The sequence below is a fragment of the Veillonella sp. LMAG:90 genome, assembly GCF_008679445.1.
Lineage (GTDB): Bacteria > Bacillota > Negativicutes > Veillonellales > Veillonellaceae > Veillonella_A.
Window position 1 is genome coordinate 1,448,186 of sequence record NZ_NAND01000001.1, and the last position, 115,343, is coordinate 1,563,528.

General features: G+C 42.2%; 93 protein-coding genes, 1 tRNA gene and 3 pseudogenes (1 of these 97 cut by a window edge). 87 read left to right on the plus strand and 10 right to left on the minus strand.

All coding sequences use genetic code 11. The features are described from left to right. Positions 1-1,341: the 3' portion of a subtype B tannase gene (locus tag CCC71_RS06350; RefSeq protein ID WP_296333295.1), read on the plus strand. The gene continues 261 nt to the left of window position 1, outside the view; the window shows 1,341 of its 1,602 coding nt (coding positions 262-1,602); its start codon lies off the left edge, out of view; its stop codon occupies positions 1,339-1,341. Here the strand turns inward: CCC71_RS06350 and CCC71_RS06355 are convergent. Then, positions 1,333-2,058 carry a substrate-binding domain-containing protein gene (locus tag CCC71_RS06355; RefSeq protein ID WP_363172055.1) on the minus strand — a complete coding sequence of 242 codons (726 nt, stop codon included), beginning with the start codon at positions 2,056-2,058 and terminating at the stop codon, positions 1,333-1,335. The two genes, CCC71_RS06350 and CCC71_RS06355, sit on opposite strands and share 9 nt — an antisense overlap. Beyond that, a pseudogene (locus CCC71_RS06360) lies at positions 2,047-2,166 on the minus strand (LysR family transcriptional regulator); the annotation flags it as partial. The pseudogene CCC71_RS06360 and the gene CCC71_RS06355, both read right to left, overlap by 12 nt. A 248-nt stretch (positions 2,167-2,414) precedes the next feature. Between CCC71_RS06360 and CCC71_RS06365 the strand changes: the two are divergent. Further along, entirely contained in the window at positions 2,415-2,915 is a 501-nt protein-coding gene (locus CCC71_RS06365) for a GNAT family N-acetyltransferase (protein WP_021842121.1), read from the plus strand. Between the two features lie 132 nt (positions 2,916-3,047). Here CCC71_RS06365 and nadE read toward each other — a convergent pair whose 3' ends face one another. Then, positions 3,048-5,060: an NAD(+) synthase gene (nadE, locus tag CCC71_RS06370; protein WP_021841077.1), complete on the minus strand. Its 2,013-nt coding sequence runs from the start codon at positions 5,058-5,060 to the stop codon at positions 3,048-3,050. A 126-nt stretch (positions 5,061-5,186) separates the two neighbouring features. After that, the gene (locus CCC71_RS06375; RefSeq protein ID WP_021841076.1) at positions 5,187-6,410 is read right to left on the minus strand and encodes an MFS transporter; all 1,224 of its coding nucleotides are present in this window, start codon (positions 6,408-6,410) and stop codon (positions 5,187-5,189) included. Positions 6,411-6,899: 489 nt separating this feature from the next. Here CCC71_RS06375 and CCC71_RS06380 point away from each other — a divergent pair, with 489 nt between their 5' ends. The 21 genes and pseudogenes from CCC71_RS06380 to hslU all read left to right on the plus strand — a co-directional run bounded on the left by CCC71_RS06380 (position 6,900) and on the right by hslU (position 31,693). Beyond that, on the plus strand, positions 6,900-7,484 hold the full coding sequence (locus tag CCC71_RS06380) for a histidine phosphatase family protein (protein ID WP_226974040.1): 585 nt from the start codon (positions 6,900-6,902) through the stop codon (positions 7,482-7,484). A gap of 152 nt (positions 7,485-7,636) precedes the next feature. Beyond that, positions 7,637-9,502 (plus strand): B12-binding domain-containing radical SAM protein, encoded by a 1,866-nt coding sequence (locus CCC71_RS06385; RefSeq protein ID WP_021841074.1) that lies wholly within the window; start codon positions 7,637-7,639, stop codon positions 9,500-9,502. Next, positions 9,495-10,457, plus strand: a complete 963-nt coding sequence (mnmL, locus tag CCC71_RS06390) for a tRNA modification radical SAM protein MnmL/YtqA (protein ID WP_296333298.1) — start codon at positions 9,495-9,497, stop codon at positions 10,455-10,457. The genes CCC71_RS06385 and mnmL overlap by 8 nt, the downstream gene beginning before the upstream one ends. A 95-nt stretch (positions 10,458-10,552) precedes the next feature. Then, on the plus strand, positions 10,553-11,671 hold the full coding sequence (locus CCC71_RS06395; RefSeq protein WP_021841072.1) for a PhoH family protein: 1,119 nt from the start codon (positions 10,553-10,555) through the stop codon (positions 11,669-11,671). A gap of 5 nt (positions 11,672-11,676) precedes the next feature. After that, positions 11,677-12,171 (plus strand): rRNA maturation RNase YbeY, encoded by a 495-nt coding sequence (gene ybeY, locus CCC71_RS06400; protein ID WP_226974054.1) that lies wholly within the window; start codon positions 11,677-11,679, stop codon positions 12,169-12,171. Then, positions 12,164-13,060 (plus strand): GTPase Era, encoded by an 897-nt coding sequence (era, locus tag CCC71_RS06405; RefSeq protein WP_127058490.1) that lies wholly within the window; start codon positions 12,164-12,166, stop codon positions 13,058-13,060. The genes ybeY and era overlap by 8 nt, the downstream gene beginning before the upstream one ends. Before the next feature lie 6 nt (positions 13,061-13,066). After that, positions 13,067-14,431: a hemolysin family protein gene (locus CCC71_RS06410; RefSeq protein ID WP_021841069.1), complete on the plus strand. Its 1,365-nt coding sequence runs from the start codon at positions 13,067-13,069 to the stop codon at positions 14,429-14,431. Positions 14,432-14,437: 6 nt separating this feature from the next. After that, entirely contained in the window at positions 14,438-15,154 is a 717-nt protein-coding gene (gene recO, locus CCC71_RS06415; protein ID WP_021841068.1) for a DNA repair protein RecO, read from the plus strand. Between the two features lie 159 nt (positions 15,155-15,313). After that, positions 15,314-16,189 carry a glycine--tRNA ligase subunit alpha gene (gene glyQ / locus CCC71_RS06420; RefSeq protein ID WP_021841067.1) on the plus strand — a complete coding sequence of 292 codons (876 nt, stop codon included), beginning with the start codon at positions 15,314-15,316 and terminating at the stop codon, positions 16,187-16,189. 1 nt (position 16,190) lies between these two features. Beyond that, the gene (gene glyS, locus CCC71_RS06425; RefSeq protein WP_296333302.1) at positions 16,191-18,242 is read left to right on the plus strand and encodes a glycine--tRNA ligase subunit beta; all 2,052 of its coding nucleotides are present in this window, start codon (positions 16,191-16,193) and stop codon (positions 18,240-18,242) included. Between the two features lie 111 nt (positions 18,243-18,353). After that, positions 18,354-19,758 (plus strand): annotated as a pseudogene (locus CCC71_RS06430) (DASS family sodium-coupled anion symporter). Between the two features lie 187 nt (positions 19,759-19,945). Then, on the plus strand, positions 19,946-20,287 hold the full coding sequence (gene rplS, locus CCC71_RS06435) for a 50S ribosomal protein L19 (RefSeq protein WP_295785535.1): 342 nt from the start codon (positions 19,946-19,948) through the stop codon (positions 20,285-20,287). Between the two features lie 330 nt (positions 20,288-20,617). Beyond that, the gene (gene ylqF, locus CCC71_RS06440; RefSeq protein WP_021841062.1) at positions 20,618-21,538 is read left to right on the plus strand and encodes a ribosome biogenesis GTPase YlqF; all 921 of its coding nucleotides are present in this window, start codon (positions 20,618-20,620) and stop codon (positions 21,536-21,538) included. After that, positions 21,525-22,334, plus strand: a complete 810-nt coding sequence (locus tag CCC71_RS06445) for a ribonuclease HII (protein WP_295785538.1) — start codon at positions 21,525-21,527, stop codon at positions 22,332-22,334. Before ylqF ends, CCC71_RS06445 begins: the two co-directional genes overlap by 14 nt. 321 nt (positions 22,335-22,655) lie before the next feature. Then, positions 22,656-23,012, plus strand: coding sequence for a YraN family protein (locus tag CCC71_RS06450; protein WP_021841060.1), 357 nt, complete (start codon positions 22,656-22,658; stop codon positions 23,010-23,012). A 134-nt stretch (positions 23,013-23,146) separates the two neighbouring features. Beyond that, the gene (locus tag CCC71_RS06455) at positions 23,147-24,688 is read left to right on the plus strand and encodes a YifB family Mg chelatase-like AAA ATPase (RefSeq protein WP_296333306.1); all 1,542 of its coding nucleotides are present in this window, start codon (positions 23,147-23,149) and stop codon (positions 24,686-24,688) included. Positions 24,689-24,822: 134 nt separating this feature from the next. After that, positions 24,823-25,989, plus strand: a complete 1,167-nt coding sequence (gene dprA, locus CCC71_RS06460) for a DNA-processing protein DprA (RefSeq protein WP_021841058.1) — start codon at positions 24,823-24,825, stop codon at positions 25,987-25,989. Beyond that, positions 25,979-28,285 (plus strand): type I DNA topoisomerase, encoded by a 2,307-nt coding sequence (gene topA, locus CCC71_RS06465; protein WP_156705714.1) that lies wholly within the window; start codon positions 25,979-25,981, stop codon positions 28,283-28,285. Before dprA ends, topA begins: the two co-directional genes overlap by 11 nt. 43 nt (positions 28,286-28,328) lie before the next feature. Beyond that, the gene (gene trmFO, locus CCC71_RS06470; protein WP_296333309.1) at positions 28,329-29,639 is read left to right on the plus strand and encodes a methylenetetrahydrofolate--tRNA-(uracil(54)-C(5))-methyltransferase (FADH(2)-oxidizing) TrmFO; all 1,311 of its coding nucleotides are present in this window, start codon (positions 28,329-28,331) and stop codon (positions 29,637-29,639) included. Continuing rightward, positions 29,639-30,184, plus strand: a complete 546-nt coding sequence (hslV, locus tag CCC71_RS06475) for an ATP-dependent protease subunit HslV (RefSeq protein WP_021841055.1) — start codon at positions 29,639-29,641, stop codon at positions 30,182-30,184. The genes trmFO and hslV overlap by 1 nt, the downstream gene beginning before the upstream one ends. A gap of 105 nt (positions 30,185-30,289) precedes the next feature. Further along, positions 30,290-31,693 carry an ATP-dependent protease ATPase subunit HslU gene (hslU, locus tag CCC71_RS06480; RefSeq protein WP_021841054.1) on the plus strand — a complete coding sequence of 468 codons (1,404 nt, stop codon included), beginning with the start codon at positions 30,290-30,292 and terminating at the stop codon, positions 31,691-31,693. A gap of 229 nt (positions 31,694-31,922) precedes the next feature. Here the strand turns inward: hslU and CCC71_RS06485 are convergent, their stop codons facing one another. Continuing rightward, positions 31,923-32,750: a LysR family transcriptional regulator gene (locus tag CCC71_RS06485; RefSeq protein WP_226974043.1), complete on the minus strand. Its 828-nt coding sequence runs from the start codon at positions 32,748-32,750 to the stop codon at positions 31,923-31,925. A 348-nt stretch (positions 32,751-33,098) separates the two neighbouring features. Here CCC71_RS06485 and CCC71_RS06490 point away from each other — a divergent pair, with 348 nt between their 5' ends. The 5 genes and pseudogenes from CCC71_RS06490 to CCC71_RS06510 all read left to right on the plus strand — a co-directional run bounded on the left by CCC71_RS06490 (position 33,099) and on the right by CCC71_RS06510 (position 36,944). Further along, a complete protein-coding gene (locus CCC71_RS06490; RefSeq protein ID WP_021841052.1) occupies positions 33,099-33,668 on the plus strand; it encodes a flavodoxin in 570 nt (189 codons plus the stop codon). An 85-nt stretch (positions 33,669-33,753) separates the two neighbouring features. Beyond that, positions 33,754-34,302: a hypothetical protein gene (locus CCC71_RS06495; RefSeq protein WP_296333312.1), complete on the plus strand. Its 549-nt coding sequence runs from the start codon at positions 33,754-33,756 to the stop codon at positions 34,300-34,302. Positions 34,303-34,408: 106 nt separating this feature from the next. After that, positions 34,409-34,873, plus strand: a complete 465-nt coding sequence (gene tnpA, locus CCC71_RS06500) for an IS200/IS605 family transposase (protein ID WP_156703932.1) — start codon at positions 34,409-34,411, stop codon at positions 34,871-34,873. A gap of 478 nt (positions 34,874-35,351) precedes the next feature. Next, a pseudogene (locus tag CCC71_RS06505) lies at positions 35,352-35,582 on the plus strand (flavodoxin); the annotation flags it as partial. Between the two features lie 18 nt (positions 35,583-35,600). After that, positions 35,601-36,944: an MFS transporter gene (locus tag CCC71_RS06510; RefSeq protein WP_295223237.1), complete on the plus strand. Its 1,344-nt coding sequence runs from the start codon at positions 35,601-35,603 to the stop codon at positions 36,942-36,944. Positions 36,945-37,092: 148 nt separating this feature from the next. On the opposite strand, the gene lgt is transcribed toward CCC71_RS06510, so the two are convergent. Next, on the minus strand, positions 37,093-37,956 hold the full coding sequence (gene lgt / locus CCC71_RS06515) for a prolipoprotein diacylglyceryl transferase (RefSeq protein WP_296333315.1): 864 nt from the start codon (positions 37,954-37,956) through the stop codon (positions 37,093-37,095). 111 nt (positions 37,957-38,067) lie between these two features. Here lgt and pheA point away from each other — a divergent pair, with 111 nt between their 5' ends. The 4 genes from pheA to CCC71_RS06535 all read left to right on the plus strand — a co-directional run bounded on the left by pheA (position 38,068) and on the right by CCC71_RS06535 (position 44,066). After that, the gene (gene pheA, locus CCC71_RS06520) at positions 38,068-38,922 is read left to right on the plus strand and encodes a prephenate dehydratase (RefSeq protein WP_021841048.1); all 855 of its coding nucleotides are present in this window, start codon (positions 38,068-38,070) and stop codon (positions 38,920-38,922) included. 116 nt (positions 38,923-39,038) lie between these two features. Further along, positions 39,039-40,877, plus strand: coding sequence for a glycosyl hydrolase family 18 protein (locus tag CCC71_RS06525; protein WP_021841047.1), 1,839 nt, complete (start codon positions 39,039-39,041; stop codon positions 40,875-40,877). Positions 40,878-40,988: 111 nt separating this feature from the next. After that, positions 40,989-43,457 (plus strand): leucine--tRNA ligase, encoded by a 2,469-nt coding sequence (gene leuS / locus CCC71_RS06530; RefSeq protein WP_296333318.1) that lies wholly within the window; start codon positions 40,989-40,991, stop codon positions 43,455-43,457. Between the two features lie 129 nt (positions 43,458-43,586). Then, on the plus strand, positions 43,587-44,066 hold the full coding sequence (locus CCC71_RS06535) for a deoxycytidylate deaminase (RefSeq protein WP_021841045.1): 480 nt from the start codon (positions 43,587-43,589) through the stop codon (positions 44,064-44,066). 800 nt (positions 44,067-44,866) lie between these two features. Here CCC71_RS06535 and CCC71_RS06540 read toward each other — a convergent pair. Next, positions 44,867-46,096, minus strand: a complete 1,230-nt coding sequence (locus CCC71_RS06540; protein WP_296333321.1) for an aminopeptidase — start codon at positions 46,094-46,096, stop codon at positions 44,867-44,869. A 171-nt stretch (positions 46,097-46,267) separates the two neighbouring features. Here CCC71_RS06540 and CCC71_RS06545 point away from each other — a divergent pair, with 171 nt between their 5' ends. From CCC71_RS06545 to CCC71_RS06815, 55 genes are all read left to right on the plus strand, one after another. Next, a complete protein-coding gene (locus tag CCC71_RS06545; RefSeq protein WP_021841043.1) occupies positions 46,268-46,945 on the plus strand; it encodes a ComEA family DNA-binding protein in 678 nt (225 codons plus the stop codon). A 211-nt stretch (positions 46,946-47,156) separates the two neighbouring features. After that, positions 47,157-49,526: a ComEC/Rec2 family competence protein gene (locus CCC71_RS06550; protein WP_021841042.1), complete on the plus strand. Its 2,370-nt coding sequence runs from the start codon at positions 47,157-47,159 to the stop codon at positions 49,524-49,526. Positions 49,527-49,534: 8 nt separating this feature from the next. Further along, positions 49,535-50,503 carry a DNA polymerase III subunit delta gene (gene holA, locus CCC71_RS06555; RefSeq protein WP_156705700.1) on the plus strand — a complete coding sequence of 323 codons (969 nt, stop codon included), beginning with the start codon at positions 49,535-49,537 and terminating at the stop codon, positions 50,501-50,503. A gap of 65 nt (positions 50,504-50,568) precedes the next feature. Further along, entirely contained in the window at positions 50,569-51,972 is a 1,404-nt protein-coding gene (locus CCC71_RS06560; protein WP_226974048.1) for a VanW family protein, read from the plus strand. 36 nt (positions 51,973-52,008) lie between these two features. Continuing rightward, positions 52,009-55,689, plus strand: coding sequence for a PolC-type DNA polymerase III (locus CCC71_RS06565; protein ID WP_296333324.1), 3,681 nt, complete (start codon positions 52,009-52,011; stop codon positions 55,687-55,689). Between the two features lie 43 nt (positions 55,690-55,732). Next, positions 55,733-57,289 (plus strand): gluconokinase, encoded by a 1,557-nt coding sequence (locus CCC71_RS06570; RefSeq protein ID WP_021841038.1) that lies wholly within the window; start codon positions 55,733-55,735, stop codon positions 57,287-57,289. A 55-nt stretch (positions 57,290-57,344) separates the two neighbouring features. After that, entirely contained in the window at positions 57,345-58,664 is a 1,320-nt protein-coding gene (locus tag CCC71_RS06575; RefSeq protein ID WP_296333326.1) for a gluconate:H+ symporter, read from the plus strand. A 394-nt stretch (positions 58,665-59,058) separates the two neighbouring features. Then, complete coding sequence (locus CCC71_RS06580; RefSeq protein ID WP_296333627.1) at positions 59,059-60,921, plus strand: YadA-like family protein; 1,863 nt, start codon at positions 59,059-59,061, stop codon at positions 60,919-60,921. 778 nt (positions 60,922-61,699) lie between these two features. Beyond that, positions 61,700-62,482 (plus strand): 30S ribosomal protein S2, encoded by a 783-nt coding sequence (gene rpsB, locus CCC71_RS06585; RefSeq protein WP_021841033.1) that lies wholly within the window; start codon positions 61,700-61,702, stop codon positions 62,480-62,482. Between the two features lie 271 nt (positions 62,483-62,753). Continuing rightward, the gene (tsf, locus tag CCC71_RS06590; protein ID WP_021841032.1) at positions 62,754-63,434 is read left to right on the plus strand and encodes a translation elongation factor Ts; all 681 of its coding nucleotides are present in this window, start codon (positions 62,754-62,756) and stop codon (positions 63,432-63,434) included. Positions 63,435-63,503: 69 nt separating this feature from the next. Then, a complete protein-coding gene (gene pyrH, locus CCC71_RS06595) occupies positions 63,504-64,232 on the plus strand; it encodes a UMP kinase (RefSeq protein ID WP_021841031.1) in 729 nt (242 codons plus the stop codon). After that, positions 64,232-64,792 carry a ribosome recycling factor gene (gene frr, locus CCC71_RS06600; RefSeq protein ID WP_021841030.1) on the plus strand — a complete coding sequence of 187 codons (561 nt, stop codon included), beginning with the start codon at positions 64,232-64,234 and terminating at the stop codon, positions 64,790-64,792. Before pyrH ends, frr begins: the two co-directional genes overlap by 1 nt. Further along, positions 64,792-65,052 carry a hypothetical protein gene (locus tag CCC71_RS06605; RefSeq protein WP_021841029.1) on the plus strand — a complete coding sequence of 87 codons (261 nt, stop codon included), beginning with the start codon at positions 64,792-64,794 and terminating at the stop codon, positions 65,050-65,052. Before frr ends, CCC71_RS06605 begins: the two co-directional genes overlap by 1 nt. Further along, positions 65,030-65,806 (plus strand): isoprenyl transferase, encoded by a 777-nt coding sequence (locus CCC71_RS06610; protein ID WP_021841028.1) that lies wholly within the window; start codon positions 65,030-65,032, stop codon positions 65,804-65,806. The genes CCC71_RS06605 and CCC71_RS06610 overlap by 23 nt, the downstream gene beginning before the upstream one ends. Before the next feature lies 1 nt (position 65,807). Continuing rightward, positions 65,808-66,620, plus strand: a complete 813-nt coding sequence (locus CCC71_RS06615; RefSeq protein ID WP_021841027.1) for a phosphatidate cytidylyltransferase — start codon at positions 65,808-65,810, stop codon at positions 66,618-66,620. Between the two features lie 143 nt (positions 66,621-66,763). Beyond that, positions 66,764-67,909 carry a 1-deoxy-D-xylulose-5-phosphate reductoisomerase gene (locus CCC71_RS06620; RefSeq protein WP_021841026.1) on the plus strand — a complete coding sequence of 382 codons (1,146 nt, stop codon included), beginning with the start codon at positions 66,764-66,766 and terminating at the stop codon, positions 67,907-67,909. Between the two features lie 8 nt (positions 67,910-67,917). Next, positions 67,918-68,937 (plus strand): RIP metalloprotease RseP, encoded by a 1,020-nt coding sequence (rseP, locus tag CCC71_RS06625; RefSeq protein ID WP_127058669.1) that lies wholly within the window; start codon positions 67,918-67,920, stop codon positions 68,935-68,937. Positions 68,938-68,951: 14 nt separating this feature from the next. Further along, positions 68,952-70,031 carry a flavodoxin-dependent (E)-4-hydroxy-3-methylbut-2-enyl-diphosphate synthase gene (gene ispG, locus CCC71_RS06630; RefSeq protein WP_296333330.1) on the plus strand — a complete coding sequence of 360 codons (1,080 nt, stop codon included), beginning with the start codon at positions 68,952-68,954 and terminating at the stop codon, positions 70,029-70,031. Between the two features lie 4 nt (positions 70,032-70,035). Beyond that, positions 70,036-71,754 (plus strand): proline--tRNA ligase, encoded by a 1,719-nt coding sequence (locus tag CCC71_RS06635; RefSeq protein WP_296333333.1) that lies wholly within the window; start codon positions 70,036-70,038, stop codon positions 71,752-71,754. 81 nt (positions 71,755-71,835) lie between these two features. Then, entirely contained in the window at positions 71,836-72,657 is an 822-nt protein-coding gene (locus CCC71_RS06640) for a PHP domain-containing protein (RefSeq protein ID WP_247239714.1), read from the plus strand. A 111-nt stretch (positions 72,658-72,768) separates the two neighbouring features. Beyond that, complete coding sequence (locus CCC71_RS06645; RefSeq protein WP_021841019.1) at positions 72,769-73,617, plus strand: Asp23/Gls24 family envelope stress response protein; 849 nt, start codon at positions 72,769-72,771, stop codon at positions 73,615-73,617. Positions 73,618-73,755: 138 nt separating this feature from the next. Beyond that, positions 73,756-75,066, plus strand: coding sequence for a tRNA (N6-isopentenyl adenosine(37)-C2)-methylthiotransferase MiaB (gene miaB / locus CCC71_RS06650; protein WP_156705684.1), 1,311 nt, complete (start codon positions 73,756-73,758; stop codon positions 75,064-75,066). A gap of 140 nt (positions 75,067-75,206) precedes the next feature. Continuing rightward, positions 75,207-77,939: a DNA mismatch repair protein MutS gene (gene mutS / locus CCC71_RS06655; protein ID WP_021841017.1), complete on the plus strand. Its 2,733-nt coding sequence runs from the start codon at positions 75,207-75,209 to the stop codon at positions 77,937-77,939. After that, the gene (gene mutL / locus CCC71_RS06660; RefSeq protein ID WP_156705680.1) at positions 77,939-80,146 is read left to right on the plus strand and encodes a DNA mismatch repair endonuclease MutL; all 2,208 of its coding nucleotides are present in this window, start codon (positions 77,939-77,941) and stop codon (positions 80,144-80,146) included. Before mutS ends, mutL begins: the two co-directional genes overlap by 1 nt. Continuing rightward, on the plus strand, positions 80,146-80,958 hold the full coding sequence (locus CCC71_RS06665; RefSeq protein WP_156705678.1) for a class I SAM-dependent methyltransferase: 813 nt from the start codon (positions 80,146-80,148) through the stop codon (positions 80,956-80,958). Before mutL ends, CCC71_RS06665 begins: the two co-directional genes overlap by 1 nt. Positions 80,959-81,039: 81 nt before the next feature. Further along, entirely contained in the window at positions 81,040-81,972 is a 933-nt protein-coding gene (miaA, locus tag CCC71_RS06670) for a tRNA (adenosine(37)-N6)-dimethylallyltransferase MiaA (protein WP_226974052.1), read from the plus strand. Positions 81,973-82,009: 37 nt separating this feature from the next. Continuing rightward, a complete protein-coding gene (locus tag CCC71_RS06675) occupies positions 82,010-83,257 on the plus strand; it encodes a methionine gamma-lyase family protein (RefSeq protein WP_021841013.1) in 1,248 nt (415 codons plus the stop codon). A gap of 339 nt (positions 83,258-83,596) precedes the next feature. After that, positions 83,597-84,658: a tRNA 2-thiouridine(34) synthase MnmA gene (gene mnmA / locus CCC71_RS06680; protein WP_127058659.1), complete on the plus strand. Its 1,062-nt coding sequence runs from the start codon at positions 83,597-83,599 to the stop codon at positions 84,656-84,658. Positions 84,659-84,939: 281 nt separating this feature from the next. Continuing rightward, positions 84,940-86,742 (plus strand): translation elongation factor 4, encoded by a 1,803-nt coding sequence (gene lepA / locus CCC71_RS06685; protein WP_021841011.1) that lies wholly within the window; start codon positions 84,940-84,942, stop codon positions 86,740-86,742. A gap of 103 nt (positions 86,743-86,845) precedes the next feature. Then, positions 86,846-88,024, plus strand: a complete 1,179-nt coding sequence (hemW, locus tag CCC71_RS06690; RefSeq protein WP_156705674.1) for a radical SAM family heme chaperone HemW — start codon at positions 86,846-86,848, stop codon at positions 88,022-88,024. A 152-nt stretch (positions 88,025-88,176) separates the two neighbouring features. Then, positions 88,177-88,252: transfer RNA gene (locus CCC71_RS06695), tRNA-Ala, on the plus strand. A 176-nt stretch (positions 88,253-88,428) separates the two neighbouring features. Continuing rightward, a complete protein-coding gene (tnpA, locus tag CCC71_RS06700) occupies positions 88,429-88,893 on the plus strand; it encodes an IS200/IS605 family transposase (protein ID WP_156703932.1) in 465 nt (154 codons plus the stop codon). A 257-nt stretch (positions 88,894-89,150) separates the two neighbouring features. After that, positions 89,151-89,735 carry a hypothetical protein gene (locus CCC71_RS06705; protein WP_021841009.1) on the plus strand — a complete coding sequence of 195 codons (585 nt, stop codon included), beginning with the start codon at positions 89,151-89,153 and terminating at the stop codon, positions 89,733-89,735. 227 nt (positions 89,736-89,962) lie between these two features. Beyond that, entirely contained in the window at positions 89,963-90,688 is a 726-nt protein-coding gene (locus CCC71_RS06710; protein WP_021841008.1) for a hypothetical protein, read from the plus strand. Positions 90,689-90,941: 253 nt separating this feature from the next. After that, positions 90,942-91,565, plus strand: a complete 624-nt coding sequence (locus CCC71_RS06715) for an NAD(P)/FAD-dependent oxidoreductase (protein WP_226974402.1) — start codon at positions 90,942-90,944, stop codon at positions 91,563-91,565. A 248-nt stretch (positions 91,566-91,813) separates the two neighbouring features. Next, positions 91,814-93,187, plus strand: a complete 1,374-nt coding sequence (locus CCC71_RS06720; RefSeq protein WP_021842073.1) for a TrkH family potassium uptake protein — start codon at positions 91,814-91,816, stop codon at positions 93,185-93,187. Between the two features lie 64 nt (positions 93,188-93,251). Then, positions 93,252-93,902 carry a potassium channel family protein gene (locus CCC71_RS06725; protein WP_296333338.1) on the plus strand — a complete coding sequence of 217 codons (651 nt, stop codon included), beginning with the start codon at positions 93,252-93,254 and terminating at the stop codon, positions 93,900-93,902. Positions 93,903-94,299: 397 nt separating this feature from the next. Then, positions 94,300-96,231: an OPT family oligopeptide transporter gene (locus CCC71_RS06730; protein WP_296333340.1), complete on the plus strand. Its 1,932-nt coding sequence runs from the start codon at positions 94,300-94,302 to the stop codon at positions 96,229-96,231. A gap of 306 nt (positions 96,232-96,537) precedes the next feature. Then, positions 96,538-97,560: a heat-inducible transcriptional repressor HrcA gene (gene hrcA, locus CCC71_RS06735; RefSeq protein WP_021842076.1), complete on the plus strand. Its 1,023-nt coding sequence runs from the start codon at positions 96,538-96,540 to the stop codon at positions 97,558-97,560. A 31-nt stretch (positions 97,561-97,591) separates the two neighbouring features. Continuing rightward, the gene (grpE, locus tag CCC71_RS06740) at positions 97,592-98,176 is read left to right on the plus strand and encodes a nucleotide exchange factor GrpE (RefSeq protein WP_021842077.1); all 585 of its coding nucleotides are present in this window, start codon (positions 97,592-97,594) and stop codon (positions 98,174-98,176) included. 117 nt (positions 98,177-98,293) lie between these two features. Continuing rightward, positions 98,294-100,147, plus strand: coding sequence for a molecular chaperone DnaK (gene dnaK / locus CCC71_RS06745; protein WP_021842078.1), 1,854 nt, complete (start codon positions 98,294-98,296; stop codon positions 100,145-100,147). Positions 100,148-100,165: 18 nt separating this feature from the next. After that, complete coding sequence (gene dnaJ, locus CCC71_RS06750; RefSeq protein ID WP_021842079.1) at positions 100,166-101,344, plus strand: molecular chaperone DnaJ; 1,179 nt, start codon at positions 100,166-100,168, stop codon at positions 101,342-101,344. Between the two features lie 41 nt (positions 101,345-101,385). Further along, positions 101,386-102,234: a 50S ribosomal protein L11 methyltransferase gene (locus tag CCC71_RS06755; protein ID WP_021842080.1), complete on the plus strand. Its 849-nt coding sequence runs from the start codon at positions 101,386-101,388 to the stop codon at positions 102,232-102,234. Positions 102,235-102,576: 342 nt separating this feature from the next. Next, positions 102,577-103,284 (plus strand): RsmE family RNA methyltransferase, encoded by a 708-nt coding sequence (locus tag CCC71_RS06760; RefSeq protein WP_295247717.1) that lies wholly within the window; start codon positions 102,577-102,579, stop codon positions 103,282-103,284. A gap of 143 nt (positions 103,285-103,427) precedes the next feature. Beyond that, the gene (gene mtaB / locus CCC71_RS06765) at positions 103,428-104,726 is read left to right on the plus strand and encodes a tRNA (N(6)-L-threonylcarbamoyladenosine(37)-C(2))-methylthiotransferase MtaB (protein WP_021842082.1); all 1,299 of its coding nucleotides are present in this window, start codon (positions 103,428-103,430) and stop codon (positions 104,724-104,726) included. A gap of 118 nt (positions 104,727-104,844) precedes the next feature. Next, a complete protein-coding gene (locus CCC71_RS06770) occupies positions 104,845-105,192 on the plus strand; it encodes a histidine triad nucleotide-binding protein (protein WP_296333342.1) in 348 nt (115 codons plus the stop codon). Between the two features lie 208 nt (positions 105,193-105,400). Beyond that, complete coding sequence (gene rpsU, locus CCC71_RS06775) at positions 105,401-105,580, plus strand: 30S ribosomal protein S21 (protein WP_004695751.1); 180 nt, start codon at positions 105,401-105,403, stop codon at positions 105,578-105,580. Positions 105,581-105,601: 21 nt separating this feature from the next. Further along, positions 105,602-106,057, plus strand: a complete 456-nt coding sequence (locus tag CCC71_RS06780; protein ID WP_021842084.1) for a GatB/YqeY domain-containing protein — start codon at positions 105,602-105,604, stop codon at positions 106,055-106,057. A 133-nt stretch (positions 106,058-106,190) separates the two neighbouring features. Then, positions 106,191-108,083: a type I glutamate--ammonia ligase gene (locus tag CCC71_RS06785; RefSeq protein ID WP_295241357.1), complete on the plus strand. Its 1,893-nt coding sequence runs from the start codon at positions 106,191-106,193 to the stop codon at positions 108,081-108,083. Between the two features lie 752 nt (positions 108,084-108,835). Then, positions 108,836-109,630, plus strand: coding sequence for a bifunctional hydroxymethylpyrimidine kinase/phosphomethylpyrimidine kinase (gene thiD, locus CCC71_RS06790; RefSeq protein ID WP_021842086.1), 795 nt, complete (start codon positions 108,836-108,838; stop codon positions 109,628-109,630). 46 nt (positions 109,631-109,676) lie between these two features. Next, a complete protein-coding gene (locus CCC71_RS06795) occupies positions 109,677-110,522 on the plus strand; it encodes a hydroxyethylthiazole kinase (protein ID WP_021842087.1) in 846 nt (281 codons plus the stop codon). 4 nt (positions 110,523-110,526) lie between these two features. Continuing rightward, positions 110,527-111,177, plus strand: a complete 651-nt coding sequence (thiE, locus tag CCC71_RS06800) for a thiamine phosphate synthase (RefSeq protein ID WP_021842088.1) — start codon at positions 110,527-110,529, stop codon at positions 111,175-111,177. A 127-nt stretch (positions 111,178-111,304) separates the two neighbouring features. Continuing rightward, positions 111,305-111,640: a hypothetical protein gene (locus CCC71_RS06805; protein WP_021842089.1), complete on the plus strand. Its 336-nt coding sequence runs from the start codon at positions 111,305-111,307 to the stop codon at positions 111,638-111,640. Between the two features lie 324 nt (positions 111,641-111,964). Then, positions 111,965-112,219, plus strand: a complete 255-nt coding sequence (locus CCC71_RS06810) for a helix-turn-helix domain-containing protein (RefSeq protein WP_021842090.1) — start codon at positions 111,965-111,967, stop codon at positions 112,217-112,219. Between the two features lie 469 nt (positions 112,220-112,688). Continuing rightward, positions 112,689-113,477 (plus strand): hypothetical protein, encoded by a 789-nt coding sequence (locus CCC71_RS06815; protein WP_021842092.1) that lies wholly within the window; start codon positions 112,689-112,691, stop codon positions 113,475-113,477. 217 nt (positions 113,478-113,694) lie between these two features. Here CCC71_RS06815 and CCC71_RS10880 read toward each other — a convergent pair whose 3' ends face one another. From CCC71_RS10880 to CCC71_RS06825, 3 genes are all read right to left on the minus strand, one after another. Next, a complete protein-coding gene (locus tag CCC71_RS10880; RefSeq protein ID WP_226974403.1) occupies positions 113,695-113,763 on the minus strand; it encodes a putative holin-like toxin in 69 nt (22 codons plus the stop codon). Between the two features lie 223 nt (positions 113,764-113,986). Next, entirely contained in the window at positions 113,987-114,574 is a 588-nt protein-coding gene (locus tag CCC71_RS06820) for a GH25 family lysozyme (RefSeq protein WP_021842093.1), read from the minus strand. 95 nt (positions 114,575-114,669) lie between these two features. Next, complete coding sequence (locus CCC71_RS06825) at positions 114,670-115,281, minus strand: RNA polymerase sigma factor (RefSeq protein WP_021842094.1); 612 nt, start codon at positions 115,279-115,281, stop codon at positions 114,670-114,672. Between the last annotated feature and the right edge of the window lie 62 nt (positions 115,282-115,343).

Sequence of the window (115,343 nt, forward strand, 5' to 3'; positions counted from 1 at the left end):
TTTCAAAATGAAAAAGATGGAAAATATACAGCTGAATCGGCACCTATCTTTTTACCAAATTCGGTAGGCGGCTATCGTCCGGGGAAAGCGGCCACACCGACTCTTTCTAAAGATGGCGAACCGAATGCTGTTTTATATGCTTTATCACGTGGCCTTGTTGTGGCGGCACCGGCTGCACGCGGTCGCAGTAACGAAACGGCAGAAGGTGTCTATTACGGTAAAGCGCCGGCCGCTATTGTGGATTTAAAGGCAGCCGTGGCCTATTTACATAAGAATGATAACATTATGCCCGGTGATGCGAATAAAATTATTTCCAACGGCACCAGTGCGGGCGGGGCCTTATCCTTGTTGCTAGGTGCTACCGGTAATGAATCGGATTATGCTCCGTATTTACAAGAGATTGGCGCAGCCGATGCGCGAACCGATATTTATGTCGTATCGGCGTATTGTCCGATTACCGATCTTGACCATGCCGATATGGCCTACGAATGGTCATATAACGGTGTCAATGAATACACAGGTATGCCGTCCTTTGGCGGTCAAATGGAGCCACCTGATCCTACCTTAGGGAGCAGCTCGGCCAAAGCCACCCCGGATATGTCAGCTATGCCGGACATGTCCGGTGAAGCACCCGGTAAGCAACAAACTCAAAAGGCAGTTCAATTGACGGCTGACGCGATTGCTTACAGCGATCTTTTGAAAAATAACTTCCCTGAGTATTTGAATAGTTTACAGCTAAAAGATCAAGACGGTAAATTATTGTCACTCGACTTTAACGGCAACGGCTCCTTCATGGACTATGCTAAATCGTATATCATTAAGAGTGCTGAAAAAGCTAAAGCAGCAGGAACGGATATTTCCAGTGCCGATTTTTTAGTGTATGATGCGAAAAATCCGGATAAAATCGTCGATGTTGATTGGCTGAAATACAATACTTCGGTTGGTCGCATGAAGGCTCCGGGTGCTTTTGATTCTCGCGACAATTCTACTGGTGAAAATAACTTGTTTGGCACGGCTACGGTAGACAATCAACATTTCATACAATTTGCATCTATTAACGGTGACGGCACTGCTGTGGCAGATGAACATATCGTCAAAATGATGAATCCGCTTAACTATATTGCACCAAATGACGCTTCAAAGACGAAGGAACAGACCCAGCATTGGCGCATTCGCTATGGTGAAAAGGATAACAACACGTCCATGGCCGTGCCGCTAATTGTGGCTACTCGCTTGGCTAATTATGGTTACGACGTTGATTTTGATTTGCCATGGGGCATTCCGCATGCCGGCGATTATGATTTACAAGAACTTTTTGATTGGATTGATCAATTAGTTTAACGTCTCTCTAATCAGGCGAGCAAACAATTCCATGGCAGGGCTAAGCCACTTATTACTGTTATAACCGCAAACACCCGATATATGAGTATCTGTTAATTCGGTTTCGAGGGCTACCAGTTCACCGTTATTCAATTCATTTTTTACGGCAAAGGTTGGCAGATACGAAATACCGACATTGCTTTTTACCAGGTTTTTAATAGTAGGTATGCTCCATAATTCGATGGTATGGTCCAGTCGTATGGACTTTCTTTGCAAATATTGTTCGAATATTTGACGGAAGATGCAGTTAGGTTCATTGATAATAAAAGGTATAGGAATATTCTGATTTGGTGTTATGAAATCAGAATATTCCTTTTTTATTTCCGGCGAAGCAACTAAGGTCATAGGGTAATTGCCAAAAGAAGCTACTGTTAAATTATTTCCAAAACCTCCGACGTTTTCATAAAATATACCGAGGTCTAAGATACAGTCCAATAACTCGTTGCGGATGTCATAACAATTCATGGACCGTAAAAAGAGTCTTGTATTGGGAGCTAAATCGTGGAATTTTTGCAAAACCGGTGAGAGTTTATAACAAAGCAGGGTTTCGCCTACGCCGATACGTAAAATGCCTTTATATTCCGTCAAATCATTTTCAAAACAATTCAAGCGTTCAACTGATGTAAGAACATCGTTTACATAGGGATATAACTGTTCACCGGCTTTGGTGAGCATCATTCGTCGGCCGATTTTTTCAAATAATTTTACCGAAAGTTCCTGCTCTAATTGTCCGACTTGGAAGGTAATGGTGGATTGCGTATAGTTGAGTTTTTCTGCCGCTTTGGTAAAGCCGCCTTCTTAAATAGTAGTTTTAAAGGTCTGTAAATATTTTAGTTCCATGAGCATCTCCAATACTTCAATAATAATGAAGTTTATATTTAATAACATCAATTATATTTAATTATCTATTGATGGTATACTAGCAGGGAAAAATACGATTGTCAACGAGATGCTTACATGGAGTTTTTAAACAATATATCAAGCTTTAAAATTCGTAATGAAGATGAAAGACTAGAATATGAGGAGGCAATATAATGTATTCACTTGAATTAGCAAACAGTAAAGAGTTAGAAGTATGCTATGAAATTATTGAAGAAGGGCGTGCTTTTCAAAAAGAACAGGGATTTGTGCAATGGACGGAAGCATATCCCAATCGCGATACAATTGAAGCTGATATGGAGAAGAAAAAGGGGTATGTTATCAAAGCCCAACAAGAAATTTTAGGTTATATGTGCGTTGATTTTGACGGTGAACCGGCCTATGACGATATTAATGGGGCGTGGCGAAGTGAGGCGCCTTATGCCGTGGTTCATCGCATGGCTTTTAGTAAAAAAGCACGAGGCCAGGGCATTGCCGACATAGCTTTTGGTTTAATAGACAAACTTTGTGTAGCTAAAGGCGTGAAATATATTAGAGTGGATACGGATTTTCCGAATAAACGAATGCAACATATTTTGAAGAAGAACGGTTATGTTTATTGTGGTACCATTGTTTTTCAAAACGGCGATAAATTAGCGTATGATAAATTATTATAATATGCATTAGGCCTACCGGCTTTAATTACTCTTTTATAAAATTTTCTCTAAAAAGAAATGCCCCGAAAGGTAATAATTCAACCTTCCGAGGCATTTCTTTTTTAGTGTTATATTATTTTGAACCGATAATAGTTATTGCAGCTGTAATAATTCTTCTTTTAATTCAAAATACTTTTCCGTATAATACGGTGCCATTTGGGATTCCAGCAAATCACCGCCATAGGCTCGACGGCTGACTACGATGATAGGCGGGCTCTGGATTCGTTTGGCCACGGCCAGGCCGGCGAAGGAATTCCACCAACGTTCTAAATCAGCGATAAAGTCGGACGCACTGTCAAAGTAATGAGAAATCGGCTTAGGTAAGTTTAGAATCGCTTCTAAACGATTTTCTTTATACGCGAGCAGTAAATCTTCCGGCGTCATACGATTCCAAGGTTCGATGAAGCTCTTAAATAAACGGTCGTGGTATTCGTACTGCAATGGATCGCCTTGACCTTTGGTGATATCCTGGTTTTCAGATAATTCCGCACTCGGAATGATATCAATAGTGCCTTGGGGGATGACTTCGCGCTTGAAGATTTCACGGTTTAAATAATTGGCTAAATCATAGACCTGATATTTCCAAAGGTCACCGGAGGCGGCTAGGAAACCGGCTAAATCACCATATAGGGTGGCATAACCGATGGTGAATTCCGTCTTATTGCCGTTGCAGGTGAAAGCACCGCCTACAGAAGCAGCGAGACCGGCCAAGATACGAGCAGAGCGGTCGCGGGCTTGGATATTTTCTTTCACAAAGGAGCTAACTTTGACTTGTTCGGAGCCGTTCGGGCCTTCAAAGGTTAATGACTCAAATTGGTTGACGGTGAGCGTTAAACTGTCCTCTACCGGGCAAACGGCATATTGGCAACCTAGATTCTTGGCCAGTTGAGCTGCTAAATCTTTCGTAGCCGTTGAATTGAAGCGGGTCGGCATATTCACCAAATAAATTTGTGATGGATCTAATACGGTCGCATAGAGGGCTGCGTTTAAGGCTGAGTCTATACCGCCGGACACGCCGATGACGATTTTTTTTATGCCTGTTTGCTTTAAGAAGGATTTTAAGCCGTAATGAAGGGCCCGGTAAATTTGAGCAACTTCCAAAGGTGCTTCTGATTTAACAGGCGTTTTAATCACTGTTTGGTTATCGTATAAATCTACTACTTCGTAGCGTGCTTCAGTCGTTACATTTCGGCTATTTTCAGTAATCGGGCTGTCAGCATTTTCAACCGTGGTTGCTTCGCTTGTTTTTGCCATTAAAACAGGCTGTACGGTAGCTTCGTAGGCCGGTAATTGAGCAACTACTTGGCCAGCTTGGTTGTACACCGTGGATTGACCGTCAAAGGTACAAATGGATTTACCATTATTTTGTAAGCCCACAGAATTAATGTAGAAGACAGGCGTTTCTAATTCCTTAGCGCGTTCACTGAATAGGCGATGGCGTCGTTCGTTTTTGCCAAGGGTAAATGGGGACGCTGAAATATTGATAAATGCATCAATCGGCACATCTTGAATGGTGCTCTTATCCGCAAGCGTCGTCGTTGGAGAGAAGGAGTAGTTTTCATCCCAGCTATCTTCACATAAGAGTGGGGCTACATTGAACATTTCGCCGTTTTTAAAAGTAAATGGTAAAAGGCCTAACAACTCCTCAACCGGGCGATGTAACTCTTGAGCTACAGTCGGTAGCGGCGTGAAATAGCGAGCTTCATTGAAGAAGCGATAGTTCGGATTGAGCGTTTTTATAATAAACGGATAGGGCGATTCCTGAGGGGTAATGAGCTCGCCGTTTTGAGCGGCGAAAATAGCGTTAAATTTGCGTGGTCGTCCATCAAAATTGGTTTTGTCAGGATCGAGGCCGACATTGCCGAAGATGACAGCTATATTATCGGTTGACTTGATAATTGTTTCGCCCATGGCTACGCATTCATTGACAAAAGCCGGTTGATCCCATACATCGCCGATGAGATAACCGCTAAGAGCGAGTTCGGGAAGAATTAATAGGTCCAAGCGCAAGGCTTTAGCGTATTCGATCGCTTGTAAAATAATATCTCTGTTTTTACGGGGGTTGCCGGGCGTAATTTCAATTTGGCCCATACCGATGCGTATCATAGGAGCTCCTTATTTTGAAAAAGAGAACAGTTCATAATGTAAAGGTTTATAATGTAAAGATTCATAATGTAAAAATACTGTCTAAGATATATTAGTGCAATATGTCTTAGACAGTTTTATTATACCTTATTTTTCAACGGTAGTGATTTTATTTTTTAAATGAGGCAAATCGGTAATGAAATAGGTGGACAGTAAGGCAATCCAGACAATCGGATTTAAAGTGAGCCAAGCATTTTGAAGACCGTACATATCTGCCAATTTACCGATAAGAGGCGCGACAATGCCACCAAGGGTAATGCCGAGTCCTAAGGTAATACCGGAGGCAAAGCCGATGTTTTTAGCTAAATACACTTGTCCTAAAATAATCATAGGGCTGTATTGGGTAAAAATACCGAAACTTAACGGTAAAATTAGAATCATGGAGAGCCAGTAGGAATCACTTAGAGTAAAGGCCAACATGATAGGCACAAGGGAAATATAGCAATAACGAATGGCTTTAACATAGCCGATGCGATCGGCTAAGGTACCGCCAAGAACGGTAACGATAATACCGCAAACAAAATAAATAGAAAGGGCTAAGTTACCGGATGCCGTTGTTTGACCTAAATGGGTAATCCAATAGATGGGGATAAAGGTGTTAAGTACGGCAAAGCAAATGGAGCGAGCCGCAATGGTAACGAAGAGAATATTGAAACTGCGCCAGTCATTTTGAGCCGTAACGTTGGCAGAGGTTTCTTTTACTTTACGTTCCGCTTTGGCGGCTAATTTATATGGTTTTAATACTAAATAGAGGGTCACTGCCACAATGGCGATAACGGCAAAGATTAAGAGGCTTTTGACGCCCCAAATATAAGCGCTGCTGCCGATGATAGGACCGATGGTAAAACCGGCTTGGCCACCAACAGAAAAATAACTCATGGCCTTGCCTTTTTCTTTACCCGCAATCGCGTTAACCCAACGCGCTGCCTCCGGATGGAACAGGGCTGAGCCGAAACCGGAAATGAGGGCGCACATAATAATGCCCACATAACTGTCTACAAAGGCAATGGAAGCAATACTAAAGCCGCAAATCAGAATTCCCAATGGAACACTTTGCCAAAAGGTTTTTTTATCCGCCAAATAGCCAAAGAATGGTTGGGCAACCGTAGCTAAGGCTGTGTTGAAAAAGATAATAATGGCTACTTGTTCATAGGTGAGCCCGTAATTGGTAATAAATAATGGCAATAGAGCCGGTAATGAACCTTGAGCCGTATCATTAATCATATGGCATATGGCCGGTAAATATTCGTGAGTTTTTTGTATAAATCTATTTTCAGACGGAGTCTGGTTAATACTTATTTCGGTAGACATAAAAGACCTCTTTTTTAAGTTTAATTATTACATCGGATTAGTAATCAACTTTGTAAGTACTAATTATCCGTAACACTCATATTTTATACCTCTTGGCACACTTTTACAAGAAATTTACATACTTGTTTAGGTAAATGATGATTGTTTAGTGATTTATAACGAGAAGCTTTAAAATTTGAATAAACTCTTTTTATTATGTAGTTAATAAGGATAAATGCGAGTATTTTGTGAAAAATACCAATTTTTTTTAAAAAAGTATTATCAATAAAAATATTGTTGTGTTTTTTTGATAAATGAGTATATAATGAGTATTATTTAAAAGTTTTATACGGGGAATAAAATTTTATTATATCTTGTATGGGGTGTTTACTGGAAATAAAAATTAGTTGAGCGTAGAGTATTGAGTAGAATATCGGGCCTAATCCCGACTTATCAGATTATGGAGTAATGAGTGATTGTGTAATTATGCAATTGAGTAAAAGGAGACTTATGGCAACAATTTATCTTATCCGTCATGGTGAAAGTGCAGCAAATGCAGGTCTAAAAACGTTTGGAACGGCAACTATACCTTTAACGCCATTGGGGCAATCTCAAGCGCAAGAAGTGCCGGAACATTTGCCTAATCACTTAGAGTATATTATTCACTCTACGTATTTACGTACTAAAGAAACTGCGAAACCGACGATTAATGCCTATCCGACGGCTACGGTTGAAGAATGGCCGGAAGTTCGTGAATTTACTTATTTAGATCCGGTGAAATGTATGGGGTCGACCATGGCGGAGCGTAAGCCGATGGTGGAAAAATTTTGGGAAACATTGAATCCGGATTTACAAATGCATCCTACGGTAGAATCGTTCGGGCAATTTATTAAGCGTGTTAAGGCCGCCCACTTATTGTTAAATGAACGTTTTGGCGGTAGTCATAAAAATGTTGCCGTATTTACGCATGCATTGTTTATGAAAGCTTTTTTTCAGGTGGCGGAGAAGCCTGATGCTTCGGCTAAACAGCTTATGTCGGAATTTTTTGATTGTCCGGTAATTTATAACTGTGATATTTTTACGTACGAACTTTAAGTACCATTAAGAGTTTATTGAATGTAATATTATAGTAAAACTCGACAATCAATACCCTCCATTCACACAAAATTCTCAAAATATGATATAATATAGCCGATGACTAAGTTAGTGGCAGTGTAGTTAACTGCGATCATATGATGAGGATATTAATGAACATACTCTTAAGTACTTTAAATTCAAAATTTATACATTCGTCGTTGGCGCTCAGGTATTTGCGCGCCTTCGGACGCACTCAAGGACAGGCATATGATATAGTGGAATACACTATTAATATGCCTGTTTTGGATATTATAAGCGATTTAACGGAACATGACGCCGATGTAGTGGGATTTGCCTGCTATATATGGAATATTGATATGACACTCCATGTAGCGTCTTTGTTAAAATCGGTACGACCGGCGGTAAAAATTGTACTGGGCGGTCCGGAAGTATCTTATACGGCTCGCCGTATTTTAGAACAGCATCCGTATATTGATTACATTGTACAAGGTGAAGGGGAAGAAGCTTTTGCCAAATTAACGGCTAAATTGCAAGCCGGAGAATCACCGTTGGAACCGGCTATAACGGGTATATTGGGACGTGAAACCGGAACTGATGTAACCGGCACCAATACTATGGATGTTACAGCGTTGATTGCTAATGTTGGGAACGTTAATTCTTTAAATGAGATATATCCTATTAAAGGTTCTGAAGAAGTGGCGGAAGTAGCCGATTTAGGTACGATTCCATTCCCCTATGATGAATCGGATATGGTAGATTTGGAACATAAGATTATTTACTATGAATCGTCTCGCGGCTGTCCGTTTCACTGTCAGTACTGTTTATCGGGCAATGCCAATACGGTACGATTTTTCCCGCAGGAACGAACCTTTAAAGAATTACAGTGGTTTATTGACCATAAGGTAAAGCAAGTTAAATTTGTAGACAGAACCTTTAACTGCGCCAAGCATCATCATTTACCGCTGATGCAGTGGATCCATGATGCGGATACGGCGACGAATTTCCACTTGGAAATGGAACCGGTTTTGATGGGGCAGGAAGAAGTTGATTTACTCGTCACTGCCCCCAAAGGGCGTATGCAGATTGAAGTAGGTGTTCAGAGCACAAATCCGGAAACACTTAAGGCCATTCAGCGCTATAACAATTGGGCCCATATTTGTGAGGTTATCCGTCCCGTTATCGAAGGTGGGCGAACCCATGTACATATGGACCTCATCGTTGGTTTACCGCATGAGCCTTATGAGCGTTTTGGTGAGTCTTTTAACGATGTGTTTAGTTTGACGCCACATGCTTTGCAAATCGGGTTTCTTAAATTATTACAAGGGTCCGGTTTGGAACGAAGTAAGGATTATGATTATGTATATGATCCGAAGGCACCGTATGAAGTACTGGCTACGCATGTCATGCCTTACGATGAAATACGCTTTTTAAAGCATTTTGAAGATGTGTTTGAGCGTTTTTACAACAGTGAACGGTTGCGCACTGTGTTTGGCTATTTAGGACGACGTTTAATTGCCAATGGCGAAAGTGCCTTCCATTATTTTGAAAATTTGACGAAAGCCTGGCTCGCCCAGAATTTACATCAGCGTAAATTGAATGATCGCGACCAAATGGCTTTTTTACATGATTATTTTGAAAAACAAAATGATGTAATCAGTAAAGAGCTCTTGGAATATGATTGCCTGGTAAGCTTCGGCGGTAAAGTGCGGGGCGATGAATTGGGCCTCCCTAAACAGACTAAGGAATTGTTACAGGCCGGCGAGACGTTCTGGCGTGACGAAGAATTAGTGAAACAGTTTATTCCTAATTATCGCTTTGTAGAATGGCGACGGATTCGTCAAGATTATTGTGAACATACAGTCACATTGGCTACAGCCGTTATATTAGGTGCCATTTCCGAAGCGGAACAGAAGACCTATAAGACAAAGGGGATAGACCGGGTGACGCTAATTATAGATGTAAAACAACGGCAAACGCCGTTTGTAAGACCGGAGGCGGTATTAGTTAATGAGTGATACGACAAAACCGAAACGGTATCGAGCCATATCGGCTTTTTTGAAAGAAAAATATGGAGAAAAAGTATATAAATTGCCTGTAGCCTTACCGTTAACTTGCCCTAATCGTGACGGTTCGGCCGGTGTAGGGGGCTGTGTATTCTGCGGCGAAATCGGGGCGGGCTATGATAATCTACCGGCCTCTATGACGGTGCAGGAGCAATTGGTGAAGAATATTGCCCATATTGCCCCTAAATATAAAGCGTATAAATACATTCCGTATTACCAAAATTTCAGCAATACGTATTTGGAACCGGAACGTTTCAAAGAATATATGGAGGCAGGTTGCATTGATAGTACGGTTGGCCTTGCCATAGCGACCAGACCTGACTGTATTAACGACACGTACCTAGAGATTCTAAAAGGTATTAAGGAAACATACGGTGTGGATATTTATTTGGAATACGGCTTGCAGTCGGTGAATTACCACACCCTTGAAAAAATCAATCGTGGTCACGGCATGGCGGAGTTCATTGATGCGGTGCTTAGGACTAAACGTTACGGCTTCAGCGTTTGTGCTCATATGATCGTCAATCTGCCGTGGGATACCATGACGGATACGATTGAAGGGGCCAGGATTTTAACGGCACTCGGTGTTGATCAAGTTAAACTGCATGCTCTTTATATTGTAAAGAATACATTAATGGCCAAGTGGTATGAAGAGAAACAATTTGAATTAATCAGTGCCGATGAATATATTGAGCGTGTTATTGCTTTTTTACGACTTTTAGATAAAAATATAGTCTTACAGCGCTTGGTTGGCCGGGCGCCGGAAGAAAACACCTTGTTTACGAATTGGTCTATGGGCTGGTGGCGTATTCAAGAAGAAATAGAACGACGTATGGATGAACGTGATGTGCGACAGGGGGACTTATGTAACTACTTAAACGGCTCGGCAGTACGTAAATTTTTGTAAAAATGAATAACGAATATTGGCAGATACAATTAATGGCATTTTTATAAAATCCTACAGTTTTATTTATTACAGTTAAAAGGAATAAGGAGAAGAGTATGACGGAACGAACTTTTACGTTTCCCCGCTATGAAATGGCAGCCCCTATTTTGGGGATGCAAGAACGAAATTTAAAGATTATTGTGGAAGAATTACCTTGCCAGGTGGTGAGTCGCGGCGATACGTTGCAACTCAAAGGGGACGATGAAATTGTCAACCAATTTTGGCGTGTCCTGGAAGAACTGGTTTTCCTTTATAAAGAAAGCAGTGCCATTACGGAACAGCAGATTCGTATGGCCGTGCGCATGGTTAAATCCGGTAAGGCCGATTTATTGCATACCATGTTTGAAGATACCATTAATGTGACTATGAAGGGTCGCATGATTACGCCAAAAACGGAAGGTCAGAAGGTGTATGTAGACAGTATTCGTCGCAATACGATTACTTTTGGCATCGGACCGGCCGGTACGGGTAAAACGTTCCTAGCCGTAGCACTGGCTGCTTTTTACTTAAAAAATCGCGATGTAGAGCGTATTATTTTAACGCGTCCGGCCGTTGAAGCCGGTGAAAAGCTTGGTTATTTGCCTGGCGATTTAAAGGAAAAGGTGGATCCCTATTTGAGACCACTCTATGACGCATTAAATGATATGTTCGGCTTGGAACAGGTTGACCGTTTCATGCTACGCGGTATCATCGAAGTGGCTCCACTCGCTTACATGCGCGGCCGTACTTTGGAAAACGCCTTTATCATTTTGGACGAAGCACAGAACACGACACCGGAACAAATGAAGATGTTCTTAACCCGTTTGGGTAACAACTCTAAGATGGTTATTAACGGTGACCGCACCCAGATCGACTTACCGGGACGCATGGTGTCAGGCCTTATTGAGGCGGAAAATGTACTTACGGGCCTAGCCGGCATTTCCATGGTTCACTTTACCGATGCGGACGTAGTTCGTCATGACCTGGTAAGTAAGATTATTCGCGCGTATGAACGGTATGAAGTGAAACGAACCGGGCGTGATTTAAATAAACCGCTTAGTAAACAAAAGAACGATAAAACGGATAAGCAAGCTAAGGCGGATAAAACGGTAAAAAATGATTCAACCGATGTAATCGCAAAAGAGTTTGATACACCGGTTCAAAAGACGGATACTACACAAGAGGAAGGTCGGTGAAACCTATGATAGTTACAATCAGTTATGCAGAAGGCATGGAACCTGTTGAAGGTGATAAAACGGCAGCCCTTAATGAAGAAATTATTCAAAAAGTTTGCGGCGAAGTGAGCGAAGTATATGGTCTCAGCGATGAAGAAGAGCTCAGTGTATTACTTTGTAACAATGAAGTAATCCATCAGCTCAATAAAGAGTATCGCGGCATCGACCGTCCAACCGATGTCTTGTCTTTTGCCCTCAATGAAGGGGACGAAATTGATATGGAAGTGGAAACTCATTTGATTGGCGATTTGATTATTTCCTTGGAACGAACAGCCGAACAGGCTGAAGAATACGGCCATCCGTTTGAACGGGAATTGGCATATTTAACAGTTCATGGTTGTTTACATATTTTGGGTTATGATCATATGACGGATGAAGATAAAGCGGAAATGCGCCGCGAAGAAGAGTTCGTATTGGGCAATTTAGGTTATGTGCGGGAGGATGCACCATATAATGAATAAAGATAAACATTTTAAATCCGGTTTTGTAGCAGTGGTAGGGCGTCCGAATGTGGGCAAATCCACATTAATCAATGCGCTCATTGGCGATAAAATTGTGATTGTTTCCGATAAAGCGCAGACGACGCGTAATCGCATCGTTTGTGTGTACATGGATGAGAAAAAACAGATTGTGTTTATGGATACGCCGGGGATTCATAAGCCGAAACACAAATTGGGTGAATTCATGGTAAAAGCGGCCGTAGACTCGCTAAAAGAAGTAGAAGCCGTTTTATTCTTGGTGGCAGGCAATGAAAAACGCGGGCCCGGGGACAATTTCATCATCGAACAGCTTAAGAATGTGGATGTACCGGTATTCTTGGTAATCAATAAGATTGACACTTTGTCCAAAGAACAAATTTTGGAAACTATCGTAGAATATCAGAATTTATATCCCTTTGAAGGGATTATTCCTATTTCTGCCCTTGAAAAGGATAATATCCATGAAGTATTGGACGTATTGGAAAAAGTATTACCGGAAGGTCCGCAGTACTTCCCGGAAGATATGATTACGGATCAGCCGGAACGTCTTATTATTGCCGATATTGTGCGTGAAAAAATTTTGCTTAAAACGCGTGAAGAAATTCCGCATGCTATCGCTGTTGATGTAGATGAGATGAAACAACGTCCCGACGGCACCACTTACATTCGTGCAACTATCTATTGCGAACGGGACTCGCAAAAGGGTATAATAATCGGTAAAAAAGGAAATATGTTGCGTGAATTAGGGGCTGAAGCGAGAACGGATGTAGAACGCTTATTGGCCACCAAAGTTTACCTCGATTTATGGGTAAAAGTTAAAAAGGATTGGCGCAACAAATCAGGCATGTTGTCTGAATTTGGTTATGAATAGAAAGGAATGATTGGTATAGATACCCCCCTAGGGGCCGCCATATTATTGATAGGGTTGGCCGTAGTTTGTATTGTAATGATTAATATTTTAGTTTTGGCAAAATTTTCATTCGCAAGGCTCAGTGAAGAGCATTTGGATGATATTGAAGATTTAAGTGAAGTGGCCAAAGCGTATTTGCGAAATTTGTATAAACGACCGGCTCGGTTTATTAATACGGCGCAATTTTTGATTCTGTTTTTTATCGTACTCCTTGCCGGCGTTGGCAGTGCTTTGATAGCACCGTTTATTGCAGATTGGGAGCGATTGTTTGAGGTCGAAACTGATTGGCTGGCCGGTATTATCGATTTTATAGTGATAGCCTTGATTGCGTTATCCATCCTGACTTTCGGTGAAATTATTCCTAAAGCATTGGGTTTATCTTTCCCGATTCGCTATATCCGTTGGACTGCCAAGATAGTTATGGGCGTAGGCTTTATAGCTACACCGTTAGTATGGGTGGCGGAAAAAGTGAGCGCTATCTTCTTAAAGAGCTTCGGCACGTTGTACAAAAACGAACTGGACTTAGTGCATACGGAAGAAGAAATTCGTATGATGGTTAACCGATCTCATTCGGAAGGTAAGCTTGACCATGTGGAGGGCGAGCTTATCGATAATGTATTTGACTTTGTGGAGCGCATGGCTCGTGAAGTTATGATTCCTCGTCAAGATGTAGATTGCATCTACGTGGAAGATGACTTTGAAGAAACCTTAAAAATTATTTCTGAAACAAGTCATACCCGTTATCCCCTTTGTATGGAAGATAAGGATCATGTAATCGGCCTTGTTCATATTAAGGATTTAATGGAGCAAAAAGAAAAGGCTCGGAAAGATTTACGCTTAGTTCGTCGCGATATTTTGACCGTACCGGAAGTCATGAAGCTTTCCGTACTCTTACAATATATGCGTACCCGTCGAATTTATCAGGCTGTTGTAGTTGATGAATACGGCGGTATGGTGGGTCTTGTTTGCCTCGAAGATATTATCGAAGAGCTCGTTGGCGACATTAAAGATGAGCATGAAACAGATTTACCGGCTGTAGTCATCAATGATGACGGCACCTTCGATTTTGACGGCAAAGTCCTTGTGGACGAAGTGGAATATGCTATGCATGTTGACTTCGATGAGCCGGAAGAAGATACTATCGGCGGTTATATCTTCGGTATGCTGGAACGTACGCCGGTTGTAGGCGATACGGTTGAGCTTTCCGGTTATGTTTTCACCGTTACAGAAATGCAAGGGTATCGCATTGCCCGTCTCAAAGCGGCACCGGTACCACCGGTTGAAGAAGAGACTGAAGCTGAGCCTAAGGAGCAGGATAAGGAAAAGGAGTAATACCCTATGAAAGGTCAAAATACGATAAATTGTGATGCGGTGGTCTTATATCGCCGTAAACGCAAGACCTATTCAGTAGTAACGTTTTTGACAAAACAACGTGGTATTCTTCATTGCTCCATCCCGCAACGGCGTTGGCAGACGCTTAAAAATGCCGGTTATTTACAGCCTTTCAGTCAGGTGTATATTACCTTATTGCCGAATGGTGAGTATTACGATTTACAGCAACTGGACGGTCGTTATTTAGTTCGCTCCATCGAAACCGATTTAGACAGCATTTGCTATGCTGCCTTTGCGGGGGAGTTTATCAGCACCGCCTTTGCTGCGGAAGAACGAGATATAAATCTTTATACTTTGGTTGTGCGATTTTCGGAGTTAATTCGTACGAAGCCGGTGCCGTTAGCCGTTATCTTACTGGGTTGGCAACTACTTAGTCTGGCCGGCTTTGTGCCATCCGCTAAAGCCTATCAACAGGCGGACGGGGTAGCTCGGTTTGTCAAAGAATTCACAGACACAACTGGCTTTACTTTGTCGCGAACGGCGCAAGATGCGATAGGGCAGATTTTGCTCTATGATTGGCAGGATACCACATCGGTTCAATTGCCCCGTACATTGTGGCGCGAGTTGGAGCGTGCGCTTTTTGCCTATACAACGATACAGTTGGGGCAAGAACTCAGTTCTTTGCGATTCTTACATGAAATGAAGGCGAAAGCTTTTGATTAGCAATGGCTTTAATAATAGTTAGTAAGTTACGCATATAATTATTACTATATAAGCAATTTTTGACCGAGGACATATGTTTTTGGTTGACAATATAAACGGGAATTGGTATGGTAACAGAAGTTAGTGTCCTAAAGGGCCACCATGTTAGGAGGAACGAACATGACATTTCAAGAAATAATTTTAAATCTGCAAAAATTCTGGGCAGAGCAAGGTTGTATTTTACAACAGCCTTATGATATGGAAAAAGGGGCCGGTACAATGAACCCGGCGACTTTTTTACACGCTATCGGACCTGAACCTTGGGCCGTTTGCTATGTGGAACCATCCCGTCGTCCGGCGGATGGCCGTTATGGTGACAATCCAAACCGTTTGTTCCAACATCATCAATTCCAGGTTATCGTTAAACCATCGCCTGAAAATATTCAGGAGTTGTATTTAAAAAGCTTGGAAACTTTGGGGATTCATGCGAAAGACCATGATATCCGCTTCGTAGAAGACAACTGGGAATCGCCAACTTTAGGCGCTTGGGGTCTCGGCTGGGAAGTTTGGCTCGACGGCATGGAAGTAACGCAGTTTACTTACTTCCAACAAGTGGGCAGTATCGATGTAAAACCGGTATCTGTAGAAATTACGTATGGTTTGGAACGTTTGGCTATGTATATTCAGGGCGTAGAAAACGTGTATGATTTGAAATGGAATGAAAATGTAACGTATGGCGATATTTGGCATCTTAATGAAGTGGAACAGTCTGCTTACAGCTTCGATTTAGCCGATACGGATATGTTATTCACTTTGTTTGAAATGTATGAAAAAGAAGCTAAACGCATTTGTGAAGAAGGCTATATTTTGCCGGCTTACGACTATGTGTTAAAATGCTCGCACACGTTTAACTTATTAGATTCTCGCGGCGCCATCAGTATCAGCGAACGTACCGCTTTCATCGGTCGTGTACGCAGTCTTGCTCGTATTTGCGCTCAGGCATACTTGGATAAACGTGAAGAATTAGGGTTCCCACTCTTGAAAGGAGATAAGTAATATGGCTGAAGATGTATTATTTGAAATTGGTGCTGAGGAAATACCGGCCGGCGCCATGCCCGGCATTTTAGCACAGCTTAAATCCTTAACGGAAACTAAATTGCAGGAACATCATTTAAAATATGAAGTGATTCGCACTATGGGCACACCACGCCGTATTACCTTAATGGTTGATGGTGCAGCGGATATGTCCGAAGAATTGAGCGAACGCCATAAAGGACCTTCCGCAGCTATCGCTTATGATGCAGATGGCAATCCGACAAAAGCCGCTATCGGCTTTGCCCGCGGTAAAGGCCTTGATGTAGCCGACTTAGTAGTAGAAGACGGTTATATTTACGCTGAAACCAAAACAGCCGGTGTTAAAGCTATGGATATTTTCACACAAATCTTGCCTGAATTAATTCATGGTTTAAGTTTCCCTAAATCTATGCATTGGGGCGATTTGGATGATAAATTCATTCGTCCGGTTCGTTGGATTTTGGCTTTATTGGGCACCGCCGTAATTCCGGTGGAATTTGCCGGTGTTCGTTCCTCCAACTTCAGCCGTGGCCATCGTTTCTTAGGTGAACGCGGTGTGCTTGTACAGCATCCGGCTGATTATATCAAAAACTTGGAAGATAACTTTGTTATCGTGGATCAAGATAAACGCCGTGACATGATTAGTAAACAACTTCATGATTTGGCTGATTCTAAAAATGCTACCATCGTATGGGACGACGATTTATTGGAAGAAGTTTTATACTTGGTAGAATATCCGACAGCTCTTTGCGGTACTTTCGATGAAAGTTACTTGGCATTGCCGGATGCTGCGGTTATTACGCCGATGAAAGACCATCAGCGTTATTTCCCATTGGTATCCAAAGACGGTAAATTATTGCCAATGTTCCTTACCGTTCGCAATGGCGACAGCCATAGTCTTGATGTGGTAACAGCCGGTAACGAACGCGTATTGCGTGCTCGTTTGGACGATGCTAAATTCTTCTTTAATGAAGATCGTAAAAAAGCCTTGGCCGATCGTTCTGAAGGCCTTAAGAAAATCGTATTCCAAGAAGGTCTCGGTAATTTAGCTGATAAAACTGAACGTTTATTAGCCTTAGGTGCTGAATTCGGTGAAGCTTGCGGCCTTGGTGAAGACGCCATGGTTGAACTTGAACGAGCTACCGTATTGGCAAAAACGGACTTAACAACCGGCATGGTAACTGAATTCACTGAATTACAGGGCATTATCGCTAAAGAATATGCTTTGCTCGACGGTGAATCCGGTGAAGTGGCGGAAGCTATTTTTGAACAATATTTGCCACGTTTTGCCGGCGATATTTTGCCTGAAACTCCGGCCGGTAAAGTGCTCAGCATTATCGACAAAGTTGACAATATTGTGGCTACTTTCAGCCGCGGCTTAATTCCAACCGGCTCCCAGGACCCTTATGCACTTCGTCGTCAGACTATCGGCGTATTGAATATTTTAAGCAATAGTGCTTGGAATGTTTCTTTAGAACCGTTATGGCGCCAGGATTTAACATTGTTAGGCGTTCCGGAAGCTAAACACGATGAAATCGTAGGACAGTTGAATAACTTCTTTGCCCTTCGTTTGAAAAATATTTACCTCGATCATGAAGTGCCGCACAATGTTATTGAATTGGTATTATCCAATCCGACTGTTACCGTAACTCAGGCTGACGGCCTTGTTAAAGCTATTATGGCTCATCGTATCGATGAAAATGTAGAACTCGTTCAGGCTTATACGCGTATGTATAACTTGGTTAAAAACGAAAGCTATAAGGCTGTGGATGATTTGTTATTCAGTGACGAAGCTGAAAAAGCATTATTCAAAGAAGCGGTTCTTGCTTATGAAAATTCACAAACAGCCCTTGAAAACAAGGATTATGATAAAGTAGTAGCTATTCCTGAAACCTTGGTACCGGCTATTAACAAATTCTTTGAAGATGTTATGGTTATGGTAGACGATGAAGCAGTTAAAGCCAATCGTTTACAATTAGTGCGTTTGGCCTATGAATCCATGGCTGTTATCGGGGATGTAAGTACTTTAAAATAAAACTAAATTACAATATCAAATTGAACACGTTCAAAACAAGATATAAGTACTTAAAAAATTTAGAATAAATCTGAAAGAGAGAGCAGATTTATATGATTTGGGGATGTTAATATGAATACTTTTATGCGAGCGGCCTTAACCGTTTTGGTAGGGCTTGTTATATGGTTTTTACCTCACACCGAGGCCATTAAGCCGGAAGGTTGGCAATTGTTGGCTATTTTTATAGCCACTATTGCAGGCTTTATTCTGCGCCCCTGGCCTACGGGGATTATGGCGATTTTTGGCGTTGTTGCTGCCGTAGCGACTAAATCTATCACTATGGTACAAGCTTTGGGCGGTTACGCGGAAGCTAATGTATGGCTCATCGTGGCAGCTGTATTTTTCTCCCGCGGCATCATTAATTCCGGCCTCGGCAAGCGGATTGCGTATACCTTAATTCATTTATTCGGTACCAGTTCGTTGAAGCTATCCTATGCGTTAGCCTGTGCAGATTTGATTATATCGCCGGCAACGCCGTCAAATACGGCCCGTGGGGGGCGGGATTATTTTCCCGATTGTGCAAAATGTTTCACTGTCCTTCGGATCCAATCCACACGACAGCTCGTCCCGCAAAATCGGTGCCTTTTTGATGACTACGGCTCACACCATTAATACGATTACCGTTACTATTTTCTTAACGGCTTGTAGCGGTAACTTATTGATTACCTCCTTAGGGGCCAAGCTATTCGGTTATGATATTTCCTGGTGGGAATGGTTTCAGGCGGGCGTGATTCCCGGTGTGATTTGTATGATTTTAATGCCGTGGTTCATTTATAAAATCTATCCGCCTGAAATTAAAGCGACGCCGGAAGCACCGGCGATGGCACAAAAAGAGCTGGATAAGTTAGGACCTATCACCAAGAGTGAAATTTATGTGGCTTTGATTTTTGTGGCTTGTATCATTTTATGGGCTACGGCTATCTGGACTAAATTGCATCCAACGGCTGTCGCTTTAATCGGCGTTCTTTCCTGTGTTGTGACGGGCTCATTAACGTGGGATGATATATTGGGCGAAAAAACGGCTTGGGATATACTCATCTGGATGGGTACCCTCGTCGGTATGGCCGGGCTCCTTGGTAAGTTAGGCGTTGTTGCAGTATTTGCGGATTTCGTAAGTAACTTCCTGAAAGGGTATGACTGGTTCTGGGCCTCTTTCTTTGTATCAGCGGCTTTCGTGTATTCTCAATATTTCTTTGCTAGCGGCACCGCTCGCATTACCGCTTTGTTCTCCGCTTTTGCGGCTATTTTGGTGGCGATGGGGGCTCCTATACCGTTTACCATCTTGTTATTTGGTTTGATGAACAGCCCGGGCTGTACGTTGACACATTACAGCTCCGGCGTAACGCCGATTTTCTTCGGTGCCGGCTATGTACCGCAGGGTACGTGGTGGCGCGTTGGCCTGGCTATTTCGGTTGTGAGTTTCTTAATTCACTTCTGGGGCGGCGTATTGGGTATGAAACTATTCGGCATACTCTAATTGGGCTGAAGTCATTCGTAAGTAGCGAAAATATAGGGCTGATGGAAATAGTTGGCCGCAGTAAAAATTTTACAAAAATAGACTTGCTATATATAGTTAGTATGTGATATTATAGTACTGTTATTTTGAGATAGTCCGCTGCCTATGAGGTATGGGTAAGAATGTCTACAATAAGGAGGAAAAAAAAGTGAACATTATTAACGTAATTGAGCAAGAACAGCTTCGTGCAGACATTCCTGCATTCCGCGCTGGCGACACCGTTCGTGTACACGTAAAAGTTGTCGAAGGCACACGTGAACGTATCCAGGCTTTTGAAGGCTTGGTTATTAACCGTCAAGGCGGTAGCGTTCGTGAAACTTTCACTGTTCGTCGTATTGCTTCCGGTGTGGGTGTAGAACGTACATTCCCACTTCACAGCCCACGTTTGGCTAAAATCGAAGTTATGCGTCGTGGTGTGGTTCGTCGTGCTAAGTTGTATTACTTACGTAATCTCACTGGTAAAGCTGCGCGTATTCGCGAAAAACGCTAATTTCACAAATAAAGGGTTGCCGTTGGCAGCCCTTTATTTTTTGCATGTTATAATATAGTTAGTGAAAAACTAGCGAGTGATGAGTAAATAATTAGCGAGTGATGAGTGACCAATTAGTTAGCAATTAGTTAGCACTGCATTAAATTACACGAATTGCATAAATTAAAAATATTCTGATTATTATACATGTGTGCTACGTTATATGTCAGTATATATAAACTGAGGCGATATATAACGTACGAATATTTTTATTATTTTTTACTGTGGCATAAAGATACGTGTATAAAAATCAGTTAAAGATGAACGATTAAGCTTAAAGGAGGCGATACCATGGCAGATACAAAACAGGATATATTTCCGGTCGTACATTGGTTCCCGGGGCATATGGCGAAAGCCACCCGCATGATAAAGGAATATGTCAAAAAAGTAGACGTTGTCATCGAGTTGTTGGATGCTCGGATTCCACGGAGTAGTGCCAATCCCGTAATCAGTGAAGTAGTGGGCCAAAAACCACATATCGTCGTGTTAAATAAGTCCGATTTGGCTAATCCGCAAGCAACTAAAGAATGGGTTGCTTATTTCGAAAGCCAAGGTGCTACCGTATTGGCAATTGATTCCAAAACCGGTAAGGGGAATAAGCAGTTAGTCAAAGCTGTTGAACGTCTGGCCCAGCCGATTATCGACAAATGGAAGAATAAAGGCATTCGCAGCCGTTCCGTGCGTACTATCATTCTTGGTATTCCCAATGTAGGGAAATCTACCTTGATTAATAAATTGGCCGGTGCTGCCGCTACTCGCACGGCGGATAAACCGGGTCATACCAGAGGTCAACAGTGGGTTAAAATCGGTAAGGATTTGGAACTTCTCGATACGCCGGGCGTATTGTGGCCTAAATTGGAAGATCAGCGTGCCGCTGCTCGGCTGGCTATGACCGGTGCTATTTCAGATGATGTGTATGACCTTGAATCGGTAATGAAACAATTACTTAATCAGGTCAATGAAGCGCAACCCGGTTTATTAGCGGAACGCTATAAATTAAAACCGGAAGAGTTAGGCGATGCCGATACATTGTTAGAAAATATCGGCCGTCGTCGCGGTTGTTTAGTAAGTGGCGGTATCGTCGATTTAGACAAGGCGCGACGCATTGTGCTCACCGATTATAGGAATCAGAAGCTTGGCAATTTAACATTGGATAGTGTCAATGAAGAACCGTTAACTAAAGAGGACGAAACTAAGCATGACGAAGAATGAATTTGAGGCCTTAACGGTAAAAGAAATTAAAACCCTTTTGGAAACCACTCAATTTGAGTTTGATGTTCTCTTGTGGGCTCAGGAAGATTCCCGATCTTCGGTTCGTAAGTTGGCCGCTGCTTACGTGATGCGTCAGAAGAAGCAATTAGCGGAATTTCAGCGTTTGAATGCACTTTATACGTATGAAAACAGCTTCTATGAAGAAGGTATTTTTGAAGTGGCCGGTGTTGATGAAGTTGGGCGCGGTCCCATTGCGGGGCCGGTTACAGTGGCTGCTGTAATTTTACCGCCAAATGCTCAAATCGAAGGCCTTAATGATTCTAAAAAGATTGCACCGCATAAACGGGAGCTTATTTATGATGAAATTATGCGCCAAGCCGTTGCGGTTAGTTGCATTTCGTATGGTCCTGAAAAAATTGACGAGCTCAATATTTATCGGGCTACGCAGACGGCTATGTATGAAGCAATTAATACCTTAAAGGTGCCGGCGAAGGCAGTCCTGGTAGATGCTATGCCATTGCCGGAGCTTGCAGTTCCTGTAGAATCACTCGTTAAGGGTGATTCTAAAAGTGCTTCCATTGCGGCCGCATCAATTGTGGCTAAAGTAACACGCGATCGTTATATGGAATCCTTGGAGGATGAATATCCGGGTTATGGTTTTGCCATTCACAAGGGCTATTTTACGCCGTTCCATAAAGAAGCCTTGGAATTGCAAGGCATAACTCCGCTCCACCGCAAAAGTTTTGAACCCATTAAAAGCATGGTAGGTTTTGAATATCCGTCAAAAAGTAAATAGAATCCTATGTTGGAAAACCGGTCCTATGGCCGGTTTTTTGCATTCTCTATGTATAACTTTAGTTGCGTAATAGTTGAATGATTAATATTCAAAAACGAATAAATATTCTAAATGGAATAGAACAATTAATTGGTTTTTGTCAAGTGGTGTGCTGCTACGAAAGGTCGATTTTAAAAAGAGGTTTGAAGTACAAGGATTTACAGTTCCTTCAATAACTGATAAGGTAATAAACAGATACTATACAATGTTTTGGACAAAGAGAAACCATAATTGAGCACCATATGGAATCTGGTTTACATAGAAATCGGGAGGCTGTTATTTTTGACTAACAAAGAATTGGGACAGTATGGGGAATCAAAAGCATGTGAATATTTATGCTCTAATGAATATGAGTTAGTGGCCCGTAATGTGCGGACTCGTTATGGAGAGTTAGACATTATTGCCAAAAAAGCGGGAATTTTGATTGTCATAGAAGTAAAAACGCGGCGCAGTAAGAAGTACGGTCTTCCCTGTGAGGCTGTTACAGCATTAAAGCAAAATCATATTCGACGCAGTACGGAACTTTATTTAGAGCAGTACAGTAGTGGGGATATACCGGTTCGTTTTGATGTTATTGAAGTCTATGTATTTCATAATGATCGATTTCAAATACGCCATTTAAAAGGCTGTTTTTGTTAAATAAAAAGCTTATTTTATTGAATAAATGGGAATCATCGGGTATTTATAGGGAATGCCGTATTTATAGGGATGCCGGGGGTTATAGGAATGCCGGTGTTTATAGGGATGCCGAGGTTTATAGGGGATGTTAGGGTATGTATGCAAAAACTAAAGGAATCGTTTTATATGGTTTGGCTGCCAAAGTGGTGACCGTTGAAGTCGATATAGCAAGGGGATTGCCTTGTTTTGAAATAGTAGGTTTGCCTACGGCCGCAGTAAGAGAGGCCAAAGAACGGGTTCGGGCGGCCATTCGCAATGCAGGCTTTGAGTTTCCCATGAAACGGATTGTCATTAATTTAGCACCGGCGGATATTCGTAAAGACGGCTCAGGCCTCGATTTAGCCATCGCTATGGGCGTTTTATTGGCTTCGGAGGCTATTCCGTTTAATACCGACCAAAGAGAGGATTTGGCTGAAAATACGATATTTATTGGGGAACTATCCTTAGAGGGACGTTTAAAAAGGACGACCGGTGCTTTGGCATTGGCTCTTGGTGCAAGAGAACAAAACATACAAAAACTGTATACCGCGCCGGATAATGGTACCGAAATGAAGCATGGTTTCGGTGGTGATGTGGTGGTGGCTTCGAGCCTTAAAGATTTGGTAGCTATGGTTCTTGGGAAAATACCGGAGATTATGGCAAAACCCGCAACACAAGGTACTCATTCGTTGCAGCGACTGGCCGATTTTTCAGAGGTAAAAGGTCAGATTATAGCCAAAAAAGCCCTTGAGATAGCCGCCGCCGGTGGTCATCACGTACTGCTTACCGGTTCGCCGGGGGCCGGTAAAACTATGCTGGCTAAAGCTATGCCGTCCATATTGCCGCCTTTGACCGAAGAAGAACAGCTCAGCATCAGCCGCATCTATAGTGTGGCCGGTTTATTGCCGACGGAAGGCCTGATGCAGGTACGACCATTTCGCAGTCCTCATCATACTATTACGTTGGCCGGCATGGCCGGAGGTGGGAGTATTCCGAAACCCGGTGAGTTAACGTTGAGTCATGAAGGTGTTTTATTTTTAGATGAAGCACCGGAATTTTCTCGGTCGGTACTGGAAGTTTTGCGCCAACCTTTGGAAGAAGGGGTTATCCATATTTCGAGAGCCAATGGTACATTCTCGTATCCGTGCCGCTTCATTTTATTGATGGCGATGAACCCCTGTCCGTGTGGCTGGCATGATGGTGGTGAAGGTCATACTTGTACTTGTACACCGTGGCAAATTGAAAGTTATGTTAAACGCTTATCGGGACCGCTATTGGATAGAATCGATATGGTGATTCATGTAACGAGACCTACTTATGAAGAATTACAAGCTGTTGGTGATGCTGAAACGTCAGCAACCATTCGTGAACGTGTTATCAGCGCTCGTGAAATTCAACGAAAACGTTCTATAGCGTTACATTTTAGTGACGGTAATCGAGTCTTGCTTAATAGTGAACTAAGTCATAGACAGTTGATACTTGCCTGTGAGGTAACCGATGAAGCGCAGCAAGTCTTAGCACAGACTTTTCAAAATTTAGACATTAGCATACGCAGCTATGACAAGATTTTACGAGTAGCTAGGACTATTGCCGATTTGGCCGGCGCAGAACGGGTAGATATTTCACACGTAGCAGAAGCATTGAGCTACCGCATGTAAGAGCTAACGAGGTTAAATAATAAGGTAAACATCAAATAGAGGTTATTATTAAAGTTAAAGACATTCCATAATCTGCTGAATTTCGTATAGCGATTATATATTGTTTATAATTTAAAGGGGATGGGGAGTACAGTATGGTGCAAGCAACAGAATTAACTGACGATCGACTTATTTTAGCCGCTTTAGGAAGTTTGCCGGGTATAGGAAGTGTAACAATTAGTGAAGCCTTAAAGCGCTATGGCACACCTATTGAACTATGGCAAACCGTACAAAAAGATAAAGCGGTTGACGATACTTTGCAGGTTAAAAAGCAATATAAATCAGCGTTAGTAAAAGGAATATTAACTATGGATTTAGGTAAGCTTGAGCATGATTTGAACAATTATCATATTCAGGTAGTCGGCTTTCACGATGAAGCCTATCCTGAAGAATTACGTGAAATATTTAATCCGCCGCAAGTTTTATTTTATCGCGGCAATTTAAAGACATTTAAAAATCCCCGTAAAATCGCTATGGTGGGAGCCCGTAATTGTACGCCCTACGGGCGCAATGTAGCCACTGTTTTTGCAGCCGAACTGGCGAGATATGGTATCGCTGTCGTCAGTGGGGGTGCCCGCGGTATTGATTCGTATGCTCATGAAGGGGCTCTCAAGGGGCATGGTCAGACGATCGCTGTTATGGGCTGTGGTCTGGACCAAAGCTATCCACGCAGTAATGCCCGTTTATTTCAAAAAATAATTGAAAATGATGGCCTTTTGTTGTCGGAATACGGTCCCGGTGTACAAGCTAAGGCGGGATTCTTTCCTATGCGCAACCGCATCATCAGTGGGCTTTCGCGCGGTGTTATAGTCGTAGAAGCCAAGTCACGCAGTGGTTCATTGATTACCGCCGATATGGCGAACAATGAAGGGCGAGATGTTTTCACTGTGCCGGGGAATATATTGACTAATGAATTTGCAGGCAATCATTGGCTGTTAGAAGAGGGGGCTATTTTATTAATAAAGCCCTCTCAAGTGCCTGATATGTATAATTGGCAATGCTTGGAAGGCGCCGGTGAGGAAAAAAGCAGTAGCCATAAAGGCGTGGGTGTGTTAAGCTTTAGTGTGGAGGAACGAAAGATTTTAGCGTCATTATCCAATGAAAAAGAAACATCGTTGGAAACGTTAGCTATGACGACAAAACTTTCAGAGGGAGCCCTCCATTTGAGTTTATTGTCCTTAGAACTTAAGCAGTGTATTGAACGAACTGCTTCAAAAGGGTATATAATATTGGAATTCGGGAGGAATCAGTTTGTCCATTAAACGTTCCATCGTAATCGGTGAGAAAGACACCGCAACTGGTAAAAAAGAAGAACGCCGTTTGGAAGGCAAAGTGGCGGTTACCGCCAAGGGGAAAGCCAAACCGGTTATGCAGGCTGTAGGTGATTTAGCCAAAACATTGCCACCTCGTACGTATAATCCGGATGGTAAAACGTTGGTGATTGTGGAATCACCGGCAAAATCTAAAACTATTGAAAAATTCTTAGGCCCTGACTATATTGTTAAAGCAAGTATGGGGCATTTACGTGACTTACCAAAAAGTCAGCTTGGTATTGATATTGAAAACGGTTTTGTACCGCGTTATTCTAATTTGACGACTCGTAAAAAGTTGATTGAAGAGTTATTACATGATGCGGACGAATCAAAAGCCATTTTACTGGCTACTGACCCGGACCGTGAAGGGGAAGCCATTTCCTGGCATTTAGCCTATATACTGAATGTGGATGAAGCTTCCAAATGTCGTATTACGTTTAACGAAATTACAAAGCATGCCGTGGCGGAAGCGATTAATTCGCCACGTACGATTGATAAAAATATGGTGGATGCCCAACAGGCTCGTCGTATGCTCGACCGTATTGTAGGTTATAAATTAAGTCCTTTATTATGGCGTAAAGTGTGTAAAGGCCTCAGTGCCGGCCGCGTACAGTCCGTAGCCGTTCGTTTGATTTGTGAACGGGAACAAGAAATTCAAGCATTTATTCCGGAAGAATATTGGTCCATTGAAGGGCAATATATGACGACGGATAAGGAAAGCTTTACGGCTGAACTGACACATAAAGGTGATGAAAAAATCACTATCCCTGATGAAGCGACAGCGGAAGCTATTAAATCAGACATTGCCGGTCAGACGGCGGAAGTTATCAAAGTAGAGCGTCGCAAGCGTTCCCGCAAAGCACCGGCACCGTTTACCACATCGACTTTGCAACAGGAAGGTGTTCGTAAGCTTAATTTCGGCGCCAAGCGTACCATGATGATTGCTCAGCATTTATATGAAGGCCTCGAAATCGGCGGCTACGGCCATGTCGGTTTGATTACCTATATGCGTACGGACTCTACCCGTATTGCCGTTGAAATGCAACAGGCTGCGAAGACATATATTCTAAATCATTTTGGCAAAGAATATTATCCGGCTAAACCGAATGTGTTCGGTACGAAGGAAAGCAGTCAGGATGCGCATGAAGCGATTCGACCTACTTCGCTTGAATTACCACCTAAAATGGTAGAGCCCTTCCTTAGTCGTGATGAATTAAAGCTGTATACTTTGATTTGGAATCGCTTTATGGCGAGCCAGATGGCACCGCAACAATCGGAAACGGTAACGGCCCAATTACAGGTTGATGACTATAAATTGCGTGCATCCGGTAGTAAAGTAGTATTTAAAGGCTTTACGGAAGTTTACGAAGAAGCTAAAAAAGATGGGGATGAACCAAAATTAATTCCTATTATGGCGGAAGGCGATACGGTAGCGAATAAAGAAATTTTGCCGGAACAACATTTTACACAACCGCCGGCTCGTTATTCGGAAGCCAGCCTCATTAAAACGTTGGAAGAACGCGGTATTGGTCGTCCAAGTACATACGCACCAATTATCGATACTATTATGTCCCGTAACTATGTGGAAAAACAGGATAAGCAATTTGTGCCAACCGAACTGGGTTTTGTAGTGGTTGACTTCTTGATTGCTCACTTTGAAAAATTTATCAATGTAGACTTCACCGTTCATTTGGAAAAAGATCTGGATGATATTGCCAGTGGTGAAGAAACCTATCAGGATGTTTTAAGTGAATTCTATACTGTGTTTGCTCAGGAATTGGAGGAGGCGAATGAAGTAGATAAGGTTAAAATCGCCGATGAAGAAAGCGATGTTATCTGCGATGTTTGCGGCAATCCGATGGTGTATAAATTCGGTCGTTTCGGCCGTTTCTTGGCATGCTCCAATTTCCCTGAATGTAAAAATACTAAGCCGATTACGGTCAGCACCGGTGTGACCTGTCCAAAATGTCATGAAGGGACGATTGTGGAACGTAAATCGAAACGCGGTCGTATTTTCTACGGTTGCGATCGTTATCCCGCTTGTGATTTCACCTTGTGGAATAAACCAATTAACGAGACTTGTGAAACTTGCGGCAGTATTATGACAGAAAAGACGTATAAGAACGGTACAACGAAGAAGTTCTGTTCCAATGAAAATTGTCCGACGCAGCCTAAGAAACGAACGCGTAAGAAAAAGGCTGATGATGGAGAGAAAAGTACCACTGATTCAAAATCAGCAGAATAAAACTAATAGATTATTAATATAGAAATATCAAAAGGAGGATATTGTGACTACATCTAAAGTTACGATTATCGGAGCCGGACTTGCCGGTTCGGAAGCGGCTTGGCAACTGGCTAAGCGCAATATACCCGTTACTTTGTATGAAATGCGGCCACAACGGACTTCGCCGGCCCATCATACAGAAAATTTTGCCGAATTGGTGTGCAGTAATTCCCTGCGGGCCGGAAATATAGAAAATGCCGTAGGCCTTTTAAAAGAAGAAATGCGTCAGCTTGATTCTTTAATTATGGCCTGTGCCGATGCTACGGCCGTACCGGCCGGTGGTGCCTTGGCGGTGGATCGCCATTTATTTAGTGAAATGGTAACGAAGAAATTATCGGAACATCCGATGGTAACGGTTATCCGCGAAGAAGTGACGGAATTACCGAAGGAGGGCATCGTTATCGTAGCGGCGGGGCCGCTCATGTCGGATGCTTTAGCTGAACAGGTTAAAGCCAAAACAGGGACTGCCAATTTTTATTTCTATGATGCGGCGGCTCCGATTGTAACGGCCGAATCACTTAACTATGATAAAGTATTTGCCGCTTCCCGCTATGACAAGGGTGATGCGGATTACTTGAACTGTCCGATGACGGAAGAAGAGTATAAAGCCTTTTGGGATGCTTTGACGACCGCTGAAGTAGCGGAAGTTAAAGAGTTTGAAAAAGAGCAATATTTTGAAGGCTGTATGCCCGTAGAAATCATGGCATCCCGCGGTATCGATACCTTGCGCTTCGGGCCGTTAAAACCGGTTGGCCTTGTAGATAAACGAACCAATCAGGAATCCTATGCTGTAGTACAGCTTCGCAAAGAAAACAAAGAAGCGACCATGTTTAACTTAGTCGGTTTCCAGACACATCTTAAATGGGGCGAACAAAAACGTGTTTTCTCCATGATTCCGGGCCTCGAAAATGCGGAATTTATCCGCTATGGCGTAATGCACCGCAACAGCTATATCAATTCACCGACTTTATTAAATGAATACTTCCAACTGATTGAAGATCCAAGATTCTTCTTTGCCGGTCAGATGACAGGTGTCGAAGGCTACTTGGAATCGGCTGCCTCGGGCCTTATGGCAGGCCTTCATGTTAGTCGTATTTTAGAAGAAAAAGTGCCGGTAAGCTTCCCGCGCACTACGGCGATGGGCGGTTTAAGCCATTACATCAGTGCGTATGAAGGCTCCGATTTCCAACCGATGAATATTAACTTTGGTATAATGGAATCATGGCCGACTAAAGTACGTAAAAAGAAAGAAAAAAATGCTTTAATTGCGCAGCGTGCGTTGGATACGTTAGCGAAGTTGAAGGAGGAATTATAATGAGTGTAGAATTTCACGCAACTACAATTTGTGCCGTTAAACGTGATAAATCTGTTGCCATTGCCGGTGACGGACAGGTTACGATGGGACAAAGTGTAGTTATGAAAAATACGGCCCAAAAGGTGCGCCGTTTGTATAATGGCAAGGTTATCTCCGGTTTTGCCGGATCCGTAGCCGATGCCTTTACTTTGTTTGATAAGTTTGAAGCTAAGCTTAATCAATATAACGGGCAATTGGTGCGTAGTGCCGTAGAACTTGCTAAAGAATGGCGCAGCGATAAAATGCTTCGTAATTTGGAAGCACTTTTATTAGTAACAGATGGTAAAACTATTTTATTGGTGTCCGGTAACGGTGAAGTCATCGAACCGGATGACGGTATTTGTGCTATCGGTTCCGGCGGCAATTATGCGTTGGCAGCGGCTCGCGCTTTAGCGGCCAATACAGAGCTTAGTGCTCGTGAAATTGCCGAGAAAGCACTTCATATTGCAGCCGATATCTGCGTATATACAAACCATAATGTTATTGTTGAAGAGTTGTCTGAATAGTTATAACCGGTATGGGCTATAGCTATTAAGGTTACAGCTATTAATGTTACAGTTAACAAGACCGTGTTATCGACATAGGTAGCCGGCCTTATTCTGGAGGTTTTGATGGATACTAATAACTTTACACCGCGTCAGATTGTGGCGGAGTTGGATAAATATGTTATCGGGCAATCGGAAGCCAAGAAAATGGTAGCCATTGCCTTGCGTAATCGCTGGCGTGCCAAACAATTGCCGGAAGATGTACGCGAAGAGTATACGCCAAAAAATATTTTACTCATCGGCCCTACCGGTGTCGGTAAAACGGAATTGGCTCGTCGTATGGCGAAATTGGTAAAGGCTCCGTTTGTTAAAGTGGAAGCCACTAAGTTTACCGAAGTAGGCTATGTGGGTCGTGATGTGGACCAAATGATTCGTGATTTGGTTGAAAACTCCGTGCGCATGGTTAAAGAAGAAATGATGGAAGGACAGCAGGAAAAAGCGGAAGAACTTGCCAATAAACGTTTATTGCAAATTCTTTGGCCTAAAAAAGAGTCGGAATCTAAAAAGATGACTAATCCTTTGGAAATGCTTTTTGCCAGTCCTGAAGATACAGAAAAAGAAGAAGCTAAAAAAGAACAAGAAGAACCGGAAATGTCTGAAAAACGGACCCAGTTCTTTGAACAATTGAAGAACGGTCTCATGGATAGCCGTGAAATCGAAATTGAAGTAGAAGAACAGGCCAAAGCATTTGCTATGCCTTTAAATGGTTCGCCTGACGGTATGGGTACCGATATTTCCGAAATGTTTGGTAATTTATTACCGAAGAAAAAGAAAAAACGCCATACCACAGTAGGGCAGGCGCGTAAAATCTTCGTTCAGGAAGAAGCTCAAAAATTATTGGATATGGATGCCGTTACGGATCGTGCCGTGGAGTTGGCTGAACAAGAGGGAATTGTATTCATCGACGAATTCGACAAAATTGCGGCTCGCAGCGGTGCGTCCGGTCCCGATGTATCCCGTGAAGGCGTACAGCGCGATATTTTACCTATCGTAGAAGGTGCAACAGTAAATACGAAATACGGTCCTATTAAAACGGAACATATCTTGTTTATTGCGGCCGGTGCCTTCCATGTGTCGAAACCATCCGATTTAATTCCTGAATTACAGGGCCGTTTCCCGATTCGTGTAGAACTTAACAGCTTGACGCAGGAAGATTTCAAAGAAATTTTGACGACACCGCAACAAGCATTATTAAAACAATATCATATGCTTCTTAAAGCGGATAAAGTGACCATTCACTTTAAAGAAGAAGCCATCGATAAAATCGCCGAATTGGCCTATCGCGTAAATAATGAAACGGAAGATATCGGTGCTCGTCGTTTACATACGATTTTAGAGAAATTATTGCAGGACATTTCCTTTAATGCACCACCGGCTGAAGAAGTAGACGTAACCATTACTGCTGAAATGGTTGAAGAACGCTTAGGTACTATCGTTCAAGACGTTGATTTGTCCGAGTATATTCTATAAAAGTGCGTTAAATATAAAACATTAGTTATCCTAAACCTTTGGTAAGAGCGGTATAGAGAACGCAGAACGGCTCATTTTAGGAGCTATCATACTAATAAAAAAGCAATCCATAAGGCGAGAAACTCTGATTGACAGAGCCTTTGCCTGCGGATTGCTTTTTTGCTAGGTGGTCGTTTTAGGTTTTCGTTTTGTCCTATAAGCCTCGTTTTGACTATGGAGACATTGTTTTTTATAACAACTGTTCCATTAAATGACGGTGTTTTTTCAAGGAATTCATATAAAACGGTATGGTAGCAGCGTCCTCTTTAATAGGAATCTTGATGCGATTTTCGGGGACATGCCAATTCAGTTTGCTCACGTTGGTAATAAAGCTGGGCAAATTGGAAGCCGCTACTAAGGCATTAAATGTTTCCGGCTCGCTTTGCTTGATAAAGGTCGTTTCGGTCAATTGATTGACAAAATCCTCCCAAATGCCGAGCTGAGTACGCAGTAACATGGTTAAACCGGCTAAATCTTCTTTTGTGACAAATTCTCGGTCCGCCAACGGATGGTCGGGTGGAACAGTGAGTGACAACACTTCGTTAAAGAACAGTTCAGTAATCACTTTTGGGTTATCGATAGGCTTGTCGGTGATGACCAGCTGGCATTCTTCATTTAACAGCTTTTCTCTCAGTGTTTGGTCATCCGCCATTTCTGTGTTTAATTTTTGCTCTAACTTACGTTCTTTGGCTCGATACTCTACTTTATATAAAGGACCGGGCGCGGAGGCCCCCACATATAAGACCACTTGTTGTAACGCATATTGATGGATTTTTTGATAAAAATCATCCGTATGACGCAGTAATTGACGCGCTTGCGATACGGTGTAGTAACCGGTATCGGTAAGGGTCATGCGATTCTTGGTGCGTATAAATAATTGAATGCCCAGTTCATCTTCCAAGCGCTGCATGCTTCGCGTCAGAGCCGGTTGGGATATATTAAGCTGTTCTGCCGCTTTTGATAAAGTGCCGAAATCATTGAATGCAATTAATTGTTCTAATAAGATTAAATCAATCATGGTAAACTCCTTTTGGTGTAACGGTTACTACGAATTTACTATGCACAATAATTATAGCATACTCATAAAATTTTATCATAATAGATAGTTAGGCTTTTTCAAAATATTTAAAAACTTAGAACTATTTACTTGACTTGAAGTTAACATCAAGGAATATAATGGCAATGAAATAATAGCAAAATATGCTATCAAAAGCATTAAGCCATTATATTTTGAGATATTGAGAGAATTGGGAGGAATTTATATGACTCTAAAAAAATTTATTTTGCTATTCTTGTTGTTATTATAGGCGCAGGCCTGTTTTGGCTGAATTTTTCAAACGATAAAACTGATACGAGTACTACGACCGTGTCTACTAGTAATGTAGTATCCACTACGGATACAACTAAAGGGAACCACCGAAGCTTAATCGTATTTTTCTCGCGAACTAAAGGTGTTTACGGTGTAGGCGAATTGCCAATCGGTCACACCCATCGAATTGCCAATTACATTCAAAGCGCTACCGGGGTCGATATGTATGAAATTGTACCGGTAAAAGAATATCCGTCGGAGTATCGTGAAACTACGCAAGTAGCGAAGGCGGAACAGGCTAATAATGAAAGACCGGCTATTCAGGGACAAATTCCTGATTTGAGTCAATATGACACTATTTATATCGGTTCGCCAATTTGGTGGGGTGAGTACCCTATGGTTGTTCACACCTTCCTTGATCAAGTTAATTTGAATGGTAAAACTGTAATTCCGTTTACAACTCATGAAGGGTCCGGCTTAGGGAGTGTTGAAGCAGTCTTAGCAAAACAATTCCCTGGAGCCCATTTATTGGAAGGCTTAGCAATTCGTGGCAGCGAATCTGATTCCGATGCCGCTAAAACGGCTGTACAGACATGGCTGCAACGTATCGGTGTATTGGGTCAGTAAAGGGAGCGTGTAGATGGGGAATTTACTGCAAATATTTCGTTTGATAATATACTGGTTCATTCTGTCGGCCCCTTTGGTATACTTGATGAACACAGGTATAGTTGAGACTACGAGCAACTTAATTACCTATGATGTAGGCGTAATAGCTTATGTAGGATGGTTGTTAGCAGTCTATATAATAACAAAACCAAAATGGTTGCTCCGTGTGTTGCGCATTTCAGAAGTTATGGCTTGGCATCGGTTGTTGGGCCCTTTAACCTTACTGCTTGCGTTGGGACACTATTGGTTTTCTTTTTCCATGCATGAGGAAATCAAATATACCGGGCTTGGAGCTCTGGTAGCAGCTGTTATCGCCTTGTTGGTCGCCATAATTTGGCTCACACCGTTAAGTAAACAAGCGAAAACAACATTTGATTCTTTTAGGCAAGCTATGCGTCAGCTTTGGTCATATCAGACGGGACGATGGTTGCATCGTTTATATTTGTTGGCCATTGTGCTCGGTCTGGTCCATGTGCATATGATTCCACGCATTGCCGAGAGCCTATACTTTATGATGACATTTGATGCCTACACCTTATTTGTGTTGGCATCATATGCTTGTACGCCGAATAGGCATGACAAAACCCCCAGTTAAACTGGGGGTCGGTAAAAAATTCTTATAGAAAAGGAAAGAACCTCCTAATGATACAATGAAGTTGGTCTGGCAACCACAACATTTCAACTTAGGAGGTTCAATGTCAATGAATGACGTAAAAAGCTTATCACATAGTAAATGGAGATGTAAATACCATATTGTCTTTGCACCTAAGTATAGACGACAAGTTATATATGGGCGAATAAAAGTTGATATAGGGAAAATATTAAGAGATTTATGTACAAGAAAGAATGTGGAGATTATAGAGGCGGAGTGCTGCCCCGATCATATACATATGCTCGTTACTATACCTCCACATTTAAGTGTATCAAGTTTTATGGGGTATTTAAAGAGTAAAAGTAGCCTCATGATATTCGATAAACATGCTAATTTAAAATATAAGTATGGGAATCGACATTTTTGGTGTAGAGGATATTATGTGGATACGGTAGGCAGATACGAAGGAGCGATAAAGGAGTATATTCGCAATCAATTACAAGAAGATATAGCTCAAGATACGTTAAATTTTAAAGAATATATGGACCCGTTCACGGGTGAGCAGGTAAAGTAGGCAAAAATAAAAGCCCCCGAGTAGGGGGCAGCCAGTGGTAATAGAGTGGTTGTCAGATTACTCAAAGCCCTCTTTAGAGGGCAACCACTAGAGAAAGACCCTTATAGGGTCAGAGCAAACCACCCGTTCTACGGGTGGTTATGATTGGTATCGAATGAAGTAGTCACATTAGGCTGAGAGCTTAAGGTGAAACTATTTTACCATAAATAGAATGAACTCTGCCAAATAATCCGTTCGGCGTATTTTTAACTGGGAAAATACATCGAGCGGATTATTTTTTTGCAATGATTGCTTTATTAATTCTTTAAAATTACACTTCAGTATGCGTGTTGTTTATACATGAATAAAGAACCACTATTGTACTATTTTTAGAATATTAGATATGATACTAACAGTTCTTATACTAGTTGGAAATCAGATTTTTTGGCTGAAGTTAAAAATTTGAGATTAAAGAAGAGTTAAAAAGTGGAGGGAGAAGAACGAAAGACCCGCAATCAAAGGCTCCATACCTGATGTAAGCCAATATGATACTATCTATATCGGGTCGCCGATTTGGTGGGGCGAATATCCGATGGTGGTCCGTATGTTCCTCGATCAAGTTGATTTAAACGGTAAAACCGTGATTCCGTATACTACGCATGAAGGCTCCGGCTTAGGTAGCACTACAGCTATTTTAGTAAGCATATCTACATTTACTCTTTATCATTGAAAGAAAAGGATGGTTTTTTTGGAAGAAGTCATGAAAGCGAATAATTCTGTTGAAGCTACCGAAAATACTAAGTTTGGTATGACGCTCGTCATAACGTTACTATCATATTTTGTAATTCTCATGGATAATTCCATCGTGTTTACCAGTTCGCTACAGATTGGCGAATCATTACAGCTTGATTCCACTCATCTGGCTTGGGTATCTAATGCCTATACAATCACCTTTGGTGGTTTCTTACTTTTAGCCGGACGTTTATCTGATTTATTGGGGCGAAAACACATTTTTCAGCTGGGTCTCGTAATTTTTGCACTCAGTTCCTTAGCTATCGGTTACGCCCAGAGCGCGGCTATGCTAATCGGAGCCCGAGCCGTTCAGGGTATTGGCAGTGCGATTATTGCACCGACCAGTTTGGCTCTTATCATGGATGCGTATATCGGTGAAATGCGCAGTAAAGCCATAGCGTATTACGGAACCACCGCCGGTTTGGGATCCAGTATCGGGTTACTTATCGGCGGCGCCTTAACAAGTCTATTTTCCTGGCGAGTGGGTTTTCTGATTAATGTGCCTATCGCATTATTATTGGTAGTATTGACTTGGCGCTATATTAAGGATAGTGAAACAGTTAACAGCAAAATCGATTATTTGGGCAGCATTCTTTCCGTCATCGGTCTCAGCTCCTTAATTTACAGCTTAACTGCTGACAATAACGGATTTTGGTTTGCTATAATCGGTATCGTTTTCCTTGCTTTATTTTATTGGCGTGAAAAAAGCATTACGTTACCGATTATGCCACTGTCTCTATATACCCATAAAGTTCGGTTTGGCGCTTATATAACTCGATTACTATTTATGATGAGTGTGCTGCCGTATTGGTTTTTAATTCCGCAAATGCTACAACGAGCTTATGAGCTAACACCGTTTGGAGCGGGGCTAGCCTTTTTACCGATGACGATTCCACAATTTATGACTGCATTACAAGTTCCGCGTTTATCTCAATATTGGAAACAAAGTACCATAATGATGGTCGGTTCGGCACTAATCCTTCTTGGCCTTGTGGCCACGGCGCTTATTGATATTGAACAAGGTTATGTACTGGCCGTTGCCTTACCGATGATTCCGCTCGGCATGGGGCAAGCCATGGTTGTAACCACGGTGACATCGGCAGGTATTTTTGACACACCAAAAGAATTGGCCGGCGCAGCCAGCGGAATTACCAACACCATGCATCAAATAGGAGGTCCTATAGGTTTGTCTATTATTGTGGGGCTTAACGCATCGTACAGTGAAGGTCTCCTTATTATGGCCTCTTATACAGCTATTTCCATGATTATTATAAAAGCCTTTATTATGGGGCGCGATTAAATAACAGTTTGGTATAAATATGTAAGGCACAATAAAAAGCAATCCGCCTGAGTAAGATATCTATGAAATATCTTATAGGTAGATTGCTTTTTGTTTTTGTAACGAAAAGCAGTTAGCATTCAGTAATTGAACACTAACTGTTTAGCTATTATTTGCGTTTATGTTTATTTTGAGCTTTCTGTGGTTGTAATTTTGACGCATCCCGGGAGGCTCCATCGCCGTCGCCCCCATAGAGATGAGTATCATAGGAACCTTTTACCTGAAGGTAGATAAAGACGATAATCCCGATAATAATAACCGTAAGACTGGTCATCTGTGCCGATTTGAGGCCCATGGTGAGATTTACGTAGTCGCCACGTAAAAACTCGAGAAAGAAACGAGCCGTTGAGTATAAAATAGCATAGAGTACGAAAGTCTGACCTTTTTTGTGTGGTACTGTATTGAATAAGAGCAGTGCCACGAAAATGAGGATATCGATTTGACCCTCCCAGATTTCGGCCGGCCATAAGGGTTGAGCCCCGTAGGTTTTAAAGGCAAGGGTAGTTTCCGGATAGAGAATACCGAAATTACCGCCGGTGGGGTGTCCGAAAGCATCACCGTTCATGAGGTTTGCCATACGGCCTACAGATTGACCCAGAATTAAAGCCGGTGCAAACACATCGGCAAAAGCCCAAGTGTCGATATTATGTTTCCTTACATACCAAATACCCGCTAAGGTACCGAGCACGACGCCCCCTTGAATGGCCATACCCCCTTGCCATACAAAGGGAATCTCTAAGAGATGATGTTGATAATAATCCCAGTCGAAGAAAAACACATCCCAAAGACGGGCACCGATAATACCGGCAATACCGGTGGTGATAGCGAAATCGAACATGTGAACATGCCAACCGCGGCCGTCTCGTTTAAATAAATAATAGGCTACTGCGGCGGCGCAGAAAATACCTAACGATAAGAGCAGACCGTAAGCTCGAATCGGAAAGTCTCCTATATAAAATAAATATTGATGCATAATTACCTCCTCATAAATAGTATATATTCATTATAACGGAGCGCCATTCTTATGACAAATAAAAAGGGGGTATGTTATAATAAAAAATATCGTAGGAGGAGGCGATTAAGAGTGATAACTATTTCATTTTTAGGCCCTCACGGGACGTTTACGGAAGAAGCTCTGAATCGTCTGTGTGAGTGTCAATCATTGATGATACAAAAAGAGGCGATGAATACTATTGATGAAGCTATTGAAGCGGCCATGTTGGGACATGTGGATTATGCTTTCGTACCGGTCGAAAATTCTTTGGGCGGTACGGTTTTGACAACAATAGATTATTTGGCAGAACACGGCGGCGTGGAAATACGAGCTGAAATCTGCATGCCTATTCGCCATTATTTATGGGGCTTGCCGGGCAGTGCGGCCAATGAAATAACCATGATTTATTCCCATCCGCAGGCATTGAGACAATGTAAAATGTTTTTGCAAAAACAGGCTAAACAGGCTCAACAAATTGTGACGGATTCTACGGCACAAGGGGCCGGCATTGTGGCTCAATCGCAGTCATTAGCCAAAGCAGCCATTGGCGGCGAGGCTATGGGCATAAAATACGGCTTGGTTAAATTAACCGATCAAATTCAAGATAATATGCTTAATTTGACGCGCTTTATTTTGGTAAAACCAAATCATCACATAACGTTTGATGCCACTATGACAACGGGGAAGGTGTCTTTACAATGTGAATTGGAAGGCTTGCGTCCGGGCTCATTGTGGGAATGCTTAGGGATTTTTGCCAAACGGCAAATCAATTTGGTTAAAATCGAATCGCGTCCGACCAAAGGACGTCTCGGTGAGTATAAATTTTTCCTTGATCTTCAGATATTAGATAATGGACCTCAAATTTCGGAGGCGCTGGCTGAACTTAAAGAATTGGCCACGTCTTTGCAACTATTGGGGGCCTATGAAACATATATTGTCGAGTAAAAGCACCTAAGAAGACTTTTAAGGTTGAGTACAAACAGCTGATAATAAATAAAAGTCTATTAAAGCTAAGCAAACTCATAAAAAATGGAATTTACTATATAAAAGAAAGGATGTATATGAAGAAAATTTTGACTCGTGCCGTATTGGCAGCGTTAGTGACGCTTTCCGCCACCGGCGCCCAGGCGGCATCTATTGAAGTGACTAAAGAAAGCAGCAGTTTAATCAAAATAGATAACTCTGTAAAATATAAAGCATCGCAAGCTACTAGTAATGGTAAAGTAACGGTTTCTAAGGAGGCCGGCAATGACCTTAGCGGCACGGAATCGGTGCAACCTATTTTTATTCGTACATTGGCTGGTCAGACCAGTGATGCGGGGGAATTGGCTATCGTGGAAGACGGCCATATATTTATCCCTTTAAGCGTATATCAGACGGTAAATTTAAATACTATCAGTATAAAAAATAACAAGGCCTATATTGCGTTGCCGGCACCCCGTCGTGCCGGTGACATGAGCTACAACGGCGATCGCCGTAACGGTGTACGTACCATTCAATTGGCTACGATAGAGCGCAACGGAACAACATATGTAGACATGAGTGCCACATCACCGCTTCTTGGCGTACAGGCGATTCGTACAAAGACGGGTATTGAATTGAAGGCACCCTTAGGGGCTTTAGATATTCCAACGCGTAAGGAAATAAAGGGTTCTTTGGCATGGGTATTCGATCCTACTGTGTCTGCTTCTTATGGGGTACCGGTAGCGAAGAGCGGTACCTCCGTTGTTTCGCCAACATGGTTTGATTTGTCTGAAAAAGGCTTGGCTGTTAAAAACGGTGTAAGCCTGACGTACGCCAATACTTATAAAGACGAGGGGTATCGTGTATGGCCGTTGGTGACGAATCAGTTTGATCCGGATTTAACGAGTAAAATCTTAAATGACAAGAAATACTGGCAAACCATTGCGGATGATATGGTATTGTATGCGTTGACCTATGGTTATGACGGCTATAATTTAGATTTTGAAGATGTGCATTATAAGGATAAAGCAAAACTTACGAGTTTTGTAACATACCTTACACAACGTCTTCATGAGTTTAATATCTATGTTTCTATGGATGTAACGGGCTATTCCGATAGTGAAAACTGGTCCATGGTATACGATCGTAAGCATTTAGGCAAAGTCCTCGATTATATGGTGCTCATGGCCTATGACGAAGTGTGGGCATCCAGTCCGGAAGCGGGCCCGGTTGCCAGCTATCCGTGGGTAAAACGCAATGCTACGGCGCTTACTCGCGAAGTTTCACCTGAAAAAATCGTCCTTGGCGTACCGTATTATATGCGTGTATGGCAGCGTACTATTTCCGTAGATGATAAAGGGAAAGTTACCTACGGTAAAGCTAAGAGCCGTACGCTTACTATGAAAGAAGCAGAGGAATTAAAAGCTATTTATGCTGATAGAGTGCAGTGGGATGATGATTTGAAATTACACTATTTGCGATTCGGTAATGATGAATTAGGTGAACAATTATTGGCCTATGCGGAAACCGGCAAAGAGCCGAGAATTGCCGGTGGCTTGCGGAATAAGTCGGCTACCATTTCCGAAGTGTGGTTTGAAGACGAAGCATCTATGGCCTACAAGCGTGAGCTCATGAGTGAGCTTAAATTAGCGGGCTTTGCAGCATGGCGAAAAGGTTTTGAAACTTCATCTTTCCGTCAATTTATGTACAATGATGCGGTGCCGGCAAAGAATGTTCCACACGGTACGGCTAAAAAGATTACTAAATTGCCTAGCTTTAATGGCAACGAATCGGCTGCGACTAAGCAGAATGCCGGTGCTAATCCTTTTACTAGCAGTGGTGAAACGGCCGGTACAGTATCAGCCGGTGCTACTTCAACGGGCGTAGCTGTTACCGGTTCAAGTTCTACGAAAGTGGCAGTAACAAAAGAATCGTAACACATCCCATGTTGACGGTATTGTTATAATAGTAATATAATTAAATTTAAGACTTGAAGATAAAATAAAACGGTATAGACTTGAGGAATTTGAGTTTGAGGAGGCTGTGGCATGAACGAAAAATATGTAGCCCAGGACATTGAAAAGAAATGGCAAGCGTATTGGCTTGAACACAATACGTTTAAGACCGACTATGATGAAAGTAAAGAAAAATATTATGTACTCGAAATGTTCCCATATCCATCGGGGAATTTACATATGGGGCATGTGCGTAACTACTCCATTGGTGACGTAGTAGCTCGTTTTAAAAAAATGAAGGGCTTCAACGTACTTCATCCAATGGGCTGGGATGCCTTCGGTATGCCGGCAGAAAATGCGGCTATTAAACATGGCATTGCACCAAGCAAATGGACTTATGAAAACATTGCTAATATGAAACGTCAGCAGCAAGAGCTCGGTTTATCCTACGATTGGGACCGTGAAGTAGCTACCTGTAAGGAAGATTACTATCGTTGGACCCAGTGGTTGTTCCAACAGTTTTACAAAAAAGGCTTAGCTTACAAAAAAGAAGCCAAAGTAAACTGGTGTGAGCATTGTCATACAGTGCTTGCTAACGAACAGGTTATTGACGGCCTTTGCTGGCGTTGTGACAACAAGGTTGAAAAGAAAGACCTTAAACAGTGGTTCTTAAAGATTACAGACTACGCAGATCGTTTATTAAACGATTTGGATAAACTCGACCACTGGCCTGAACGCGTTAAAACAATGCAGAAAAACTGGATTGGTCGCAGTGAAGGGGCTCAGTTCGCTTTTGAAATCCCTGAAATCAATAAAAATATTGAAGTCTATACGACTCGTGTTGATACGATTTACGGTGTTTCCTATATCGTATTGGCTCCGGAACATCCGTATGTAGAAGAATTAATCGCCAATAAACCGAATAAAGCGGAATTGGACGCATTCATTCACAAAGTACGCAATTTGAACGAAATTGACCGTACCTCTACGGATGTTGAAAAAGAAGGTCTTTTCACCGGCGCTTATGCCAAACATCCGATGACCGGTAAAGATATCCCTATTTGGATTGCCAACTACGTACTCGTTGATTACGGTACCGGTGCCGTTATGGGTTCGCCGGCTCATGATGAACGGGATAATAAATTTGCTCGCAAATACAATTTGCCGATTTTACCGGTTGTCCAAAATGAAGATAACAGCTTAACTTTTGACGAATGGCAAACGGAAGCTCATGAAGACGGTATCCTTATCAATTCCGAAGAATATAACGGTATGCCTTCTGCGGAAGCACGCGAAGCTATTATCAAAAACTTGGAAGAACGCGGCATAGGCCGTAAGATGGTTAACTATCGTCTGCGTGATTGGTTGATTTCCCGTCAGCGTTATTGGGGCGTGCCAATTCCGGTTGTATACTGCGATAAATGCGGTGAACAACTCGTGCCTGAAGAAGAATTGCCTGTTCGTTTGCCGGAAGATGTAACCTTTGATGCAGGTGCTATTTCACCGTTGGCTACATCTGAAAACTTCGTAAAAACCACTTGTCCTAAGTGTGGTGGCGAAGCTCGTCGTGAAATCGATACCATGGATACATTCATCGATTCCTCTTGGTATTTTCTTCGTTATACCGATGCTCGTAACGATAAAGAAGCGTTTAATAAGAAATTGGCTGATTACTGGATGGATGTAGACCAATACATCGGCGGTATCGAACATGCAATCTTGCACTTATTGTATTCTCGTTTCTTCGTAAAAGTAGTTCATGATTTGGGCCTTGTAAGCTATGACGAACCATTCAAAGGTTTGTTGACTCAGGGCATGGTGCTTAAAGAAGGCAGCAAAATGTCCAAATCTAAGGGCAATGTTGTATCCCCTGAAGAAATCGTTGCGAAATACGGTGCCGATACGGCTCGTCTTTTCATCCTCTTCGCGGCACCGGTAGAACGTGACCTCGACTGGAGCGATGAAGGCGTTGAAGGCTCTTATCGTTTCTTGAATCGTGTATGGCGTATCGTTGATGCGTACCAAGAATTGGCTAAAGCAGGTCATAGTGAAAAATTATCGAAAGATGAATTTGCCCTTCGTCGTGAATTACACCGCGTTATTAAAAAAGTAACCGAAGACCTTGACGGTAAATTCAACTTTAATACGGCTATTTCCAGCATCATGGAATTAGTTAATGCTATGTATCAGTTCAAAGACAGTCATGATACAGTACAGGCTGATTTAGGCCATGAATTGGTTGAAAAATTACTGCTCATGTTAGCTCCGTTTACACCGCATATTACGGAAGAGTTGTGGCATGAAGTAGGTAAAACCGGCAGCATTCATCAGCAAGATTGGCCAATTTATGAAGAAGCGGCCCTTGTAATCGATGAAGTTGAAATCGCCGTACAAGTTAACGGTAAAGTACGCGATAAAATGACGATTCCGGTAGATATGCCTAAAGCCGATTTGGAAGCTCAGGCATTGGCCCTTGATCGTGTAAAAGAATTTACAGACGGTAAAACTGTAGCTAAAGTCATCATTATTCCAAATATAATTGTGAATATTGTTGTTAAATAATTAGTAGAATGATATGAGATAATATGCACAATTTAAATTTTAAATTGTGCATATTTCTGTATAAGCTTAAGTTAGACAGGTCGATATACGTGAAACAATATCATTTATAGCATAATGAGGAGGTGTCATATGCCTAAACGCAGTGACTATATTAGTTGGGATGAATATTTTATGGGCGTAGCCATCTTGGCAGCTCAGCGTTCCAAAGATCCGAATACCCAGGTCGGCGCCTGTATCGTTAGTCAGGATAACAAGATTTTATCCATCGGCTACAACGGTATGCCGCTTGGTTGCAGCGACGATGAATTCGCTTGGGGACGCGATGCAGACCACGATAATAAATATTTTTACATCGTTCACAGTGAATTAAATGCCATTTTAAACTATCGCGGCGGTTCATTGGAAGGCAGTAAGATTTATGTCACCTTATTTCCTTGTAATGAATGTGCTAAAGCGATTATTCAAAGTGGCATTCGCGAAGTGATTTATTGGCAGGATAAATACAAAGACACAGCGGAAGTTATAGCCTCGAAACGAATGCTCAGAACCGCCGGTGTGCAGATAACGGAGTATATACCGACAGGGCGCACGGTAAATATTAGCGTGTAGGGCGCGGTTTCTTCTTGCGCGGTATTGCAAAAACAGGGCAGTCAGGCGGTCAGTATTAGTGCTTAGCCCGCTATGTCTTAATAAATAATGTGTAAAAAACATGGCGAGCTACATAATCAGCAATCAACAATCCTCTTAGTCTGTCTGTTTTTTTATATTAGAGCCTAAGAAAACATTGCGGGCTATAGTACTAAAAACTCGATGCGGCTCACTGCCCATTTTTATGCGTACCGCAGTCAAGAAGACCCAAAGCGCACTACAACGCTAATATTGGAGGAAGAGAGGAGAAGGAATTACCAAGAAAAAACAAAGCGCACTACAACGCTAATATTGGGGGAGTGGGAATGAATTGTTAAGTCTCCCTCGCACTTCACCTCTCTATTTTTGAAGAAGCGACGGACGAGGGGGATTTTTTCTATCATGTTCTCGGGCGGGTGTTAATATAATGGCCTCGCCTGCTTATTGCACTTATGAGCCTAATCGGAAGGTTGAGTATGAAGTGTAGCACTATTTTAAAAGAAAGAGCGGCAGTTATTTCATAAGATTCCGTTCTTAGAAGCTTACGAGGGCGAGTTTATGTAGGAGTATAGCACTATATAAAAAAGAAAAAGCATTAGTGACCTTGAACGACCTTTGCTCTGTAGAGCCTGGGAGGAGAGGTTACTAATGCTTTTTCTTTATTTATTTTGTCCTCGTAAGCTTATAGAGAACGTTTGCGTGAGGTGCTGCCGCTCTTTCTTTGGCAAAAAGGCTCAATCGAACTATCCGATTAAGCTCTTGAGAGCTGAAGGAGCTAGGCCTTATATTAACAACCTTCCGTTTTTCATGACTTGAATAACATCCCCCTCGAACGTCGTTCCTTCAATATTCATATCTTCATGTCCAATCATGAAGTCGACGTGGGTCAGGGAGTCATTCAGGCCTTCCGCTTTCAGTTCTTCTTTGCTCATGCCGTCGCTGTTGGCAAGGCAGGTTGGGTAAGCTGCACCGATAGCCAGGTGGCAGGAGGCGTTTTCATCATACAGTGTTTCGAAGTAGACACGATTGGATTGACTGATTGGGGAGTAGTGGTCTACGAGAGCCACTTCGCCGAGATAAGCGGAGCCCTCGTCGGTTTCGATAAGGTGTTTCAGATGTTCCTTACCAACTTTTGCATCGTAGTCAACGATTTTGCCGTTTTCAAAAGTAAAATGGAATTCATTGATTTCATTGCCCTGATAAATAAGCGGCTTTGTGCTGTACACAATGCCGTTAACCCCATTGTATTGAGGGGCACTGAATACTTCTTCGGTTGGAATGTTGGCATCGAAGATGGTTCCGTTTTTAGCAGCCTCTGCACCGCCTTGCCACAAATGGTTTTTAGGAAGATCAATACGTAAGTCGGTGCCGTTGGAGCAAGTGTAATGAAGTGTTTTAAAATGATAGTCATTCATGGCTTTGGTACGATGGCCAAGGCGTTCTAAATGTTTTGGCAAAGTTTTTTCGTCAGCGACGTTTTCAAGACGGCAGAGCGTGAAAATTTCAGACCATAAGGTATCGAGTTTTTCAGAATCGGTACCGGTGAAGCCTAATAGTTCAGCCCAGCGCAAGGTCGCCACGGAGGCTACGCACCAGGTGAGGGTGGAATCCATGATGGCTTCGTGATAGAAAGCAAGCGTTTTATTTAAGTTACGAGACTGCATAGCAATGCGTTCCGATGGAACACCGGCTAGTGCTTTCGGATTAGCGCTGATGAGGGATAAAAAGGCGGCGCCTCTATCAACATAGGTTTGATAATAGGTAGGAATCCAAGGGGCCGGATTGGATAATACATCTTCCGGCGCATGAAGGAGTCGTTCTTTACCGATTTCGGTGGAACGCCAATTTACTACTACTTCTTTAGCCCCTAATGCATAGGCTTCCTTAGTTACGATTAGGGCAAAGTCGCTGTTTTCTACATCCACATTGATAACTAAGGTTTGATCTTTTTGAAGGTTTACGCCGGTTGTCAAAAGAGCGTGTGCATAATTTTTTAAACGATTTGTTTCCATAAAATACATCCTTTCTATTACTGTGTCCATACGAAGTTTTATGATTCTTATCTTTAGTTACTCATACCATTAGTGCGCATGCGCACCAGTGGTGGAATTAAGTAGGACTTATATTTTCAATCACGAAACCCTAACTAAGAATATAAAATTAAGTTTTGGGAGGGTTTTGTAATGGAACAGCTAAAAAAGCATAAAAAAGTATGGTTACTTCTAGCTATATCTATATTTTTATATTTAGTGGTGCTAAGGCCTATTATATCAGATTCATCGGAGCAAATGAATACATCCGATGTGGTGGCTGCTTCTACATCCGGAAATAGGAGTGTTAATGATGGTGAAGCCGATAGTTCGCTAATAAACAGAAGTAGTAAAGGGAGTGGCCATTCTAATAGCACTTCGACGGACAATCGTAACAGTGATTTCAATAACAATTCAGGCGGCGATAATCAGTTTGTTTATGTAACGGGTGCTGTGGAAACTCCCGGATTATACAAAGTGCGCGAAGGTGAAACCGTAGGCGATGTGATTCAAGGGGCGGGCGGTTTATTACCGTATGCTTCGGTGGATACCTTAAATTTGGCGGAAGTTGCTACCAGCGGCAGTCATATCCATGTGACGTTTAATTTCATGGGAAACCCGGAAGAACTTTTGCGTAGGCAAAAGATAAATATTAATACGGCGACGGAGCAGGAATTGACTAAATTATCCGGTGTGGGGCCGGGAACGGCTAAGAAGATTATTGCTTATCGGGAGCAATCGGGACCTTTTAAAGCGATTGAAGATCTTAAAAAGGTAAAGGGAATTGGGGACGCTACGTTTAAGAAATTGGCACCCCATATTACCGTTTGAGCAGCACGCTTTAAGAAAAATGATTTAAGTAAAATGATTTAAGCAAAATGATTTAAACAATATAGTTTAAGCGAAATATTTTGTGCGGATCTATTTCAATCAATCAGATTATTTTGTTAATAATTGATGTGACGAAAAAATTTTTTATAAAAATTTTTAAAAATTTGGAGCCAAATTGAAGTCTGAAACGTTTATATGTATGAGGAGTAATATGGGTGAGCAAATATCATGGCAGAAAATTGTAGCGCCAGGTAAAAAGGTATTATATTTTTTTACTTATACGGAATGGGGTGCCATACTATGGCTGGCGCCGGCTTGGGGAATCGTGTTTGCCTACGGACAACGCTATGAATTCACTAACCCGATGATTGTTTTTCTCTGTAGTATTTGGTATTTCATTTGGCTGATTTGGCAGCGAGGAGGTAAAAATAAGAAGCAAAGCTATATCTATGCCGGTCCCACTATAAGTGCTACGGACATGGTGCGCCAAGGTATTACATCTTCTTATGTACAAGCTATTATCGTTGGATTGTTATTGGTTTTAGCGAGTATGGGATACTATCATACAAAAAGCGAGATTGACGAGTATTATGAGGTTAACCCTTACTATATGGGGGCTGAAGGAATATATACAGTTCGTGTTCTGAATTTGCCGGAATCAGTTATCCTGCAAGATAAAGAATTTCTGCGCTTTGAAGGCGATTTAGTTACTATGATACCAAAAAAAGAAGCCACCGAGTCAAAGCCGTTAAAAGCGGACGGTCAACTTATGGTATATGTGGCGCCTACCGAAGCTATGAAGGCAAAGCCTATCTTGCCCGGTCAATATGTGATGGTAAAAGGCAGGACGAGTAAACTGTTACAGGCTCCCGAAGAAGGTCGCATCGATTTGCGCCCCCGTTATCTGGCAGCCCATCGCGTAGGCAATCTATATGAAGGGACTTTTGAGGGCTTTGATACAGCGGTGAGACCAAACTGGTATGAGCGTATTAACGATAGAATCGATTATCTATTGGGGGTGACCCGTTGGCAACTGATGAATCAGATAGCTGCTAATTTACCCGGTGAAATGGCTGCCGTAGGACAGAGTTTATTGCTTGGCGGTGGCTATGGAGCTATCGATGCGTCTGTTATGGATTCGTTTGCCAAAACGGGGTTAATCCACATCTTATCTGTATCCGGCTCTCACGTAGCCCTATTATTCGGGTTTGTGTTTGTTGTTGCTCATATTATGGGGGTACCCAAGAAAAAAGCGACTTACGGTGCCATCGTCTTTGTTATATTATATTGTGCTATTGTGGGGTTCAATCCGCCCGTGGTGCGTTCCGCTGTCATGGGTATTATTATGGGAATTGCTCTAATTCGAGGCGAGGTGTATCATAGTCGGCAGGCTCTGAATATAAGTGCGGCTCTTATGTTGGCGTATGAACCGCTTTTGTTCTTGGATATCAGTTTTCAACTCTCCTTAGGTGCCACCTATGGCATATTACTCTTCAGCCGCACTTTGTATCAGCGTTTGCCGAAAGGCTGGCCCTATATTATGGGCCCCATCAGTTTATGCCTTAGTGCGCAAATTTTAATTTGGCCGTTGCAACTTTATTATTTTCATCTTATGGGGTACGGATCCTTTTTGGCAGCCGTTATTGTCGGTCCTTTATTGGATTTAGCCATATTGGCTACTGCTGTGCTGTTGCTTTTGCACTGGTTAATTCCAGTAGGCAGTTTATGGTATTTGCTGGGGCTCCTTTTGCGGTTATCCCTCTTTTTAAACTTTACGATTGCTTCATTGCCGGGAGCGGTTATGTGGTTAGGGGCATTGCCGGTGTGGCTTGGCACTATATATGTTATATGTTGTCGTCATTTATATGCTATTATGCATGAATGGAGGGTTCGCTCGCTTTTTTATGAAAACATCACAATGAGTCTGTTATTTATTGTGCTTCTCTTACCCTTAATTCATTTGTCGAGTGAACAAGTTTTTATTCATACGATTCCGGTTAATAGAGGAGCTGCTTTTTTAGTCATTAAAGAGGAACCGTTAAAAACTGCTAAAGCTTTTTTATATATGACTACAGGCGGTAAAGGCGTATCGAATATGACGCGAAGCTCCATAGTCAACAGCGTTCATTATTATGGTATCGAACGCCTCAATGGTGTTATAATGCAAGAGGTAAATGAAGGTAATGAAAAAAGTATCATAACCCTACTGCATAGCTTGGAATTTCCTGTGAGCGCAATACATAAAAGCGATATGAATCAAGATACTTATATAGGGCGTAATAGTGCAGATTTCGACAAGCTTGTTAGGGAGTATCCAAATCAGATTTTGGTGGAAGGACCAAGGGGAGGATTCCTATTCGGTAATGGACAAATTAGCGAAAACAATCTAAAATTAATAGAGACGAAACAATATATTGTAGGAACTACTAACAGCGCTACAGCATCAAGGGGCGATGACGGTCCGTCAGGTCCGGTTGCCATTGTATATTGGCCGAGCTCCGGCAATTACGCTGATGTAGATCCGGCGGATTCAACCAGATATATTACGGGCACACGTGTTGTCCCGGATTTTTTATTGTAGGAGGGGCTATGGCAATTTTGCTGCTTTATGGTGATGAGTCACAGCTCATTGATGAAAAGAAACGCGAATTTTTAACTAAATACAAGGATTTGGCGGTGCAGTCTTTAAATGATGAAGTCGGACCGGGGCGAATTTGTGAAAAGTTAAGCGAAGATTCGCTATTTGGTGAACCAACTTTATATTGTTTAATCAATCCGCCTATTTTTGTAAAGCCCAATAAAAAGGTTAGTGATGAGTGGCAACAATTGTATAATTTATTGATTACTTATGAAGGTGCCAATCCGGTGTTAATTCTATATCATGATACGATAGATAAGCGGACTAAGCATAATAGTGAGTTTTTGAAAAAAATTACGAATGTGGCCTGCATGCGTCTAAAAAAAGAGGAAATCGTCCAATGGTTGCAGTCCTATTGTAAGCAAAATGGTTTTACCATAACAATGGACGGACTGGAATATATGAAGCATTTATTGGAATTGTGGCAAGATGTGCCGGTCAGCTTTTTGCGAACCGAATTTGACCGTTATTTTCTCTTATTGCCGCCGAAAGGCAAAATAACGCAGGATTTTTTAATTCATAATGGTAGTGATTATGGAGCAAAAAATATCTTTTTATTCAAAGAGGCATTACTGCAAAAAGATGCAGCTACTTTATTGGCTTTGTTTCCTTTTATGCTTCAGAACAAAGAATCGGAACGAGCCATGTCATATATTGAAGGCCAATTGCGTTTGCAGTTGATGGTCAGCGAATGTAAAGGTACGGGATTATCGGAACGGGAGGTACAGGATTTATTTAAAAAATACGAGTCCGCTACGAAACCGTATCCCATTACTTTGGCGTACCGGCAAAGGAACGTGTCAGTACGAGCCTTGGCTAAATTGTTGCGTGGTCTCTATGAAGTTATGCGCAACAGTCGTCGTGGTGAGGGCGACTTATCTTATTTTAAAGATTTATGTTTAGCCTATTGCAAGTCCTAGAGTTTACCCATAGAAAGTTACCGGGTTTTACTCATTACAAGTTATAGGCAGCGGGGTGTTGTTGAATGAAGAAAAAAGTCGGCATTGTAGCCGGTGTGGTGTTAGGTTTAATTTCATTAAGTACGGGCGCCTTTTTATATCCTACAGGCAATGTCATTCAAGGCATGTATTTAGGTGAACGTGATGTGTCACAAGCTAATAAAGAAGAGTTGGCAGATATTATTGAAGCGGAAGCGGCCAAGGGACCAACGCATATGAAGGTCAAATGGCAGGATGGTAAGGAAACCACGGTAGCTTTAAAAGATATCGGTGTAAAACCGAATGTAGATAAAACCATTGAAAGCCTTATGACTTACGGGTATGAGCCTTCTATGGAAGAATATATTACGAATCGTTGGCATGCATTGATGGCACCGGTATCTAAAGCTATCGTATATGATGTTAATGTCCCGGCGTTAGAAGCCTTATTGCAGACTTATAGTAAAGAAATCGGGTATACCGGCCATGATGCCTATTTGACGGTTGAAAACGGACAAGTCGTATTGCATCCGGAAGTACCGGGTAAGCGTCTCGATATTGCTAAGACAGTGGCTAGCTTACAGGAAAAGCTTGCTAAAGGCGAAGTATCAGGTTTTGAGCTAGTCATCGATAATCAGGCTAAGCCAAAGATCACGGCTGAAACATTAAAAGGGATTAATACCGTATTGGGAACGTATTCCACTACTTTTAACTCCGGTGATGTAAGCCGTACCCATAATATTCAAATTGCTACCGATAAAATTAATAATGTGGTGATTATGCCGCACCAAAACTTTTCATTTAATGATATTGTTGGTGAACGTACGGCTGAAGCGGGATACGATGATGCACCGGTATTTATGGACGGTAAATTAGTGCCCGGTATTGGCGGTGGCATTTGCCAAGTTAGTTCCACGCTTTTCAATAGTGCTTTATTGGCGGGGATGGATATTGTAGAACGGACGCCGCATTTTGCACCGGTAGGCTATATGGCGGCCGGTCGTGATGCTACAGTGGCGTACGGTTATTTAGATTTTATTTTCAAAAATCCGTACGACCATCCAATCTATGTGCTGGCTCATACATCCGGTGATACTTTAACTATTAGTATCTTAGGCTTTGCGGCGGATGAACCGCAAGCAGTATCTATTACAGTGGGCAATGAGCAGACAATTCCGAATAAAGTGGAAACTCGTATCGATCCGTCGGTGACCAAGGAAACAACGACCGAAGGTCATGCAGGCCTTAGTGTGGATACGACGGTACACATTACGTATAAAGACGGCCGAACCAAAACTGACTCCTTTAACTCCACCTATGATCCGGTAACGACTTATGTTGTAAAACCGGCTAAAGAAACCGCTAAAGACGGTAAGGACGGGGCTAAAGAATCTGATAAAAAAGAAACACCTACCAATAACGATAAAACTGAATCCGCTAAGTCGGAGTAATACAATGAGTTTTAAAAATTTGAAGGAAGGATAGACATGAAAGTACGATATCATATTGTGCCGAAACGGCGAAAGCAAACGGCTCTTATGATTGAAATTAAGGATAAAACCGTAAAAATTAAAAATGTGCTGTCCCAACCGGATGCATTTAAAGAGTTACAGAATAAACTGGAAGAATGGTATCAGATAAAGCAGATTCCCGTAAGGCAACTGGCTTCCGATGATGCTGATACTTTATTCTATGGCTATGCTACGGCACCGATTCATGATCATACGCCGGAAGAGTACTATATGGATGATCCCGGAGAGATTGAAATCCCTGAGGATGCGTTGGATCAAAAGTATTGGGATGAAATTTTTCACGCCTCTGAGCATGAAAGTCCTGATGAATTTAACCATCAGGAAGAAGATATGCCACCGGGCTTTGATGAATACGATTTTCCCTTTGTATTAAGAGAGGATGCGCCTATCAGCATGTATGATGAACCGGTAGAGTGTAACTATGTGCCGGCTAAGACTACGCCGGTAGATGCACAGGCAGGCGGTGGTTTTCAGTATAGCGGAAAACGAAGACGCAGCTTTAAACGTGATGTGACCGATCCGGGCATGATTTTGGGGCCGGCTATTCACGGCGAACCGGTTAGCATTTCTTCTGTTAATGAAGAAGTAAACGGCGTCGTTTTTGAAGGCATCTTTGTGTCACTTGAAATGATTGAAACGAAAACCGGTAAAGGTCTCATTAAGGGGCATATCGTAGATGCCACAAACAGTATCCGTTTTGCCAAGTTTACGGATACCGCCGAAGAGGGCGAGGAGCTCCTTAAAACGATGAATGGACTCAAAGCCGTTCGCGTACAAGGCGATGTTCATTATGATGATAAATTCGAACGTGATTATACGCTGGTATTGCGTAGCATTCAACAGTTGGAAAGTGGCGCTAAACGTACGGAAAATCGTGAAGATTCTCGCGTAGAACTGCATCTTCATACTAAAATGAGTGACCGCGATGCCTTGGTTAATGTGAAAGAGTTATTACAAACGGTAAAAGCTTGGGGTCACCCGGCGGTAGCCATTACCGACCATGGTGTCATTCAGGCTTTCCCGGAAGCACAGGAAGTGGCCGGCAAATTAGGCGTTAAAGTGATTTACGGCGTGGAAGGGTATTTGATTGAAGATGAAGAAAATGATACCCGCGCGCATATTATTTTATTGGCCAAAAATCGGGTAGGGCTTCGTAATTTATACAAAATGATTTCTATTTCCCATTTACAGTACTACAAACGCCGTCCGCGTTTACCGCGTGCCGTTATTGAAGACCATCGCGAAGGTATCATTATCGGTTCCGCTTGTGAAGCGGGTGAGCTGATTCGTGCCATCATTAAAGGTGAGTCGCAGGAACGATTATTGGAAATTGCCTCTTTCTATGACTATCTGGAAATCCAGCCATTGGAAAATAATCAATTTTTAATGTATGACCGTAAAACCGGTGAAAAAATTCATGATGAGCAGTATCTGATTGACATTAATAAAAAGGTTGTAGAACTTGGCGAATTATTGAATAAACCGGTAGTGGCAACCTGTGATGTGCATCATCTGAATGATGATGAAAAAATATATCGCCAGATTATGTTGACTGTATCCGGTTTTAAAGATATTGAACGGACGCCGTCGCTATATTTGCGTACTACCGATGAAATGTTGGAAGAATTTAAATACTTGGGCGAAGAGAAAGCCTATGAAGTGGTAGTTACCAACTCGCGCATGATTAATGACAGCATTGAATCTTTGCAACCGGTACCGCAGGGCAAAACGTATTCACCTAAGATTGAAGGGGCCGATAATGCATTGAAGGAAATGTGTTATAAAAAGGCCAAAGAAATTTATGGGGATCCTTTGCCGGATGTAGTAGCGGAGCGCCTCGATTATGAGTTGACCCGTATTATCGGCAACGGTTACGGCGTGTTGTATTATATTGCGCATAAACTGGTGCGTAAGTCCTTGGATGACGGTTATTTGGTAGGCTCCCGTGGTTCCGTAGGTTCCTCGTTTGTAGCCACCATGGCAGATATTACGGAAGTAAATCCGTTACCACCACATTATATTTGCCCGAAATGTAAACATAGCGAATTCTTTACCAAGGGTGAATATGCCGGTGGCTTTGACTTGCCACGCAAGAATTGTCCGGAATGCGGTACACCGCTTCACACCAACGGCCATGATATTCCGTTTGCTATATTCATGGGCTTTAATGGCGATAAGGTACCTGATATTGACCTTAACTTCTCCGGTGATTATCAGCCACGCGCTCATAAATACACGGAAGAATTGTTCGGTCGTGATAATGTATTCCGCGCCGGCACAATCGGTACGATTGCTGAAAAAACAGCAATTGGTTATGTTAAAAAATATGCGGAAGCAAATGATATTCAAGCGCGTCAAGGCTTTTTGGAATCCTTGGCCAAAGGCGTTACGGGTGTAAAAAATACAACCGGTCAGCATCCGGGGGGCATCATGGTTTGTCCGCGCGATATGGATGTGCATGAGTTCACACCGGTGCAATATCCGGCCAATAAAAAAGACAGTGGCATCATTACGACTCACTTCGATTATCACTCCTTTGAAGGTTGTATGACGAAGCTTGATATACTGGGCCATGATGATCCGACAATTATTCGTATGTTGGAAGATATTACCGGTATCGACGTTCAAACGATTCCGTTTGACGATCCGGAAACACTCAGCTTGTTCTCGTCCACTAAAGCTATCGGTTTAACACCGGAGCAGCTGATGGGTGATAAAGTTGCATCCTTGGCCGTACCGGAATGTGGTACCGGCTTTGTACGGCGTATGTTGGAAGATTCCAAGCCGAAATGTTTCTCCGACATAGTACGTATTTCCGGTTTTTCTCATGGTACGAATGTATGGCTTGACAATGCGCAAACTTTAATTAAAAATGGTACTTGCCAATTGAATGAAGCCATTTCTACCCGTGATGACATCATGAACTTCTTGATGCATCGCGGTATTAAGCCAATTACTTGCTTTAAAGTCATGGAAAACGTGCGTAAGGGCAAGAAGATTGATAAGTTGAATAAATTGGGGCAAAAAGAAACGGATTACGAAGAACAGATGCGTGCCGGTGGTATTCCGGAATGGTTCATTGAGTCTTGTAATAAAATTTCCTATTTATTCCCCCGTGCCCATGCGGTGGCTTATGTAATGATGGCGTTTCGCATTGCCTGGTTTAAAATTAATTATCCGTTGGCATTCTATGCCGCTTATTTCTCGATTCGTGCCAAAGCGTATGACATGAAAATAATGGCAAGTTCACTCAGTGAACAGCGTGCCGAGTTTGATCGTTTGAAAGCACTGGACCGCAAGGCAAGCAATAAAGACAAAGACATGATGAGTGCCTTGGAAGTTTCCATGGAAATGAAGCAGCGCGGTTTTGATTTCTTAGTGGCTGATCTTAATTACTCAGAAGCCCGTCGTTTTACTATTCATAACGGTGCTTTATTGCCGCCGTTCTTGGCTGTGGACAGCTTGGGTGAAAAAGTAGCGGATATGATTGTGGCGGAACGGAAAGAAAAACCGTTTACATCAGTTAAAGACTTACAACGTCGTTGCAAGGTTTCCGGCAGCATCATCGCAACTATGCGAGATTTAGGTTGTTTTAAAGATTTACCGGAAGATGAACAAATGAGTTTATTCGGCTAAATATTAGTAGTAAAATAAATGTTAGCAGTAAAAGGAGGTTTTTATGACCTTAAAAGTGAAAGATCCGGTATGGATTGGTGTTGATGTAGGCACGACCGGTGTGCGTGCTACGGCGTATACGGCTACGGGTAAGGCAGTAGCTACGACTGAAGCATTTTACAGCTTGGAAACGCCACAGTATGACTGGGCGGAACAAAATCCGCAGCAGATTTATGATGCTGTAGAAGAAGTAGTGAAGGGGACCGTAGCTGAATTACAGTACAAATTGGTTACTATTTCCGGTTTGGCCTTAAGTTCCGTTATGCACAGCTTTATCCCGCAAGATGATAAGTTCCAACTCTTAGGCAATATGATGACCTGGGCTGATAGCCGCAGTGCCGCTATTGTTCGTCGTTTAGAAAAAGACCCTAAAGTTAAAGATTTTTACTTCAATACAGGCTGTCCGTTGCATGCTACCTATCCACTGGCTAAAATCCTATGGGTGAAAGAAAATCAGCCGTCCATTTTTGAACGCATGACTCATATCGGCTCTATTAAAGATTTCATTTTCCGTAATTTAACCGGTGAATGGGTGACTGATAAATCGGTTGCCAGCAGCAGTGGTCTCTACAATGCGCACAAAGAATGTTGGGACGAAGAAATTTTAAACTTTGTCGGTATTACCGAAAAATGTTTGCCGGAAGTTGTTTCTACGACTCATAGTAGTGCCTTGTTGCCTGATGTAGCGAGCCGTTTAGGTTTGCCGGCCGGTTTACCGGTTGTTATCGGTGCAACCGATGGTGTATTGGTAAATGTTGGTATTGGTGCTGTTTCAGCCGGTCAGCTCAGCTGCACGATTGGTACGAGCGGTGCGATTCGCATGCTTACGGAAAAACCGCGCATGGATAAACAACAACGTACATGGTGTTACAACTTAACCGATGACATGTGGGTAGCCGGCGGTGCCATTAACAATGGCGGTATCATCATGCGTTGGATGCGTGACCGTATTCTTCATTTGCATGGCCCGCAAATGGAACAACTCGATGTGGATCCATACGATTTGATGACCATGAAAGCTCGTCACGTACCGGCCGGCTCCGGCGGATTACTCTTGATGCCGTTCTTTACCGGTGAACGAGCACCATATTGGAACTCCGATTTACGCGGTGCTTTTATCGGCTTATCCTTAAATCACAGCCGTTCTTATATGATTCGCGCTACCATGGAAGGTATTTGTTACAGCCTTCTTTGCGTATTGCAAGCTCTGCGTGATTTTGAAGAAGTGAAAGACATTCGCGTCAGCGGCAGCTTTACTAAATCCGAATTATGGCTTCAGATTATGGCTGATATTTTTAATGAAAACATTACCTTGCCGACAAACAGTGAAGGGGCATCCTTTGGCGCAGCCGTATTAGGTTTTATTTCTGACGGTACGTTGAAAGACATTAAAGATACAGCTACACTAGTTACGGCTCAAGAAGTATACACACCAAAAGAAGTTAATCGCGAAGTATATGATGACTTGTTCAAGATTTATGAGTCTTTATATGTAAATATGAAAGATGATTTGGCTCGTTTGGTGAACTTCCAACAGAACCATCCGTTCAATCGTTTATAATATATTTTTTTCTTTTTGAACTATTGTGTCGGTTCATATGAAAGGAGGCGCTTCTATGCCACTGGTTATATTGGCATTAGGCATCGTGCTATTGTTCTTCCTTATTGTAAAAGTGAAGTTGAATAGCTTTTTATCCCTTATTTTAGTGTGTATTTTGTTGGCGTTTGGTGAAGGGTTGCCGATTGATAAAATCTTCCCTACCATTCAAAAAGGCTTGGGTTCAACCTTAGGCGGCTTAACAATCGTAGTCGGCTTCGGTGCCATTCTCGGTAAACTCATGGCTGACAGCGGCGGGGCACAGCGTATTGCTACCACATTGATTAATATGTTTGGTCGTAAAAATGTAAAATGGGCAGTTTGTTTAACCGGTTTTATTGTTGGTATCGCTTTATTTTACGAAATCGGCTTCGTACTTTTAATTCCGTTGGTATTTACCATTGCGGTAGCAGCTGACATTCCACTTCTCGAAGTAGGTATTCCGATGGCTGCCGCTTTATCCGTTACTCACGGCTTCTTGCCACCACATCCGGGTCCAACCGCGATTTCCGTTATTTTTAACGCCGATATCGGCAAAACCTTGATTTACGGTTTAATCATCGGTATTCCAACCGTTATTATTTCCGGTCCGTTACTGTACAACACCGTAAAAGACATTAAAACGGAAATTCCTGAAGGCCTTCACAATGATAAAAACTTCTCTGATGAAGAAATGCCTTCCTTCATGAGCAGTATTTTAACCGCTTTAACACCGGTTATCTTGATGGCTATCAGCGCCGTAGGTAAAATGATGGGTATTCCTAAAGATGCGCCAATCATGCATATCTTCAACTTCATCGGTGACCCAAGTGTTGCGTTGACTATTTCCGTTGCTGTAGCCTTCTACACATTCGGTTATGCTCGTGGCAAAACTACGAAAGAAATCATGGAAACTTCTGAAAAAGCAATTCTTACCGTTGCTATGATTCTCTTCATCGTAGGTGCGGGCGGGGCGTTGAAACAAGTGCTCATCGACAGCGGTGTAGGCGACTACATCGGTCACTTGGTAATGGGTGCTAACTTGTCCCTATTATTGTTGGCCTGGATCATCGCTTCCGTTATTCGTATTGCTGTAGGTTCCGCTACCGTAGCAGCTCTTACAGCAGGTGGTATCGTAGCGCCGCTCATTCCGCTTACCGGCGTGAGCCCTGAACTTATGGTACTGGCCGTAGGTGCGGGCAGCGTTATCTTCAGCCCACCGAATGACCCTGGCTTCTGGCTCTTCAAAGAATTCTTCGGTCTTACTGTTAAACAAACCGTACGTACTTGGTGTGCCGTAGAAACAGCCATTGCCGTATGCGGTCTCATCGGTGTAGAAATCTTGAATTTGTTTGTTTAATAAAAACTATATAAGTTACAATCAAAAGGTTGCTTCCTCAGGGAGCAACCTTTTTTGTTGAAATCTTGTGAAAATTAATAAATTGTTACTTTTATTTATATTCAATTTGTGTAATACATTATATTATTTTTATTCACAAAATGTTTAATATAACCGTATAATGTAGAATGCTTTTAATGACAAAAACCTATCTTAATAATAGATTTATCAAATAAAAATATAACCACTTGATTTACAATTTGAATTAACTTATAATATGAAAATATTGTAATTAATTTCATTTTTGTAAGGTTGATTAGGTGGTATTAATGAAGAAGAAACAAAGAGATATGCTGACTTTGCTTGTTTTGGGGCGTTTGCTGTATGTGGCGCAAATGAAGTTGGAGCGTCAGCTATAGATTATGTAGCTGTTAACTCCAGTGATACAGTTCCGGTTGCAAACGGTACTAATAGTGTAGCGGTAGGACCTAATTCTACGGCTGAAGCTATGAATAGTATTACTGTAGGAAACGGCGCCGGCGTCGCTAATGTGGCCGCTCATGGTGTAGCTATTGGCAGGAATGCTAAAGTATTGCAATCGGATAATTATAGCGATACTATGTCGAATTCGGATAAAAGAAAAACAAATGGCCAAACATCCATCGCTATAGGTGTTAATGCTGAAACGAAATGGAGTGGTGCTACGGCCGTAGGTGCGGGAGTCAAGGTAAATGGTCTAAATGCGTCAGCTTTCGGCAACGGAGCAAACGCCATTGGCGAAAACAGTATTGCACTCGGTGGTGCCTCTATGAGTGAGACGTATACGTATTTTGATACGACTTACAATATGAATAATGCTATTGCAGTGGGTAAAGAAGCTCATGTGGGAGCCGGGCGCGGTATTGCTGTCGGATTAAAAACTAAAGCTGAAGGTATAGCTTCGACGGCCCTTGGGACACAGGCTGAAGCTTTAGGTGAAAGTGATACGGCTATTGGGAACCAAGCCCATGCCAACGGTTGGGGCGCTTCGGCATTCGGTACCATTGCTAAAGCGGATGGTATGAATGCAACCGCTATCGGTAATGATGCAAGAGCTCAAAATACCTATGCCGTAGCGTTAGGCACTCATTCTATTGCAACTGCAGAAGGAAGTACATCGCTGGGCCCTAACTCTCAGGCAGATGGTAGATTTTCAACTTCCGTAGGTTATAATGTGCAAACGGCCGGACTTCACGGAATATCAATCGGTACCAATACGGTGCGCAACGCCAATGCGAATAACGATGCCAATGCGGGTGGCGATTATGCTATTTCCATGGGATCCGATACCCATGCACGCAATACCGACTCTATTGCCATCGGTCGCCAAGCTGATTCTACCAGTGCCGGCGGTATAGCTATAGGCGCAGATTCTTTCGTGGAAACTCAAGATGGCGTAGCTTTAGGCAGTCAGTCCATAGCTAATCGTTATAGTTTAAAAGATGTATCGGTAGTATCTGATGCCTCCGCGGCGGATGAACAAGTGTATGGGGCTGATAAAGCTAAAGATGCCGACAAAACTGCTATTGCTAACACAGTTAAAGGCAATGCAGGGGCGGTTTCGGTAGGTAATGATGATATGAAACGTCAAATCGTTAATGTGGCGGCCGGTTCGGAAGATAGCGATGCCGTTAATGTGGCACAGCTTCGTTCGGTTGAAAATTCAATTGAAACTACCGTGAAAGAATATACGAATGGTTTTACAACTGTTATAAACAATCATACCAGTCAGATAAATGAATTAAATAATCGAGTAGATAACATTGAGGGCAAAGTTAATACCATAGAACGGGATGTTACCCAAATGAAAGGAGAAATGCACAAAGTCGGTGCTATGTCGGCGGCCTTAGCCGGTTTAAGAAACCTCGCTTTTGATCCAAGCAGTAAATTAAACTTCTCTGTGGCCGGCGGCTTTTACCGAGAAGCTTCGGCAATGGCATTAGGTGCGTCCTATCAACCGAATGAAGACGTACTCTTTGCTGTAGGAACAAGCGTGGGCAATAATGACAACATGTATAACGTGTCCGCAACCTTCAAAGTGGGACCAAGTGAAAAACGTCGTGCTTATATTAACGATGAACGCATGGCGCCAATCAGCACCGTTTATGTACTCAACGATAAAATGACCCTGTTGGAAAAAGAAAACCAAATTGCTAATCAGAAAATAGACCAACTAGCTCAAGAAAACGTAGAACTCCTTCAAAAACTTGAACTGTTAATGACAAAACTCTCCGTTTAACTCTTTTGATAACTACACAAGTGCCGTATAAGTGTTAAGCCAATTCAGCGTTGCAAAAGAAACAACACGTACTAAGCATATCCTCCCAAAATCCTTGCTTAAGTACAACCAACCTTGCACACTGAATACAACAACTAAACCTATACGGCACTACTTTTTTTGCTTCGCAAACCCAGCAGCAAAAACACTATGAGCCCACCCCCACCAAATTGAATACTTTTATAACACACGAACCTTTGCTAACAGGCAAGCCGTTTGTGGGCAGAGTATTTTAGTTGTAACCGATGTGTGGGATGGTTGAAGCTGTATGATAGGGAAGACGATAGCCATGTCATTCGAAGCGATTTTTTTGCTTGCAAAACCTGGAGCAAGACCGCACCTAGAGTCCACCTCCCACCAATTGAATACTTTTATAGCACACGAACCTTTGCTAACAGGCAAGCCGTTTAAGAGTAAGTTCTTTGACGGACAGTGAGGCTCTAAACGGAATAGCTGCTATGAAAGGAAAGGCACTAGCCATGTCATTCGCAGCGATTTTTTTTGCTTTGCAAAACCTGAGCAAGAATGACATGGCTAATGCCTCTATTATTTCCGTTTAGAGCCTCACAAGTGCCAAAAAGAAATTCTTCTAAACCGCTTGCCATAGCAACAGTTCGTGTGATATACTCATAAAGTATGAAATTACGCACGCACGTCTGATCCGACATCTGTGTCAGGGCTTTTCCTGATTTTTACTCGGATATGAAGCGGCGGAGGTTTATTAACAGGAGGTGCCAACATGGCAGTAGTATCAATGAAACAATTATTGGAGGCCGGCGTACACTTCGGTCACCAGACAAGAAGATGGAACCCTAAGATGGCTAAGTTCATCTTCACTGAACGTAATGGTATTTATATCATCGACCTTCAGAAAACAGTTAAAAAAGTAGAAGAAGCTTATGACTTCCTTCGTGAAGTTGCTCAGAACGGTGAAGTAGTTCTTTTCGTAGGCACGAAAAAACAAGCTCAGGAATCCGTTAAAGAAGAAGCTATCCGCGCTAACATGTTCTATGTAAACGAACGTTGGTTAGGTGGTATGCTTACTAACTTCAAAACTATCGAAACTCGTGTAAAACGTTTAAAACAGCTTGAAACAATGGCTGAAGACGGCACATTCGAACTTCTTCCTAAGAAAGAAGTAATCGGCTTGCGTCATGAAATGGAAAAATTGGAAAAATACCTCGGCGGTATCAAAGATATGCCTAAAATGCCGGGCGCATTATTCGTAATTGACCCTAAAAAAGAACGCATTGCCATTGCAGAAGCTAAAAAATTGGGTATCCCTGTGGTAGCTACAGTTGACACTAACTGTGACCCAGACGAAATCGATTTCCCAATCCCTGCAAACGATGACGCTATTCGTGCCGTTAAATTATTAACCGGCAAAATGGCTGACGCTGTATTGGAAGGCCGTCAGGGCGAATCCTTGGATGACCAGGGTGAACACCAGGAAGCTGCCGATCAAGCTTTAGCACAAATGGTTTCTGACTCCGTTGACATGGTTCAGGACGGTCAGGGCTAATAAGAGCTTTTAAAAGCACAGCTTTACAAACTTAAAATGTATCATACGTTGAATAAATTTCGGCTCAAAAATATTTGATGAATACACTTTTGACGATAATGCGAAATTGTGAAATCAGCGCTATTGCTTTTTCACAGAGCGGGCTGTCATTTGAAGTATAAAATATTATATAATCGGAAAAAATTTATTTGATAAAAAATGTAGAACGATATAAAATTAAGGTAAGGCTTTATGACCTTACCTTAATTATTGTATAGGAGGTATATATTAAATGGCGATTACTGCTGCATTAGTAAAAGAATTGCGCGAAATTACAGGCGCAGGCATGATGGATTGCAAAAAAGTATTAACCGAAGCTAATGGCGATATTCAGAAAGCAATTGACTTACTTCGTGAAAAAGGCTTAGCCGCTGCTGCTAAAAAAGCCGGTCGTATTGCTGCTGAAGGCGTAGTTTCTTCTTATATCCATGGTGGCGGACGTATTGGTGTTCTTGTTGAAGTTAACTGCGAAACAGACTTCGTAGCTAAAACCGAAGACTTCCAAGCTCTCGTTAAAGACATTGCTATGCAGATTGCAGCAGCAAACCCTGCGTACTTGAACCGTGAAGAAGTTCCTGCCGAAGTTATTGAACACGAAAAAGCTGTTCTTTTAGAACAAGCTAAAGCAGAAGCTGAAGAAGATGTAAAAGCAGGTCGCAAACCAAAACCTCAAGCCGTTCTTGAAAAAATGGTTAACGGTCGCGTTGAAAAATTCTATAAAGAAAACTGCCTTATGGAACAGGTTTTCATTAAAGATGGTGACAAAACTATTACTGATGTTATTACTGAAAAAATTGCTAAAATCGGTGAAAACATTAACGTACGTCGTTTCGTTCGCTACGCTTTAGGCGAAGGAATTGAAAAGCGCCAGGACGACTTCGAAGCTGAAGTTCGTGCAGCCGCTGGTCAATAAGAGTTAAAGAGATAAGAGAACACCGTCACGTGTTCTCTTATTTTGTAATAGCAGAGGAGTAATAAAGCAATGAGTAATAGAAATTTTAAACGTATCGTCTTGAAGTTGAGTGGTGAAGCCTTAGCCGGTGATCAAGGCTTTGGTATTAACCCGTTAGTAGTAGAAGAAATTGCTAAAGAAATCGCTGAAATTGCCCGCACTACGGATTTGCAGATTGCTATCGTAGTAGGTGGCGGTAACATTTGGCGTGGCCTTGCCGGCAGTGCTAAAGGCATGGATCGTGCTTCTGCTGACTATATGGGCATGATCGCTACTGTTATGAACTCCTTAGCATTACAAGACGCCCTTGAAAATGCCGGAGCGGCTACTCGTGTTCAGACTGCCATTGCTATGCAGGAAGTGGCTGAACCATATATTCGCCGTCGTGCTATCCGTCATTTGGAAAAAGGTCGTATCGTTATTTTTGCCGCCGGAACGGGTAATCCGTATTTCTCCACCGACACTACAGCTGCTTTACGTGCTGCCGAAATCGAAGCCGATGCTATTTTAATGGCTAAGAAGTTTGCGGACGGTGTCTATGATTCGGATCCACGCACCAATCCGGATGCTAAGAAATTTGATGAGCTTACATACATGGACGTAATTAGTCGCGAACTTAAAGTTATGGACGCTACTTCTACGACCTTGTGTAAGGATAATAATATTCCAATCGTAGTGTTCAGCATGGATATTCCTGGCAATATCACACGCGCTGCGAAAGGGGAAGTTGTTGGTACTATTGTAAGAGGTGAAGAATAATGGAAATTCAAGAACTGTTAACCCGTGAAGAAGGCCGTATGGACAAAACCATCGAGGCTTTAAAACATGAGTTTGCTTCCATTCGTACCGGCCGTGCCAGTACAGCCTTATTGGACAAAGTTATGGTTGATTACTATGGCACACCATCGCCAATTAACCAGGTCGCTAATGTAACGGCTCCGGAACCGCGTTTAATTTTGGTTAAACCATGGGAAAAATCCATGATTGGACCAATCGAAAAAGCAGTTTTACAATCCGATTTAGGACTTAACCCAAGCAATGACGGTGAAACTATTCGCTTGGCGATTCCGCAACTTACGGAAGAACGTCGTAAAGAACTCGTTAAAGTAGTAAGCAAAAAAGCGGAAGAAGCTAAAGTTGCCGTTCGCAATATTCGTCGCGATGCCAATGACGCTCTTAAAAAAGAAGAAAAAGCAAAAACTATCACCGAAGATGATGCTAAACAAGGTCAAGAAAAAATCCAAAAATTAACGGATAAAAAAATTAAAGCTATCGATGATTTAAAAGACAAGAAAGAAAAGGACGTATTAGAAGTATAATGAATACGCCGAACTTAATTGTTGGATTACCTTGGCAGCTTGCACAGAAGATGTTGCAGGCTGCCAATATCCCTTTTTCAGTAACTATAGGTGAGAACTACAATAGATTTTTTACTGTTGCTGACAATGATTTTTATGTAGGCCGAGTGACCTATGTAGAGGAAACGGGCACATGGCAAGTTTTGCTATATCGCCCTATGATAGCAAGCGGTTTTGAAAACTGCACTGAGGTACAATATGCTAAAGAATTTACTTCGTAAAAAAGAAGGAACTGCGTCAACGTCAGGCGTTACTCTGGATCCTAACAATATACCTCACCATGTAGCTATTATTATGGATGGCAATGGTCGTTGGGCGAAACGCCGTGGTTTACCGCGTACGATGGGACATCGTGCAGGTGCTGATGTATTAAAGAAGATAGTGATTGCCGCTGATGAAATCGGCATTAAAGCATTAACTGTGTACGGTTTTTCCACTGAAAACTGGAAACGTCCGGCTACAGAAGTGTCTTTATTGATGAGTTTAATTCGTGAATATTTGCTTGGTAATGTACGCGATATGCATGAACATAATGTGCGTATTCGTTTTATCGGCTATATCGGTGGTTTATCCGAAGAATTGCAACAGATTATTGCTGATGCAGAACAATTAACTAAGAATAATACGGGTCTTACCTTACAGTTAGCTATTAACTATGGGGGACGCGATGAAATAGTACGAGCTGTTAAAGCTACGGTAGCTGAAGTGACTGCCGGCACTATGACAATTGAAGATATTAATGAAACATCTTTTGGTGAACATTTATTTACCAAAGAATTCAGTGATGTAGATTTATTGATTCGTCCAAGCAATGACTATCGAATCAGTAATTTCCTATTATGGCAATTGGCGTATGCCGAATTTTGGTTTACCGAAACTCATTGGCCTGATTTTACAGCTCAAACTTTATTAGATGCTGTGTATGCCTACCAGCAACGAGAACGGCGCTTCGGCGGTTTAAAGACGGAGGAATAATATGCTGAAAACTCGTGTGATTACGGCATTGATTGGCCTTGTAATAGCCATTATTGCTATTACGGCAGGCGGTTATATTTTTAATGGCATTATTCTTTTACTGGCCTTATTGGGTTGGCGAGAATATGTGCGCATACTTCGTAATATTAAGATAGTATTGCCGGAACGGTGGGGCTATTTATTTACACTCCTTATGATGGGAGCCATAACTTTTGGTTTATATAAATGGGCAATTATTGCGGGGGCAGCTTCAGTATTGGTAATAGGCTTATTGTATATTTTTGGGCCGGCCAGACTGGATTTATCCGTGATCAGTACGTCCTTGTTAGGGTTCTTTTACATAAATGGTGGCTTTGCTGCCTTCATGGCATTACGTGAAAACTCTCTCTATGATTTATTACCGATTGGCTTGGCTAATGCTCATATAGGTGAACTTGTTATTTGGTTATTGTTACTTACCACCTGGGCCAGTGATACTTTTGCTTATTTTGCGGGCGTTAAATGGGGTAAACGTAAGATTGTACCCAATATCAGCCCTAATAAATCATTGGAAGGGTATGTGGGCGGTTTTATCGGTTGTTTATTAACCGGTATTATTTATGCTGTAATCGTAGGTATTCCGTTCTCCTTAGGTCTTGGCGCCGGCCTTTTAACCGGTATTGCAGCACCTTTGGGCGATTTATTTGAGTCTAAGTTAAAACGCGCTTGTGGTGTTAAGGATTCCGGCGTTTTGTTGCCGGGCCATGGCGGTGTACTCGATCGTTTTGACAGCTTGTTATTTTCAGCGCCAATGGTATTGGTTTACCTTTTGTAATCGCGATATAATAAGTAGAGAACAGTATAACAGCGTTAAGTTAGTAAGACTTAAACAGTTAGTGATACTTAAGTCGTTGGTAATACTTAACCGGTTAGTCATATAAATATAGTAGTAGTACAAAGATAAGCAAAGGAGTTTCTATGAAAACACTGAGTATTCTTGGGAGTACCGGTTCTATCGGCACGCAAACTTTGGATGTGGTACGACAGCATCCCGATTTATTTTCGGTAAAAGGGCTGGTAGCATACCGCAATGTGGATATATTGGAAGCTCAAATTAAGGAATTTCAACCGGAAGTAGCAGGTCTGGTTGATGAAACGGCTTTTTTAGAATTAAAAAAACGCTATCAAGGTCCCACAAAGTTGGTAGGCGGTAAAGACGCATTAATTGTTGCCGCCACCTTGACGAGTGCTGAACTTGTGGTCACTGCCGTAGTCGGTGCAGCGGGCATCGAGCCGACTGTAGAGGCTATTAAAGCGAAGAAGACCATCGGACTGGCCAATAAAGAAACCTTGGTGGCCGGTGGGCCGCTTATTACGGCGTTATGCAAAGAATATGGTGTTCAATTATTACCGATTGACAGTGAACACAGTGCGATTTTCCAATGCTTGGAAGGCCAGACTCGTGAAAATGTAGATTCTTTGCTCATAACGGCATCGGGTGGACCATTACGTACATGGCCGTCTGAAAAAATTGCAACAGCCACAGCAGCCGATTGTTTGCGTCATCCGACGTGGAATATGGGCAATAAAATTACCATCGATTCGGCCACTTTATTCAATAAAGGGCTTGAAGTGATAGAAGCTCATTGGTTGTTCGGCTTTGATTTTGATCATATTAAAGTGACTGTTCATCCGCAAAGTATAGTTCATTCCATGATCATGATGAAAGACGGTGCTATTTTGGCGCAGTTAGGTAATCCTGATATGCGTGAACCGATTCAGTATGCTTTGACGTATCCCGAACGTAAACCTCTCAAGATGGATACACTTACTTTTGCCGATGCGTTGACATTGGAATTCTTCCCGCCTCGTTATGATGACTTTCCGGCGCTTAACCTCGCTTATGAAGTCGGTCGTGCAGGTGGTTTTAAACCGGCTGTGTTTAATGCAGCCAATGAAATTGCGGTGTATGCGTTCCTTGACGGTAAGTTGAAGTTTGCCGATATTTATAAAACGGTGTTGGCTGTTTTAGAAAAAATGGAAACAGAACCGGACTTTACGTTGGAACATTTACGTGAAATTGATTTATGGGCTCGTGAAACAGCCAAAGCTTTGATTAAATAGGAGAGATTATGTTAACTATTGTTGCCACAATCTTCGTATTTGGCATTATTGTGTTTATTCATGAATTTGGTCATTTTATTACGGCCAAAGCAAGCGGCATGCGAGTTGATGAATTCGCTATCGGTTTTGGTCCGGCTATTGCTAAAAAACGCAAGGGCGAAACATTGTATTCTATCCGAGCCATTCCTCTCGGCGGTTATAATAAAATCGCCGGTATGGATCCGGAAGAGCCGCTCGATGACCGTTCGTTTTTAAATAAACCGGTATGGAAACGTTTTGTCGTTATTGCTGCCGGTGCAGTATTTAACTTCTTATTGGCATTAGTTTTATTTTTTATAGTTTATGTGGCCAATGGCATTCAGACACCTTCTATGGAACCGGTAGTAGGGAACATGATGAATGGCTCACCGGCTATCAATGCTCAGATGGAGCTTAATGACCGTATCGTATCGATTAACGGAAAGCCTGTAAATGAATGGACGGATATTTCAAAAACACTACAGGGAACGGCTAATACGATTGTGCCGATTGTAGTAAACCGTAATGGTGTCAATCAAGAATTGACGGCTATTCCGGAAGCGGTTGGTGATGACGGGCGTGCCGTCATTGGTATTAATCCGGTTATGCACTCCCAGCCGTTAAGTCTTGGTGAGTCTGCTATACAGGCTGTTCATACAACCGGTTTTGTTTTAGTTAGTATGGTGGATGGCATTTGGTCCATGATTACAGGTCATGCCAATGCGGAACTTGCCGGACCTATCGGGGTAGCCCAAATGGCCGGTCAAGTGGCTGAAAGCGGTTTTTGGAACTTGCTTCAATTCACCGCCTTGTTAAGTTTGAATTTAGGCGTCATCAACTTATTGCCGATTCCGGCATTGGATGGTGGTCACCTAATTGTTTTAATCATTGAAGGAATTACGAGACGACGTTTGCCGGCGAAAGCATTGTATTATATACAAATGACGGGGGTTTTCATTTTATTGGCTCTCTTTGTATATGCTACGACTCATGACATTAGCCGTCTGTAATATAGGAGTTACCTATGATTAACAGAAAAGAAACAACTCGAATTAAAGTGGGTAATGTACCAATCGGTCATTTTGCACCGGTTAGTGTTCAATCCATGATAACTACGAATCCGGTAGAAACGGAGAAGGCCATTGCCGAAATTAATCTCCTCGCTGAAGCGGGCTGTGATTTAGTACGCCTCGCTGTGCCTGATATGGCAGCCGCTAAGGCTATCAAAGCTGTTAAAGCGGGTGCTCAAATCCCATTGATTGCGGATATCCATTTTGACTATACCTTGGCGCTTGAAGCTATCGACAGCGGTGTTGACGGCTTGCGTATCAATCCGGGGAATATCGGCGGCATCGACAATGTGGTGGCCGTTATTAAAAAAGCTAAACCAAAACAGATTCCTATTCGTATCGGCGTTAATGCCGGTTCGTTGCCGGCTCACATTTTGGAAGCCTATGGTGGTCATCCTTGTGCGGATGGCATGGTAGAAGCGGCTTTGGAACATGTGCGCATTTTAGAGTCTTTGGATTACCGCGAAATGAAGTTATCCATTAAAGCGACTGATGTGCCGCTCATGATTGAAGCCTATCAGAAGCTATCTGCCAAAGTTCCGTACCCCCTCCATTTAGGCGTTACGGAAGCCGGTACAATTACGCAGGGAACGGTTAAATCTTCCATCGGTATCGGTGCTTTGTTAGCGCAAGGTATCGGTGATACCTTACGAGTTTCCTTGACAGGGGATCCGATTCATGAAGTGGAAGTGGGTAAAACAATTTTAAGCTCCTTGGGCCTTCGTACCTATGGGGCGACCATGATTTCCTGTCCGACTTGTGGACGTTGCCGCGTTGATTTATTCAGCATGGCAGAAACAGTGGAAGCACGCCTTAAGAGTATTAAAGAGCCGATTCGCGTAGCCGTTATGGGCTGTGTGGTAAATGGTCCCGGCGAAGCGCGTGAAGCTGATTTCGGGATTGCCGGCGGTGATGGCCGCGGTATTGTTTTCCGCAAGGGAGAGGTCATTAAAACCGTTGACGAAAGTGAATTAGTGGATGCTTTATTCCATGAAATAGAAGTGTATTTAGAGTCAAAAGCAAAGGAGTCGTAATTCAATGTTAGCCAGTAAATTATATGCCCCTACATTACGGGAAACACCTGCCGATGCAGATGTAGTCAGTCAACAGTATATGTTGCGTGCCGGTATGATTCGCAAGATGGCCGGGGGGATTTATTCCTATTTACCGTTAGCTTGGAAAAGTATTCGTAAAATTGAAGCTATTATTCACGAAGAAATGGCCAATATCGGTGCTCAGGAAATTATGATGCCGATTATTCAACCTGCTGAAATTTGGCAGGAGTCGGGCCGTTGGAATGTATATGGTGCGGAAATGATTCGCTTTAACGACCGTCATGATCGCTCCTATTGCTTAGGACCAACTCACGAAGAAATGATTACGACCCTAGTAAAAGATGAAGTAAAATCCTATCGTCAGTTGCCTTTGACTCTATATCAAATTCAAAATAAATATCGTGATGAACGTCGTCCCCGTTACGGTTTAATGCGTAGCCGCGAATTCATCATGAAAGATGCGTACTCTTTCGACCTTGATGAAGCTGGTCTCGATAAATCCTATTGGGATATGTATCATGCTTATGAAAATGTATTCAGCCGTTGTGGTTTATATTTCAAACCGGTAGAAGCCGACTCCGGTGCTATTGGTGGCAGCAATAGTCATGAATTTATGGCGTTAGCCGATGCCGGCGAAGCTGATGTAATTCACTGTGAGAACTGTGATTATGCGGCTAATATTGAAATTGGTAAACCGGGTGTCATGAAACAGACGGAAGAACCTTTATTGGAACTTACGGAAGTAGCTACACCGGATGCTAAAACAATTGAAGCTGTAGCTGAGCAGTTATCATTGCCTTTGGATAAAACCATGAAAGCCGTTGTATTGTCCATTGATGGAGTGGTAGTATTAGCTATGGTTCGCGGTGACCATGAAGTGAATGAAATTGCCGTGCAACACGCTGTTGATGGCGGTATTGAGCCTGAAATGGCCAGCGAAGAAGAACTCTTGGCTGCCGGTTTAACCGGTGGCTTTATCAGTCCGGTAGGCTTAAAACAAACGGAAACATTCAAAATTGTTGTTGATGAATCCGTTATGGAAATGTTTAATGCTTGCGGCGGTGCCAATAAAAAGGATGCTCATTATATTAATATCAACCCAAAACGTGATTTTAATTTGGAAGATATCATTGTAGCGCCAATTCGCTTGATTACCACTGATGATGTATGTCCAAACTGTGGCGGTCACTTAGGTATCGCTAAGGGGATTGAAGTAGGTCAAGTATTCAAACTGGGCACTAAATACAGTGAATCCTTAAACGGTACTTATCTCGATCAGAATGGTCGCCCTAATCCATATATTATGGGGTCCTATGGTATTGGTGTTTCCCGCACTTTAGCCGCGGCAATTGAGCAATTCCATGATGAAAATGGTATTATTTGGCCACGCGCCATTGCTCCATTTGAAGTGGTAGTCGTACCAATTAATGCTAAAGATGATGCACTTATGGAAGCAAGTACTAAGATTTATGATGAACTTAAAGCGGCCGGTGTGGATGTATTGCTTGACGATCGTAAAGATCGTGCCGGTGTTAAGTTTAAAGATGCTGATTTAATTGGTTATCCTTTACGTATTACGGTAAGTAAAAATACCTTGGAATCAGGTGCTGTAGAATTAAAAACTCGTAAAACCGGTGAAGCTGTGGAAGTAGCTATTACTGATGTAAAAACAGCTGTAATCGATACGTTAAATACCTTATAATCTATGGCAGTCGATGGGATTCTATCGACTGCCTTTGCTGTCATTAATTCTGATTCGGTGTCAATTAAGGAGGTAATTATCATGTTAGTAGATTTTCATATGCATAGTACGGCGTCTGACGGTGTAATGCGTCCTTTGGATTTACGGGCGGCTAACAAGGCGGCGGGGATTAAAATGATGTCACTTACCGACCATGATACGATTGATGGTTTTATGACTATGTTGAAAGAGCCTGATTTAGATATTGCCGTTATTCCGGGCTGTGAGTTCAGCTCTACTTACAAAGACAAAGACGTTCATATCCTCGGTTATGCTTTTGACTACACGAATAAAGAATTGAATGATTATCTAACATTCTTCAAAGAATCACGTGAAAATCGTATTTTTAAAATGATTGATTTATTGGTTAAAGACGGTTACGATGTATCGGTAGAAGAATTTAAAGAAACATTTCCTAATGCCAGCTCCTTGGGACGTCCGCTGTTGGCACAACTTTTGATTAACAAAGGCTATTTAAAAACTGTTGATGAAGGGTTTGAAACTTTACTTCGAAGAGGAAGCCCTTACTATGTGCCTAAATTTAAGGCTGATCCGTTAGATGTAATTAATTTAATTCATGATGCCAATGGTTTAGCCGTTATGGCACATCCGAAATTAATTAAAAACGATGACTATGTTCAAGAACTGCTTCAATTACCATTTGATGGTATCGAAGTGTATCATATTATTCATAAAAAAGAAGATGAAGCTCGTTATCGTAAAATGGCTATTCTGCGTAAATTGTTAATTACGGGCGGTTCTGATTTCCACGGCATTGAAACGAAATTACCGAAAGCCATCGGTGATTATTTGATTCAGAGCGAAAGCGTAGCTGACTTTTTACATGTGCTGCAAGCACATTAAGCTAAGTTAACCGCCATTGGCCGTTGGTGAATTTAAAATTCAAAGTGAGAATATAGCAGAATTTTTAAAAGTTTTAGAATCACGTTAAGTATTGAGAAATCGGAGACAGCTATGGAAGTTATTGCTTTTGTAGGCCCAAGCGGTACAGGCAAAAGTCATCGTGCCCTTGTGGTTGCTCATGAAAATAATGCAGAATGCATCATTGATGATGGTATTTTGATTCACAACAATAAAATTGTAGCCGGCTTTTCCGCCAAAAAAGAAGCCAGTCGTCTAAAAGCGGTTCGTCGCGCTATTTTTCAGGACCCGGAACAAATTCGTTCGGTTAAGGAACAATTGGATATAATAAAACCGGCTCGTATTCTTATTTTGGGGACGTCCGAAAACATGGTTAGTAAAATTTCTACCGCCTTAGGTATCGGTAAGCCGTCCCGTTATATTCATATTGAAGACGTGGCATCTACCCGCGAGATTGAAAAAGCGCAAAATGCACGCCTGAAAGAAGGCAAGCATATTATTCCGGTACCGACGATGGAACTGAAACCTCATTTTAAAGGCTATTTGATTGACCCGATTAAATCTATTCTGCGCCGCACTCGTACGAATAAACCGAATGGCACCGGTGCGGAAGATTTTGAAAAATCAGTCATTCGTCCGGTATTCAGTTATTATGGTCGCTTAACTTTTTCAGACCAAGTCATTGAATCATTGATTAAAAACAGTCTCATCAAAGTGCCGGGCATTGCGGGCTGCGAAGATATTAAAATCAAAAAGACGACGAAGGGGACTAATGCGCTGAAACTTGAAATGGGCGTATCTATTTATCGCGGTCGTCCGGTGAAAAAAATAATGAGTGAAATGCACAAAGCTATCAGCAATGAAATTGAATACATTACAGGCATGTCGGTGGAGCGACTGGCCATTGTAGTGGATAATATGGTAGATCCTAAACGAGCCTAATACGTATAAAAGGTTTGAAATAATTTTACTAAATGTATATACGTAGTAAGATAAGTTAAGCAGTATAAGCTGTAAAGCAGTAGAAGAAGTAAGAAGTAAAAAGTAAAGAAATACAAGAAAGACATCTAAGGAGACGATATGAAGCAGTATTATATATTTACCTATGGTTGCCAAATGAACGAAAGTGATTCGGAGCGTTTGGCCCATCAGTTAGAAACAGCCGGTTATACAAATACAGAAAATTTTAAAGAAGCGGATTTGATTATTTTAAATACTTGTTGTGTACGTGAAACGGCAGAACATAAGATTTATGGTCGTATCGGTGAACTCAAGCATTTAAAAGAGAAGAATAAAAATTTAATCATCGCTATTACCGGTTGTATGGCTCAGAAAAACCAGGCGGATATGTTTAAACGAGCACCTCATATCGATATCGTATTGGGGACTCATAACTTGCGTCATATCAATGAAATGGTTGAAGAAGTACAACGCACGCATAAACATCAGATTAATATCGAAATGGATAATTCCGTGCTTCATGAATTGGAAGCGAAACCAATGGGGACATTCTCCGCTTGGGTGCCAATCATGAACGGTTGTAACAAGTTCTGTACCTATTGCATCGTACCTCATGTGCGCGGTCGCGAAATCAGCCGTCCCATCGCAGCGATTGTGGAAGATGTTAAAAAACTCGGCGCCAGCGGTCATAAGGAGATTACCTTGCTTGGCCAAAACGTTAACTCTTACGGCTTAGACTTCAAAGACGGGACGCATTTTGGCGACTTAATCGACGCCCTTGACGGGATTCCGGGGATTGAACGCATTCGGTACATGACGAGTCATCCGCAGGATATGAATAAAGAAATGATTGATGCACTCGGTCGTTCCTCGAACGTAGTTACGCAGCTTCATTTGCCGATTCAATCCGGCTCTAATCGCATTTTGCAGAAGATGAATCGCCGTTATACGGTTGAACATTATAAAGCGTTAATTGATTATTGTCGTGAAAAAATCGACGGTCTTACTTTGACAACAGACTTAATTGTTGGGTTCCCGGGGGAAACGGAAGAAGATTTTCAGGCAACTTTGCAATTATTAAAAGACATTCGCTATGACATGGCCTATACATTTATTTTCTCCAAACGCTCCGGCACGCCGGCAGCTACCATGGAAGACCAAGTTCCTGAAGAAGTAAAACGCGTACGTTTACAAGCTTTGATGGACGTGCAAAATGAAATCTCCTTGGAACTTAATAAGGAAATGGAAGGCAAAACCTATGAAATTATCGTGGAAGGCCCAAGCCGTAACGATGAGGACGTTTGGTTCGGCCGTACGTCCGGCAACAAGATGATTTTATTTCCTAAGGATGAATCCCTAGAGATTGGCCAAACCGTAAATGCGCGTGTTGACCGTGCGCAAACTTGGATTTTATACGGCACTATCATATAATTAAATTCTGACATAAATTATCATTAAATTTTGATATGAATTATCATTAAATTAATCAGACCTAAACAGCTTACTGTGTAAAGTTTTAGGGTCTGATTAATGACTTACTATACAGTGTTTTTAGAAAAGTGGAGGCGTCTATGAGCAAAAAACAAACGCCCATGATGGATCAGTATTTTTCCATAAAAGATAAATACAAAGAAGAGTTGCTGTTTTTCCGTCTCGGTGACTTTTATGAGCTCTTTTATGACGATGCTCTAACAGCCTCGCGAGAACTCAACATTACCCTTACCGGACGTAATTCCGGCGAAGCGGAGAAAGCGCCCATGTGTGGCGTGCCGTATCATGCAGCGGAAAGCTATATTGAAAAGTTAATAAAAAAAGGCTATAAGGTAGCGATTTGCGAGCAGGTGGAAGACCCCAAAGAAGCGAAGGGCATCGTTAAACGCGATGTAATTCGTGTGATTACGCCGGGCACGGTACTTACGGAAAACGGCACGGAAGCGCGTGAAAACAACTTCCTGGCGCTCTTCTACCGCACCGATGAGGCGTTAATTCAGATTTTTTGCGATGTTTCCACCGGTGAAGTGATATGGGATAGAATCAGTCATGGTCAGCGTCAAAACGCCATTCAGGATGCTTTGTCCATGTATCGTCCTTCGGAAATTGTTACCGTCGGCAGCCTGCCTTTGGGCAAAGAGTTACAGGATTTTATCGATGTTCAATTAGACAATGTAGCCTTATCGCCGTTTATGCCGAACTTACCGGTAGCTGATGTGCGCGAGCAGGGCATGATTCACTTTGCCGACGCCGGTTTATTGGAAGAAGATGTATTGGAAGGTTTGGGGTATTTATTGACCTATCTTTCCACCGTAATTAAAACTGATATTTCTCATATCAACTATATCCATCCGCTCCATATCGGCGATCGTATGGTGCTTGATACATCGAGCCTTCGTCATTTGGAAGTAACTCATAATCTTCGCGATGGCGGTGTTAAAGGTACCCTCTTACAGGTATTAGATAAAACCTTGACGCCGATGGGCGCTCGTCTTTTGAAACAATGGGTGGAAAGTCCGCTCATGGATATTCATCATATCGAACGACGTCAGCGTGCCATTACGGAATTGATTGCTAAACCTACGGAACAGGGACGCTTACGGGAATTGTTAAAACTGATTTTTGACTTTGAACGTATTTTGGCTCGTGTAGAGACCGGCTCCGTATCACCCCGTGATTTCACATCACTTCGTGAATCACTCCGTATTTTGCCTGACTTAGTACATATTGCCGGTGCTTTTGAAAGCACTTTACTGCAAGAAGTGGTGAGCCAGATAGACTGTCATGCCGATGTGTATGATTTATTAAATCGTGCTATTGCGGAACAACCGGCCCTTACTTTAAAAGACGGTCGCGTTATTCGCGATGGTTTTAATCAGGAATTGGATGATCTTCGCTCTATGGCGACAAATAGTCAGGAATGGCTACATCGCTTGGAAGAAGAAGCCCGTTCCAAAACCGGCATCCGCCTAAAAACCGGCTACAATAAAGTGTTTGGCTATTATTTTGAAGTATCTCATGCTAATGCAGCCGATGTACCGGATTATTTTATTCGTAAACAAACGTTGGCCAATGCGGAACGCTATATCACACCGGAACTTAAAGAGTTTGAAGTTAATATATTAAGCGCTAAGGACAAGATTATTTCCTTAGAGCAAAAGCTATATCAAGAACTTCGTGAAGCCGTTAAAGAAGCGGTAAAACCGATTCAGGCAACGGCTAGGGCTCTAGCTAATCTTGATGTTTTATCCGGTCTGGCTCAAGTGGCTTATGAAGAGAATTACATTTGCCCGACTATGACCATGAACGGCCAAATCACAATTCGTGACGGTCGTCATCCGGTTATTGAAAAATACTTGAAACGGGAAGTGTTTGTGCCGAATGATGTAACGCTAAATCACAGCGGCGAAGAATTCTTGCTCATTACAGGGCCTAACATGGCCGGTAAGTCCACGTATATGCGCCAGGTGGCGGTACTCATGATTATGGCGCAAATCGGTTCTTTCATTCCCGCTCGTGAAGCCGTTATTTCACCGGTTGATCGTATTTTTACCCGTGTGGGTGCCAGCGATGATATATCTACCGGTCAAAGTACATTCATGGTAGAAATGAAGGAAGTTGCGTATATTCTTAACAATGCAACATCCAATAGTTTGCTCATTCTTGATGAAATCGGTCGCGGTACCAGTACCTTTGACGGTCTCAGCATTGCGCAAGCCGTGGTGGAACATATTTGTAAACATATTCACGGTAAAACCTTGTTTGCAACGCACTATCATGAGCTTATTTGTTTGGAAGAACAGTATGAAAAACTTAAAAACTATACGGTAGCCGTTAAAGAAAAGGGGAAAGATGTTGTCTTCCTCCGTCGTATTGTACGGGGCGGTGCGGACCGCAGCTACGGTATTCATGTTGCCAAATTGGCAGGTCTGCCAAATTCCGTATTAAAACGGGCAGAAGTTATATTAGCTGCCTTAGAAGGCTCGGCCGTTGAAGAAGCCGCCACATCACGTGGTAACAGCGGTGCCGTGCGGGAAGCTCGCATGAGTACTTCCGGTGGTTCGCAAGAGGCTATGCCGTTGAACGGTGCAGGCGCTTCGGCTAACGCCGGTGCTGATAGTTTCGTCAATGAAAGTGGCAAGGGGAATGGAGCTAATGATACAACCTTTGCCATGCCGACTAATGCCAATTTATTCACTACGTCCGTATTGGATGATTTACTGGCGGTCGACGTAATGAGTTTGACGCCGATTGAAGCACTTAACGTACTCTATAAATTACAGGAAGAGGCCCGCAAGGGAGGTGGCCGTTAATGGCTCTGATTCATGTTCTTGATGAAGTTACAATCAACAAAATAGCGGCCGGAGAAGTAGTTGAAAGACCGGCTTCAGTTATTAAAGAGTTATTGGAAAACTCCCTCGATGCCGGCGCCACTTCCATTGAAGTCGAAATCGCCAACGGCGGGACTACGTATATGCGTGTTACCGATAACGGTTCAGGCATGACCGAAGAAGATGCGCGCTTGGCGGTTTTACGTCATGCTACCAGCAAGATTCGTTCGGTGGATGATTTATTTGATATTGCGTCCTTAGGCTTTCGCGGTGAAGCCTTGGCCAGTATTGCCTCCGTGTCACATTTCAGTTTAATCACCCGTAAAGTTGATCAGGAATTGGGCACACGCATCCTGATTGATGGCGGTAAATTTACCGATTGCCTGCCTTTTGGAGCGCAACCGGGCACGACCATTGAAGTGCGTGATTTATTTTACAATACACCGGCACGTCGTAAGTTTTTAAAAACGGAGCGTACGGAAGCGGCTAAGATTCAGGATATCGTCGGCAAATTGGCCCTTAGCAATCCCCATGTGGCCTTTAAATTGATTAATAATGATACTGTGAGTATCGTCGTGCCGGGGAATGGTAATCTCGTCGATACAGTATCCGCTTTATACGGTTATAAAGTGAGTGATGATATTTTCCCCATTGCTTATGAATCGGAAGGCATTACGATTCATGGTGTGGTAAGTAAGCCGACCTTATTAAAAAGTAGTCGTATTTGGCAGACTGTAGTGGTTAATAATCGTGTTATCGGCGATAAAGCCATCACGAAAGCCATCGACAATGCGTATCATGCGTTGTTACCAAAGGGCGGCTATCCTTTGGTGTTGCTAACGATTACGGTACCACCGGGCACTGTTGATATTAATGTGCATCCGCGTAAGAGCGAAGTTAAATTCGAAGATGATAAGCCTGTATTTAAGGCCGTGTATCATGCGATTTTGCAAGCTTTACAAAATCCGATGCAGCAGATGGCCGGCCGTGATAATTCCGGCATGGACGGTTTAGAAGGTTTTGGTGGCGGCGATGACAGTATTACTACCGCCGTTAATTATGAAAAAGCCTTTACCAATCATGATTTGGCAAAAATCAATGATATTGACATCACTTCCGATGGTGGTTCGGCCATTAATCTTGAGTTTGATACGGTCGGTTTTAATGATGCCACAGCTAATCGAAGTAGTACCGGTCAAATAGGTAGTGTCAATTCCACCGGTTCGGCAGCTTATCCGTTCGCGGAAGTTTCTCAGCAGGCTCGTGAAAAAACAAATGAATTTGTGAATCGAATTCGCCGTGAAGGTTTTGAAGCGCCAACGCGGGCGACCTATGAACAAAGTTCTTGGATTGAGTCGGGCGATTTTAACGATGCTGTTGTGCCAAAAAGCTATACGGAAGAAGATAAAGAGAAATTCCGGCAGTTAGCTTCATCCCTACGGGGAAACGCCGGCTATGGTTCCGATGGCACAGGCGGTTACGGCGCTAATGGTGGCGTCGGTTATGCGTCCGATGGTGCAGTCGGATCGGGTTCCAATGATTCCGGTACAGCAGAAATGCCTTCAGGGGTAGATACTGCACTTGGAAGTACAGCAAATGGCAATAGTTTCAACGTCAATACGACCGGGCTCTTGCCATTGGGTCAGGTTGCGGCTTGTTATATTTTGGCAAAAAAAGGCGATAATCTGTATATCATTGACCAACATGCGGCGCATGAACGGATTCGTTATGACCAACTTTGTAAATCCGCTGAGGCTATTCCGATGCAGGAACTTTTGATTCCACAATATATTGAAGCCAATGAGGAAGAGTTAATTATTGCGGAAGAACAAAATAACACCCTTCTTAACTTAGGTTTCCAAGTTGTGCAAGGCGGACCTACTCAGTTAAAAATTGAAGGACTGCCTATCGATCTGGTGGAAAGCAAGGGCGAAGAAATCTTGCGCTATGTTTTTTCATTGTTAAAAGATTATCAGACGCCCACAAAAGCGCAACTTCGTCATGAAATGCTCGCTTATGCATCGTGCCGGGGGGCTATCAAAGCGGGTCATACCTTGAATACCTATCAGATGTCCGTTTTGATTGAGGAATTATTCCATACGGATAAACCGTATGTTTGCCCGCACGGTCGTCCGACGATTATAAAATTTACGCCGGAAGAATTGGGCAAATTATTCTTACGGAGTTAATGATGATTAGTGAAACATTGAATTGCGGAGCCATTGTGACGACGTCGCAAAAAGGTAAGGGTGATTTGATTCCCCGAGCTAAAGGGGCCGCCAAACTGCTTAGGATTCCTTATGTAGAGCGGAAGCGCTTGTCCTTGGCTAATTTACAAGCTAATCATAAAAATAAAGATATTTTAATCTTCAGTCAAAAGGGGCCGCAGCTTTTTACGGGCGAAGGTAAGGCTCATGAATTCCACCTATCTATGGCGCAACTTCGCCTCATCGCTTATGACAGAGGCGAAACCGATCATTTGGTGGAAGCTCTCGGCCCCGAAGCGATATCATCGTTTTTAGATTGTACGGCCGGTCTTGGCAGTGATAGTTTGGTGGTAGCCTATGCTAAACGGTCATGTAAAAAGATGGTAGCGCTTGAAGGTAATCCTTTACTGGCGTATATTACAAATTACGGCTTACGTCATTTTGTCCACGAAAATGACACTGTAACGGCAGCGCTGCGGCGTATTCAAGTTTGCGCCGTGCGATTTGAAACCTTTTTACAAAGGGCCAAAGACGATAGCTTTGATGTTGTCTATTTTGATCCTATGTTTGAAGTGCCCGTTACGGAAAGCCCACAGTTTTTAAGCTTGCGCGGCCATTTAGTGGAAAGCGTTTTTACCGAAGCAATATTACGCGAAGCGAAACGTGTAGCCAAAGAAAGAGTTATTGTAAAAGAACGACCATTCAGTTCGATTTTTCAAACTATGGAGCCTGATGAACTGTTAGGCGGTAAATATAGCCGCGTAGCCTATGGCGTCTATAAAGTAAAAGGGTAGCCGTGATTCGGTTTATATAATAAAACAGCTTGAATCTTACAAGATGGCTTACCAATAGTTTTCATAGGAAGGAGGTATCGTATGGAACAATTGATTACTATTTTAGGGCCTACGGCTGTGGGCAAAACCGATTTAACGTTGCGACTCGCAGAGAAACTTAATGGAATAGTTATTTCCGGCGATGCCTACCAAATTTATAAAGGCCTTGATATTGGTACAGCGAAACCGTCTCGTGAAGAACTCGAAGCGGTGCCGCATCGTTTGATTGATATTCGGTCTGCCGATGAATCGTATAGTGCCGCCGATTTTCAGGAAGAAGCACGTCGGGAAATTACAAAAGCTCATACAGAAGGCCATATGCCGATTCTGTCAGGTGGTACTGGTTTTTATGTACAATCCTTGTTGGAAGGCTTTGATTTTTCAGTGGAAGGACCGAATCCAGGCATTCGTGAACGGCTCGATGAATTATGGCAAACAAAGGGCGATGAAGGTCTTTTGGTCTATGCCGAAGAATTAGCCAAAAAAGGCGGTATTGAGCTTCGCTTCACCGATAAACACCGCTTATTCCGTGCCATTGAATTGATGGAGCAGGGTAACTATGAGGCCTTGACTAATCAGACGAAAGCAGGCTTATCCTTTGAAGGTCCGGTTATCGGTTTGCGCCGTAATCGTGAGGAACTGTATGAACGAATTAATTTACGGGTCAACATCATGGTAGAGCAGGGCCTTTTTGAAGAAGTGGAAAGGCTCGTGGCGGCCGGTGTATCGCCTGATTGTCAGGCGTTTAAAGGCATCGGCTACAAAGAAGTGGTGGCATATTTTAACGGTGAATGCACCAAAGACGAAGCCATCGCTGCCATACAGCAAAATACGCGCCGTTTTGCCAAACGTCAAATTACTTGGTATAAACGTATGCCTTATATAGTTTGGATTGATTGCGATAATGGTCGCAGCGGTGATTCGATTTTTGAAGAAGCGATGAGTTTAATTCAAAAATCGGGCATCATAGTATAAGTTGAATTTAATTTTTAAGTTAGGATGTTTTGAGATAATGAATTTAGATAGTATACGGGACGAAGCTTTGCGTATGGCAGAGCCTCAATTTAAACAGTTTGAACCAATTGCCTTGCACAATACTAAGAAGGTGTTGGAAGCCTTTAAAGAATGTCAGCTCAGTGATTATCACTTCAACGGCTCCAGCGGTTACGGTTATAATGACAGTGGTCGTGAAAAGTTGGACGAAGTGTTCGCACATGTGTTTAAAGCGGAAAAGGCCTTAGTACGTGCCCATTTCGTGTCGGGCACGCATGCTTTGGCAACGACGTTAATCGCATTGCTCGGCAGCGGTAAGCAAGGTAAAGAGTTTGTGTATGCTGTAGGCGCCCCGTATGATACGATGCAGTCTGTCATCGGTGTACCCCATCCTGTGCGCAATTCTTTAGTGGAACGGGGCTTTATTTATAAAGAAGTACCGCTAAAAGACAATACCTATGATTTGGACGGTATTGCCGAAGCCGTAACCGAAAATACCCGGGTAGTCGTAATTCAACGCTCGCGCGGTTACAGTACCCGTGAACCACTTTCCGTTACGGATATTGAAAAAATCTGTAAAGTAGTTAAAGCCAAGAATCCCGAAACAATTTGTTTCGTAGATAATTGTTATGGCGAATTTACCGAAATGTCGGAACCGCTTGAACACGGTGCCGATATCATGGCCGGTTCTCTAATTAAAAATGCCGGCGGCGGTATTGCTCCGACCGGTGGTTATGTAGCCGGTAAAGAATCGTTGGTTGAAGACGTGGCTTATGAATTGACCGCACCGGGCTTAGGTGACCACATGGGTTCCTATTCGCCGGGCTATCGCTTGTTCTTCCAAGGCTTATTCTTGGCACCTCATGTTGTGTTGCAGGCCTTGAAGGGGGCTGTATATACAGCAGCGGTGGGTACACTTCTTGGCTATGAAGTATTCCCTAAAGTGGATTCCCCTCGATTTGATTTAATTCAGGCAATTAATTTGCATAATGCGGATGAAATGGAGCAATTCTGCCGCGGTATGCAAGCTTACTCGCCGGTAGATGCTCATGTGCGTCCCGTACCGGGTGATATGCCGGGCTATACGGATCAAATTATCATGGCCGGCGGCACCTTTGTACAGGGTTCATCCATCGAACTCAGTGCGGACGGTCCGGTTCGTCCACCGTATACTATCTTCATGCAGGGCGGCCTTGTATTTGAACATTCAATGCTCGGTATTTTGGGCGCTGCGGAAGAAATCTTAGCTAATCGTAAAGCCGAGTAAGCTTTCAGAGCCTGTGAGGGTTATCCTTAAGTTTTAGTATAATTGTAAATTTAAGACGTAAAATAAGGCGTAATATAGGATGTAATGTGATTCCAAAAATCATAAGATTAAGATATCTCTATATATTACGCCTGTTTTATGGTATACTAACTGTTGCTTTAGTATAGTGATACTGCTAATTTTTATAATTGTGAGCTTCGGTTTTTATATGAATTAGCAATCATTTTAAAGCATTTGTGTATTATATATTTTTATTGTCGGTATATACATATTCGGACTTTCACTCTGTATGATGTATTATTGAGTTTACCAGGTCAAGCGACCACAGAAGGAGAAAGCATGGAAAACGTTGTAGCAGTTGCAATGAGTGGGGGCGTAGACAGCTCCTTAACAGCGTCGATGCTGTTAGAACAAGGGTATAAGGTATTTGGGATTACCTTGCGTTTATGGGTAAGTGACACGGATCCTGATGATGTGCCACTCGCCGTAACGGACGCTAAGAAAATGTGTGATTTTCTTGGCATTGAGCATCATGTAGTCGATGCTCGAGATGTTTTTTACGATAATGTCGTAGATTATTTTGTTAATGAGTATGCCGCCGGGCGCACACCGAATCCTTGTGTATTCTGTAATAAAAATATAAAATTTGATTTGTTATTAAATCGTGCTCTTGAATTGGGCGCATCCCATATGGTAACCGGTCACTATGCACAAGTGCGTTATAATGAAGCAACGAAGCTCTATGAACTTCACAAAGGTGCGGATCCGTCCAAGGATCAGAGTTATGTATTGTATACCTTAAATCAGCACATTTTGAGCCATTTGATGTTCCCATTAGGTGCGCAGAAGAAGACATTGACTCGCGCCATGGCTAATGACCGTGATTTACCGGTAGCGAATAAGCCGGACAGCGAAGATATTTGTTTCTTGCCTAACCATAATTATCAGGGCTTTATTCAGAAGCAGTTATCTGAACCTGCTAAATCGGGCAATATTGTTCATGAAAATGGTGAGATTTTAGGCCGTCACAACGGTTTATTCAACTATACCATCGGCCAGCGTAAAGGTCTCGGTGTTGCCTATAAATATCCGCTTTATGTAGTTCGTCTTGATGGTGAAAAGAATGAAGTCATTGTAGGACCGGACGAAAGTTTGTTTACAAACCGTATGATTTGTAAACATTACAATTTCTTATCCGGCACGATTCCTCAGGAATTACATGCATCCGGTAAGATTCGCTATGCAGCCGAACCTTCGCCATGTGTAGCCCGTATTCTTGATGATGAAACAATGGAAGTTATTTTTGAAAAGCCGCAACGCGCGATCACACCGGGCCAATCGGTAGCCTTCTATGAAGGAACTCAATTACTTGGCGGCGGTGTTATTGAAACTGTTTGCTAGTTTAAGCTAAAGCGGTAACTTAAGAAGCTGCTAACTAGTCAAAAAGCCTGTAACCGAGAGGGGTTACAGGCTTTCTCATTGCACTAATAGACGATATGCCATAGTAATGTTATAATATTATGATAGATTATATTATATGTATATAGTAAGCACACTTAAACTAGAATTATTCAATATTTTTAGTTCTTTTATATTGGTTTAGATTTATTGATTGCTCAACCGTTGCTCATCCTAAATTATTGAGAATGACGTGGTTAAGCTAACTATGAGGAGAATGGAACATGGTAACTGAACATATTCGCAATTTCTGCATTATTGCCCATATAGACCACGGGAAATCCACCTTGGCTGACCGTTTAATAGAAGCAACGGGAACGCTCACAAAGCGTGAAATGGAAGCTCAGGTGCTTGACTCCATGGACTTGGAAAGAGAACGTGGGATTACAATCAAAGCGCAATCCGTTCGTTTATTGCATACAGCTAAAGACGGCAAGCAGTACACCTTAAATTTAATTGACACTCCGGGTCATGTTGACTTCAGCTATGAAGTATCCCGTTCCTTGGCTGCCTGTGAAGGGGCTTTGCTTGTTGTGGATGCCGCGCAAGGCGTAGAAGCGCAAACCTTGGCTAATGTATATTTGGCATTGGAACATGACTTGGAAATTATTCCGGTTATTAACAAAATCGACTTACCGAGTGCCGACGTAGATCGAGTAAAAAAAGAAATTGAAGATATTATCGGTCTCGATGCATCCGATGCTATTTTGGCCAGTGCCAAGTCCGGTATTGGTATTCAAGATATCTTGGAAGCCATCGTAGAACGCATTCCGGCTCCGGAAGATAAATCCGATCAGCCGACCAGAGCCCTTATTTTTGACTCCCGCTTTGACTCTTACAAAGGTGCTATTGCCTATGTACGAGTTAAAGAAGGGTCCCTCAAAAAACGTGACATTATTCGCATGATGCACGATCAAAAAGACTTTGAAGTGACTGAACTCGGTGTTTTCACACCGAACTTGTTGCCGGTGGATGAATTAACTTGTGGCAGCGTAGGTTGCGTGGCCGCAAGCATTAAGAACGTAGGCGATTGTCATGTAGGCGATACCATTACGAAAGCGGATGATCCGGCGGCGGAACCGTTACCGGGCTATCGTAAAGCCGTATCCATGGTGTATTGTGGTCTCTATCCGACTGACAGTAAAGATTATGACAACCTCCGTGATGCCCTTGAAAAGCTGAATTTGAACGACGCGGCTCTCGAGTACGAACCGGAAACATCTATTGCCTTGGGCTTCGGTTTCCGTTGCGGCTTCCTCGGCCTCTTGCACATGGACGTTATTCAGGAACGTTTGGAACGGGAATACAATTTAACGTTAATTACGACGGCACCGAGCGTAAACTACAAAGTGCATAAAACAAACGGTGAGATTTTGGAAATCGACAATCCGTCCAAATTGCCGCCACCAACAGAAATTGACTTTATCGAAGAACCGTATGTTAAGGCTACGACCATCGTACCTAAGGACTTCGTCGGGGCCATTATGGAATTGTCCCAGGATAAACGCGGTGAATACCAATCCATGGAATATTTGGATGAAACTCGTGTTTCTATCGTATATCATTTGCCATTGGGCGAAATCATTTACGATTACTTCGATAAATTGAAATCCGCCACTAAGGGTTATGCATCCTTAGACTATGAACTCATCGGTTATCAGGCATCTCCGATGGTTAAAATGGATATTCTCTTGAATGGTGAACCGGTGGATGCGTTGAGTATCATCGTTCATAAAGATAGAGCGGCTACCCGCGGTCGTGCGTTGGCTGAAAAGCTTAAAGAATTGATTCCGCGTCAAATGTTTGAAATTCCGATTCAGGCAGCTGTCGGTAATAAAATCGTAGCTCGTGAAACGGTTAAAGCATGGCGTAAAGACGTTTTGGCTAAATGTTACGGCGGTGATATCAGTCGTAAACGTAAATTGTTGGAAAAACAAAAAGAAGGTAAGAAGCGTATGAAGGCAGTAGGTAGCGTAGAAATTCCGCAGGAAGCGTTCATGGCTATTCTTAAAGTTGATGACAAGTAAGGCAGTAAATGAGTTGGCAAGCCTAGATGGATTTTTAAGAATACAGGTTATACTGACTCTGCTGTTTGACTGATTTATATTAAAAAGATAAAGGAGATTGTGTATGGATTCCACATTCACACCCTCTTTTGCGACGTCTCGGGATATGGGGGTGTACCTTCATATCCCGTTTTGTCGTAAAAAATGTTCCTATTGTGACTTTGCCTCTTACGAAGGGTTAGAGGCGTATTACGATGATTATGTTGATGCCTTGTGCGATGAAATTAAACTATGGGCTTCGACGTATCCGGAAAGTGCCAAGATACCGGTGAATACCATCTACTTCGGTGGGGGTACGCCTACACAGTTATCCCTCAGTCAATTGGAGCAGATTTTAAATACCCTATATACCTATTATCCTTGTGATTCGGTGCGCGAATTATCCATGGAAGCTAATCCCGGTGAAATCGACATTGAATATTTAAAAGGGCTGAAATCTTTAGGCGTTACTCGTCTGAGCTACGGCGTACAGACCTTTGACGATAATTTGTTGCAGCTACTGAGACGTGGTCATAATGCGCATATGGCCAAACAAGCGATTACCGATGCACTGTCGGTAGGTTTTCAGTCGGTAAGCGGTGATTTGATTTATGCCTTACCGGGACAGACGTTAAAAGACATAAAGACCAATGTAGCAACATTGCTTAATTTAGGTGTCAGTCATATATCTATTTACGGCTTACAGTTGGAAGAGGGGACCAACCTTCATAAACAGGTGGAACTTGGTCAGCTCGATTTGCCATCGGATGATGAAAATGAAGCTATGTACGATTGTATGCTTGATGAATTGAAGGTTCATGGCTTCGAACGGTATGAAATTTCCAATTTTACCAACAATGGATCTTATAGCTATCATAATCTACGCTATTGGCAGTATAAAGAGTACTTGGCTTTTGGTGCCGGTGCCTATTCTTTTTATAAAGATGTACGGCGCAATAATGAACCGTATGTGGTGCCTTATATTAATCGGCTGCGCCAGAATTTATTGCCCATTGTATTCGAAGCGACTATCAGTGAAAACCGTGCGGTAGAGGACTTTTGTTTCTTAGCATTGCGGACCAAGTGGGGCCTTTCTGAAAAAGCTTTTAAAGAACGATTTAATGAGTCTGTTCAAGATATTTTCGGCGATGAAATAGCGCACTTAATAAAGCAAAGGTTATTGGTAGAAACCGAAGAAGGCTGGCGACTCACGCGTGACGGCGCTAAACACGGTAATTATGTGTTCAGTCAATTTATACGCTAAGTAAAAGGTGTAAAGGCTCTTAGAAGTTTTACGAAACTCAAGACTTTTAAGAGTCTTACATTCAGTATATGATTCTTAAATTGCAATATGAAATTTAAAATTTATATTGACAAACAGGTGAGAGTTTTAGTATTATGTAATCTGTAATGCACGGGGGTATAGCTCAGCTGGGAGAGCGCTTGAATGGCATTCAAGAGGTCAGCGGTTCGATCCCGCTTATCTCCACCACATTAGAAACCGCACAGAGGTGCGGTTTTTTTATTGTACGCCGAATAGGCATGACAAAACCCCCAGTTAAACTGGGGGTCGGTAAAAAATTCTTATAGAAAAGGAAAGAACCTCCTAATGATACAATGAAGTTGGTCTGGCAACCACAACATTTCAACTTAGGAGGTTCAATGTCAATGAATGACGTAAAAAGCTTATCACATAGTAAATGGAGATGTAAATACCATATTGTCTTTGCACCTAAGTATAGACGACAAGTTATATATGGGCGAATAAAAGTTGATATAGGGAAAATATTAAGAGATTTATGTACAAGAAAGAATGTGGAGATTATAGAGGCGGAGTGCTGCCCCGATCATATACATATGCTCGTTACTATACCTCCACATTTAAGTGTATCAAGTTTTATGGGGTATTTAAAGAGTAAAAGTAGCCTCATGATATTCGATAAACATGCTAATTTAAAATATAAGTATGGGAATCGACATTTTTGGTGTAGAGGATATTATGTGGATACGGTAGGCAGATACGAAGGAGCGATAAAGGAGTATATTCGCAATCAATTACAAGAAGATATAGCTCAAGATACGTTAAATTTTAAAGAATATATGGACCCGTTCACGGGTGAGCAGGTAAAGTAGGCAAAAATAAAAGCCCCCGAGTAGGGGGCAGCCAGTGGTAATAGAGTGGTTGTCAGATTACTCAAAGCCCTCTTTAGAGGGCAACCACTAGAGAAAGACCCTTATAGGGTCAGAGCAAACCACCCGTTCTACGGGTGGTTATGATTTTCATCTTTGCAGTTCAGATATTATTAAATTATTGATTAATATGATAAAATAATGAAAATGATTTTATATCATTATTTTTTATATTATTGTTTTAGCTGGGAGGTTGGAGAATGAAAAAGTTAGTGTTACTGTTAGTGGTTTTAGTGTTTGGCATCATTGTGGGTGGCTGTAGTAATTCGATAGATAGCTTAATCGGTGGGGACAAGAATGCCAATGTATTTACCGATCAGGGTTTAGCCAATAAGATTATGGATGACCTGAAGAATAGGCCGGAGTTGAAGGGCCATGATTTGAAAGCAATGGACGATATTTATCTGATGTATCATAAGGAAACCGGCATGACCGGCAGAATTGATGTGCAAAAACCGGGCACAACAGATCAGGTTGTTCGTTATGATTATAAGGACGGAAAATGGTCTGATCCGAAACCGCTCGAATTAATCGGTCCCGGTAAATTAGAAGAAAATCTGGGAGATTTAAACAGTATTGATTTTAATAAAGTAACAGATATCTATAAAGTCGCCGAAGAAAAAGCTAAGAGCATTGAAGGCGGTAAAGTAGAAGACGTTATATGGTACGATTATCGTATTAATCGGGGCGTTTTTGAAGCCACTATAAAAATAAACGGCACCAAGGAAAGATATGCATTAAGATTTGATGCGCAAGGCAATTTTATAAAGGAAATTAAAGAGTAAATTGCGGAGAGTAGTAGCCTCAGAGCTGCTACTCTTTTTCTGTAATATAATGGTTAAGGCGCGCATAATAGAGAGAAACATATAATTAAATCATTAGAGTCGTTGCCGTAACTGACTTATTTATAGTTTTCATTGGTAATCTAACTTAACTTGTCATAGATATACATTCGTGGTATGCTTTTACTGTTATAAAATATGTTAAACTTATAAGGTTAGGAAGATAAAGTATGAAAGATTATGTAAATTTTGGCTGGCGAGCCTGCTTTGCCGGCATTATTTTTGATTTGTTAAGTTTATGTGCCGTATTCTTAGTGAGTAAAGGTATTTACGGATATGTAACGGGTGACAGATTCTACCTCGTTTCCGGTGTCGTATTGTTTGCGGTTATTACTATTGCAGGGCTCTTATGCCGCAATTTATATACTAAAGGACTGACAAAACGTTTTCCCGACACCAATGTATCCAACAGTGCCTTTCTTTTTGTTTTGTATGGTGTAGCTTTGACGATAGCCATTGTGTTGGGGATTATAGCCATGCTCATTATGGTTCTTTTGATGCAGGAAATGCAGTCGGGGCAGTTGGCCGACACCTATAACGGCATTAACATTTACGTTCTTTATATGGGGGCTTCCGCAGCTACATATTTTTATTTCCTTCTTTATACAACAGCCAGCGTCGAATATGTGTGGCGCCGCTTTTTACAAAAGAATCTCGCCTTATTGCAAACGGAAGCAGCCAAAGATACGGTGGATGCTTCCGATGTGGTAACGGCCATTATTGAGGCCGGTGAATCAGGTTTAGATAACAGTGGTCTAAAGAAACTGGGCGATGTGGATGATTTTAAAGAAAAAGTCCAAAGCGCCACCGGTAAAAAGGTTTATAACGCTGATTCCGATGTACATACTGCAGATGACGAAGCCATGGAAGTGGAAGGCTCTAAGAGCTCGATTTAATGCTTTTTTACGATTTAATCCCGGTTTAATTGAACCGGGATTTTTTTTAAAATTTTCTAGTCAGTTTAATCATAACTTTTAGTTATTTTGTGATATATGTCACAACTCGATAAAATAATAATATGATACAAATATAATAGTGAATTATAGGTAACGGCATACGATGTAAGGCTTGCCGATACAGTATCCGTTTGTATCGAATCGAGATACAACAATATACGTTTATTGTTAATCAAATGACTAAGGAGTACACATGAAAACATCCGTTATTTTACATTCTTTATTCAGTGAGTTTTCACGCGACCAATTACATGCCATTATTGATTTGGCTGATAAATATAAGGGGAATTTCCGCATCGTAGCTACAGGCATTCAGATTTATGACATTACCAAGGAAGATAAGGCAGCTATTTTAGAACAATTGCCGGAAGGGGTTCAACAAGTTAAGCATGCGGCGGTTAATTCGGTGACCGCTTGTCGCGGTACGGACGGTTGTTCCCACGCCTTTATGCAGACGATTCCGGTAGCTAAATATATTGATGAACATCATTTCGGTGAAGATATGCCTAATAAACTTCGCATCGGTATCAGCGGTTGTCCCCGTTGTTGCGCCGAACCGATGATTAAAGATATCGGTTTATACGGCTTGCCGGACGGCTATGTGCTGGTGGCCGGCGGTAAAAGCGGTAATCGGCCTAAAGGCGGCGAAGTATTGGCCAAAAAACTAACGCCTGAAGAAGCACAAGACAAAATCGAGTTTTTATTACAATGGTACAAAGATAACGCTATGCCGAAAGAAAAATTCGATCATATGTTGGCCCGTTTGGGTAATCCCTTTGAAAACGCTGAAGTTGCGCCGCAGGTAGATGCTGAATAAAAGCAAACCGGTCTTTGAAATACACATGATTTAAAGTTATATAGCAATAAATTTATGAACTCTTTTAAGGTGGAATTACATTTCCCTTAAAAGAGTTTTTCTTTTTCCAAGACGATTGATGTATAATATGGATATGAAAAATAGCGTTTTTGGCTATTACTGTTTTACATGCATTAAGACGACTATATAGTGATATTATGGGGTTAAAGCAGAGTATCATTCTACATAGCCGGTGATTCGAGGACATTATGATATTAGGACCGAATTTTACACGTCGACCGTTAACGTGGCAAGAAAAAGTCAGGAATTCGCTGATGACGAATCCGCAACGCTTATTAGCTTTAAGCTTCGCCGTACTTATGTTGTTTGGAGGATATTTGCTGACTTTGCCATGGGCTACCCTTGACGGTAGCCGAACACCGTTTATTGATGCTCTTTTTGTGGCCGTATCCTGCGTGTCTGTAACGGGGCTTACGACGGTAGATACGTTTCACCATTGGAGTATTTTCGGACAGACTATAATGATTTTGCTGATTCAAATCGGCGGTTTGGGGACGATGACCTTTACAACGTTTATCTTTATAGTACTGAGACGCCGTGTAGGGCTGGAGAATAAATTATTACTTCAAGAAGATATTGGGCAAGATAATATTTCGGTGCAAACTGTGCTTAAACAAATTGCCATTCTCACATTTGGCTTTGAATTTATCGGCGGGGTAGCCTATACGTTAGATTTATATCCTTATTTAGGGTATAGCGCTATATATTACGGCTTTTACCAGGCTATTTCTACATTTTGTAACGCCGGCTTTGTGTTTTTTGACAATGATTTGCCTTATAAAATGGTAGGTGATTGGGGCTTTACGCTGATAACTTGCAGCCTTATCCTTATTGGCGGCTTTGGTTACATGGCGTCCTTCGATATTTGGAACAATCGCCAACGGGGATTCGCTCAATTAACATTGCATACGAAAGTGATGCTTGTTGGTGAATTGATTCTCGTTGTAGCCGGTACACTTAGTATTCTTGGCTTGGAATGGACGCAAACATTAGCCGGATTACCGTTCACAACTAAAATTCAAGGCGCTTTGTTTCAAGCCATAACGCCGCGCACGGCCGGTATTCCGACGTTGAATTACGCGGATTTGCATCCCATTACGGTTTTTATTACGGTGGTACTCATGTTTATCGGGGCCGGGCCAAACTCGACCGGTGGCGGTATAAAAATCAGTACCATGGCTGTATTATGGGCCACATCACGTTCGTTGTTCACTAATACACGACGTGTCGAAATCTTTGAGCGAAGCTTAAGTCAGAGCGTTATTTATAAGGCCGTGGGCATTGTATTCTTTTCATCCATGCTCGTTGTGCTGGCTACTTTTGTCTTGGCCGGTGTAGAATCATTTCCGTTCTTGGATTTATTATTTGAAGTGACCTCCGCTTTTGCTACGGTAGGCCTTACCATAGGGATTACGCCGGAGCTGTCAACCATCAGTAAGCTAACGTTGATTATCGTGATGTATACAGGCCGTATCGGTGTGCTTACTTTGATTGGCGCCTTTTTCTTAAAACGTCGTGCCACGACTACGGCATACTATCCGGAAGATAATGTGTTGCTATAGTTTAGCTGGTTATTATTGATGGAAGATGTAGCTTTTTATTTTTTCATAAAACAGAGGTAATAATATGAAGCGTAAAACAATCGGTATTATAGGTCTTGGCCGTTTTGGCGGCACTTTGGCAAAACAGGTAGCGGCTATGGGGCATGAAGTAGTAGGTATTGATATTGAAGAGGGGTTGGTACAAAAACTGGCGCCCTATTTGACGCACAGTATCGTAGCCGATTTCAGTGATGAAGATACGATTCGTCAGTTAAATTTACAGGAATTGGACGTAGTTGTTATTGCCATTGGAGATAATTTAAAAGCTAAATTATTGTCCGCCATGGTACTCAAGGAATTACATGCGCCGTACATCGTGGCGAAAGCATCTACCGAAATGGAAAGTAAATTACTGGAGAAGGTAGGGGCCGATTTGATCATTTTCCCGGAAATGGATATGGCCGAACGAGTGGCTCAAATGTTGACTCGTGAAAATATTGTAGACTATTTCCAGCTATCCCAGGACATCGGCTTGGTGGAAATGGGGATTCCTTCATTCATGATTGGTCACACTTTGACTGAATTGGATACTCGTAAGAAATATAATGTAAATATTGTGGCCGTAAAACGTGATAAAAATGTCATTGCACCGCCAAACCCGAATAATCCGTTACAAGATGAGGATATGTTGATTGTTATCGGTCGTAATGAAGATATTACTAAGCTTAGTCAATAATTTTTGGCGGTTGTTTTACGGGGTATTTGAAGTATATTGGATTTTCTCAAAAATAATCTGAAAATGAGATATGACTAAAGTTAGTAATGCATTCTTTTTGAAGGGGCAATATACTGATTATGCATGCTATGTACACTACTCGTTGACAAAGAGTAACATTAAACATATAATTCAAGTAGAGAAAAAAGGGGCATCCACGGTGTGGAGAGCCCCTTTAGTTGTGTAATAGTGAAAGAGAAAAGTTTTTATGTAGTGGACTTGATAAGAATCAGTTCGGAGCAGGTGGGATTCTTGGTTGATTGTAGGCAGCTAACGAAATTTCCTTAGGTAAATCTTTTAATTATCTTTAATTTTTCACTTTTGTATTTCTGTTTTATTTATCTAAGGAGATGATTTTATGGCATCAAATGAGCATCACAATGAGGTTCGTCCGATTATGGATCCAACCAAAAATTATGAGGAAATTAACAGTTATGTTATTTTCTGGGGGCTCTTCTTTGCCGCGTTATTTGCCTTGGCCGTTGCCTATTTATGCTTAAAAATCGGCCAGACCGTAGATGCGTTTGCACCGGTATCAATTCTATCCATGGGGATGGCGGTTTTATTCAAACGTAAAAATGCTTTCCCGGAAACCGTTCATATTCAGGCCATTGCCAGCTCCGGTACTAACGTACTGGCAGGGGTAATGTTCATTTTACCGGCTCTTTTTATTCTTGATATTCATACTGTATCGGTTTTCCAAATGATTGTGCCTATCGTGTTAGGCGGTTTATTGGGGGTATTCCTTTGCGTATTCTTCCGTCAGTATTTCTGTGAAGAAATGCATCATGCCTATCCGTTCCCAAGTGGCCGTGCCGCTGCCGAAGTATTGAGCAGTAATGATGGCGGTAAGGCTAAACTCATGGCGCTTAGCGGTTTATTGGGTTTAGGCTATGATTTCGTATTAAACTCCCTTGGTTGGTGGCGTGAAGTTTTCTCCACTACCACATTCCGTTGGGGCCAAGTATTCCAGCAGAACAGTAAAATGCACTTATCTTTAGACAGTGACATTGCTTTATTAGGTTTAGGTTATTTTACCGGTATCCGTTATGGTTCTATTATTGCCGCCGGGTCTTTCTTTGCCTGGTTCGTAATGGTTCCATTGTTCTTCTTCATCGGTGGCGATCACATCATGATGGTAGGGGGCAAAGAAATCTTACTTGCCGATGCTTCCACCGGTGATGTATTTAAGACTTATGTGCGCCATATCGGTATTGGTATGCTTGCCATGGCCGGTGTTATCGGCTTATTGACCATGTCCAATGTAGTAAGCAAAATTATGAAACGCGCCATCGTTGATATGTTCAGCCGTGGTAAAACTACGACAGTTAACGTATTGCGTACGCAGATTGATTTGCCTTCTTCCGTATTGGGCTTAGGTATTGTATTAACAACAGTTTTATTCTCTATTTTCTTCCATATTTATTATGCTGATACATTCCTACAAACAGTGTTGGCATTCTTCATCGTTTTGATTTTATCTTTCTTATTGTCTGTAGTAGGTATCAGTTCTATCGCCTTTACCGGTAATGAACCGGTATCGGGCATGACAATTTTCATGATTTTAATTAGTGCCGTTATCATGACCAGTGTTGGTATGGGCGGTACAACCGGTATCATTGCTATCTTGATGATGGCTGCGTTCTTAGCAACAACTATCGGTGTAGCGGGTAACTTCATGTCTGAATTGAAAGTTGCACACTTAACCGGTGCTACACCTGCCAAAATGCAATTATGGCAATTAGTCGGCGTTGTAATCGCCGGTATTGTATGCGTAGGCGTTTTAATCTTGCTTAACAATGCATACGGTTTCGTAGGCGACGGTGCTTTAAATGCGCCACAAGCTAATGCTATGGCCGCTATTGTTGAACCGTTGATGACCGGCGGCAGTGCTCAATGGGAATTATATATTCTTGGCGCTATTTTTGCCGTATTACTTTGGATGATTGGTGTTCCGCCATTGGCCTTTGCCCTCGGTGCATACTTACCAATGGAAATCAATACGCCAATCTTAGTGGGCGGTTTCATTTCTTATTTGGTTAAACGCAGCAGCAAAGATGAAGCTGAAAGTGAAGCACGCGTAGCTGAAGGCGGTACCGTAGCTTCCGGTTTCGTAGCCGGTGGTGCCATTGGTTCCTTAATCAGTGCGGTTCTTAAAATCGCCGGTGTTGATTGGTTCTTGGATGCGTGGGAAAAAACACCGGAAGCAACATACCTTGGTATTGTGATTTATCTTGCTTTGTGCGTAATGATTTATAAAATTGCTACCCGTAAACGCGCTGCTAACTAATTACGGCGATGTAACGGTTGATGAGTCATCGTAATCGAGTAGCCAACTAATTGCTGCCGATGTGACCGGTGATGAGTCATTTTGTAAAATGACCGGTGATTTATAAGTTAATTTAAAAAGTTTTACATAAGGGCTTTTAAAGGTCAATGATCTTTAAAGGCCCTTTGATTTTTTGACTAAACAGTAAATAAGCGAGTTTTTACGAAATCTGTATGAAATATTTGCTTGACATTTTGACGTTTTATGATAACATTATAGCTGTGATTAGCACTCGATGTTAATGAGTGCTAACAATGAGGTGTGAATATGGATGAACGTAAACAGCGCATCTTACACGCTATCATACAGGACTACATAAAGTCGGCTGAACCGGTCGGTTCGAGGACTCTGGCGAAGAATTATAATTTGGGCGTCAGCCCGGCCACGGTCCGCAATGAAATGGCCGATTTGGAAGACCTGGGCTTTTTGGAACAACCGCATACATCAGCGGGTCGTATTCCATCAGCCAAGGGTTACCGCTTTTATGTAGACGCTATGTTGCATTCGAACGGCACAGAGCGCGAAGATGCAGAAAAAATCAATAAAATATGGCAAGAAAAACCGGCTAACTTTGAAGATTTCTTCTTAAATGTAGCCAAACTGATTTCACAAATCAGTCATAACATGAGTTTATTCCTAGCGCCGGCTCATGACACGTCGGTGTTGAAATTTATTCATGTCTTACCGATTGGTGAAAACAGAGCTATCATGGTTGTTGTAACCGACCAAGGTGCTTTGGATAATGAGCCGATGTATTTCAAAGAGGCTGTGGCCGATGATGTTTTGGCAAGTATGGCAATTCGCATGACAAATGCGTTAAAGGATGTTCGCTTGTCGAGCATGACCTTACAGAACTTGGAGGCAACAGTTCAGCTTATTGAAGGGCCGCGAGCGGTATTACTTATACTGGCAGAGGCTTTGTATCGCGCCATTGCCAAACGTAAACTGTTCTACTCGGTTGGTACGACTGAGCTGTTGGAACAACCGGAATTCAAGGACATCAAGAAGGTTCAACCGATTCTGTCGATGTTGGAAGAACAAGATCAACTGAATCAGCTCTTGGCGGCGTCTAAGAAGAACGGTATCGGCATTACCATCGGCAGTGAAAATCAGGCGGAACCGCTTAAAGATTTAAGCGTTATTCAAGCTGATTTCGGTGATAAAGATGAGCGTATCGGTACGTTGGCTATATTAGGACCTACTCGTATGGAGTATGGCCGAATCATTGGTATTTTATCGTATATGCAAGATTTTATGCGTGCATTAGCGGAAAATAAAAATAGAAAGTAATGAGGTGATACTCACGATGGGAGCAGACGAGATGAAACAGACTGAAGACTTTACACAGGATACAGTAACTGATGAAATGAACGTTGCCGGCGAACCTGACGTGACGGTAGAAAGCGCTGAAGACGTAGCTGCTACTGAAGCAAAAGCGGCAGGTGAGACAGTAACAGCCGAAGCTGATGCCGTGAAAGATGCATTGGCGGAAGCGGAAAAAAGATTTGTTCGTTTGCAAGCCGACTTTGATAATTTCAAGCGACGCACATTGCAGGAAAAAGATCAATTGGCAGGTTTTGTAAAAGCGGATGTAATGAAAGATTTATTCTCCGTGCTGGATAATTTTGAACGAGCTTTACAGGCACCGACTAATGCCGAAACAAAAGCATTCCTTGACGGTTTCGTAATGATTCATCAGAACTTAATGGCTATGCTTAGCAAACACGGCTTAGCGGTAATTGATGCTGTAGGCAAACCGTTCGATCCGAATTATCATCAAGCAATCATGCGTGTGCCGTCTGATGAATATGAAGACGACACAGTTTGCGAAGTATTGCAAACCGGTTATACCGTAGATGGTAAGACGGTGCGTCCGGCCATGGTTAAAGTAGTACATAATGATTAATTTCGCCTAAGGCGTGCGATAGCGGAGGCATTCCAAGTGAGTGATCCGAGTCGCAGCTTACATTTGAAATTAACATGACAATAGATGGCATAAGATAAAAATAGGAGGTCATTTAAAATGGCAAAAGTAATTGGTATTGACTTAGGTACAACAAACTCTGTAGTCGCTGTAATGGAAGGCGGCGAACCGGTCGTTGTTACAAATCAGGAAGGTTCCCGTTTAACACCTTCCGTAGTAGGTTTTGCAAAAAATGGTGAACGTTTGGTAGGTCAGTTGGCAAAACGTCAGGCTGTATCCAATCCTGAAAAAACGATTTCTTCCATTAAACGTCACATGGGTAGTGACTACAAAGTAAAAATTGACGACAAACAATACACGCCGCAAGAAATTTCTGCCATGATTCTTCAGAAATTGAAAGCCGATGCAGAAGCCTATCTTGGTGAAACAGTAACTCAGGCCGTAATTACGGTACCTGCTTACTTCACCGACAGCCAACGTCAGGCTACTAAAGATGCGGGCGCTATTGCAGGCCTTGATGTTCTTCGTATCATCAACGAACCGACAGCAGCTGCTTTGGCTTACGGTGTAGATAAAGACGAAGAAGGTAAAGTACTCGTATTCGACCTTGGCGGTGGTACTTTCGACGTATCCATCCTTGAACTTGGCGACGGCGTATTTGAAGTAAAAGCTACCAGCGGTAACAACCACTTGGGCGGTGATGACTTCGACCAACGCATCATGGACTGGATGATTGCAGAATTCAAAAAAGATACGGGCATTGATTTGTCTCAGGACAAAATGGCGGATCAGCGTTTAAAAGAAGCTGCCGAAAAAGCTAAAATTGAATTGTCCGGCGTTATGAGCACGAACATTAACTTACCATTTATCACAGCTGATGCTACCGGTCCTAAACACTTGGACTTGACTTTGACTCGTGCCAAATTCGAAGAATTAACTCACGACTTAGTTGAAGCAACTATTGAACCTACTCGCAAAGCGTTGGCTGATTCCGGTCTCAGCGTAGGCGAAATCGATAAAATCTTACTCGTTGGTGGTTCTTCCCGTATTCCGGCTGTTCAAGAAGCTATCAAACGCGTTCTTGGCAAAGAACCTACCAAAAACGTTAACCCTGACGAATGTGTAGCCGTTGGTGCTGCTATCCAGGGCGGTGTACTTGTTGGTGAAGTTAAAGACGTATTACTTCTCGACGTAACTCCATTGTCCCTCGGTATCGAAACTTTGGGTGGTGTTTTCACACGCATTATCGATCGTAACACTACGATCCCTACATCCAAGAGCCAGGTATTCTCCACGGCAGCCGATAACCAACCGGCAGTAGATATTCACGTATTACAAGGTGAACGTGATTTTGCTGCTGACAACAAAACACTTGGTCGTTTTGAATTGACCGGTATTCCGGCAGCTCCACGTGGGGTACCTAAAATCGAAGTTACATTCAACATCGATGCTAACGGTATCGTTAACGTAAAAGCTAAAGATATGGGCACCGGCAAAGAACAAGCTATTACCATTACTTCTTCCGGCGGTTTACAACAGGACGAAATCGACCGCATGGTTAAAGAAGCAGAAGCACATGCAGCTGAAGATAAAGCTAAAAAAGAAGAAATCGAAGTTAAAAACAATGCCGATTCCTTAGTATACCAAGCTGAAAAAGCTGTTAAAGACTTCGAAGGTAAAGCCGATGCAGCAACTCTTGAACAAGTTACTAAAGCTAAAGATGCTTTGAAAGCCGCTATCGAATCCGGCAATGTAGAAGACATCAAAGCTAAGAGCGAAGAATTGACTAAACCATTGTACGAATTGTCCACTAAGATGTATGAACAAGCTCAGGCTGCTCAGCAGACTGCCGGTGATGCTCAGGGCGCGCAAGGTGCTCAAGGCGGCGCACAGCAGAATGATGATGTAGTTGATGCTGAATACACTGAAGTAAAAGACGATAAAAAAGACTAAGAGGACGGTAAGTAACTGATGGCGAAGGATTATTATGACGTCTTAGGGGTCGACAAAAACGCCTCTCAAGACGAAATAAAAAAAGCGTTTAGAAAAAAAGCGCGCCAATACCATCCTGACGTAAACCGCGACAATCCGAAAGAGGCGGAAGAAAAGTTTAAAGAAGCTAACGAAGCCTATGAAGTATTGTCTGATGAAACCAAACGTGCCCAATATGACCAGTACGGTCACGACGCCTTCACCCAAGGTGGCGGCGCCGGGGCCGGTGGTTTCGGCGGCTTTGGCGGTCAAGGCGGTTTTGGTGGGTTTGGCGGCCAGGCCGGCGGCTTTGGAGATATTTTTGACATGTTCTTCGGCGGTGGCGGTCAACAAAATAACGGTCCGCAAAAAGGTGACGATCTTCGTCATGATGTGGAAATCAGTTTTGAGGATGCCGCTTTCGGTCGTAAAATGACCATTGATGTACAGCGTCATGAAGAATGTAATCACTGTCACGGCACCGGCGGTGAACCGGGCAGTAAGGTAGAAACTTGTCCGCGTTGTCACGGCAGCGGTCAGGAAACAGTGGTACAAAATACACCATTCGGTCAGATGCGTTCCGCTCGTACATGCTCCGTTTGTCACGGTTCCGGTAAAAAGATTGAAAAACCTTGTAAGGTATGTCACGGCAGTGGTGAAACCGTGGGCCGTAAGAAGATTGAAATCAAAATTCCGGCCGGCGTTGACAGCGGCTCCCGTTTGCGCGTAGCCAATGAAGGCGAACCTGGCATTAAAGGCGGTCCTAAAGGTGACTTGTACGTATACATTTACGTAAGACCAAGTCGTGAGTTCGAACGTCAAGGCAACGAAGTAGTAAGCGAAGCTAAGATTTCGTTTGCTCAAGCTGCAATCGGTGCGACTATTATGGTCAACACCTTGGACGGCAAAGTTGAACTTAAAATTCCTGAAGGAACCCAGACCGGCACAATCTTCCGTTTGAAAGGCAAGGGGATTCCGTACTTACGTAACCCGAGCCAGCGCGGTGACCAACATGTTCGCGTAACGGTTGTAACACCTAAGAAGTTAAACCAGAAACAACGTGAACTCTTGGTACAATTTGCCAAAGAAGGCAAAGAAGATGTAACCGTGTTAAAAGAGAGCAAGAGCATTTTGGAAAAAATCGGTGATAAATTCAAAGATGCCTTATGTGGTGATTGAAAAGCTCGCCTGAACTTCTTGTTCGGGACCGGAGGTATATAATGAAATGGATAGAAATATCCGTTGCCATCGAAAGAGTAGTCATTGAAGAGGTGACTACTCTTTTTGATACATATAGCAGCAACGGCTTTATAGAAGAAGATATTCCGAATGAACCTGCTTGGGTGCAACTTACCTTGTATGGTGATGCTGAGAAAACGCCTAAAGAGTGGGAAGAATTAATTGCAGGGGCTCTAAAAACGGCTCAATTCACTTACAAGCACCTGTATGCCAAAGAAGTAACCGATACGGATTGGTATAACAATTGGCAACAGTATATTGAGCCGACTGAAATTTTACCGAATGTAGTAATCCGTCCGGCGTGGAAAGAATATACACCAAAAGGCAATGAGACAGTGCTGACCATTGATTCTGATTTATCTTTTGGTACCGGTGCTCATGAAACAACTAAAGCTTGTGCCGAATTAATGGCTAAATACGGTCAAAGTAAACAGACCTGTCTTGATATCGGTACCGGCACGGGGATTTTACTCCTCGTTGCTCATACCTTGGGAATTCCTAATCTGATTGGTATTGATATTGATGAAAATGCGGCTGAACAGGCTAAGCTTAATTGTGAAACGAATAAGGTAGCGGCCAAGATAATCTGTGGAGATTTAGCTAAGGATTTTGACGGTAAAGCGGATTTAATCATGGCCAACCTTACGGTAGATCCTTTAAAGATTCTATTGCCTACTATAAGCACCAAATTAGCCTCTGACGGCATTTTAATTATCAGCGGTATCATCGATGACCGTTACAATGAAATCATGCCGTATATCAAAGAACATTGGCAGATAGTGGAAGAAGTTGTCAAAGGGTCATGGCATACTTTGGCACTAAGACAATAAAGTAATGACGCAATGACGTTTTTGTGTAAAGTATCGTATGCAATCTCATTATCTTTCTTCGTAATGAATACTATAAAATTATAAGAATACAATTAAGCATCAAAACGCATTAAGAGTAATTTCTCGGTAATTCATGGTTAGGCTATGAATTCGCCGAGGGATTACTCTTTTTATGATATAATAATACATAGAATTATTTAGAAATAAGAGTTGAATTGTCGAGTTCCTTGATATATGATAATAAGGTTGATTCCGATAATTTAACGTATTTAACCTGTCATAGATTACTCACGAAAGGCTCAGATAATGAAAAAGATATTTATCGATGCTCCTTTAGATACAATGATAACGATACCGAAAGATACAACTCACCATCTCTTAACCGTGTTCCGACATAAGATGGAAAAGCCGGTTTTGGTTGGCGGCAGTGACGGTCGAACCGGTGTGTACCAAATACAGGACGTCGTAGACGGAGAAGCTTCCGCTAAGCTGGTAGGCGATATTCAGGACGAAAGTGTCAGCGAAGTTGAAGTGGTATTGGTACAGGGCTTTTTGAAAGCTGATAAATTGGAATGGGTTTTGCAAAAAACAACCGAACTCAATGTTCATTCCGTGTATGCTGTGCCCATGAAAAATTGTGTAGTACAATATAAAATGGACAAACTACCTCAAAAAGTTCAACGCTGGGAGAAAATCATGAAAGAGGCGGCCCAACAATGCGGTCGTTCTAAATTACCGGAATTCACGGCTGATATTACCTTAGCCGATGTTTTAGCGAGAGAACAAGCTAATGGCAGTCTTTTGTTGGTAGCTTATGAAAATGAGCATAGTTTGACCTTAAAAGCAGCTTTGGAACAAGCGGAATCGGAAGATGTGATTCAGCGTGTTGTTATTTTTATCGGGCCGGAAGGCGGTTTGAGCAACGATGAACTGACGCAATTTGAAGCAGCCGATGCCCGTGTGGTAACGTTAGGACAGACTATTTTGCGTGCCGAAACGGCTGCTGTAGGCGCTGTAAGTATGTTGCAATATGCACTAAATATGGACTAAACAGATTCTAAATTGGAACTGAATATGCTCTGAATTAGAACTAAATATGTTCAAAGTATGGACTAATATATTTTAATTTTTACTAGAGATGTTCTTAGTATGGACTTTTTTAGCATAATAGATAGGAGAATGAGCAAAAAGATATGAAAACAGTAGCATTCACTACCTTAGGCTGCCGTGTTAATCAGTATGACACGGATGCCATGCGTGGTTTATTTATACAAGGTGGCTATACGCCGGTAGATTTTGATGAAAAAGCGGATATTTACGTTATTAATACTTGTTCCGTTACGAACATGGGGGAACGAAAATCCCGCCAGTTGATTCGGAAAGCCAAGCGTACCAATGAAGATGCGTATATTATTGTTACCGGCTGCTATGCACAGCTTGCACCGGAAGCCATTGCCGCCATTGACGGTGTTAATCTCGTTATCGGTACGAATAACCGTCATCGCGTAGTAGAGTTGGTAGAACAGCTCGAATCTACAGAAAAACAAATCAGTATCGTGCGTAACATCATGGAACAGGCCACCTTTGAAGAAATGCCGCTTTACGGTAATGAAATCGACAAGGCGCGTGCTTTTATGAAAATCCAGGAAGGCTGTAACAACTACTGTACTTTTTGTATCATTCCGTACACCCGCGGTAAATTGAAATCCCGCCGCGTGGAAGATATTGTAAAAGAAGCTAAACGATTGGTAGAACATGGTTACCATGAAATTGTGTTGACTGGGATTCATCTCGGCAATTACGGCATCGAATTACCTGAAAAGCCTAATTTAGCCGGCGTTGTGAAGGCTTTGCTGGAGATTCCGGGCTTAGAACGTATTCGTTTGGGATCCATTGAATCGGTGGAAGTATCGGAAGAGTTGGTTGACTTAATGGCAAACGAACCGCGCTTCTGCACGCATTTGCATTTGCCGCTCCAAGCCGGTTCCGATCATATTTTAAAACTCATGAACCGTCATTATAATCTTCAGGAATTTAAAGATTTAATTGCCCGTTTACGCAGTCGTATTCCGGGCCTTGCCATTACGACCGATATAATTGCGGGCTTCCCGGGTGAAACGGACGAAGACTTCGAAGAAACGATGAAAACCGTGGAAGAAATAGGCTTCACCCATATTCATGCATTCCCGTATTCGAAGCGTGAAGGTACGCCGGCTGCTGCCATGGAAGATCAAGTTCCTGAAGCTGTTAAAAAGACGCGAGTGGCTCTTTTGAATAGTCTTGGACAAAAAGGTTTACAAAACTTTGCGGAACAAATGATTGGTAAACCGGCCGAAATCCTCATCGAACGTGAAGAGGACGGTTATTATCTGGGCTTTACGAATGAATATATTCACGGTAAAATAAAGAAAGGGACAACTGCACACGACGTAGGGACAATCATAGGCGGTACGGTTACTGCTTTTGACGGTGAAACCTTGATTATTGAATAATCGATTTTAGCATGTATACTATGATTATTGATGGTCATAATTATGATTGAACCGGCGAAGTTTTAGTGTAGGCAGTTATCAAATTTCAATCCGTGTTCTATAAAAGGAGCGATGACGCATGAGCGACGAATGTATTTTTTGTAAAATTATCAAAGGTGAAATTCCTTGCAACAAAGTATTGGAAAACGATAAATTTTTAGCTTTTCACGATATTAACCCGGTAACCAAGGTACATATTCTTGTGATTCCTAAAAATCACGTAGCCAACATCGCTCATTTGACTGATGAAAAAGCAGCTTATGTGGAAGGTATTTTGCTATTCATCAAAGAAGTAGCTAAAGAAGCGGGTCTTTCTGCCGATGGCTATCGTGTTGTATTCAATACCGGAGCTAAAGCAGGGCAGTCCGTATTCCACTTGCATGCTCACATTTTAGGTGGTCAGGAATTAGGTTGGCCTGAAATTTAACGAATAACAATCAAACTTGTAACCGGTATATGAATTTCAGACTTACATATCATGATTTTTTATACCGATTTATTGTAAAAAAGTTGCATAAATACAGTGCATAATGATGTTCAAATATTGACAAACATAGTGTCAAACATTATAATATCTTTATGTGCGTATAGTAAATACCTGCACTTCCATCGAATAATTGGAGGGAGGGATATAGATGTCTGAAATTAAAGTCGGTAAAAACGAAACGCTTGAAAGTGCTCTTCGCCGTTTTAAACGCTCCTGCCAAAAAGCGGGTGTTTTATCTGAAGTAAGAAAACGCGAACACTACGAAAAACCAAGCGTAAAAAGAAAGAAAAAATCTGAGGCTGCACGTAAGCGCAAATTCAGAGCGTAAGATTTATCTTGGAGGCACGGTATGTCCTTAAAAGAACAGTTAAAGGCGGACATGAAAGAAGCTATGAAAGCTCGCGAAGCGGGTAAAGTGGCCTTATCGGTAATCCGCATGGTTAACGGTGCAATTAAAAATACAGAAATTAACGAAAAGCGTGAGCTTAGCGATACAGATATACTGGGAATTTTGGCCAAAGAAATGAAAATGCGTCAAGATTCACTGGCTGAGTTTGAAAAAGGTCAGCGTGACGATCTCGTGGCCCAGACTAAAGAAGAAATGGAAATATTGAAGAAATATTTGCCGGCTCAACTGAGTGAAAGCGAGATTCGAACTATCGTAGTCAATGCTATCAGCAGCTTAACGGCACCTGTGAAAATGGGTGACGTAATGGGGAAGGTAATGCCTGAAACCAAAGGTAAAGCGGATGGCAAATTAGTTAATACGATTGTACGAGAAGAAATTGCAAAGGTTAACGGTTAACCTTTTGTTGACATACTAAAGTGAGTATGTTAATATACCCTTAAAGATAATATTAGGTCAATGAAGACCCCTTGAACATTGTTGTATGACAGTGTCGAGGGGTCTTTTTGCGTTTTTAGAAGGAGGAATTCTTATGGTAAACGAATTGTTGTATTACATCCCCGCAGGTCAGTATGGTAAAGAAGGGGTGCTTGCCCTATTGGAACAGCATCCGGAAATTAAATTCGTGTCCTTGGTAGGCGTAGATTTAGCCGGTAATGATACGGATGAAAAAATTCCTATCGCTATGTTCTTCGATGATTATGAATCATTCTTTGAAGGCCGTGCCGTACAGACTGACGGTTCCTCCGTTGTGTTGACCGGTATTGCTACCTTGAATAACGCCCGCGTAGATATTTGGGGCGATCCAAGCGTTAACTGGTTCATCGATTACAACTATGAAAACATCGACCCGGCTACAGGTTTACCAACCGGTACCCTTCGTATTCCGGCTTTCTTGATGCACAATGAACGTTATGTAGATTCCCGTTCTATTTTGAAAGAAACCTTGGACTTTGTTAAAGCTGAAGTGATGGCTCTTTTGAAAAACAACAAAGTTAAAGGCATGGAACATGTGAATGTGGATGACATTGCGGACTTAGTTTTCACAACCGCTACAGAATTGGAATTCTGGGTAAAAACACCATCCAAAGTAGTTAGCACCAAAGAATTATCCACCTCTCAAAAATTACAGGAACAATATTGGCAGCGTACTCACGGCACCGTTCGTACCGCTATGGAACAGGCCGTTGAAATGCTTGATGCGTATGGCTTAAACGCTGAAATGGGGCATAAAGAAGTAGGCGGCGTTAAAGGTAAAATCGACGATGAAGGCCATATGGATCATGTTTTGGAACAGCTTGAAATCGACTGGAAATACACCGGCAATCCATTACAGACTGCCGATAACGAATTACAAGCGCGTATCATCGTGCGTGAAGTATTCCGTGAAAACGGCCTTGACGTAACCTTCCAGGCAAAACCTATTATCGGCGTAGCCGGTTCCGGGGAACATACTCATTTCGGCTTGATGGCTAAAATGAAAAACGGCAAAATGGTTAACTTGTTCTCCCCTGAAGATATGAAAAAAGCCTTCTTGAGCCCACTCGGTATCGGCGCTATTATGGGCCTTCTTAAAAACTATGAAGTTATTAACCCATTTATCTCTTCCACAACCGACTCCTTAAATCGTTTAAAACCGGGCTTCGAAGCACCGATTTGTATCGTTACATCTTTAGGTAATCAGCCGGACGAACCAAGCCGTAACCGTACTATTCTCTGCGGTTTGATTCGCGATATCGGGAACCCTATGGCCACTCGTTTCGAACTTCGTTCGCCAAACCCTTACACCAACACCTATACAGCTATTGCGTTGATTTACTCCGCTGTGCTTGACGGTTTGCGCTATGTAATTACCTCCGGTAAAACTCCGGATGAATTATTGGCTGAATTGTCCAAGAATCCGGAAGATCCGGCAGATTACTTAGAAACAGGTCGTGCCTATCGTTCTGAAAAGAATGTATTTGAAGATTACACCGAAGAAGAACGTAACAGTCGCTACGGCATGCCACCGGCTACTGTTTGGGAAAACATCTTAGGCTTCAAAAACAATCCTGCAAAAGTGGAAGCTTTGGTTAACGGCGGTGCTTTTGCCAAAGACCTTATGGAATCTTTCATTGCCGGTATCTTGAACCGTTGGAAATTGGAATTAATCAATCGTTTGATTCCGGCCAACATCAACACTATCCGCGCTATGAAACCAATCCATGATGATGACGGTTTGGATATTTCCCGTTGGGAAGCTATTAACGAAATGCGTTACTATTTAGCGAAAGACACCGGTTCCAATACATCTTTATTCACTCGCATCGGTCACGCTATCGCTGAAGGTGACTATGATACAGCTTCTAAATTGCAGATGGAAATGAATGAAAAAATGCTTGATTTAGAAGCAAAATATGCGGAATATACACGTAATGTATTATAATATTCTTTTGCCGGCGCTGGGTTCGTATCCCTTAGGGCGTTAGCAAGAAGTATGTTAGTCGTTTGTTGCGACTTTCTATGAGAATCAACAATATATAGGAAAGCAATACAGGTCCTCTCGCAGTTCCGAGTTCTTACGAACAAAGTCGCTGCTTTGAGGACCTGTATTGTTTTCCTTAATAATAGTGCATCACCTTCAGTGAAAGTCGCAACTTTCTAAAATATCTCCTTGCAACACGCCCTAAGTTCTTGCGAACAAGGCGCCGGTCAGAAAGTATATGGGGACTGAGGGGGAGGACCTGTTTTGTTTCATTGTTCATAGTGCTTTTAACCTTATTAAAAGCGCAACAGAGCAATATCGATAGCGCTTTACGGATTCAAAAGAACAAGGCGCCGGTCAGAAAGAATATCGGGGCTGAGGGGGAGGACCTGTATTGTTTTCCTTAATAATAGTGCATCAACTTCAGTGAAAGTCGCAACATTCTAAAATATTTTCTTGCGATGCGCCCTAAGTTCTTGCGAACAAGGCGCCGGTCAGAAAGAATATCGAGGCTGAGGGAGAGGCGTTGGGCAAATAAAGGTTGCGGTGAAGTAGCATGATAAGCATTAGTAAAAGCAATATGGGGTCGGAGATAAATTGTTTTGAATTATTTTTCTGAATAACGTAAAATAGTAGTAAGTATTGGGTTGTACCGTATTCGTATTTGGCTCGGGATTAAGGAGAGTTCCGGGCTCACGTAATTGGAGGACAACATGAATAAAAATAGCTTTCCAACAGCTTTAACGATTGCCGGCACGGATCCGTCCGGTGGTGCCGGTATTATGGCGGATTTAAAGTCGTTTCAGGCCCGTCAGGTCTATGGCATGGCGGCTGTAACGAGTGTGGTGGCGCAGAATACAAAGGGCGTTCGCCTCATTCAAAATGTGGATTTGGAGATGCTTGAGGCACAATTGGCTTGTGTATTTGAAGATATTCCGCCATTGGCTTTAAAAACGGGCATGATTCCGAATGTAGATATGATGCGCATCATTCGTAAATATGTGGACGGCTCTGTGCCATATGTAATGGATCCGGTTATGGTGGCGACCAGCGGCGATCATCTCATCGATGCGCAGGCACGAGACCAATTTAAAGCGGAATTAATGCCGGTAGCCACATTGGTGACGCCTAATTTGTCGGAAACAGAATATTTGGTAGGTTTTGCCATTGAAAGCGAGTCTGATGTTAAAAAAGCAGCTCAGTTTGTTTTAAATGAAATGGGCCCTAAAGCCGTTATTATCAAAGGCGGCCATTTCGGCGAAACAGCGAAGGATTATCTGTATATTAAAGGTGAAAAACTCGTTACCTTTGAAAGTCCACGCTATGATACGCCAAACACCCATGGCACGGGTTGCACGTTCTCCGCTGTCATCACGGCGGAACTTGCTAAAGGTAAATCTTTGGTAGAGGCCGTTGGCATCGGCAAGGATTTTATCAGTAAAGCCATCAAAGAAAATCCGGGACTCGGCAAAGGTCACGGCCCGGTAAATCACATGGTCATCGTGTGAGATGAAGCTGATTTTAAGATTGAATAATAAATAGGAATGAAGAGTTATGTCATATATAAAATTATTACGGGAGCAAAATCCCCTCGTAATTTGTTTAACCAACGATGTGGTAAAAAACTTTACCGCCAACGGTTTGTTGGCGGTTGGTGCGTCACCGGCCATGAGTTCCTGCATCGAGGATTTGGAAGACTTATTGCCATACGCCAAGGCATTATTGGTAAATATTGGGACCGTAAATCCGGAGTTAGCGGCTTTTTACAAAAAAGCTGTAGCATTGGCCAATAAGCTAAATGTGCCGGTTGTGCTGGATCCGGTAGCCTGCAGCGCCGGTGCATTTCGGAAGCAGATTGCTATGGACTTATTGGAACAGCATACAATTATTTTATTGCGCGGTAATGCCGGTGAGATTGCCGCCTTGGTTAGTGAAAAGTTTAGTAAATTAAAAACTGATAATCCGGCAACGGGTGACGGTTTGGAAGCGCAAACGGTAGCAACTAAAGGCGTCGACAGTGAAGGCGTAGCTAATCCGGGTAAGTTAGCTGAACAATGCGCTAAGTTATTTGGCGTCACAAGCATTGCCACGGGGCCGGTTGACGGTATTTCGAACGGCAATAGGACGGTAGAATTTGAACACGGCTCATCCATGATGCCGCTCATTGTCGGCACAGGCTGCTTATTGGGCGGATTTTTAGGCGCCTTTATCGGTTCTACACAACTACAAGACGATGAAATCTTTAATTCTGCCTTATGGGGGCTCAAAGCCTATTCCATAGCCGGTGAAATGGCGGAGACAGAATGTCAACACCTATATAACAAGGTTGAACCAGGTAGTTTTCAAATTGAATTCTTGAATGCTTTATATCGGATTCAGGATTCGGACGTGGAGGCGTAAACTGATGAAAAATAGTTTTAAAGCCGAAGAGTTAAAGGTATACTTTATTTGCGGTACACAAGATTTTAAGTCCGCAAACAATCCGCTTACAGCTGCACTCACTTGTATTGAGACCGCTTTAAAGGCCGGCATTACTATGTTTCAATTCCGTGAAAAAGGTCATGGCTCTTTAACCGGTGAAGCTAAATTGGATTTTGCCAAACAGGCGCAAGCCTTATGCAAAGAATATAAGGTGCCATTTATCATGAATGACGATATGGACTTGGCAGAAGCATTAGACGTGGATGGCGTTCATATCGGTCAAGACGATGATCCGATTGAAGACGTGCGCCGTCGTTTTCCACATAAAATTATTGGTTTATCCATTCACTCACCGGAAGAATATGCGGCTTCCCGTGTTGATTTAGCTGATTATATCGGAATCGGACCTATTTACGGTACCCAATCAAAAGACGACGCAAAAGCGCCTATTGGCCTTGACGGTGTAGAAGAACTTCGCAAGGTGGCAGGAAGCTTGCCGATTGTTGCCATTGGCGGTATTACGGTCGATAACGCGGCGGATATTGTTAAAAGCGGCGCCGACGGAGTATCGGTTATATCGGCGATTACGCAAGCTGCGGATGTAACGGAAGCTGTGCGAAAATTAAAACTGTAGAATAAACATGAAAAAATTTCATTGTTTATTATATTTAAGAAATTCGATAAAAAAGGTATAATTGTCTTGTAAGGCAATTATACCTTTTTTACTTTGAAATACGTTATCTCTTGAAAGGAGATTAATTATGAAATGTAAACACGCTACTCGTGAAATTCCAACAGATCCACATGGTAAAGCTCGTTATGAACGTGCGATGCGTCACATGGAATTGGCAAAAGAACAGGGGATGTCCAGTGAAGAAATACATGCTTTATTTAAGCTCATCATGGATTTTGATCCTAAAAAAGATTTGGACAAAGTTCCTAATGATGATGCTCATAAAAAATTCCGTCAAGCCTTATCCCATGCTAACCGTGCCGTAGAAGAAGGTAAATCCGACGAAGAAGCCCATGAAATCTTCCGTCGCATTATGCATGGTGAAACAGCGGGTAAGTGCAAACATCGTAAGGAAGAGGCTTAATATATAGGCGTTTACCGGCGAAGGGAAGGCAATCAGGTTTATTTCTGTATAATTATAGAATTCGCTATGCGAGGTCTTTATAGGAGAGTGGCGATTGATGTCGCCACTTTTTTCGTTGTCAAAATACATTTTAATTTGATAAAAATAATCCTATTATTAACATGATTTTCATTAATTTTACACATTTTTTAATATGTAAAATTTGTTGATTATTAAGACGCTATGTGGCATATATCATATTAATAAGGGTTTTATTTATGTGCTACATGATGGGCTCATTTATGTCATACTGTGTAGTAAGATATGAATGAGGAGTTTGATAATATGGACGAACAAAAGAACAGTTTATTTAAGTGTATTGGCGCCAAAGTTACATATTACCGTACCCTGCGTGGCTTGACGCAACGCGAACTGGCCGAAAAAATAGGCATTAGTCCCAGCACTTTAAATAAAGTGGAACGCGGTGCCTATAATCAGAATGTATCGATTGCTATGTTACTGGACATTGCTGAAGGGCTGGACGTAGACGTAACATATTTTCTGACTATAACCGAAGCAGATAAAAAGGTATTGTTCTAACAGTACTATTTTGCGGTAACATATTGACTAAGCTAAGACCGTATTATTGCGAGTTTGCCTGTTATGGTTAAGTAATTTTGCACATTTTTGGCTTGAAATAGCTTGTAATAACTTGTTATTTCGCATAACCCGTTAACAACGTATGGAAAGTAGGTTACTTATGGCAGATGTTATTGATTTTGAAAAGGCTTCACAGCGTAAGAAGCAAAAGTTGATTACTAAGCTGGATGATATTTTAAAACATAAATAAGAAATTTTAGACAGGTCAACATTAGTGAAAGATTTGACCTGTTTTTTATTGGGCCACCCCTATGTCCGGGTACTATGTTATATTAACCATGTAACCGGATGTAGGGGTGATTTTATATGCTCAAAAGTAGCCCATGGCACTGCGACGTGAATCCTCAAAATCCGTAACAGTATTGATACACTAATTCTTTTGAGTAAGGTAACGTAGGGGGTAGAAAGTATGGAACGTATTAAGTATTTATTTTTCCTAAATGACAATAAGCCATTAAAAGAGCGGTTTATTGACCGGTCCGAGTCTAAAATATTTATGTTTCTGTCGTTTTTCTTTGTATTGTTGCTACCGATAGCTGCTATATTCCATAAAGTAGTTGGCGTAGGGATGCCCCTGTTTGACGCTTTTATTGTTGTCATCGGAGCGTGGGTTTTGAACACGGTTTGGATGCTGGTTAGTAATCGTGGGGAAACTCAAAAAGCTCGATTTTTCGTAAATATTTTATTTTGTTTGGGCAGTATACCGATTTTAGGTTCCTTTTTATATACGCCGCCTTACTATTCACTGCCGATCTTAATAGTTGCGCTCTTATGGCTTGGCATTTTAACAGTAATAAGAGACTCCATGCAGACATATTGGGATACACTTATCAAAATGCGTTGGTTCTTTTTAGGACTGATGATTTTATGCTATGGTACGGTAATTTATTATGAAACCGGTTACCGTGACTTGCCACCGACCATAGTTAAGCCGATTATTTATGCACTGGAGTTCTATGTTGTAAGTTGTTTTACAATGCTGCAATTAGTGTATCTGAAAAAGGACATTGCCGGTTTTTATGACGAAAAGAAGATTACGGAATGTTACAATTGCGGCAACGTATCCGATATCTGGGATCAACCGGGCGGTAAGTTCTATGTGTTAAAATCCGTTGTCGGTATTGTTATCAACTTTATGATGCTATTAATCGTTTGCATCAAGATTGGGCTCTATATATTGATACATTATATTTGGTAAATAATTTCTTAACACTAATGTTGAGATAGGGCAAGAAAGAGTAAGTTAATTCCCTTAGCTTAGTCAGTAGTTGCTTTACTTGACGCTTATATGTTAATGCGTTAAGATATATATAAGACGAGCCGTCATAGTGTGTAGCAACGCTAGGCTCATCTCCAGTAAAACTAGTAAAATGAGAAATGGCCTAGTCGTTACTTTTAGCGATTTAGGTCATTTTTCATTTAAGAATCAAGACCACTAGAGTAGCAAAAGCTATCATCAGGGATAACGCTTCGAATACACTCATGATCTCACCTCCTTAAAGGAGATGACCTAGTCACACTACAACGGCTCTTGATTATTAGTATACTCCTTTGTTGTTCATAATTAAAGATTATTTCGAAAATATGTTCTTGAGGAAAGTTGAAAGAATATGGAAAATAAAAACCGGCAATGTTCTTACACTGCCGGTTCTACTATAAAAGTATATTATTCTTTGAATAAGTCTTTATAACTTCAATAAAGTTACTTTACGACCAAAACACATCCCCGTCAAACATCTTTTCACCAATCCTCAGTGAATCGGTATATTGCCACATGTGAGCCGATGGTAGATCGCAGCTGCTATTATACTGGGCGCACCATTTAGGGCACATGAGCTGGGTACCGTCGATGTGATGGGTCCACCAATCAAAATTGGCGTACACCCCGGCATAGGCGTAGCCGGCTTGCCAGGCTGTATTGATGAAGGCACTGCAACGATTGGTGATTTGTTGTGTGTCCCAGTAGGGGGCTTCTTCCGCATCATACCAAAGGCCCATAGTCAGTCTTGCCGGGACGAGACCGCAGTCATTTAAGATATGGGTAGCAAAAGCAGCTTCTTCGATGGCATCATTGCAGTTTTGCGCATAGGAATAATAGTATACGCCAATGCTTATGCCCGCATTCAAGGCACCGTTTACATTGTGATAAAATTGACTATCCAAATGCCCGCGACCATAGCCAAGGCGTATGATGGCAAATTCGATGCCTGCATCACGTACCTCTTGCCAATTTACAATGCCATTATGTTCGCTTACATCAACTCCGTAGTGTTTATTTAACTGATTCATTTTCATAGTATCTTTTGCAACTCCTCACTGACGTACTTATAACTATTATTGTTATTTCTTGTTATTCATTGCTATTCATGGGTATTTATTGCTATTCATAGTTATTGATTCAGTTCATCGTTAAAAAATACGGTCAATGCAGCTAACGCTCGATGTTTATGTTGCTGCATGGCCTGGCGGCTGATGCCGTGTTGTTTGGCCAGTTGAGCCAGGGGAATGTTCTCAATATAATAAGCATAGAGTAGTTTTTGTTGCTGTGGCATGAGTCGCTTGAAGGCTCGTGCTACGGCTTTTTTATTTGCATTAGCTAAAGCCGTTGTTTCGGCACTGTCGGAAGGAGCTAAGATATCCTCAAACGTCATGGTTTTATTGTCACCGTCAGTAGCCTGATCCATAATAAATGTTTCCCGCTGCCATTGTTTTCTAAGTTTTCTAAACGCATTGTATTGACCGTATTTAATCCGACTTTTGACAAAACCGGAGAAGGGGACGTCGCCGTTAATGTCGTATTCTTTGACAGCCCTAATGAACACTTCCCACAGTAAGCTTTCTATATCATTGGCTTCGCATTGCACGGCGCTTACATGAGCGTACTTGTGAATAAGACCCTCGTATTTGTGACATAATGCTTTGAGAGCGGCCTCATTATTTTGCTGCGCTGCGTTAATAGTTGCCATTAATTGATTATCGCTCCATGCTACATTAGGAGTCATAGTAAAAACCTCTTTTCCTTATACGTTTAAATTAAAGAATTCCTCGAGGATGTTTCATTTTT

Excerpts from the sequence above, each read along its gene's own strand:
- CCC71_RS06495 (WP_296333312.1), top strand. The coding sequence starts at position 33,754 with ATGAACACAGGTATAGTTGAGACTACGAGCAACTTAATTACCTATGAT.
- hslU (WP_021841054.1), top strand. The coding sequence starts at position 30,290 with ATGGATACTAATAACTTTACACCGCGTCAGATTGTGGCGGAGTTGGAT.
- ybeY (WP_226974054.1), top strand. The coding sequence starts at position 11,677 with ATGATAGTTACAATCAGTTATGCAGAAGGCATGGAACCTGTTGAAGGT.
- ispG (WP_296333330.1), top strand. The coding sequence starts at position 68,952 with ATGATTAACAGAAAAGAAACAACTCGAATTAAAGTGGGTAATGTACCA.
- mnmL (WP_296333298.1), top strand. The coding sequence starts at position 9,495 with ATGAGTGATACGACAAAACCGAAACGGTATCGAGCCATATCGGCTTTT.
- rpsU (WP_004695751.1), top strand. The coding sequence starts at position 105,401 with ATGTCTGAAATTAAAGTCGGTAAAAACGAAACGCTTGAAAGTGCTCTT.
- CCC71_RS06805 (WP_021842089.1), top strand. The coding sequence starts at position 111,305 with ATGAAATGTAAACACGCTACTCGTGAAATTCCAACAGATCCACATGGT.
- dnaK (WP_021842078.1), top strand. The coding sequence starts at position 98,294 with ATGGCAAAAGTAATTGGTATTGACTTAGGTACAACAAACTCTGTAGTC.
- CCC71_RS06410 (WP_021841069.1), top strand. The coding sequence starts at position 13,067 with ATGATTGGTATAGATACCCCCCTAGGGGCCGCCATATTATTGATAGGG.
- mutL (WP_156705680.1), top strand. The coding sequence starts at position 77,939 with ATGGCTCTGATTCATGTTCTTGATGAAGTTACAATCAACAAAATAGCG.
- CCC71_RS06645 (WP_021841019.1), top strand. The coding sequence starts at position 72,769 with ATGGAAGTTATTGCTTTTGTAGGCCCAAGCGGTACAGGCAAAAGTCAT.
- hemW (WP_156705674.1), top strand. The coding sequence starts at position 86,846 with ATGGATTCCACATTCACACCCTCTTTTGCGACGTCTCGGGATATGGGG.
- nadE (WP_021841077.1), bottom strand. The coding sequence starts at position 5,060 with ATGATACGCATCGGTATGGGCCAAATTGAAATTACGCCCGGCAACCCC.
- CCC71_RS06780 (WP_021842084.1), top strand. The coding sequence starts at position 105,602 with ATGTCCTTAAAAGAACAGTTAAAGGCGGACATGAAAGAAGCTATGAAA.
- CCC71_RS06385 (WP_021841074.1), top strand. The coding sequence starts at position 7,637 with ATGAACATACTCTTAAGTACTTTAAATTCAAAATTTATACATTCGTCG.
- dprA (WP_021841058.1), top strand. The coding sequence starts at position 24,823 with ATGGTGCAAGCAACAGAATTAACTGACGATCGACTTATTTTAGCCGCT.
- miaB (WP_156705684.1), top strand. The coding sequence starts at position 73,756 with ATGAAGCAGTATTATATATTTACCTATGGTTGCCAAATGAACGAAAGT.
- CCC71_RS06730 (WP_296333340.1), top strand. The coding sequence starts at position 94,300 with ATGGCATCAAATGAGCATCACAATGAGGTTCGTCCGATTATGGATCCA.
- CCC71_RS06575 (WP_296333326.1), top strand. The coding sequence starts at position 57,345 with ATGCCACTGGTTATATTGGCATTAGGCATCGTGCTATTGTTCTTCCTT.
- miaA (WP_226974052.1), top strand. The coding sequence starts at position 81,040 with ATGGAACAATTGATTACTATTTTAGGGCCTACGGCTGTGGGCAAAACC.
- thiE (WP_021842088.1), top strand. The coding sequence starts at position 110,527 with ATGAAAAATAGTTTTAAAGCCGAAGAGTTAAAGGTATACTTTATTTGC.
- hrcA (WP_021842076.1), top strand. The coding sequence starts at position 96,538 with ATGGATGAACGTAAACAGCGCATCTTACACGCTATCATACAGGACTAC.
- CCC71_RS06720 (WP_021842073.1), top strand. The coding sequence starts at position 91,814 with ATGATATTAGGACCGAATTTTACACGTCGACCGTTAACGTGGCAAGAA.
- CCC71_RS06710 (WP_021841008.1), top strand. The coding sequence starts at position 89,963 with ATGAAAGATTATGTAAATTTTGGCTGGCGAGCCTGCTTTGCCGGCATT.
- CCC71_RS06445 (WP_295785538.1), top strand. The coding sequence starts at position 21,525 with ATGACGAAGAATGAATTTGAGGCCTTAACGGTAAAAGAAATTAAAACC.
- CCC71_RS06525 (WP_021841047.1), top strand. The coding sequence starts at position 39,039 with ATGAAGAAAATTTTGACTCGTGCCGTATTGGCAGCGTTAGTGACGCTT.
- CCC71_RS06715 (WP_226974402.1), top strand. The coding sequence starts at position 90,942 with ATGAAAACATCCGTTATTTTACATTCTTTATTCAGTGAGTTTTCACGC.
- thiD (WP_021842086.1), top strand. The coding sequence starts at position 108,836 with ATGAATAAAAATAGCTTTCCAACAGCTTTAACGATTGCCGGCACGGAT.
- tsf (WP_021841032.1), top strand. The coding sequence starts at position 62,754 with ATGGCGATTACTGCTGCATTAGTAAAAGAATTGCGCGAAATTACAGGC.
- grpE (WP_021842077.1), top strand. The coding sequence starts at position 97,592 with ATGAAACAGACTGAAGACTTTACACAGGATACAGTAACTGATGAAATG.
- CCC71_RS06620 (WP_021841026.1), top strand. The coding sequence starts at position 66,764 with ATGAAAACACTGAGTATTCTTGGGAGTACCGGTTCTATCGGCACGCAA.
- leuS (WP_296333318.1), top strand. The coding sequence starts at position 40,989 with ATGAACGAAAAATATGTAGCCCAGGACATTGAAAAGAAATGGCAAGCG.
- tnpA (WP_156703932.1), top strand. The coding sequence starts at position 88,429 with ATGAATGACGTAAAAAGCTTATCACATAGTAAATGGAGATGTAAATAC.
- CCC71_RS06665 (WP_156705678.1), top strand. The coding sequence starts at position 80,146 with ATGATGATTAGTGAAACATTGAATTGCGGAGCCATTGTGACGACGTCG.
- CCC71_RS06355 (WP_363172055.1), bottom strand. The coding sequence starts at position 2,058 with ATGATGCTCACCAAAGCCGGTGAACAGTTATATCCCTATGTAAACGAT.
- frr (WP_021841030.1), top strand. The coding sequence starts at position 64,232 with ATGGAAATTCAAGAACTGTTAACCCGTGAAGAAGGCCGTATGGACAAA.
- holA (WP_156705700.1), top strand. The coding sequence starts at position 49,535 with ATGGCAATTTTGCTGCTTTATGGTGATGAGTCACAGCTCATTGATGAA.
- mnmA (WP_127058659.1), top strand. The coding sequence starts at position 83,597 with ATGGAAAACGTTGTAGCAGTTGCAATGAGTGGGGGCGTAGACAGCTCC.
- CCC71_RS06560 (WP_226974048.1), top strand. The coding sequence starts at position 50,569 with ATGAAGAAAAAAGTCGGCATTGTAGCCGGTGTGGTGTTAGGTTTAATT.
- lepA (WP_021841011.1), top strand. The coding sequence starts at position 84,940 with ATGGTAACTGAACATATTCGCAATTTCTGCATTATTGCCCATATAGAC.
- dnaJ (WP_021842079.1), top strand. The coding sequence starts at position 100,166 with ATGGCGAAGGATTATTATGACGTCTTAGGGGTCGACAAAAACGCCTCT.
- CCC71_RS06380 (WP_226974040.1), top strand. The coding sequence starts at position 6,900 with ATGGCAACAATTTATCTTATCCGTCATGGTGAAAGTGCAGCAAATGCA.
- CCC71_RS06605 (WP_021841029.1), top strand. The coding sequence starts at position 64,792 with ATGAATACGCCGAACTTAATTGTTGGATTACCTTGGCAGCTTGCACAG.
- CCC71_RS06795 (WP_021842087.1), top strand. The coding sequence starts at position 109,677 with ATGTCATATATAAAATTATTACGGGAGCAAAATCCCCTCGTAATTTGT.
- CCC71_RS06785 (WP_295241357.1), top strand. The coding sequence starts at position 106,191 with ATGGTAAACGAATTGTTGTATTACATCCCCGCAGGTCAGTATGGTAAA.
- CCC71_RS06455 (WP_296333306.1), top strand. The coding sequence starts at position 23,147 with ATGTATGCAAAAACTAAAGGAATCGTTTTATATGGTTTGGCTGCCAAA.
- CCC71_RS06760 (WP_295247717.1), top strand. The coding sequence starts at position 102,577 with ATGATAACGATACCGAAAGATACAACTCACCATCTCTTAACCGTGTTC.
- CCC71_RS06540 (WP_296333321.1), bottom strand. The coding sequence starts at position 46,096 with ATGGAAACAAATCGTTTAAAAAATTATGCACACGCTCTTTTGACAACC.
- glyQ (WP_021841067.1), top strand. The coding sequence starts at position 15,314 with ATGACATTTCAAGAAATAATTTTAAATCTGCAAAAATTCTGGGCAGAG.
- era (WP_127058490.1), top strand. The coding sequence starts at position 12,164 with ATGAATAAAGATAAACATTTTAAATCCGGTTTTGTAGCAGTGGTAGGG.
- CCC71_RS06635 (WP_296333333.1), top strand. The coding sequence starts at position 70,036 with ATGTTAGCCAGTAAATTATATGCCCCTACATTACGGGAAACACCTGCC.
- hslV (WP_021841055.1), top strand. The coding sequence starts at position 29,639 with ATGAGTGTAGAATTTCACGCAACTACAATTTGTGCCGTTAAACGTGAT.
- mtaB (WP_021842082.1), top strand. The coding sequence starts at position 103,428 with ATGAAAACAGTAGCATTCACTACCTTAGGCTGCCGTGTTAATCAGTAT.
- tnpA (WP_156703932.1), top strand. The coding sequence starts at position 34,409 with ATGAATGACGTAAAAAGCTTATCACATAGTAAATGGAGATGTAAATAC.
- CCC71_RS06770 (WP_296333342.1), top strand. The coding sequence starts at position 104,845 with ATGAGCGACGAATGTATTTTTTGTAAAATTATCAAAGGTGAAATTCCT.
- glyS (WP_296333302.1), top strand. The coding sequence starts at position 16,191 with ATGGCTGAAGATGTATTATTTGAAATTGGTGCTGAGGAAATACCGGCC.
- CCC71_RS06820 (WP_021842093.1), bottom strand. The coding sequence starts at position 114,574 with ATGAAAATGAATCAGTTAAATAAACACTACGGAGTTGATGTAAGCGAA.
- CCC71_RS06395 (WP_021841072.1), top strand. The coding sequence starts at position 10,553 with ATGACGGAACGAACTTTTACGTTTCCCCGCTATGAAATGGCAGCCCCT.
- CCC71_RS06550 (WP_021841042.1), top strand. The coding sequence starts at position 47,157 with ATGGGTGAGCAAATATCATGGCAGAAAATTGTAGCGCCAGGTAAAAAG.
- mutS (WP_021841017.1), top strand. The coding sequence starts at position 75,207 with ATGAGCAAAAAACAAACGCCCATGATGGATCAGTATTTTTCCATAAAA.
- CCC71_RS06755 (WP_021842080.1), top strand. The coding sequence starts at position 101,386 with ATGAAATGGATAGAAATATCCGTTGCCATCGAAAGAGTAGTCATTGAA.
- CCC71_RS06640 (WP_247239714.1), top strand. The coding sequence starts at position 71,836 with ATGTTAGTAGATTTTCATATGCATAGTACGGCGTCTGACGGTGTAATG.
- lgt (WP_296333315.1), bottom strand. The coding sequence starts at position 37,956 with ATGCATCAATATTTATTTTATATAGGAGACTTTCCGATTCGAGCTTAC.
- CCC71_RS06675 (WP_021841013.1), top strand. The coding sequence starts at position 82,010 with ATGAATTTAGATAGTATACGGGACGAAGCTTTGCGTATGGCAGAGCCT.
- CCC71_RS06565 (WP_296333324.1), top strand. The coding sequence starts at position 52,009 with ATGAAAGTACGATATCATATTGTGCCGAAACGGCGAAAGCAAACGGCT.
- CCC71_RS06375 (WP_021841076.1), bottom strand. The coding sequence starts at position 6,410 with ATGTCTACCGAAATAAGTATTAACCAGACTCCGTCTGAAAATAGATTT.
- pyrH (WP_021841031.1), top strand. The coding sequence starts at position 63,504 with ATGAGTAATAGAAATTTTAAACGTATCGTCTTGAAGTTGAGTGGTGAA.
- ylqF (WP_021841062.1), top strand. The coding sequence starts at position 20,618 with ATGGCAGATACAAAACAGGATATATTTCCGGTCGTACATTGGTTCCCG.
- rpsB (WP_021841033.1), top strand. The coding sequence starts at position 61,700 with ATGGCAGTAGTATCAATGAAACAATTATTGGAGGCCGGCGTACACTTC.
- CCC71_RS06545 (WP_021841043.1), top strand. The coding sequence starts at position 46,268 with ATGGAACAGCTAAAAAAGCATAAAAAAGTATGGTTACTTCTAGCTATA.
- rseP (WP_127058669.1), top strand. The coding sequence starts at position 67,918 with ATGTTAACTATTGTTGCCACAATCTTCGTATTTGGCATTATTGTGTTT.
- CCC71_RS06725 (WP_296333338.1), top strand. The coding sequence starts at position 93,252 with ATGAAGCGTAAAACAATCGGTATTATAGGTCTTGGCCGTTTTGGCGGC.
- CCC71_RS06535 (WP_021841045.1), top strand. The coding sequence starts at position 43,587 with ATGCCTAAACGCAGTGACTATATTAGTTGGGATGAATATTTTATGGGC.
- recO (WP_021841068.1), top strand. The coding sequence starts at position 14,438 with ATGAAAGGTCAAAATACGATAAATTGTGATGCGGTGGTCTTATATCGC.
- CCC71_RS06815 (WP_021842092.1), top strand. The coding sequence starts at position 112,689 with ATGGAACGTATTAAGTATTTATTTTTCCTAAATGACAATAAGCCATTA.
- CCC71_RS06365 (WP_021842121.1), top strand. The coding sequence starts at position 2,415 with ATGTATTCACTTGAATTAGCAAACAGTAAAGAGTTAGAAGTATGCTAT.
- CCC71_RS06610 (WP_021841028.1), top strand. The coding sequence starts at position 65,030 with ATGCTAAAGAATTTACTTCGTAAAAAAGAAGGAACTGCGTCAACGTCA.
- CCC71_RS06825 (WP_021842094.1), bottom strand. The coding sequence starts at position 115,281 with ATGACTCCTAATGTAGCATGGAGCGATAATCAATTAATGGCAACTATT.
- CCC71_RS06810 (WP_021842090.1), top strand. The coding sequence starts at position 111,965 with ATGGACGAACAAAAGAACAGTTTATTTAAGTGTATTGGCGCCAAAGTT.
- CCC71_RS06705 (WP_021841009.1), top strand. The coding sequence starts at position 89,151 with ATGAAAAAGTTAGTGTTACTGTTAGTGGTTTTAGTGTTTGGCATCATT.
- CCC71_RS06570 (WP_021841038.1), top strand. The coding sequence starts at position 55,733 with ATGACCTTAAAAGTGAAAGATCCGGTATGGATTGGTGTTGATGTAGGC.
- CCC71_RS06615 (WP_021841027.1), top strand. The coding sequence starts at position 65,808 with ATGCTGAAAACTCGTGTGATTACGGCATTGATTGGCCTTGTAATAGCC.
- CCC71_RS06485 (WP_226974043.1), bottom strand. The coding sequence starts at position 32,750 with ATGATTGATTTAATCTTATTAGAACAATTAATTGCATTCAATGATTTC.